Source organism: Nesterenkonia xinjiangensis, from assembly GCF_013410745.1.
GTDB classification, from domain to species: Bacteria; Actinomycetota; Actinomycetes; order Actinomycetales; family Micrococcaceae; genus Nesterenkonia; species Nesterenkonia xinjiangensis.
In genome coordinates, this window is sequence record NZ_JACCFY010000001.1 from 632,308 (window position 1) to 746,173 (window position 113,866).

A 113,866-nucleotide genomic window follows, 5' to 3' on the forward strand; every position below is an offset into this window, starting at 1 on the left:
CGGGGCGGCGGCGGAGCACCGGCAGGGCACCGGCGGCCCGGTTCAGGCCGTGGCGCGTCCGTGCTTCAACTCGTCGCCCGAGTGGACGTCCCCGATGAGCTGCCGCTGCCGAGCGTCGGCGCTGTCCTTCCCCGGTCTGCCCTTGAGCACCTGCACCACGGACGGACGCGGCAGCGCGGACAGCCCGGGCTCCCGATACGCCACATAGTCGGGGAATGCCGAGCGCTGATCAGCCCAGGTGCCGTCCTCGCCAGGATGCTGGACGGCCACGAAGACGGTGCGCTCCTCATCGTGGATCACCGGGCCGCAGGTCTCGGCATCGGCCGGCACTGAGAGAAACTGCTCCACCTTCCCGCGGTTCTCCCCCTCCAGGTGAACTTTGAACAGTCCGTCGCACAGACCGATCCCGCTGGGGGCGCCGTCGGTGGAGATCCACAGGTTCCCCTGAGAGTCGAAGGCCACGTTGTCCGGGCAGGAGATCGGTGAGACCTGGTCCTCCGGGTATCCGCTGAAATAGGCGGCGTCGTCCGTGGAGGGATCGCCGCAGACCAACAGCAGCGTCCAGTCGAAGGCCGTGGAGGCTTGGTCCCCGCGCTCGGTGATCTCGACGATGTGACCGTCGCGGTTCTGCGCCCGCGGGTTGGGCTCGTCGACGTCGGCCGCACCGTCGGTGCCGCGCTGGGAGTTGTTGGTGCAGGCCATGTAGACCTTCCCCGTGTGCGGGTTCGGCTCCACGTCTTCGGGCCGGTCCATCTTCGTGGCCCCGGCGGCGTCGGCGGCCAGCCGCGTGTGGACCAGCACCTCCTCGGCGGTGAAGCCAGCCACCTGCGGCTCCCCGTCGAAAAGCAGCGGCAGCCATTCCCCGGTCCCGTCGAACGCTCCATCGGAGGGCAGGGCGCCGGAACCGTCGATCTCCGACGCGGGAGAGTTCCCGGAGAACTTCGCGACGTAGAGGTCGCCCGAGGTCAGCAGAGTCTTGTTATGCTCCCGGTCCCCGTCGACGTAAGTCCCGTGGGAGACGAACTTGTACAGGTAGTCGAAACGCTCGTCATCCCCGGCGTAGGCCACCGCATGCCCGGACCCGGAGAGGATGACGTTGGCGCCCTCATGCTTGAAACGGCCCAGGCTGGTGTGCTTGACCGGCGTGGACTCGGGGTCCCATGGGTCCACCTCCACGATCCAGCCGAAACGGTTCTTCTCGTTCTCATAGCCGGGGTTCCGGGTGTCGAAGCGGGGCTCGTCCTGCTCCCAGCCGCGGACCGTGGGCTCGGCGTCGATTCCGTACCGACGGTCGGCATCTGAGGTGCCCTCAGAGACGAAGTACCCGTGGAAGTTCTCCTCCCCGGAGAGGAAGGTCCCCCACGGGGTGAGTCCTCCGGCACAGTTGTTGAGCGTGCCGCGGACCGTGCGCCCCTCCGGGTCATCGGCGGTGGCCAGCAGCTCCGAACCGGCCGCAGGTCCGGTGAACGCGAACTCGGTGTCCAGCAGGAAGCGGCGGTTGCGCGCGCCCTCGACGTCGACCCGCCAGGCGTGGTTCCGGTTCTTCCGAGTGACCTCGACGATGCTCATCCCATGCGCGGCCATGCCCACGGCCCGGCGGACGGCGTCGTCGGTGCCGTCGGGGAACATGATGTCCTCATTGGTGTACTCGTGGTTGGAGAACAGCACAGCCCGGCGGCCCTTCGACCCGGGGACCTCCACGATCTCCAGGTAGTCGTTGTTGTACCCGAACTGCTTCGCCTGGGCCTCGGCGGTCTGGTTCTCCACATCGAACTCCGGGGCGTCAGGGAAGACCCTGTCGCCCCACCCGATGATCGGCTCCCAGGTGTACCCCTCGGGCACGATCAGACCGTCGACGTCGTGATGGACGGGATTGATCGGGGAGAACCTCAGCTTCGAGCCGGTCGCCGCCGCCGCAGGGGCGGGGCCCGTGCCGGCGGCAGCTCCCACCGCGAGGGCCAGCGCACCCGCCGCCGAGGCCCCGAGGAGCTGGCGTCGGGTCAGTGCCGCAGAGGCCACCTCGCGGAACGTCTCATTGCCGGAGGTGTTGCACACCTCCCCGGCACAGGCGTTGGCGCATTTCAAGGCGCAGGTGACGGCACTGCGCTTGCCGCGGACGTGGCCGAGCATGGGCAGCATCTCCCGGACGGGCATCGTGGTGCTTCCTCTCACAGACGTGGGGCAGAACGCCTTCACGATTCCAGGGGCAGGAAGCGCCGGTGAGACGACCTGGTGAACTCCCGGCGACGTTCGCGCGACATCGCGCTGACGTGGGATGCTCCTTCATGAGCTTCGGGACGAGCCGGTTCGGAGCGTCCCGCACGCGGTGTGGTCAGCGCGAGCCCTCAACTCGGCACGCCGAGTTATTGTGAATCACTCAGATCTAGGGCAGACTGGTCTCGTGAGCACGATGACCGACTGGCCCTCCCAGCTGCGCGAACGCGGACTGCGCGTCACCCGCCAGCGCCTGGCCGTGCTCGAGGCCGTGGCTCAGGACCCGCACCGTCCCGCTGAGGCGATCCACTCGCGGGTCACCGAACAGCTGCCTGAGATCACGGTGCAGTCGGTCTACACGGTGCTCCACGACCTCACCGCACGGGAGTTGCTGCGCCGCTTCGACCCTCCCGGCTCCCCGGCCTGCTACGAGACTCGCACCCACGACAACCACCACCACGCCATCTGCACCGCCTGCGGGCGCATCGAGGACGTCGAGTGCGTCCACGGCGAGGCACCCTGTCTGCAGACTCCGGCCGGACTGGGGATGACCGTGGAGGTCGCCGACGTCGTCTTCCGCGGGATCTGCGACGACTGCGCAGCGGCCCGCGCTCAAGGCGGAGCCGGAGAGCAGCAGTCGGCGCCCGACGCCTCCCCGGAGGGAACCCCCGCCTCCCGAGAGACCGCCTCCGCCCGTTGACCCGCGCGTCCGGCCGCCCTGCGGACCAGCCGCGCCACCACGACCTACCGCATCCGAGAACCACCCAAGTAAGAAGAGAAAGGGACAGTCATGACCACTGGCAACACCCCGCACGCCACCGGGTCGACGACCCAGGCCGGCATCCCGGCAGTGAGCGACCGTCATTCCCTCAGCGTGGGCCCCGATGGTCCGCTGCTGCTGCACGACCACCACCTGATCGAAACGCTGGCGCACTTCAACCGGATGAACGTGCCGGAGCGTCGCCCCCACGCCAAGGGCGCCGGCGCCTTCGGCACCTTCGAGGTGACCGAGGACGTCTCCCAGTACACCAAGGCCGACCTCTTCCAGCCCGGCCGCACCACCGAGACCCTGCTGCGCTTCTCCACCGTGGCCGGTGAGCTCGGCTCCCCGGACACCTGGCGCGACGTCCGCGGCTTCGCGCTGAAGTTCTACACCGAAGAGGGCAACTTCGACCTCGTCGGCAACAACACCCCGGTGTTCTTCGTCCGCGACCCCATGAAGTTCCCGCACTTCATCCGCTCCCAGAAGCGCCTCCCGGACTCCGGACTGCGTGACGGCCACATGCAGTGGGACTTCTGGACCCAGAACCCGGAGTCGGCACACCAGGTCACCTACCTGATGGGCGACCGCGGCCTGCCGGCCTCCTGGCGCCGCATGAACGGCTATGGCTCCCACACCTACCAGTGGAACAACGAGGCCGGCGAGCGCTTCTGGGTGAAGTACCACTTCCTCAACGACGCCGGCTTCGACACCATGACCAACGAAGAGGCAGAGAAGCTGGCCGGTGCGGACGCCGACTTCCACCGTCGCGACCTGTTCGATGCCATCGCCCGCGGCGAGCACCCCACCTGGACCCTCTACGTCCAGGTCATGCCGTACGAGGACGCCAAGACCTACAAGATCAACCCCTTCGACCTGACGAAGATCTGGCCTCAGGCGGACTACCCGCGCATCAAGGTCGGCACGCTGACCCTGAACCGCAACCCGCGGAACTTCTTCGCGGAGATCGAGCAGGCCGCGTTCTCTCCCGCCAACATGGTCCCGGGCACCGGCAACTCGCCGGACAAGATGCTGCTGGGCCGCAACTTCGCCTACGCGGACGCTCACCGCTACCGCATCGGTACCAACTTCCAGCAGCTGCCGGTCAACCGTCCGAAGAACGAGGTCCACTCCTACAACTTCGAGGGCAACATGTGGTACGACCACAGCGGCGACAAGCCGGTCTACGCCCCGAACACGGTGGAGGGTTCGACCTGGTCCGACGAACAGGGCCCGGTGGACAACGGCTGGGAGGCCGACGGCGAGCTGGTCCGCTCCGCCTACACCCTGCGCGAGCAGGACGACGACTTCACCCAGCCCGGCGTCCTGGTCCGCGAGGTCTTCGACGACGCCGCCCGCGACCGTCTGGTCGAGACCGTCTCCGGCGCCCTCGACGGCGTCCGCGAGCCCGTGCTCTCGAACGCCTTCCAGTACTGGAAGAACGTCGACGCCGAGGTCGGTCAGCGCATCGAGGACGCCGTCAAGAACGGCTGATCCGCACTGATCCACGCTGATCCGCATCGCGCGGATCGTGCGCTGAGCAGTCCCGCACACAGCAGGAGGCCCCTCCCCCGGCATGATGCCGGCGGAGGGGCCTCCTGTCTGTGAGGAGGGCGCGTCACGCAGACCGCGTCGCACCCGCCGAGTGGGATCAGCCCTCCAGGCCGTCCTCCTCCTCAGCACCCTCGTCCTCGAGTCCACCCTCGGTGTCCTCGTCAGCGGGGTCATCCTCGAAGCCGGGGTCCTCCTCAGCCGGGTCCTCCTCCGGGAGGCCCTCGTCGGCCGGGTCCTCCTCCGGAGCACCCTCGTCAGCCGGGTCCTCCTCCGGAGCACCCTCCTCCTCGACCGGAGCGTCCTCGGGTGCCTCACCCTCGGTGTCGCAGGCAGTGATGCCGAACAGAGCCAGCGAGCCGACTCCGACCGCAGCGGCCAGGGAACGAAGCTTGTTTGCGTCGGTTGCAGCCATGATGTGCACCTCCGTGATCACGCATCGCATGTGATGCTCCGCGGACTCTCCGCGATTCTCTTCTCGGCCGCCCGGCAGGTGATCCGCAGCTGCGAACCGCAGTGCCGATCCGGACGGCTTGAGACCATCATGGACATATCCGAGGGGCTCCACGAAAGTTGAGAGCGGCCTTTCCGGGGGACTCAGGGGAAGCTCTTACGAAGCATTGAGCACTTACACATGTTCGGCCGACTCTCTGATCAGATGCTGGACGAAGCAGCGATGTTCTGTCCAGGCCCGCTGGGAGACCCCTCCCCGCTTCCCGGCCGCGACAGGGCCCGCGCCCGCTCACTCCGCAGGGCTCGGCGCAGCACCACCAGGGCGAGAGCCCACTCCGAGGAGGGGCGGACCAGACGCCGGCACGGCGCTGCGTGGCCAGGTACGCGTGGCCCGGTGCTGGCGGCCCGGTGCTGGCGGCCCGGCACACACAGATCGGCCCCGGCGGTTTGCACCGCCGGGGCCGTTCTTGGCCATCAGGGACGATCCGTGAAGATCAACCTGCAGCCATCGTCGTAACAGAAGAGGCCTGTGGGAAGCCGGAGCTTCCGAAGGGACCTCGATCGTCAGAGGAGACGAGGGATCAGCCCTCCTCTTCCTCCTCCATCGGGTCCTCCTCGGCCGGGTCCTCAGCCGGGTCCTCTTCCATACCCTCTTCTTCCTCGACCGCCGGGTCCTCTTCGCCGGTGTCCCCATTGGTGTCGCAGGCAGTCACGCCGAACAACGCCAGGGAACCGACACCGAGTGCGGCAGCCAGAGAGCGAAGCTTGTTGTCGTCGGTGGTAACCATAGGATCAGTACCTCCGTCCAGGTGCATCGTTGATGCATCGCGGTCTTTCCGCTGGTCACCTGATCTGACCGTTCATCGGCAGTCCCCTGCCTCGACCAGATGACTCATGTCCATTCTCACCACACCTGTTCCCTGAAAGGAAGCTCTACAAATGCTTTCTCCCGATACTATGAGGAAGCTCACATGAAGTGTTCAGGTTGCCGCGTGGATCACGCTCTACCTGGATGGGAGCTGGACGCGAACTCCTCGGACAGACTCACCGAGGACCCGCTCAGCTCAGGAGCTCCTCGATGTCCTGGACCGTGAGGATGTCCTCGTCCGCAGGACGTTCCGGCTCCTCAGCCTCGTTCCAGTCGCTGAACCGGACGTCGAAGTGGCCGGTTTCGTCCTCGGCCTGGACGGAGAGCAGCACCGGCTCCTCCCCAGCCCGTACGACGACCTCCCGGCCATCGCCCGTGTAGACCCAGACCTCCTCGCCGTCCCGGGTCTCCGCCGCTGCCTCGAGCTCATCGAAGCCGCCGCCGGACTCCAGGCTCTCGCGAAACTCATCCAGCCACTCGGTGATCGTGAAGCCCTCGGGAAAGATCTCCGAGTAGTCCACCCACCGGCCCGCGAACTCGTCCTCCAGCTCGTCCTCATCGATCTCACCGGGAAACTGCTCCGCGACGGCACGCAGCTCGTCCTCACCGCGCAGGTACGTGGCGTCCTCGAAGGTGATGTACTCGGCCTGGGCTGCGTCGGACTCCTCCCGCATGGTCAGCGCTGAGCCGTCCACCTGCCCCGAGTAGTGCTGGGTGATGGTGCCGGTGTCCTCGATGTCGACCTCACCCTCGACCTCGTCGGCATCAGAGGGCACCTCGGCATCGAGGACCACCGACTCGGCCCGATCCATCGTGTCCCACAGCTGGGACTCGATCTCTGAGATCTCCGGGGCCTCGTCGTCCGGCTCCTCCTCAGCGATCTCGTCAGGCTCGTCACCCTGATCCTCGGCGCCGTCCGGGTCGACGTCCTCCTGCGCCGCATCCTCCGGCTGATCATCGTCGGGCGCACAGGCGGTCAGCGTCAACACGGCGATTCCTGCGATGCCGAGCATCTTCGTCGGCAGCGGGGCCGGCCGGGTCTCCAGTTCCTCAGTCACGTGGTGCCTCCTTCAGACGGTCCGTCCTCTTCCGTTCCGCCGCGCGACAGGCGCGGCTCCATCAGCCCTGCTCGACGTCCTCGACGTCCTCGGCGTCGTCGACCTCGTCGTCGGGACCGTCCCCGGTCTCCTGGTCGGTCGGCCAGCCCTGCTGTTCGGCGATGGCATCGAAGATGTCGTCCAGAGTGATGACGTTCTCAGGCTCATCCGGAGTCTCCGTGGAGTTCCAGTCGGCGAAGGTGTAGCTGCTGTCCTCGTCACGCAGCTGCAGCAGGTGCGGCTGCCCGTCGGCGGCCACCACGTACTCCGCCTCGCCGTCCTCTTCCGCGTAGACGTAGACCTCCTGGCCGTCCCGAGTCTCCCGGGCACCGGCGACGTCGTCGAGGTCGGCCTCCCGGAGCTCGCGCTGCCAGATGGTCAGGAAGTCCTCGGCGGAGAAGATCGAGGCGGAGCCGTCGGCGGAGAACTCCACCCACTGGTCCGCCACCAGCTCATCGATGAACCCCGGCTCGACCGCCGCGGCCACATCCTCGTCGAGCTCGCTGTAGAGCAGGGCTCCGAAGTCCTCGCCCCGGAAGTACTCGACGCCGTCGACCATCCGCTGGGTGAAGGTGTTCCCCTCACCGGCGGCGTAGCTCATCTCCGAATCAGATCCGTCCAGCGCCCCGGTGATGGTGATGTCTCCGACGGTGTCCTCGTCGATCTCGTCGAAGAGCTCATCCAGGTCCGCCTCGCCGGCCTCGACCTGACCCTCGATGGTGACGGTCTCGGCCGCGAGCATCGTCTCCCACATCTGATCCTGGATCTCGGCGAAGCTGGGGACCTCGGCCTCAGAGGCGGTGCCGGGGTCAGGGGCGTCCTGACCATCGTCGGAGAACGGGTTCGACCCGCAGGAGGCGAGCATCAGCGTCCCGGCGATCGCCAGGCCGGTCAGCGCAGTGGGCTTCATCATCAGGGCCTCTCAGCAGCTGGGGCAGGTGCGGACGTCTCGCCCGACCTCAGGGCAGGGTAATCCGGAGCGTGACTATACTGACGGATCCTGACGGCCGCCTCAATGTGAGCTGGACGCGTGTCATCGGATCCGCTCAACCCGGCACCCCGTGGGCGGCTCCGAAAGGCCTGTCACACCAGCCGGGCATCACCCTCGCGCCGAACGCGCAGCCAGCGGTACCCATAGGCGTCCAGCCCGATCTCCGTGTGCCCGGCGGCATCGAGCGTGCAGGTGCCGGGCTGCAGCAGGTCCACCAGCTCGGCGCCCTCCTCCAGATCATCCAGCTCGAATCCGACGAGGGCGGGCTCCGGCGCCAGATTGTGCAGCAGCACCATCGCTGATCCTCGCCAGGTCATCCTGTGCACCAGCACCTGGTGGTGCGGCTGCTCGATGACCTCCACCTCGCCCCAGCCCAGCTCGGGTGACTCCCGGTATCGCTGACAGAGCCTGGTGACGTGCTGCAGCAGAGAATCCTCGTCACGCCGCGCAGCTGCCGCGTTGACATGCTCGGGGCCATAAGGGCCCTCCACCAAGGGCCGAGGAAGACGACTGGGACGGGCGGCGGAGAATCCGCCGTTCTTCTCCGCCGACCACTGCATCGGAGTCCGGACCGCGGCGCGGCCCTCCAGGTCCAGCCGCTCCCCCATGCCGATCTCCTCACCGTAGAACATCACCGGGGTGCCGGGCAGGGCGAAGAGCAGCGAGTAGGCCATCTTGAGCCGACGCGGATCACCGTCCACCATCGGCGGCAGCCGCCGCTTCAGGCCACGGCCGAAGAGCTGCATCTCCTCCTCGGGTCCGAACTCCGCGAAGATCTCCTCCCGCTCGGAATCGCTGAGCAGGTCTAAGGTGAGTTCGTCGTGGTTGCGCAAGAAGTTCGCGTACTGGCAGGTCTCGGGCAGCCCACCGGGCCGGGCGCGCAGCGCCTCGGCGATCGGCCGGGCGTCCTGTCGAGCCATCGCCAAGAACGTCTTCTGGTTGGTGAGGAAGTCGAACTGCATGGTCAGCTGATCGCCGGCCTCACCCCCGAAGAAGTCCACCTGCTCCGCATGCGGCAGGTTCACCTCACCGAGCATGATGCCGGCGCCGTTTCCGGAGGAGCGCCGCTGCAGGAACCCGCGCAGCGACCGCAGATAGTCATGCGGCTCATCGAAGTCGCGATGCTCCCGGAGGCCGATGGTGTTCTCATTCAGCGCGAACGGCACCGCATCCACACGGAACCCGTCCACTCCCATCTGCAGCCAGAAGCCCATGGTCCGTTCGATGGCCTCCCGCACCTGCGGATTGGCGGTGTTCAAGTCCGGCTGGTGGCTGAAGAAGTGGTGCAGGTAGTGCTCGCCCGTCTTCTCGTCGTAGCTCCAGATGCCGTCCTCGACGTCGGGGAACATGGTCTGGTCCGAGGTGTCCGGCGGGGTGTCGGAGCGCCACACGTAGAAGTCCCGGTACGGGCTGTCCCGCGAAGAGCGGGACCGCCGGAACCAGGGATGTCTCTCCGAGGTGTGATTGATGACCAGGTCGATGATCACGCGGATTCCGCGATCATGGGCCACCCGGACGAACTCGACGACGTCGCCGTGGTCTCCGTAGCGCTGGTCCACCCCGTACATGTCCTGGACGTCGTAGCCGTCATCGAGCCGGGGTGAGGGGTAGAACGGCATGAGCCACAGGCAGGTGACCCCCACCTCGGCGAGGTAGTCGACGCGCTGGGTCAGGCCGGCGAAGTCCCCCACGCCGTCTCCGTCGGAGTCCAGGAACGTCGCCACGTCCAGGCAGTACACGACGGCGTTCTTGTACCAGAGGTCGGCGGTGTCAGCGATGCGCATGGGTGATCCTCCTTCAGCGGGTCCGCAGTGCCGGCAAGACGTGTTCGCCGGCGACCTCGAGCCAGGGCCGCTGCTCCTGGCCCACATGATGCAGATAGAGCGCCTCGAAGCCGGCCTCGAGGTCTTCGGCGAGATGCTCGACGTGCGCCTGCGGCGAGTCAGAGGTCCGCACCGCGTCCAGCACCCGGTGCAGCGAGACCTCCTCAGCGGCGCTGTCGAAATGCTCCGCAGTGGGCATGTCCTGGTCCAGCGGCGGGCCGAAGACATTGGTCCGCCACTGATCGTGGGCGATCTCCTCGGCCTGCCCCCGGGTGGGAGCCCAGGAGAGGTGGACCTGCAGCATCACCGGGCCGGAGCCGCCGGCCTCACGGTAGGCCGCCAGCACGTCCCGTTCGGCGTGTCCCGGCTGATTGAGCGTGATCATGCCCTCCGCCCACGCGGCGGCACGTCGGGCGGACTCCGGGGTGATGCAGGCGGCGTAGAGCGGGACCGGGCGCTCGGGCAGGTCGTAGAGGACGGCGTCGTCCACGCTCACCAGGCCTTCGTGGGTGACCCGTTCACCGCGGTGCAGGCGTCTGATGACGTCCACGCACTCCTCCAGCCGACGTCGGCGGGTCTCCAGATCCGGCCAGCGATCCCCGGTGATGTGCTCGTTCATCGCCTGGCCGGCGCCCAGCGCCGTCCACACCCGTCCGGGGAACATCTCCCCCAGGGTGGCGTAGGCCTGGGCGACGACGGCGGGATGGTACCGCTGGCCGGGGGCGTTGACCGCGCCGATCGGATACTCGGTGGAGGCCAGCGCGGCGCCCAGCCAGGACAGCGTGAAGCCGGAGTGGCCCTGCCGTGCCGACCATGGCATGAAGTGATCCGAGCTCATGGCGCCGTCGAAGCCGACCTGTTCGGCCAGCTGCACGTCACGCAGCAGCTGGGAGGGAGCGATCTGCTCCTGAGAGGCATGGAAGCCCAGGCGGGGGACGCCCTCGTCCCCGGCGGAGCGGGCGGGAGCGGAGGTGCTCATGGTCAGGCCGGCTCGGCGTGGCTGTGGGCGTCCTTCAGACCCAGGTAGATCTCCGCGTTCTTCGCCAGGCCGGAGACCTCCTCGTCGGTGAGCTCGCGGCGCACCTTGGCCGGGACGCCGGCGACCAGAGAACGCGGAGGGATCACCGTCCCCTCCAGCACGAGGGCTCCTGCGGCCACCAGGCTCTGCTCCCCGATGACGGCTCCGTTCAGCAGCGTCGCCCCCATGCCGATCAGGCTGTCGGCGCCGACCGTGGAGCCGTGCACCACGGCGCCGTGGCCCACTGAGACGCCCGCGCCCAGAGTGCAGGGGAAGCCCTCGTCGGCGTGGAGGACCACGTTGTCCTGCAGGTTGGTGCCGGCGCCGACGGTGATCCGGGCGGAGTCACCGCGCACCGACACGCCGTAGAAGGCCGAGGAGTCAGGTTCCATGAGGACGTCGCCGGTGATCGCCGCGGTCGGGGCGAGGAAGACGCCGGCCCCGATGGAGGGCGTCCTGCCCTTCACGGTGAGGATATGTGCCATGTTCCGGTCCTCTCTGATCGGATGGTCGGTGCAGGGGGTCCGCTGAGCCGTGAGCGGGCCGGCGCCGCGAGCTCAGTACCCCTGGGCCGGGTCGACGACGCCGACCGGCGGCTCGCCGTCGCGCAGGCGGCGGTGGTTCTCCAGGATGCGCTCACGCAGCAGCGGGACCACCATCGCCTTGGTGTCAGCAGTGTGAGGGGTGATCAGGCAGTTCTCCAGCTCCCAGAGGGGGTGCCCCTCGGGAAGCGGCTCCGGCTCGGTGACGTCGAGCCCGGCACCGCGGAGCTTGCCGCTGCGCAGCGCATCCACCAGGGCGTCATGATCGATCAGCCTGCCGCGCCCGACGTTCGAGACCACTGCGCCGTCCGCCAGCAGTGCCAGCTGCTCGGCGCCGATCATCTTCTCCGTGGCCGGAGTGACCGCGGCGGCCAGGGCGAGGACGTCGGCGCCCTCGAGCGCCTCCTCCAGTCGGTCCTGGGACACGGTCCGATCCGCTCCCTCGAGGGGGGTCTCGGTGCGGCGAACCACGGTGACATGAGTGTCGAAGGCCTTGTAGAGGCGCACCATCTCGGCGGCCACTCCCCCGGCTCCGAGGACCACGCAGCGCAGCCCGTTCAGCGAGATGCCGCCTTCGTCGCCCCAGCTGGTCGCCTTCGCCCGGGCCTTCAGCCCACGCAGCGCCGCCAGGGTCAGCAGGAGTCCATGCTCACCGACCGGCGCGGCATAGGAGCCCTTGGCCGAGGTCCAGAGTCGTTCCGGGAAGCGGCGAAGGATCTGCCCGTACTTCTCGATCCCGGCGCTGGGGAGCTGCACCCACTCGACCTGGGGGTTCTGCTCGAGGACCTCCTCGAGGTTGAAGCTCTTGAACATGCCGGTCACCACGACGCCGGTGGGGCGCTCGTCCGCCCCGACGACGTCGGCGCCCTGAGCCTCCAGTCCGGAGACGAGCTCCTGCTCCCCCTCGGGAAGGATGTGGATGCGTGATGTCACGAGGACTCCGATCAGTTGACTGCCCGCGCCGGCACCCCAGGGGCCGGTGCGGCGGAATGTGCTGCAGAGCACCATCCTACGGGGATCCCACCTGCTGCGCCGGAGAGGTGACGGGGACGATGCCCCGTGCAGGCACGGCCCCGGTCCATGCACGAAGGGCCCGGGCTCCCGCACGGGAGACCGGACCCTTCATGGATCAGCCGTGGACTACGGCGTCCTCGACTGAGACGCCTCAGCTGAGGCTCATCAGCCCTTGATCCCGTCGACGATGCCGTTCAGCGTGGCCGAGGGGCGCAGCGCCACAGCGGCCTTCGCGTCGTCGGGGCGGTAGTAGCCGTCCAGCTCCACCGATTGGCCCTGCACACCGTTGAGCTCGGCGAGGATGGACTCCTCCTGCGCCACGAGCTGCTCGGCCACCGGCCCGAAGACCTGCGCCAGGCCGGCGTCCTCCGTCTGCTCGGCCAGCTCCTTGGCCCAGTACTGGGCCAGGTAGAAGTGCGAGCCGCGGTTGTCGATGGTGCCCAGCTTCCGCCCCGGGGAGCGGTTCTCCATCAGGAAGGTCGCCGTGGCACGGTCCAGGGCAGATGCCAGCACCTTCGCCCGCGGGGCGTCCGCCTGCTCGGCGTACTTCTCCAGCGAGGGGACCAGGGCGAAGAACTCACCCAGGGAGTCCCAGCGCAGGTAGTTCTGCTGGACCAGCTGCTGGACGTGCTTGGGCGCTGAGCCGCCGGCACCGGTCTCGAAGAGACCGCCGCCTGCCATCAGCGGGACGATGGAGAGCATCTTCGCAGAGGTGCCCAGCTCGAGGATCGGGAACAGATCGGTCAGGTAGTCCCGCAGCACGTTTCCGGTCACCGAGATGGTGTCCTCTCCGCGGCGGATGCGCTCCAGGGAGAGCGTGGTGGCCTCCACCGGGTTCATGATGCGGATGTCCAGGCCCTCGGTGTCGTGGTCAGCCAGGTAGGCCTCCACCTTGGTGATCAGGTTGGCATCGTGGGCGCGCTCGGCGTCCAGCCAGAACACCGCGGGCGCGCCGGTCTCACGGGCGCGGGAGACCGCCAGCTTGACCCAGTCCTGGATCGGGGCGTCCTTGGTCTGGCAGGCGCGCCAGATGTCACCGGCCTCGACCTGGTGCTCCAGAAGCACCGCCCCGGCGGCGTCGAGCACCTGGACGGTGCCCGGCTGAGAGATCTCGAAGGTCTTGTCGTGGGAGCCGTACTCCTCGGCCTTCTGCGCCATCAGGCCGACGTTCGGCACCGTGCCCATGGTGGCGGGGTCCAGGGTGCCGTGGGTGCGGCAGTCGTCGATCGCCGCCTGGTACACCCCCGCGTAGGAGGAGTCCGGGATGACCGCGAGGGTGTCGTCCTCCTCGCCCTTCGGGCCCCACATGTGGCCGCCGTTGCGGATCATCGCCGGCATCGAGGCGTCGACGATGACATCCGAGGGCACGTGCAGGTTGGTGATGCCCCGGTCCGAATCGACCATCGCCAGACGCGGACCCTCAGCCAGCGCCTTCTCGATCTCGGCCTTCACCCCGTCTGCGACCTCCGCAGCGAGGTCCTCGACGCCGGAGAGGATGGAGGCCAGGCCGTCGTTGGCGGACAGGCCGGCCTCGGCCAGCTCGTCACCGTAGGCGGCGAACAGCTCCGGGAAGTAGGCCTTGACGATGTGGCCGAAGATGATCGGGTCGGAGACCTTCATCATGGTGGCCTTCAGGTGGGCGGAGAACAGCACGCCCTCCTCCTTGGCCCGGGCCACCTGGGCGGCCAGGAACTCGTCCAGCGCGGCCGCGCGCATCACGGTGGCGTCGAGGACCTCGCCGGCCTGGACAGGCAGCTCCTCCAGGAGCACCACGGTCTCACCGGACTCGGTGACCAGCTGGATCCTGCAGGTGTCCTCGGACTCCAGCACCACGGACTTCTCGTTGGAGGCGAAGTCATCCCGCCCCATGGTGGCCACGTTGGTCTTCGACTCCGGGGTCCATGCGCCCATGCGGTGCGGGTTGGCCCGCACATAGGCCTTCACCGACTCCGGAGCACGACGATCGGAGTTTCCTTCACGCAGCACCGGGTTCACCGCGGAGCCCTTCACCCGGTCGTAGCGGGCGCGGATCTCCTTCTCCTCCTCGGTGGAGGGGGACTCCGGGTAGTCCGGCAGGGCGTAGCCCTGGGACTGCAGCTCCGCGACGGCCGCCTTCAGCTGCGGCACCGAGGCGGAGATGTTGGGAAGCTTGATGATGTTGGCCTCAGGGGTCTTGGCCAGCTCACCCAGCTCGGCCAGCGCATCGGATTCGCGCTGCTCCTCGTCGAGGTGGTCGGGGAACTGGGAGATGATGCGGCCGGCGAGCGAGATGTCCCGGGTCTCCACCTCCACCCCTGCGGTCGAGGCGAAGGCCTCCACGATGGGTTTGAACGAATAGGTCGCCAGCATCGGCGCTTCGTCGGTGTGGGTGTAGATGATCTTGGCCATCGGCGCGTGATCTCCCTCGAGGTCTGTGGTCAGGGTCAACGGTCCAAATCTACCGGAGTGCGGGCCGCGTCCCGTCCTCCATGTCACCGGAGGCTTCCCCCCATGGAGGTCATATCCCCAGCACGGCCCGGGCGATGACGAAGTAGATGATCAGTCCGGTCGCGTCCACGAAGGTGGAGATGAACGGATTCGCGAACACTGCCGGATCCGCACCGAGCTTCTTGCCAAGAATCGGCATCAGCCCACCGGCAGAGGCCGCCAGAGTGCATATGGCCAGCAGCGTGAGTCCGATGACCGCACCCACGTGCCACTCCCAGCGCCAGCTGACCAGCAGGAATCCGAGGACCCCAAGCACCGAGCCCAGCGTCAGCCCGACCCGGACCTCTCGCCAGAACACCTTGAACACATCCCGGGTGGTGACATCGCCCAGGGCCATGGCACGGGTGACGGTGGTGGCCGCCTGGTTGCCGGTGTTGCCTCCGGTGCCGATGAGCAGCGGCACGAACAGCGCCAGGACCACCACGGCTTCGAGGGTCTCCTCGAAGACGTCGAGGACCTGCACGGTCAGCGTCGCGCCGATGGCCAGGACCAGCAGCCAGATGATGCGGGAGCGCATGATCGTCAGCACCGGCGTGGACAGGTAGGGGCGGTGCAGCGGCTCGGCACCACCGTGACGGGCCGCATCCTCCGACTCCGCCCGCTCCAAGATGTCCAGGGCGTCGTCGACCGTGAAGATGCCGACCACACGGTGCTCCTTGTCCGTGACCGGCATCGCCAGATGCTTCCGGTCGGCGCACAGGCGCGCCGCGTCCTCGGCGTCGTGGTCGGCGTCCACGGAGTCGACCTCGGTCAGCAGCGAGTCGATGGCGGCCTCGGCGTCCGCCGAGACCAGGTCACGCAGCGAGACCACGCCCTTGAGCAGCCGCTGCCGATCCACCACCGGCAGGGTGTAGAGGGTCTCGGCCTCGTCCCCGGCGCGGCGGATCTTCTCCATGGCCTGCCCCACCGTCCAGTGCTCCGGCAGAGCGACGAACTCGGGGCTCATCTGACGGCCGATCGTGCCGGAGGGGTACCCCAGCACGATGTTGGTCAGGCTGCGCTCGCGCGGATCCAGGTGACGCATCATCTTGCGCGCCACCGAAGCCGGCATCTCGTCCATCAGCCGGACACGGTCGTCTGGGTCCAGGGAGTCGAAGTACAGGGCGACGTCGACATCCTTCAGACCTTCGATGATCTCGTGCTGCAGGGCCTGGTCCAGCAGGTCGAAGACTTCGACCGCCTGGTCCTTGGCCAGCAGACGGAAGGCCACGGCACGGTCCTGCACCCCGAGGCGCTCCAGGAAGTCGACGATCTCGCCGACCGGAAGGTCATCCAGCGCCTCGCGCAGATCTCGCAGCCGTTCATGACGGACCATTTCTGCGAGCTCGTCCAGTTTCTCTGACACTGACATCACCCCTTCCGAGGGTGTTCGCACCGATGGGTGGTCATCGCCAGCGGGCGTGACCACCCCCGCGTGGCCATGCTCGCACGCCGACGGGCATCTTGCCCGTCAGGTCAGTGGAAGAAATGTCGCGCCCCGGTGAGGTACATCGTCAGACCGGCCTCCTCCGCCGCGTCGACGACCTCCTGGTCACGCTGGGATCCACCCGGCTGCACCACGGCGCGCACGCCGGCGGCGATGAGGGTCTGCAGCCCGTCAGCGAAGGGGAAGAAGGCGTCGGAGGCGGCCACCGCGCCACGGGCCCGGTCCACGCCGTCACCCGCCAGCGTGTTGGCGCGCTGCACGGCCAGCCGGCAGGAGTCCAGGCGGTTGACCTGACCCATGCCGATGCCCACCGTCGCCCCCTGGCGGGCCAGCAGGATGGCATTGGACTTCACCGAGCGGACGGCTCGCCAGGCGAACTCCAGATCAGCCAGGGTGTCGTCATCGGCGGACTCACCGGAGGCCAGCTTCCACCGGCCGGCGGAGTCGCCCTCCGCCTGCAGGGCGTCCGAGGCCTGCAGCAGCATGCCGCCGGAGATCTGCTTGTACTCCACCCGGTCACGGCGATGCCCTGCGGGCAGCCGGAGCAGACGGATGTTCTTCTTCCGGGTGAGGATCTGCAGCGCCTCGTCCTCAAAACCTGGGGCGACGACCACTTCGGTGAAGATCTCCGAGACGGTGGCGGCCATCTCCGCGGTGACCGTGCGGTTCGCCGCGATGACCCCGCCGAAGGCCGAGAGCGGATCGCAGGCGTGGGCCCGGCGGTGCGCCTCGGCCACCGACTCGCCCACGGCCACCCCGCACGGGTTGGCGTGCTTGATGATCGCCACCGCAGGGGCGTCGAAGTCATAGGCGGTGCGGACCGCCGCGTCGGCGTCGACATAGTTGTTGTAGCTCATCGCCTTGCCGTGGAGGGTCTCCGCCTGGGCGAGGCCCGGGGCGGCGTGGGTCTCCCCGTACAGCGCGGCCGGCTGGTGCGAGTTCTCCCCGTAGCGCAGCCCGGTGATCCGCTCCAGGGCCAGGCCCGCGTAGGGCGGGAACTGCAGCGGCTTGTCGTCACGGGACAGCGGCGGAGCCGGCACCGAGGCGGCGTCGAAGTCGTCGTCGAACTGCTGGGAGGTCCACCGGGCGACCGCGGTGTCGTAGGCGGCCGTGTGCGCGAAGGCCAGGGCGGCCAGGCGTTTCCGGGTGGGCAGGCTGAAACCGCCCTGATCAGCGGCGGAGACCACCTCGGCATAGCGCAGCGGATCCACCACCACCGCCACCGAGGCATGGTTCTTCGCCGCCGCGCGCACCATCGAGGGGCCGCCGATGTCGATCTGCTCGACGATCTCGTCCTCCGAGGCGCCGGAGGCGACCGTCTCGGCGAACGGGTACAGGTTGACCACCACCAGGTCGAAGGGCGCGATCTCCAGCTCCTCGAGCTGGGCGCGGTGATCCTCACGACGGCGATCGGCCAGGATCCCGGCATGCACCCGCGGATGCAGGGTCTTCACCCGTCCATCCAGACACTCGGCGAAGCCGGTGACCTCGGAGACCTCGGTGACCGGCACGCCGGCGTCGGCGATCCGCTTCGCAGTGGAGCCGGTGGAGACCAGCTCGACACCCGCGGCATGGAGCCCCTGGGCGAGCTCGGTCAGGCCGGTCTTGTCATAGACCGAGACCAGGGCGCGCCGGATGGGCTGCCGCTCCGTGGCGGAGGGGGTCTCCTCCGGGGTGGGACTGGTGTTGTGCACGTTCGACACGTACGCTCCTTCTCTCCGACACGGCTGGAGGGCAGGACCCCTGCAGGTCCCGCCGCTGCGGGGCACGGCGGCCGGCCGCACCCCGGCTGCGGGCACAGCGGGCCTCGCTCAGTCTAGCGCCCCGCACCGGGACGCCGCCTCACTCCTCGAACTTGTAGCCCAGGCCGCGCACCGTGATCAGGTGCTGCGGCTGGGAGGGGTCCGGCTCGATCTTCGCGCGCAGGCGCTTCACGTGCACATCAAGGGTCTTGGTGTCCCCCACATAGTCGGAGCCCCACACGCGATCGATGAGCTGACCGCGGGTCAGCACCCGCCCGGAGTTGCGCAGCAGCATCTCCAGCAGCTCGAACTCCTTCAGCGGCAGGCTCACCGTCTCCCCGCCCACCTCCACATGATGCCGCTCCACGTCCATGCGCACCGGGCCGGCGGCCACCGTGGCGGTGTCGTCGATCTCGGTGTCCACATGACGGCGCAGCACCGCTCGGACCCGTGCCAGCAGCTCCCGGGAGGAATAGGGCTTGGTGACATAGTCATCGGCCCCGAGCTCCAGGCCCACGACCTTGTCGATCTCCGAGTCCTTGGCGGTGAGCATGATCACCGGCACATTGGAGCGCTGCCGGATCTGCCGGCACACCTCCGTGCCCGGCTGTCCGGGCAGCATCAGGTCCAGCAGGACCAGATCGGCCCCCTCCTTGTCGAAGAGCTCCACAGCACGGAGGCCGTCGTCGGCGACGGAGACCTCATATCCCTCCTTCTCCAGGGTGTACGACAGGGCCTCGGAGAATGAAGCCTCGTCTTCGACGATGAGAATCCTGGTCACTCTGTTCCTCCTTCACCGGCGCGAGCACGGTCGGACTGCACATGGTCTGATCGGGGGCCGACGTCGTCGGCCGGTGCGCCGTCCTCCGGCTCACCGGGCTCCTGGCCCTCCTCGAGCTCCGGGATGCGCACGGTGAACGTGGACCCCTTGCCCTGCTGGGACCAGAGGGAGACCTCGCCCCCGTGATTGGTGATGACGTGCTTGACGATGCTCAGCCCCAGACCGGTACCCCCGGTCTGGCGCGAGCGGGCGGCGTCCACCCGGTAGAACCGTTCGAAGATGCGCTCCTGGTCCTCCGGGGAGATACCGATGCCCTGATCGGTGATGGTCACCTGAGCGATGCCGTCGCGGGAGGAGAGCCCGACCCCGACCCGGGTCCCCTCCGGCGAGTATCGCACCGCGTTGTCGATGAGGTTGCGGAAGGCCATGGTGAGCTGGTCATGATCCCCATGCACCCAGCGCGGCAGTGAGCCGCCGACCCTGATGGTGATGTCCTTGGCCTCGGCCGGGAGCCTGGAGCGGTCCACCGCCTCGGAGATGACCTCGTCGAGGTCCACCGGCAGGCCGGCATGGACGACGTTCTTCCCCTGCACGCGGGAGAGCTCGATGATGTCCTGGACCAGCGCGGCGAGCCGGACGGACTCCAGCTGCAGCCGCTGGGCGAAGCGCCGGATCGCGACCTCGTCGTCGGCGGCGTCCTCGATGGTCTCGGTCAGCAGCGAGATCGCCCCCACCGGGGTCTTCAGCTCGTGCGAGACGTTGGCGACGAAGTCGTTGCGGACCGCCTCCGTCCGGGAGAACTCGGTGCGGTCCTCGGCGAGGACCAGGATGTACTCGTCCCCCAGCGGAGCCACCCTCAGGTGGACGACGATGCTCGACTCGCCCTGCAGTCCACGCGGCAGCTCGCGGTCCTGGTCGATGATGACTCCGTCGGCACGCACCCGTGCCGTGAGCGCCAGCAGCTCCTGGTGCACCACCGTGTGGCCGCGCACCAGCCCGAAGGCGTAGGCGGCCGGATTGGCGCGCACCACGCCGTCGACGGTGTCGACGACGATGTAGGCCAGTCCCAGCGAGGCCAGGACCTCGGTGGCTCCGGCGGGCATGGTCGGCTCGTCCACGTCGATCCCGGCCGCGCGCTGCAGCTCGCTCACCCGGAACGCGTGCATCCCGGCCACGCCGAGGAGCAGGCCGACCAGACCGGAGACGATGGCGATGAGCAGGGAATCCACCTGTACAGCTTAGGCATGTGTTCACGCGCTCGTCGCCGTCAGCCCCTCCACCGGGCAGGGGTTCAACAAGCGTTCACCTGATGGTTGACTGGCGCCGGGGCACCTGTTCACGTGCATCAGTGAGCCTGGGGCGTCGGAATGCTCCGGGATCCGTCGGCGCACCCGCGGCAGGCCGCGGCCTCCACCTCGACGAAAGGACCCGTCCCACGTGCGCAAGCTCTTTCAGGAAGACCTCCAGAACCTCGGTGAGCAGCTGATCGACATCTCCACCCTGGTCTCGCAGGCCATGCAGAAGGCCTACCGCGCCTTCGAGGCCGCCGATGTGCAGCTGGCCGAGGAGGTGATCGCCGCCGACCAGCGGATCGACTCCCTGCAGAACGACCTCGACGAGCGCGCGATCGACCTGTTGGCGCTCCAGGGCCCGGTCGCCTCCGATCTGCGCACCATCGTGGGTGCCCTGCGGATGAGCACCTCGCTGGAACGCATGGGAGACCTCGCCCGACACATCGGTCAGCTGGTGCGGCTGCGCTACCCGGACCATGTCTCTCCCGACCATCTGAAGCCGGTCTACGCGAAGATGGCCCGGCACGCGCAGAACGTGGGTGAGAAGGTGGTGGTGCTGCTGCAGACCCGTGACCTCGCCCTGGTGGAGGAGATCGCCGCGGAGAACGCAGAGATCGACGCGTTGCACGCTTCGGTGTTCCGGCTGATCGCCGAGGAGGACTGGGACGCCTCGGCCGCGACCACCGCCGACTGCACTCTGGCCAGCCGGTACTTCGAGCGCTTCGGCGACCACGGGGTCTCCGTGGCCAAGAAGGTCGCCTACCTGGTCACCGGGGAGTGGGACGTCAGGACCCCCGCCGAGTGAGCCGGGCCTGCGGGGCTCAGCCCCGCAGGCTCACTTCTTGCCCTGGTTCGCGACCGCCTGGATGGCGTCCTTCGCGGCCTCCGGGTCCAGGTAGGTGCCACCGGCCGTCACAGGTGTGAAGTCCTCGTCCAGCTGGTAGTGCAGCGGGATGCCGGTGGGGATGTTCAGCCCCGCGATGTCCTCGTCGCTGATGCCGTCCAGGTACTTCACCAGGGCGCGCAGCGAGTTGCCGTGCGCGGCCAGCAGCACCGTCTTCCCCGCCTTCAGGTCCGGGATCACCTCCGCCTCCCAGTAGGGCAGGAAACGCTCGACGACGTCGGCCAGGCACTCGGTGCGCGGGGCGGCGTCCCCGAGGGCCGCGTAGCGGGGATCCCCGATCTGTGAGAACTCGTCGTCGGCGTCGAGCTCGGGCGGCGGAGTGTCGTAGGAGCGGCGCCAGGTCATGAACTGCTCGTCGCCGTACTCCTCACGGACCTGGGACTTGTCCTTGCCCTGCAGCGCGCCGTAGTGGCGCTCGTTGAGACGCCAGTCGCGCTTGACCGGGATCCACAGGCGGTCGGCGGCCTCCAGCGAGAGGTGAGCGGTGGTGATGGCGCGCTGCAGCAGCGAGGTGTGGACCACGTCGGGCAGCAGGTCGTTCTCGGCGAGCAGCTCACCGCCCCGGGCGGCCTCGGCACGGCCCTGCTCGGTCAGCGGCACGTCCACCCAGCCGGTGAAGAGGTTCTTCTGGTTCCAGTCGCTCTGTCCGTGGCGGAGCAGAATGAGGTCATAGCTCATCTGGCGGTGATCCCTTCCGATGCGTGATGTGTTGGATGACGTCGGTACTGAGGGCGCACGTCAGCGGGCGCGGAACGAGGGGCGGAGCCGCTCACTCGGAGACTGCGGGGTCCACGTCGGCCAGATAGACGGCGGCCATGGTCGCCCCGATCACCGGGAACAGGAAGCCGAACGGGCCGCCGAAGAGCTGGGAGTAGACGCCGAACAGGCAGAGCAGCGCCGCACCGCCGGTCATACCCAGCCAGAAGCCCTTGGTGCGCTTGAACGCGATGTCGAAGCGCTGGGCGTTCTTCGGCAGACATTTCACCAACGCCAGGCCAGCCACGATGAGGCAGACGACGGCGAAGGCGAGGAACAGATAGACCTCGGAGATGAGGACGGTGTACCAGATTCCGGACATGACTCGATGTTATCCGTTCTCGTCGCGGTTTTCCGAGGCGACCAGCCGCAGAGCGTGCAGCAGGTCCGCATAGAGGTCGTCCACATGCTCGATGCCCACCGAGAGACGGATGAGCCCGTCGGGCACCGTGTCAGGCTCGGTGGCGTGGCGACGTCGCCGCTCCGCGAGCGACTCCACTCCCCCGAGGCTGGTGGCCGGAGTCCATAGGCTCAGGTTCTCCAGCACCGCGTCGGCGGTGTCGCCGTCGGGAAGCTCGATGGTCAGGATGGCGCCGAACCCGCCCAGCTGGGCGGCGGCGCGCGAATGCTGGGGGTGGGTGTCCAGACCTGGGTAGCGCACGCCGCGCAGCTGGGTCTCCCCCGTGCCCAGCAGCGCGGCGAAGCGGCGGGCCAGCTCTCCGGCGTTGGACTCTGCGGCGTCGAGCCGGACCGCCAGGGTGCGGACCCCGCGCAGCGCGAGGAAGACCTCCATGGGCCCGGGGATCGCGCCGTGCAGCGTGCGGTGCTCATGCAGCCTCCGGTGCAGCTCCTCATCGGCGGTGATCGCTGCGCCCATGATGAGGTCCGAATGACCCGCGAGGAACTTCGTCACCGAGTGGACGACGACGTCGGCCCCGTGCTTCAGCGGCTGCTGACGCAGCGGCGTGGCGAAGGTGTTGTCCACCACCGTGATCAGCCCACGCCGCTTGGCCTCGGCCAGCAGCGCCGGCAGATCCGCGACCTCCAGCATCGGGTTCGTCGGGGACTCGACCCAGAGCATCACCGGGGAGTCCTGCGCCTGGGCGAGGGTGGCGACGTCGGCGATGGTGGTCTTCACCGCCTCGGTCTCGGCGATGTCCACCCGGTGCAGGGTGAGCAGCCCGCGATCGGCCATCTGCTGGGCCAGGGAGGAGAATCCCATGTAGCTGTGCCGGGGCAGGATCAGGTGACCTCCCGGGGGGAGCAGGTGGGTGACGGCGGAGATCGCCGCCATGCCGGAGGAGAACAGCAGCCCCGGCAGCACCGCGACCGGGTGCTCCTCCGCGGTGGTGACGAATCCGTGCCCGCGGTGCCCCTGCCGGGTGCCGGCCTCCAGGTGGGCCAGCAGCTCCTCCAGGGGCGCCCAGGACGGCACCCCTTCGCGGGCATAGTCCCAGCGGTTCTCCGCACCGGGTCGATAACGGTAGGTGGAGGTGAAGTCCACCGGCGGGTTCACCGGGGCACCCTCCTGGTGGGCTCCGCGGCCCCCGGACACGAGGTAGGTACGTTCGTCAGTCACATCAGCCACGGTAGCCGAACCCCCGGGTCCCCGGACCGCCCCTGCAGCCGGGGTCCATGCTCTGAGACGGCGCCGGGCGCCCGCCCTGGTCATCGGCCGGGCCGCCGCGGCGTCGTGAACGCGTCAGGTGGAGCCGCTAGGCTGGTCCGCGTGACAGAGACCAAGCCCAGCAGCACCCGCGGCGCCTTCATCGTCGTCGAGGGCGGCGACGGCGCCGGCAAGACCACGCAGCTGGATCTGCTCGAGTCCTGGCTGCGATCCCGCGACGTCGACTGCGAGCGCACCCGCGAGCCCGGAGGCACCCCTGTCGGCGAGCGAATCCGCTCTCTGGTGCTGGAGCACGGGCAGGGCGAGGTGGACCCGCGCACCGAGGCGCTGCTCTTCGCCGCCTCCCGCGCCGCGCACGTGGTCCAGCGGATCGGCCCCGCGCTGGAGGCCGGCTCCGCGGTGCTCTGTGACCGCTACGTGGACTCCTCCGTCGCCTATCAGGGCGTGGGCCGCGGGCTGGGTGCCGAGAAGATCGCCGAGCTCAACGGCTGGGCGACCACCGGGCTGCAGGCCGATCTGACGATCCTCCTGGACGTGGACCCGACGGTGTCCCATCAGCGCCGCGCCGGCCGCGACGGTGGGCCTGGTGATCGCATGGAATCCGCCGACGACGCCTTCCGCACCCGCATCCGTGAGGCCTTCCTCTCCCGGGCGGCCGGTGAGCCGGAACGCTATCTGGTGATCGACGCCGCCCAGGACCCCGACGCTGTGCACCGGCAGATCCGCGCCCGTGTGGCCGCGCTGCTGCCCGCCGGCACGGGGCTGGCCACCCAGGAGGCGCCCGATGACTGAGAGCCCTGTGGTCAGCCCGGAGACCGGGCACGCCGAGAACGGCAGCTCTGCCTCGACGGATCCCACCGGCGTCTTCGGCGAGCTCGTCGGTCAGGAACCCGTGGTGGACCAGCTGCGCCGCGCAGTGACCTCCAGCGCCCCGGCCCATGCCTGGCTGTTCACCGGCCCGCCGGGTTCGGGCCGCTCCAATGCCGCCCGGGCCTTCGCGGCCGCGCTGAACTGCGAGGTCGAATCCCCCGCGGGGCGGGGCTGCGGGAGCTGCCGCACGTGTCGGCTCATCATCACCGGGGCCCACCCCTCGGTGAAGCTGGTCTCCACGGAGAACGTCACCTACCGCATCGAGGACATCCGCGAGCTGGTGACCACCGCCCAGGATCGGCCGCAGGGAACCCGTTGGCGGGTGATCGTCGTCGAGGACGCCGATCGGATGACCGAGCGTGCCACCAATGTGCTGCTGAAGGCCATCGAGGAGCCGCCTCCGCACACCATCTGGGTGCTCTGCGCCCCCAGCCCTGCCGATGTGCTGGTCACGATCCGCTCCCGATGCCGGATGGTCAGCCTGCGCATCCCCCCGGCCGAGGCGGTCGCCCGGCTGCTGGTGGCGCGGGACGGGCTCAACGCCCAGCAGGCCCACTTCGCCGCCCGGGTCTCGCAGAACCATGTCGGCGTCGCCCGCCGGCTCGCCCGCGATCCGGAGGTGCGCAGCCGGCGGGAGAACGTGGTGACCCTGCCGCTGCGGGTGCGCACCTCCACCGACGCCGTCCAGGCCGCAGGGAAGCTCGTGGAGATGACTCAGGCCGATGCCGAGTCCGCGGCCGAGGCGCGGCTCGCCCAGGAGCAGGCCGCACTGCGCAGGTCCCTCGGGCTCGACGTGGAGGAGAAGATCCCGCCGAAGCTGCGCAGCCAGTTCAAGCGCCTCGAGGAGGAGAACACGCGTCGGGCCAAGCGCGCCGTTGCCGACTCCCTGGACCGGGCGCTGATCGACCTGACCGCTGTCTACCGAGACGTGCTGAGCCTCAAGCTCTCCGCCGGCGTCGAACTCATCAACGACCATCTGCGCGCCGAGCTGACCGACTACGCCGAGAACCTGAGCCCCGAGCACGCGCTGGGGTGCCTGGACGCGATCAGCGCCGCCCGCATGCGGATCGGGCAGAACGTACCACCGCTGCTGGCCATGGAGGCGCTGATGATGTCCTTCCTGTCCGTCGAGGACCACCGACGCTGAGGGGAGCCCCACATCATGACGATCACTGCGACACGGAGCCGACGGTTGTTGGCCGGAGCGGGCGCCGTCGCGCTGCTGCTGACCGGCTGCGTGCCGCTGGACTCCCCCGCTGACCCGGAGCAGACCGCGACCGCTCAGGAGGGCCACGGCTTCGCCGGGGATCCCGCCTACTCACGCTTCTATGAGCAGGAGCTGCAGTGGGAGGAGTGTGAGCGTTCTGCCCTGTGCGCCGCCGTCGAGGTGCCTCTGGACTATGCGGACCCGGAGGGTGAGACCCTCGAGATCCAGATCATCAGCTCCGACACGGGCGGCCCGGACGCCCCGCATCTGCTCATCAACCCGGGCGGGCCCGGCGTCTCGGGCTATGACTCCGTGGCCGAAGACCTGCGCTACTTCTTCACCCCCGAGCTGCTGGAGAACCACGACGTCGTCGGCTTCGATCCCCGCGGGGTGCACCGCTCCGCGCCGGTGGAATGCCTGACCGACGAGGAGATGGACGAAAACCGGGAGCGCGTGGCGGAGGCCGACGACGAGTTCGACGACGAGGCCGCCGTCGAAGAGGCCCGCGAAGACGCCCAGTGGCTGGGCGAGCAGTGCCTGGAGAACACCGGAGACGTGCTGGAGCATGTGGACACCGTCTCCGCGGCCCGTGACATGGACGTCATCCGAGCCGCACTGGGCGAGGAGCAGCTGCACTACCTGGGGTTCTCCTACGGCACGCACCTGGGGATCGCCTACGCCGAGGAGCACCCGGCCTCTGTGGGCCGATTCGTGCTCGACGGGATGATGGACACCTCGCTGAGCGACCACGAGCTCTCCATGGATCAGGCTGTGGGCTTCGAGGCGGCGCTGCAGGGCTATGCCGAATGGTGCGCCGCCCAGGACAGCTGCCCAGTGGACGGCGAGCCCGAGGACGTCGTCGACGCCGTCGCCGGACTCTTCGAAGAGGTCTCCGAGGAGCCCCGGGAGGGGCCTGACGGCCGGACCATCTCGGTCAGCGTCCTGGTCAGCGGCTTCATCCAGCCCCTGTACTTCTCCGGCGGCTGGCCGATGCTCAACGAGGCGCTGGGTGCCGCGATCCAGGAGGACGACCTCTCCTCCTTCCAGGACTGGGCCGACCTCGCCGCCGGGCGGGAGCCCGACGGCAGCTACGGGTGGAAGAGCCAGCTCGCCTTCCGGGCGATCATGTGCCTGGACCATCCGGTCTCGGAGGACCTCGAGAGCATCGAGGCCGAGTACGACGAGACGGTGGAGGCGGCCCCGACCTTCGGCCCCTACCTGGGACACTCAGGCATCGCCTGCTCCGAATGGCCCTTCGAAGCGGTCGGAGCACCCGGCGAACCTCAGCTCGACGATGTCGAGGAGATCCTGTTCATCGGCACCACCGGAGACCCGGCGACCCCGGTCCAATGGGCTGAGGACATGCATCAGATGGTGGAGAGCTCTTCGCTGCTGGTCTACGACGGTGAAGGACATCTCGCCTACCGTCCGGGCAACACCTGCGTCACCGACATCGTGGACTCCTACCTGCTCACCGGAGAGCTGTTCGAGGGACGTCAGGAATGTTGAGACCGGCCCGCATCCCTGCTGGTGAGAGGCGCCCTTCGTTAGAATGGCGGTAGCTGGAGGACGGTGACGTCGCCAGCGGTGGTGAGCACCGTCGTCGGCAGCTCCGCCCACCGCTGTGCCCAGGAGGTCGCCATGAACGAAGATGCTCGGCACCGAAGAGCCATCCCCTACACGCGCGAGTCCCGGGGTCTGGGAGTCATCGTCGGCTTCGACGCCTCGGACCAGGGAACTCGAGCCCTGCACTATGCCGCGGTCGAGGCCCACCGTCGCTCACTGCCCCTGACCGTGATCAGCGCCTTCACCGTGCCGCGCGCCGTCGCCGGCTATGTGGACTCGGCGGCGGAGATCACCGGCGATTCGCTGGCCCGCCGCGGCGCCGAAGACATGCTGGACGAGGCCCGCGAACACCTGCGGAACTACCCGGGGACGGTCGCGTACCGGGTGGAGCACGGAGATGCCGCAGGGGTGATGATCGCCCGATCGGAGAACGCGGCCTTCGCGGTCGTCGGCGGTCGCGGCCGCGGTGGATTCGTCGGCCGGCTGCTCGGATCCGTCTCCTCCGCGCTTCCCGCCCACGCACACTGCCCCACCACGGTGGTCAATCGCAGATACGACCCAGGGATGATCGGCGGCGCCACCCGGTTCACGCCTCGTCCTGACGACCGGCCCGTGATCGTCGGCGTCGACGGGTCCCGCCATGGGCGGGTGGCGGCCTTGCACGCCGCAGAGGCGGCCATGGCCCGCGGGACGAACCTGGAGGTGCTCCTGGCGCTGCCGCCCATCGACTCGTCGGTGCTCTGGTACTCCTCGCGCTCCGCGAAGGACGCCGGCATCACGGACAAAGAGCTGCAGGGGCTGCAGGAACGCCTCGACGGGGAAGCACGCTGGCTGGGCTCCCACTTCCCGGGGCTGAGCATCGAGGGAGTGCTCGAAGAAGGTTCGGCCGCACATGTGATGGCGTCGGCCACCGCACGCGCCCAGCTGACCGTGATGGGCACCCGAGGACGCGGAGGCATCACGAGCGCGCTGCTCGGATCGGTGTCCCGCAGCGTGCTCATTGAGGCCCGCGGGCCGGTGCAGGTGGTGCCGCTGCTCGCCGACGCACGACTGGAGAACCATGAGGAGTTCTCACCGGTGCTGTAGCCCCGGATCAGTGACCTGCCCACCTGTCCCTGGCCGGTTTTGACCGGTGTGCCGGGAGCCGAGTAATGTGGTGCATCGCGCGCGTGGGCCTCAGGCCCAGGCGGGCAGGCCACCTTAGCTCAGTCGGTAGAGCGATTCACTCGTAATGAATAGGTCGCCGGTTCGATTCCGGCAGGTGGCTCCATCGAGATGACAAAGGCTCTGGTCAGAAGCTTCTGACCAGAGCCTTTGTCGTGTCCGGGGCGAACCCACCGGCCTAAGTGGGGGGGGGTATGCGGAGGCACCTCAGCAGGGTTCCGTGTGCGTACTTTTGTCAGTACCTCCTACTGGCCCCGCATCTGACCCTTCGCCGACCTCTGCCAGTGGTGGCGTGACCCCAAGCTCCCAGCGATGACGTCTGGGGCTCCCGCCGGCGATTCTCACCGGGCCGGCATCTGAGCCAGGCAGTCGTGGATCACTGAACGATCTGGCTGGGCTGCATGACCGGCTGCCGTTGCCGGTGAGCGCCTCAGAGATCCAGGACTGGCTCCACCCTGAGAAGCCGGAGAAGGCTGGTGCTGCCTCGTTGGTGGAGACCGTGCGGGATGGATGGGGCCTTCGAGGTGGCGTCCACCTGGGAGGTCCATGAGGTCGGGCCTGAAGCGGGAGATGTGCGCAACAACTGCTCTGAGTTGTTGGAGCCTATCGGCTCCTCATCAGTGGGCTGAACACGCAGAGGACCTTCCCGATAGAACATCTCACCACCCCGGGTCAGGTTGCCCCACGGGCTCTCCTCGGAGCTCTCGACAGTGCCGTCATCGGCAGCGACTAACCGGTGAAAAGACTCGTCAGTCCTCGCAGCGCGTCAAGTGGAGGACGAAGGAGCAACTAATCGGCCGCGCCTGAAGAAGAGGGGGACTCCAGCTCCGCTAAACAATCCTGAGCTGCATTAGTCGCCTTGATCATTCCGCCGATCGTTCCGACGACAAGGAACCCGCAGGCTTGCAACGCGGCGACGTGCCCCAGGTATTCGTCATCTCCCAGCAGCTGGATCAGAAGCACTACTGTTGAACCCACGACAGCCAACAGCAGACAAGCACGCAACAAGGGCCAGGAAGCCCGGTGAGCTGCCTCCCAGGTATCATCGTTGGCCGCAATGACGCCGAAGCGATACCCAACGACTCCATTAGGTCCCATCTTCGCGGTGATTGTCGGATGCATCAAGATTCCCACGACAATCGGTATCAAGAACGCACTTATCCAGGCAATCATAATATCTCTCAGGTCAATCTGCTCGTCGGTCCACTTTCAGCATAGCTGCAACAAGACGCTTCTGACAGCAGGCGAACAACATCCCACATGCCACCCTAGAGAGCGCCGGCCCGGGCAGTCGCTCGTAGCGCACACAGTGGATCTGCCCACCCGAACCAACGCCGGACCCGAGGGAACGAAGAACCCCCGTGAGCATTACGCACACGGGGGGGGCTTCCGTGTCAGATGGTTCAGCTGGACGCGCATCAGGCCCCAGCGCCCGTGAAGCCGACCAGAACCGAGGCGCTGCCACACGTCGAGCAGCACAGGAACCTGTGGTCTAACGCCTGAGCATGGACGAGGATCTCGACATCGAGCGCAAACCCACCCCTTCACGCTCGAGGACGCAGAAACGCTCAGCACGACTTGATCCACTTCTGCCCAGCTGAAGCCCTCCCAGCATCAATATCATGTTCAGCCTGGGAGGATTTTCTGGGCGATCGCTAGACACGAACGGCTTGATTCTCCGCACTGTCGGGCCTGCGAATCCGTGACCCGCCGATATTGAGGCGCGTCCTTGACGGGGAACGAGGTCTGCTGAGAGCGTGGGATTGTTGGCCGATCGAACTAGCGAGGGATCGAATTGGAGAATCCAGCAACGACTCGATCGACGACAGCTTTCTAAGCAACGGCCAGACTGACGCTCAATCGCCGCCGCGCAGGTTATGTGAGGGCGCCCCTTCGACGAGTCTCAACTATTCATCGGAGGATTCCAGTGAAATATGCGTCAGCTATATGCGCCGTTCTATGTCTGGGCGCAACGCTTATTGCGCCCCCAGCGCACGCATCCTCTTCAGACGGTGCAGCTCTCGATGAAGCAGGAGAGCAGGAGCTGACTCAGTTCCTCAATGAGCACGACGTTCCCCAAGGGGATCAGGAGCACCTGCTCCAGAAGCTTGAAGAGGGGGAGCCGTGGGATTCACTCTCCGAGGGATCTGATCCTGTAGACGTCGACACGGTCACTATAGGCGAAGTTGAGCAAACGGTAGCGTACTACGAGGACGGATCAGTCTCCTCTACTACGGTCGACCCGCCTGAAGAAGACGCCGGAGAGACAGTGAACCCTCTCCTGGGCGGCTCCGTGAGCAACTGCAGCATCTCTGGAAAAACCGCGACTGGATGCTATGCGAGCCAAGACCACGGAGTCATCCAAAAAGGATCCCACTTCGACTCACATGACGGCCGGATTACTAGAGCTTATGGCACCCAGCACAGATTCATCGGGGGCGCGCTAAGCAACCACCGCCTCGACTGCATGGCCAGCAACCGGGTTCGCTACTCATCGGATGTCTCTGTCGCCTTCCAAGGCTTCCCCATTGGCTGGACAGCATGGATGGAAGTCTCCATCATCAATGGCCAGGCAGTCATAAAACACAACTAGTAAGGATTCGACAAAATGCAAGCAGCAACAGTAGCAAACACTGTAGTGATAATCCTTGTCATTGCACTCCTGTCGTACCTTGTCTATTGGCTATCCAAGCGAAAGCGACGCGGCTGAGGGGACACGCAACGGCCCTTCGTTCGATGTGATAGCAAGCCGTCGGCACAAGTCCCGGAGTCAGCTCGAGGCACCCGTCATCACGACAACCCTGACGCTCAAGTCGGCGCATCCCTGGACCCGGCTGACGTCGCGACGAATCCTGCAGAACGAAGAACCCTCGTGAGCCTCATGCTCACGGGGGTTCTTCTGTGTCTGAGGGCACTGTGTCGACGCGTCTCTGTAGCCTCGACGAACGGGCCTGATCAAGGTGGCTGCAGCTCAAGGAGGACCGTTCGGCACGGCCTCGTGAGGCCTCTCCCGAGAATCCCGGTCCATCGAATCCCCTCCGTCGACGATATCTGCCTCAACCTCCACCGTACCGGCAGACGTTTATCGACGCTCTGTCACAGAAGCCTCAACGAAGCCTCCCACTCCTGGAAGTCAGCCGTCAGAGGGTGATTCAGAAGGACCACCCAGGCTTCTCCTTCAAGCTGTCGAGACGCTGTTCGGCCAGCGCCAGAGCGACGTCGACTTCTGAGAGCTTGTGCTCATCATCGCGGACGCGGGCGAACAGGCGCTGCATCACAGGCCTCTCAGCCTCCCGCTTGCCCAACTCACCGAGCTCCTGGATCTCCAGCTGCGCACCGTGCAGCTTATTCTCGATGTGCGTGGAGCGGAGGCGCAGGTCACGCACCAGCTGTTCTTTCCATACCTAGCGGCACTGCCGATCGAGCGAAGTCTTCCCGGAGGTCGAGTCGTGCAGTTCACAGGTCTCCACATCGCAGGGAAGGCCTGTAGTTCTGGACCCTTCGGAGACCGGCTGGTCGACGGGGATGTGGGTCAGCAGGTCTGCGGGGCTGATCTCGAGTACATAGGCGATGGCGGTGGGGGCATCGACAGTGGCGACCGTCAGCCGGTCCTCGATGCCGCGCAGATCATCGACGTCGAGATCGTAGCCGCTGTGGTGCAGGACGTAGGTGAGCTCGTCACGTGTGAGCCCACGCGGTTCGCGGTAGTGGCGCACTGCGTCGGAGACAGCGTGCGACGTTGCCGGGACATCGGCCTCGGTGTGGTCGAGAGGCAGCGGCTTACCGACGATGGTAGGACATCATGAGCTCTGTGAGACCCCCTGGAGACATGGGGTAATAAGCCGAGGCACTCGGGGTGCGGGAGGGAAGCATCGACATCGACTCTGAGATGAGCAGACCGGGGTTCGGACGTTGTTGGAGAATTCTTGCGGACGAGAAGGAGTGTGTCCGCCCGGCGCGACGGACGACGAGTGGTGACAGTCATCGAGTGAGGATGTGAGGATGCCTCGAGCGTGGGGCAAGGCGAGCTGGACAGCCTCGCTCGACAGGAGGGCAGGACCACATTCTCCTTACCCTCACGGACGGGGGTTGCGGGGCATGTCTCTGGACAGACCTCTGAGATGACTCCGAAGAACAGACGAAACCCCCGGTCAGAGCGATTCTGACCGGGGGTTTCGTCGTATGAGGAGACTGCCGCAGTGACCTGGCACCGCGCGAGTCACCCGACACTCAGCGCCTCAGGCGCGCACCTTCGCCCGGCGCCGCCGCGCCGGGGCGATCAGCCGATCCAGGCTGAAACGGCCCGCCCCGGTGGCCGCCAGGATGATCAGCCCGGCGAAGAGCGCCAAGACGAGCTCATAGCCGCCCTCGCTGACGAAGAGTCCCGCCGGCGCGTGCACCAGGAACAGGGCCACGAGCATGGACACGGCGTTGATGAGGGCCACGATCGGAGTGAGCAGCCCGAGGATCAGCAGCACCCCGCCGACCAGCTCGGCACCGGTGACGATCACCGCGCTCGCCGAGGGCACCGGGACGCCCATGCCTTCGAAGGAGGCCGCCGTCCCGGCGACGGTCCATTCGTCGAACTTCTGCCAGCCGTGAGCGACGAGGATGACTCCCAGCGCCACCCGGGCGATCAGCAGTGCCAGGTCGGTCAGCGCCGGAGCAGCGGCGGCAGGGTTGAGCAGAGTACGCATGGAGAGGGAGACCTTTCGACGAGAGGGGCGGCCTGTGTGAGGCTGAGGGCTGCGACCCGGGGTCCGAGCACAGCATTTTTATTGTCGCTACAACCACCATAAGGCAGGACAGTTGTCCCTTCAACTCTTCCGGGAGAGAATCAACCTGTGGACGCACAGTGGTTGGACAAGAGACAGCTGGCCGCTTGGGTGCGGCTGACCGCCGTGCTTGAGCTGCTCCCCGGTGTGCTGGACTCCCAGCTGCGCCGCGAGGCCGGCCTGACCCATTTCGAGTACTACGTACTGGCCGTGCTCTCCGAGACGGAGGAGCAGTCCCTGCAGATGACCACCCTGGCGGCACGGACCAATGCCACCCTCCCCCGACTCTCCCACGTGATCCGCCGGCTCGAGGACCGCGGCCTGGTGGAACGCCGACGGAGTCCAGACGACGCACGCGCCACCTGCGCCCGGCTCACCGAGCTCGGCTGGGCGAAGGTCCAGGACTCCGCGCCCGGACACGTCGCCACTGTGCGGCACCATGTGATCGACGCGCTGACCGACGAGCAGATCGACCAGCTGGGCGAGATCACCGAGGCCATGCTCGAGCGCCTCGACCCGGAAGGCCGGCTCATCCCGGTCTACCGCCGTCACGACTCCTGAACCGACTCCAGACCTACTATGGGCTCATGACCCACAGCCCTACCTCCCTGTCCCGTGATCCGATGCCGCTGCGCGGACGAAAGATGCTGGTCACCGGGGTGAGCCGCCGTGACGGCATCGGGCACGCGATCGCCTGCCGGCTGGCCGCCTATGGCGCTGATGTCTTCTGCCACCACCATCGCGCCCATGACGCCGCCCAGCCCTATGGCGCCGACGACCTCGACGCCGTCATGGCCAGCATCGCTGCGCATCTGACACCCGGTGCACGTCTCGAGGAGCTGGGTGCCGATCTCACCGAGACCGGCGCGCCGGAGCGGGTGATCGACGCCGCCGTCGAGACCTTCGGTGGTCTAGACGGACTGGTGTGCAACCAGGCGCTCAGCGGCGGCGACGGCGCGCTCGGCGAGCTGACGGAACAGATGCTGGACCGGCATTGGGCCGTGGACGCGCGTGCCTCGATCCTCCTCGCCCAGCGATTCTTGCACCATCACACACCGGGCGACGACGCCTCGATCGTCTTCATGACCTCCGGCCAGGGCGAGGGGCCGATGCCCGGCGAGATCGCCTATGCGGCGGCGAAGGCCGCCCTGGCGGGGATCACCGCCACGATCGCGGACGAGGTCGCCGAGACCGGAATCCGGGTGAACACGGTGAACCCCGGCCCGGTGGACACCGGCTACATGACCCCGGAGACGTGGGAGCGGGTGGCCTCGATGTTCCCTCGTGGGCGGTTCGGGCGTCCGGATGACCCGGCGCGGCTCATCGCCTGGCTGATGACCCCGGAGGCGGAATGGATCACCGGTCAGATCCTCAGCTCCGAGGGCGGGTTCGCCCGTGGGAGGCCACGCGAGGGCTGAGCCCCGGCGCCCCTGCCTGTCCGTCGGTCCTGCACGTCAGTCCTGCACGTCCAGACCCAGGTGCTCCGCGAACGCGGGGGCAAGGTCCATGAGCTGCTCAGGGCTGATCGTCGTGCCGCGAAGTCCGGCGAGACCGACGATCCGGGACACCCTTGCCCCGCGCAGATCCACGTGCTGCAGATCCGCACCGGTGAGGTCCAGGGTGCCGATGCCGCAGTCCCGCACCTGCATCCGGCGCACCTTCGCCGCGCCGAGATCCAGCTCGGTGAGCGTGCAGCCATCCAGGACGACGTCGGTCAGCGAGGCGCTGCGCAGGTTCACCAGGTCCAGCTTGGAATCGGCGATCCGCAGCTCGGAGATCCCGGCGTCGTGGAGCTCGGCCACCCCGACCCGGCTGCCGAGGATCTCCACCGCACGCCAGGTGGACCGGGCCGCCGCCAGGTGCGGGCTGGTGAGCCGGACCAGCCGCGACTCCGCCACAGTGGCGCCGGTCAGCGCCACGTCCTGCAGCTCGACGTCCAGGAGCTCGCACTCCACGAGGCGTGCCCCGGTGAGGTCCTCCCCGGTGAGCGTCTGCTCTGTGAACCGCAGCCCTTCGGCATGCTGGCTGACCACCAGCTCGCGAAGCTCGCCGGGGAGCAGATCCGCCGGGGCACGGAGATCGAGCCGGGGCGGGTGCGGCACCGGGACTGTTCTAGGCGAGGCGCGTCGAGGAGTGCGGCGGGAGGTCGGCATGAGCCGAGGCTATCGGTCTGCCCTGACAGGCCCAGGAAGACCAGCCCAGAAGCACCGGGCCGGGAGCACCCGGCTCGCCGTCCGCGCATATCCCCCGCGCCTGACCACCTGTGCCGCCCCGGTGGTAGAGTCCGGGACCGTGGACCTGAGAGTGGGCGTGTACGCCGTGATCACCGACGACGAGGGCCGCATGCTGCTGCCGCACTGGCGCGACGAGGGCATCGGCACCGGCTGGACGCTGCCCGGCGGCGGCATGGAGCCCGGAGAGCATCCGGCCGACACCGCGGTGCGCGAGGTGCTCGAGGAGACCGGATACGACGTCGAACTGGACGATCTGCTCGGTGTGGACAGCGTCGTCATTCCCGGGAACAGGCGGAAGGCCGAGCATCACGGCACGCCCCTGCAGGCGCTGCGGATCATCTACCGGGCGCGCATCACCGGAGGCTCCCTGCGGGTGGAGCAGGGCGGCTCCACCGACGACGTCGCGTGGTTCCGCCCCGAGGAGATCGACCGGCTCGACCGGGTCTCCCTGGTCGACGTCGCCCGCCGCCAGGCCGGGCTGCTCGCCTCCGTCTGAGCGGTGACGCCCAGCTCGCCGCCCGCGGCTGCACTGCCGCGGCGGGGCTGCCACCACTGGGTGCTACGCTCGCGCCTGTGCGCCCTTCACACTTCTACGAGCCGACCACCGGCCACGGCCTGCCCCATGACCCCTTCAATGCGATCGTGGGGCCGCGACCCATCGGCTGGGTGTCCACCCAGTCGCCGGATGGGCGGCTCAATCTGGCCCCGTACAGCTTCTTCAACGCGTTCAACTACACTCCGCCGCTGATCGGGTTCTCCAGCATCGGGCACAAGGACAGCGTCGCCAACATCGAGGCCACCGGTGAGTTCTGCTGGAACCTCGTCACCGCGGAGCTGGGCGAGCAGATGAACCAGACCTCCGCCGCCGTCAGCGCCGAGATCGATGAGTTCGAGCTCGCCGGCCTCACTCCGGAGGACTCGCGCGTGGTCGGGGTCCCGCACGTGGGCCAGGCTCAGGTGGTCTTCGAATGCCGCCGCACCCAGACCCTGCGCCTGACCGACGCCGACGGGCAACCCACTCCGGCGCGGATGGTCTTCGGCGAGGTCGTCGGGATCCACATCGAAGAGCGCCTGCTCGAGGACGGCGTCTACCAGACGGCGGCCGCTGACCCGCTGCTGCGCGGCGGCGGCCCGGCGGACTACTTCAGGATCCGCCAGGAGGACCGGCTGCGGATGCGCCGGCCTCAGGTGTGAACGTCCTCGGACCGCTCTCCCGGGTGCTCCTGCGCTGCGCCGTCGGGGTCCTCCTTCTCTCCGGTGATGACGGTCATCACCAGCTCACCGGGCTCGACCTCGGTCACCTCGGCCGGCGTCACCGAGGCGAACTCCTCGGCGTTGGTCACCACGACGGCCGTGACGGCGTCGAATCCGACCCCGTGCACCAGCTCCAGGTCCACATCCACCAGCGGCTGGCTGACCTCCACCCGGTCCCCGCGACGTACCGCGGGGGTGAACCCCTCGCCCTTCAGGGACGGGGTGTGGCTGCCGCAGTGGACCAGCACGTCGATGCCGTCGTCGGTGCGGATGCCGTAGGCGTAGCCTCCTGCGGGGGCGGCGATGACCATACCCGAGACCGGCGCCACGACATGGCCGTTGACCGGCCTGATCGCCACTCCTGCGCCCATCGTGCCCGAGGCGAAGAGTTCGTCCTCCATGGCGTCCAGCGGCAGCAGACGTCCTGGCATGGGAGCCAGGATCTCCACGGCCGAGGGCGGGGCGGCGCGCGAGCTCCGGTCCGCTGACGACGGGGCCGAGGGTGCCACCGACATCATCGTCGAGGTGGTCGTCGGCTCCGGGTCCGGCTCGGCGTCGGGGTCCTCGTCCGGATCCTCCCGGTCCACCAGCAGCACGGTGGGGAGGAAGCCGATGAGCAGCGCCACGCCCAGCCCGATCACCAGCAGCACCACCGAGCCGTGGGCCGCCATCGCCGGCACCCCGGCCAGCGCCGGCGGCACGGCCTGGTCAGCGGCGGCACCTGAGGAAGCGGTCAGCGCGCCGCCCACCGCTCCTCCGAGCATCCCGGACAGGAAGGGCTTCTTCAGCGGCAGGGTGACCCCGTAGATCATGGGCTCGGAGATCCCACCCACCAGCCCGGCCACGGATGACGCGCCGGCGATCTTCCGACGGGCCGCCGAACGGGTGCGCAGCAGCACCGCGATCGCGGCCCCGGCCTGGGCCACCACTGCGGCGGCGATGACCGCCGGCAGCGTCGCCGTCGTCGGAACCCCGGAGGTCCCCTCGCCGACGGACTCTGCGATGGCGCCCACCATGCCCCACTGCAGCCCGAGGATGGTCAACACATGCCACAGTCCCCCCAGCACCGCACCCGCCAGCCAGGGCGCGGAGCCCAGGGCGCCTTCGACGGCGGCCACCAGGCCTTCCCCGGCGATGACGACGGTGGGCCCCAGCAGCACCAGCGCGGCGAAGACCACCACCAGCAGCGTGACGAGCGGGGTGCCGACGCTGCGCAGCGAGGCCGGCAGCATCCGGTCCAGGGTTCGCTCCACCCACCCCTGGGCCAGCACGATCAGCAGAATCGGGATCACCGAGGCCGCGAAGACCATGATCGGGAACGGCACCCCCAGCAGGGAGCCCGTGGGTCCCGTCGTCGTCGACTGGGTCTCACCGAGGTCCAGGAGCGAGGGGTAGACCAGTGCCGCGGCCACTGCCATGGCGGTGAAGGGCTGAGCGCCGAACCGCCGGGCGGCGGTGACGGCCAGGAAGAGCGGCAGAAAGAGGAAGATCCCCTCCGAGACCGCGTGCAGCACGGTGAAGGTGCCGGCGTCGGGGTCCAGCCAGCCGAGCTGGCCGAGCACCACCACTGCGGTCTTGAGCAGACCGGCGGCGGCCAGCGGCCAGATCACCGGAGCGAAGACGGCGGACAGCATGGCGATGGTGCGGCCGCCCAGTCCGCGCACGGAGAACACCGCAGTGGAGAACTCCAGTTCCGGGGCCGAGCCGACCGAACGGCGGGTCAGCAGCTCCAGCTCCTGGTGGACGAGGTCGGTCCCCTCTCCGGTGACCACGTGCAGCTCACCGTGGGCCTTGACGACGGTGACCACCCCGGGCAGCGCCTTGAGCGTCTCGGTGCGGACAGCGGCTGGGTCGCGCAGCACCAGCCGCAGCCGGGCGGCGCAGTGCGCGGTAGAGGTGACATTGTCGGCGCCACCGACACCATTGAGGATGTCCTCGGCGAGAGCTCGGTGGTCGGTGGTGCTCATCCGGTCAAGCTCCTTGGCGTCCTGTGCAGCATGCCCGCCGGAAGGGCGTTCTGTCTCCGGCTCGGTGAGTATAGGTCAGCGCCGAGACGATCACCAGACACAGATCATCCCGTCCGGACCACCTCAGCGGATGCGTTCCAACGCGGCTTCGGCGTCCTGCAGGCTGGACAGCACCCTGTCGGCGCGACGCCGCACGGCGACGACCTCCGCACTGCCCAGCCGCACCATGGCAGCAGCCTCGGCAGTGGTGGCCATATGGTTGGCGGCCTTGGAGAGCTGGGAATGCAGCTCGGAAGCGCGTCCGGGGATGTCCATCCCCTCCCCGGGGAAGAGCCGGTGAGCATGGGTGCAGAGATCCTGGACGCTGGGGAGCTGTTCGGCGAGCTCGTCGCCGATGGCGACCAGGTGGTTGTGCACGGCGTCGTCCTCGACGCCTTCGATCACCTGGTGGTAGCGGTCCAGGCCGCGGGCGAACCGGTCCCGGGCCTGTCGCCAGAGACCGCGCCCCAGGTCCTTGTCCAGGCGGCGGTCACGGCGATGACGCGCAAAGAGCTTCATGCATCCCTCCACCTGTGTGCTGGGCCGGCTGCGCACCGGTGACCCTGTTCGGCTGACTCTGCTCGACGAGAAGCAAGTCTACCCACGTCAGTCGACCAGGACGTCGGCGGCGGTGCGGCTTATGGGCGCAGCAGCACCTTGCCGGTGTGGGCCCCGCTGTCGAAGTACTCGTGGGCGGCGGTGGCATCCTCCAGGGCGAAGACCCGGTCCGTCTGCACGGTGATCCCACCGTCCTCGATCACCGGCCAGACCTCCTCCCCCACCCCGGCGATGATCCGAGCCTTGGTCTCGGCGTCACGCGAGCGCAGCGTGGTCGCGATGATCCGCAGACGGCGAGCCAGCATGAGCCCCAGGTCGATCTCGGCCCTCCTGCCGCCCTGCAGCCCGATCACCACCAGCCGACCCCCGGAGGCCAGACTCTTCAGGTTCGCCTCCAGATATTTGGCCCCGACGACGTCGAGGATCGCCTCCACCCCGCGGCCCCCGGTGATCTCCTCCACCCGGGCGCGGACGTCCTCCTGCCGGTAGTCGATCACGTGGTCCGCCCCGAGGCTGCGCGCCACCTCGGCCTTCTCCGGGCTGCCCACCGTGGTGAGCGTGGTGGCGCCGAGAGCGCGCAGGAACTGCAGCGCGAAGGTGCCGATCCCGCCGGTGCCCCCGTGGACGAGCACCGTGTCCCCGGGACCTGCCGCCGCCTCGCCGCGCAGGTTGGAGTGCACGGTGGCGGCGACCTCGATCAGCCCGGCCGCGTCGACGACGTCGACCCCCTTCGGCACCGGCAGCACATGCCGAGCGTCGACGACGACCCGCTCCGCGTACCCTCCGCCGGCCAGCAGCGCGACGACTTCTACGCCCACCAGCTCCTGCACGGCCGCAGGGCTGCCCAGCCCTGCGGCGACCACGCGCCCCGAGACCTCCAGACCAGGGATGGGCGAGGCTCCGGCCGGCGGCGGGTAGACGCCATTGCGCTGCATGACATCCGCCCGGTTGAGCCCGGAGGCGGCCACTTCGATGAGCACCTCCCCAGCGGAGGGGACGGGATCCGCCGCCTCGGTGATGCGGATGACTTCCGGGCCGCCTGCTGCGGTGAACTCGACTGCTCGCATGCTGCTCCTCCTGCTCTGGGACGTCTCATCGTGGTCCGCTGGCCACATCTGACGGGATCTGGGCGGGGACACGCCGGCGCGGACCCCGAGATACCGTCATTCGTGGCCAGCCGATGCGTGGGGGTCTAGCTGCTGGGAGTCGGCTGCTGGAATGCGGGCCGCCCAGAGGGTCCACCGGTCCGCCTCGATGACCGGGCCTGCGGGCAGGTTGTCCCGCACCACAGACACCAGGCGGGCGAGCTCGGCGTCGTCGAGCTCATGCAGGATGCTGCGCCCGGTGCGGGCGGCCAGGTCAGCGATCAGCGCCTCCCGGTCCGCATGCTCAGCACGGACCTCCCAGACCGTGCTGGTCTCGACCTGCGCGCCGGAGTTCTGCAGCGCCTGGCGCAGTGCGACGGCCTCGGGCCGCCGAGCCGCCTCCACCTCGAGCAGGCGCGGAAACTCCTGGAAGAACCAGCCGCGCAGGTGGCGCGCCCCACCGGGGAGGTCGACGTCGGGAGGCTGGGACACGTCGTCGAGGGTGCGGTCCTGGATGATGAGCCTGCCGCCAGAGCGCAGCAGCCGCCGCGCCTCCCGGGTGAAGGCCTGCAGGTCCTGCAGGTGGTGGACCAGGGCGCGGGCGAAGACGACGTCGGCGCTGGCGTCCGGCAGCCCCGTCGCCAGCGCGTCGCCCTGCTGGAAACGGATCCGCGGGTCGTCACCGTGGTCCTCGCCCGCACTGGTCAGGATAGGAGCACTGGCATCGACCCCGATCACGCTGTCCGCCCCGAGGTCCCGCCAAGCTCGGCTGTAGATCCCTCCGCCGCAGCCGATGTCCACGACGTCGGCACCGCGGGGATCCACCAACCCACGCACGTGCTCCGCCCAGCTGGGATGTGCTCGGCGGCCGGAATAGGTGCGGGCGTTCTGCTCTGCGGTGAAGTCGATCATGGGCGATCCTCTCTCCGCGGCTCCGATCCCTCGGTGCCTGCTCAGGGTGCCCGACTCGATGGCGGCGCACCGTCTCCCGTATAGTCTGAGCCTAGGTTTTCACATCGGTGGGCGGCCACCGGCGACGCCCGCCCGGCTGGGTGGTCCACCGATGTGTCATCGACCTGGAGCGCTGTCCGAGCGGCCGAAGGAGCCGGTCTTGAAAACCGGTGTGCGGCAACCCCGCACCGTGGGTTCGAATCCCACGCGCTCCGCCGATGGACCCCCGGAATCAAGCCGATCCGGGGGTCGCTGTTTTCACATCGCAACTGAACGGCTGAGAATCGCACCTGGCGACGCCTACAGTCGTGCCGTAGCGCGCATCCAGGAGCGGAAGAATAAGGTGGGATCGAGCTGGCGCGTCGTTTGGTATGACCGCGCCAAACGCCAGCCACCCGTGACGATGCGAAGAAAGTCCTCGCCCATCAGTGAAGGGGTGCGGGCCAGGTCCCCTATGGCACAGTTTCACCAGGCCATGACAGTCACGGTCGGGATCAGTATTTTCGCTCCCGGCCGGGCTCGGCGGCGGGCAGCCGGCGCCGAATCATCTAGCCTCGCGCGAACTGCTCTACCACTCGTTCGGCAAAAGTGAACACGTAGTCCAGCTCCCTCAGCTCCTCGCTTGTCGTACGGAGCCCTGCATCTCGTGCAAACAACGCGAGCTCCTCCCAGTCGTGCTCCTCGTCCAGGACCGTACCGTCCGGGAGGGCATCTGGGGCAGTAGTAGTTCTAACCTCCTGCGCGATGACGTCGAGAGTTAGCCCCGAGGTAGGATTCGCCTCGCGTCCGCCACCTGGGGCATACCGAGTCGCTGACAGGGTGAAGCCGAGGTCACGGAGCTTCACCGCCCGTCCGTCATCCAATGTGCAGTACTCCGTAACCGCGAAGTGCCCTGACGGATCTCCAACTGCAGGGAGATGGAAGAAGTCGCAGTGCGCCCCTAGCTCAACGATTCGCGCGCTGCCGTCGAGGACCGGATCGTCGGGCTCCACGTTCTCAGCAACGCGGAGCGATTCAGGCAACGGCGAGAACTCGGGCCTGTCAGAGCCTTCTTGCTGACGTGTCACGACCTGCCTCCTCAACTACCTTAGACAGCGCGATAACACTGCCGATCTACATTCACGCTTTCAGTCTGCCCGGCCGGGTCAATAATCCAGGTCAGGTCGACATCCGTGAGGGCACGGTGCCCGACAGTCCTTCCATGGGCGCAGTCCACCCGGGCGTTGACGTGATTGCCACGACCAGTTCCGGGCGTCGTCCGGTCAGCATTGGACGCAACAGTCTGCCACGCACATCCTGCGCTTCCGCAGACCACCGCTGGAAGGTAGATAATGACGTCCGCCTGGTCAGGTCATGTGCCGCCCACATCTCGCCAATAACCATGGACGGAAACGTTCTTCACCCCAGTGAAGTAGGAGTGGTGTGGATGATCGTTCCCTTGCTTGTAGCCGCAACCGCCCGCCCAGATGGTTGAGGGCTCGGTCATAGGCTATGTAGCCGCGTCATCTGGGACGTCGTCGACAGTTCCAAAGTGTGGGTCCTCGCCAACGACGTCCGTTGCGGCGTCGAAGGTCTCGTCCTCCGTCCTGACCTGAGGACCATAGGACTTTTCCTCGAAGCCATCGTCGTTCCGATCCCCCCCCCCTGACACCAGCTCTTCCTCAGTGAGCTGCGAAGAATCGTCCTCTGCGGCTGCCACGGCAGGCGACGCCCCTGACGCGAGTATCACCAGTACGGCCAAGCCGGCGGGCAGGCTGCGCCCGAGAGCGCGAGCTCGAGGCTGAACGTGCCGCAGCCCCAAAATCAGCCCTCGACAGCGGCATCCCGGCGACCCGGCTCGCCAAGGAGATTGGCATCGACTGGGTCACCCTGTACCTCGGACTCCATATTGCCTTAGCAAAACCACAATGAAGGCTGAGAGTACCCTGAAAGTGTGACAACGCGGACATTCCGCAAGAACGCCCACACCGATGAGATGAGGGGCCATGCATAAGAAGCTCTCCGCCATTTCCATTGCCGCACTACTCGGACTATCACTGTCCGCTTGCGTCGATGGTATTGAGGCCGATGACGCGGATATCAGCGCAGAGGAGGTGGGAGAGGAGCCCGAAGCGTCAACCGCGGACGACGCGGACAACGCTCCCGATGCCCAAGAAGCCGAGGCGGAAGAAGCTGAGCAGGAACGCGAGCGGGAAGCCGAGGAGGCAGAGGCGGATGAAGCTGAGCGCGAGGCTGAGGAAGAGGCTGCAGTCGAAGACGAGCCCGCGAATGAAGAAACCCCTGGCCAGCGCAACGCGAGGCAGTCGGCGGAATCGTACCTGAACTACACGGCATTCTCCCGCCAGGGACTCATCGAGCAGTTGGAGTTCGAGGAATTCAGTACGGAAGATGCCGAGTATGCAGTCGACCATGTCGAGGTTGACTGGAATGAGCAGGCTGTGAAGTCAGCGGAGTCCTACCTCGAGTACACCTCGTTCTCGCTTCAGGGCCTCATCGACCAGCTGGAGTTCGAGGGCTTCACACCCGAACAGGCCCAACACGGAGCAAACGAAGCCTACTGAGCGGCATCGTGAAGCGACAGTGACGACCTGTAGAGAATCGCACCTCAGGTGCGTTCAGGGGGCGACACTGAAGAATCGACGCGTTTGCAACGGGACACGCCGGAATTGTTCGAAGCCACCTCACTGGGATGAGACGGATTGCGAAAAGGCAGCCTTCGGGCGTATCCACAGGTTCGAATCCCACGCGCTCCGTCCTTCTGCAGGCCCTTGACCAGGAGTTTCTGGTCGAGGGCCTGCACTGTGTCAGCGGGGAGCGCCGATTCGGCGACGCGAGACCAGCGAGACAGAGGTCCTCACTGTGTCTCCCGTGTCTCACTGTGTCTCCCGTGTCGCGGCGCGCAGTCGCGCGAGGCTCCCCTCGACATCGCCGGGGACGCACCGCACGCAGATCGTCTGGGGCCGCCGCGACACCATGTCGCACATCGCCTCGTGGAGGCCTCCCACTGCCGTCGCTCCAGGACCCGACTGCAGCATCTGTGCGGCCTGGTGGTTCGGGTCCCGAGACTGAGAACGGGCTGCAAACTGCGCGGCCGCCTGCTCTGCGGAGCTCATCAGGCAGACCTCCTGGAAGCGAGCGCCTCCACGGCGCGCGACGGCGCCCAGCTCATCGATGAACGGCGCGCGCTGGAGGAACTGCGGAACGATGACGTCGTGTCCCGCTGACACGTGGATCTCGCACATAGCCAGGGCGAGCTGCCGAGCTGCCAGCCCGGCCGCCGTCGGAGCTTCCTGCCAGTCCGTCAGGAAGCCACGGATGGTGTCGACATCCAGCACCAGGGTCATCGCCCGGTCCTGAGCCAGAAGTCGGGCCAGAGTCGATTTTCCGCTGGCCGGGGCTCCGTTGATCAGCATCACCGTGGGCATAGGGCCATTGAACCCCGGGGCGCGGGACACGGCAATCCTGCAGATCATCGGCAGAGCGGCGGACGCATGCGCTTGGCTCAGGTGCACCACTGTCTCCCGGGAGGAAGCCGACCATCCCGAGCGCCTCAAACTGACAGACTGGTGTCCCAGCAGCCGGACGAGCCGGCCCGGACCCAGGAGGAGACGATGTCAGACGCACCGCATGATCCGCGCCGATCCGGCGAACCCGAGGAGTTCGGCTCAGGCCCGCATCACCCGAGCCCGCAGGAGCCCGCGCCGCGCGGGCCCTCCCCCTACGAGGCTGGTCCGCCCAGCTCCTCCGCCCATGACCGCCATGCCGGCCACGGCGAGCAGCCCCACTACCCTGCCCCGCATGATCCGCATGCGGGCTGGGGTCAGCAGGCCGCACCCAACGGACCTGGATACGGAGCCCAGCCCGGATACGGAGCTCAGCCCGGCTACGGAGCACAGCCCGGAGGAGCACAGCCCGGAGGAGCACCGAACCAGCCCAACTGGGGCGGCGCCTACGGCCCGCCGCCGCCTCAACCCACCGGGATGGGCATCACGGCACTGGTCGTCGGCATCATCGCGCTGCTGCTGAGCTTCATCCCCCTGGTCGGTCTGGTCAGCCTCCTGCTCGGCCCCGTGGCGGTCATCCTCGGCATCATCGCAGTCGTCCGGCGCCACGGACGCGGAGCAGGCATCGCCGGGATCATCACCGGTGGGCTGGGCACAGTCGTCGCGATCGCCGCACTGGCGCTCGCCGGGCTGGCCTTCAACAGCTTCATGGACGAGGTGGACCGCACGCAGGAGGAGATCGAGCAGCCAGCGGAGGAAGACGCCCTCGACCCAGCGGAGGCTCCGACCGACGACGACGCGGAGGACACGGAGGACGGCCCCGAGGGCGGCGCGGACGGCGACGCCGACGAGACCTCACAGGAGGACCTCGACGACGCCGTCCAGGAGTGGGAGGAGCGGATTGAGGACGGTGACTTCAGCGAAGTCTCAGAGGAAGACGTCAACGACGCCATCCAGGAGTGGGAACAGAGGATGCAGGACGGCGACGCCGACGATTGGCAGGAGCTCGCCGAACAGTGGGAGGGCGAGCTCGACGAAGAGGAGCTGCAGCGGATCCAGGAGGAGCTCGGGCACCAGTTCGAGGACCTCCCCGAGCAGCTGCCCGGCGGCTGAGGGCAGGCGCCCTCACGCAGGACCCTCAGGGCCGACGGATCAGGCCTGGTCCTTGAACACCACCAGGAACTTGTGGGCCTCGTCCTCCGTGAGCGGAGAGTGGTCGGCCAGCAGGGTGGCGGCCTCGTCCACATGGTCGTCGCGCAGCAGCGCGTAGAGCTGATCGTGGACCCAGGGCTCGAGGTCCTCATGGGAGAGAGTGATCTTCTCCTCCCCCCGCTGGACCTCCAGGTGGAAGCCGGCGAGCTCCTGATCCTGCTCCGCCCAGTCCTCGGGGATGGTCAGCTCGTCCTCCAGGGAGAACCCAGACTCCGCGAGGAGCCGGCGGGCCTTCTCATCGACCTCATCGTGACCGGAGGAGCCCGCCGTCGAATCCGGCCCGCCCTCGCCGGCCGCGTCGGCGGAGCCGGCAGACCCGGCTGTGCGGGATCGGCCACCAGGGATGTCCGGCACGTCCTCTCGGTTCTCGCCGATGATCTCTCCGGTCTCCGGGTCGGCCTCGGCGATCGGGCGCCCTTCCCGGTCAGAGTCGGCATCCGCCCGCACGCCGTCGATGACGTCCTCGACGTACTCGCCCTCGTCAGCGCTGGGCGCCGAGGCGGCCGGCGCCGTCCCGGCCTCCGGCCCGGCCCCTGCCGGGTCACCGCCGAGCTCATCCTCGAGCTGCAGCTCCGAGGGAGGCTTCTGCGGAAAACGGTGCAGGGCCTGGACAGCGATGAGGCAGTCCTTCACCGGAGCCCCGGTGGCATGCTTGAACAGCGCCAGGGCCCGCTGTCCATCGTCTGCGGCGATGGCCCGATACACTTCTCGGTGCTGATCATCGGTCAGCAGTTTCGCCGCCATCCGGGCGTTCTCCGGTGTGACGGCTTCCTCGATCCGCTTGTTCAGGCGCTGCCCCTGGCGCTGAAGGAGCAGCCGGACCCCGAAGAACAGCAGGACGGCCAATGCGATAGCTGCGAGAAACTCCACACCGCCAGTCTAGGTCAGTCAGCTGGGCGGTGTCTGCGAGGTCACGTCAGCGGAGATCAACGCCTCGGGGAGCCACCCCGGCGCGGTCTCAGTTCCGCGGCAGCACCAGCGCCGCCGCCGTCGTCGCCGCGGCCACCAGCACCAGCACCATCCCGACCGTGCCTGGCCAGCCGAACAGGTGCAGGAACGTGCCTCCGAGGAACCCGAACACCGAGGAGCCGGCGTAGTAGCCCAGGTTGTACAACGACGCCGACTGCGCGCGTCCCGCCACCGCGGAGGACCCTGCCCAGCCCGCCGCCACCGCATGGGCGGCGAAGAACCCTGCGGTGAGCACCACCATCCCGAGGATCACCACCGGCAGACTGGGCACCAGGGTCAGCAGCACCCCGGCGGCCATCACCAGGTTCCCGCCCAGCAGCACCGGCCGCCGGGAGAACCTTGCGGCCAGGCGCCCGGCCCGCGGTGAGGACCACGTGCCGGCCAGGTAGGCCAGGAACACGAAGGCTGCCAGCCAGATCGGCAGCTGGAACGGCGGCCCGGCCAGCTGGAAGCCCAGATAGTTGTACATCGCCACGAAGCCGCCCATGGTGAGGAAGCCCTGCAGATAGACCACCCACAGCGCCGGCGAGCGCAGATTGCCGGTCAACGCGGCCACCGCCTCGAGGACCCGGGTGCGCCGGGGTGTGAAGCGCACCGCCGAGGGTGCAAGCCGCAGGAACAGCAGCACACACGCCACGGCGAGGATCGTGACGCTGAGCATGCCGACCCGCCACCCCAGCTGCTCGCCGATCGGGGCGGCCACCAGCCGGCCGCTCAGCCCACCCACCGTGGTGCCGGAGATGTAGGTGCCCGCAGCCACGGCGGCCGCCCGCGGATGGACCTCCTCGCTGAGGTAGGCCACGGCGAGCGCCGGGACCCCACCCAGCATGACCCCTTCGACGAAGCGCACCACCAACGTCCAGGAGAAGTCCGGCACGACGACGGCGACCAGCGCACACAGGCAGGCCAGGCTGATGGCCCACAGCATGGCCGGCCTCCGCCCGTGGGCGTCGCCGATGTAGGACCAGGGGATCACGCCCAGAGCGAGCCCGAAGGTGGCCGCGGAGATCATCAGTGCCGCCTGATCGGCGGTGACGTGCTGATCAGCGGAGATCACCGGCAGCAGCCCCTGCGGGGAGTAGAGCTGGGCGAAGGTGGCCACTCCGAGGAAGAACAGGGCGGCCAGCAGCCGGCGGTACGCCGCGGTGCCCGGCTCATGCCCGCCGTGGCCGGATCCCGGTGAGCGGGCGTCGTCGTCGGCTCTCACTCAGCTCACCCTACGCCCGGACTCCTGACCAGTGCCGCCGGTGCCACGTGTGTGAAGATGCTGGCTTACCATGAACCGGTGAGCATCGATCTTTCCGCCTCCTTCAAGGCTTATGACGTCCGCGGTCTCGTCGGCGAGACCATCACCGAAGACTCCGTGCGGGCGGTGGGCGCCGCCTTCGTGGACGTGCTGAACCTGGCGGGCCGCCGGGTTCTGGTGGGTGGGGACATGCGCCCCTCCTCCGAGGACTTTTCCGCGGCCTTCAGCGAGGGAGCGCGCGCCCGGGGAGCCGACGTCGTCCAGCTGGGGCTGATCTCCACCGACATGCTCTACTTCGCCTCCGGGACCCTGCAGGCCCCCGGCGTGGTCTTCACCGCCTCGCACAACCCGGCCGGCTACAACGGGATGAAGATGTCGCGGGCCGGGGCGGTGCCGCTCTCGGCGGACACCGGCCTCACCGAGATCCGCGACGCCGCCCAGGCCCTGCTCGACGCCGCCGGTGAAGACGGCGTCGTCATCCCCGCCGCCGAGCACACCGGAACGGTGGAGCAGGCCGACCAGCTGCACGCCTATGCGGCGTACCTGCGCTCGCTGGTGGACCTCTCCAGCATCCGGCCGCTGAAGGTCGTGGTCGACGCCGCCAACGGGATGGCCGGACTCACCACCCCGGCGGTGTTGGGCGACTCGTTCCTGGATGCCCTTCCGCTTGAGATCGTGCCGCTGTACTTCGAGCTGGACGGCACCTTCCCCAACCACCCGGCGAACCCGCTGGAGTCGGAGAACCTGCGTGACCTGCAGGCCGCGGTGGTGGAGCACGGCGCGGACATCGGGCTGGCCTTCGACGGCGACGCCGACCGGTGCTTCGTGATCGACGAGAGCGGCGAGCCGGTCTCCCCGTCAGCGGTGACCGCCTTGGTGGCCCGCCGGGAAATCGCCCGCGCCCGGGCCGAGGGTGAACAGACCCCTGTCATCATCCACAACCTCATCACCTCCCGGGCGGTGCCCGAGCTGGTGGAGGCCGAGGCCGGCCGAGCGGTGGAGACCCGTGTGGGGCACTCCTTCATCAAGGCCGTGATGGCCCAGGAGCAGGCCGTCTTCGGCGGAGAGCACTCCGCCCACTACTACTTCCGAGACTTCTTCAACGCCGACACCGGAATGCTCGCTGCCATGCATGTGCTCGCCGCCCTGGGGCGCCAGGAGCTGCCGCTCTCCGAGCTGGCCGCCGAGTACAGTCCCTACTACGCCTCCGGGGAGATCAACTCCGAGGTGGAGGACAAGCGGGCCGCCGCCGAACGGGTGCAGCACGCCTTCGCCGAGCGGGACACCGTCGTCTCCCACGTGGACGGCCTGACGGTCCGCGCCGGGGACGGCACCTGGTGGTTCAATCTGCGTCCCTCCAACACGGAGCCGTTCCTGCGGTTCAACGGCGAGGCGCACAGCGCAGCCAGGATGGAGTCCGTCCGCGACGAGGTGTTGGAGATCGTGCGCGGCTGAGCGTTCCGCCGCGGAGAAGTGTCAGGTCTCACCATGCGAATCACCTCTTGACAGGCCTGAGAGCACCCGGCCTACTATCACCCCGGTTCAGCTGTGACTTGCCGCACTTCGATCGGGAGGCCCCATGTCCGTCACCGTCGCCGAGCGCTCCGCATCCCTGCAGCGCATCACCGCAGGTCCTGGATTCAACCGCTGGCTGATCCCCCCGGCCGCATTGGCGATCCACCTGTGCATCGGCCAGGCCTACGCCACCAGCGTGTACAAGACCTCCCTGGTGGCGCATTTCGAGACCAGCCTGACGGCCGTCGGGGTGATCTTCTCCCTCGCGATCGTGATGCTGGGCCTCTCCGCGGCGATCTTCGGCACCTGGGTGGACCGCAACGGGCCTCGCCGAGCGATGATCGCCGCGGCCGTGTGCTGGGCGACGGGGTTCTTCGTCGGGGCGGCCGGGATCTTCACCTCGCAGCTGTGGCTGGTCTACCTGGGCTACGGGGTGATCGGTGGCATCGGGCTCGGCATCGGCTACATCTCACCGGTCTCCACCCTGATGAAATGGTTCCCCGATCGGCCGGGGCTGGCCACCGGAATGGCCATCATGGGCTTCGGCGGCGGCGCGATGATCGCCAGCCCTCTCTCCTCCACCGCTCTGGGCCTCTATGACCCGGACTTCGACCCGGCCACCGGCATCTACTCCGGAGCCGCCGTCGGCGGACTGTTCCTCACCCTGGGCGCGGTATACCTGGTGGTCATGCTCTTCGGCGCCTGGTTGGTGCGCGTGCCCGCGCCAGGTTGGACCCCCGAGGGCTACGATCCCTCGCAGGAGAAGAGGAAGGCGCTGGTGACCAGCGGGCATGTGAGCGCCGACCGGGCGCTGCGCACCCCGCAGTTCTGGCTGCTGTGGATCATCCTCTTCTGCAACGTGACCGCCGGCATCGGCATCCTGGAGCAGGCGGCACCGATGATCCAGGACTTCTTCCGGAGCGACGGCAGCACGGCGATCGCCGGCGCCGCGGCAGCCGGGTTCGTGGGTTTCCTCAGCCTGACCAACATGGCCGGACGCTTCGTGTGGTCCTCCACCTCCGACCTCGTGGGGCGCAAGAACATCTACATGCTCTACCTGGGCGGCGGACTGGTGCTCTACACGCTGCTGGCCGTCCAGGGGCCGACGTCGGTGGTCCTGTTCATCATCCTGGCCGGGATCATCCTCAGCTTCTACGGCGGCGGGTTCGCCACCATCCCTGCCTATCTGCGCGATCTCTTCGGCACCCTCGAGGTCGGGGCGATCCACGGTCGCCTGCTAACCGCCTGGTCCTGCGCAGGGGTCATGGGCCCGCTGATCATCAACGGGTTCCTCGACGCCCGCGGCGAGCCAGGCAACCTCACCGCCGCAGACTATCGGCCCGCCCTTTTCACCATGGTGGGGCTGCTGGTGATCGGCCTGATCGCCAACGTCCTGGTCCGCGCGGTGGATGAGAAGCACCACGTCAGCACCGGGACACCCGCCGCCACGGCGACGTCGGCGACTTCCTCCGTCCCGGAGGTGGAACCGGCGGGCACTCCACGCGTGCCGGTCTGGCTGGCGTGGGCCGTGGTGTCGCTTCCCTTGGCGTACGGGGTGCTGCAGACGCTGAGCAACGCACTGGGACTCTTCGCCTGACCTACCCCCGGGGGGACCCTCAGAGCCGGACCACCTCCGTGGGTTCCCTCAGGAATCGTGAGCGCCATCGACATTCGCAGGGCCTGGAGATCGTCCGCGGCTGAACGTGCCCCACTCCGGCTCAGTCCCAGTCGTCAGCCGCGGGACAGCAGCCCCTGGCGATCCAACCACTCGAACCAGAGATCCAGCCAGGCGTCCACCGGAGTGCCGGTGGCCCGGGCGCCGAAGCCGTGCAGCGCCCCGGGGTAGATGTGCCCCTCCACCGACGCCCCAGCGGTGCGCCAGGTGCTGATCAGCTCCAGCACATGGGCGGCGCAGAGCGGGTCGTGCACATCCACCACGGTGAACAGGTCCGGCAGGTGCCCAGCGACCTCGGCCGGCGGTCCGGGCAGCCTGCCCCCGTAGATGCAGGCCAGCGACGCGGGCCGGTTCGATCGGTCTGCGGCGCTGACGGCGGCGGAGACGGCGTAGGCGCCGGCGGAGAAGCCGATCGCCGAGACCCGTGCCGGGTCGAGCCCCCACTGCCCTGCACGGTCACGGATCAGGGCGAGGCCCGTCTCGACGTCATCCACGGCCAGCCGCTGGTGCCCGCCGCGGGTGTCGACGACGTCGTGATCCTCGCGCGGGGTGAAGGCATTCGCCAGGTGTCGCCCGAAGTCCTCGATGGTCTCCCCGGTGTGCCCGAGCCGGTACTTCAGCACGAAGGCCGCCACGCCGCGCTCGCGCAGCAGGTGCGCGACGTCGGCCCCTTCACTGTCCATGGAGAGCTTCAGGAAGGCCCCGCCGGGGGCGATGAGCACCGCCGCGCCGGTGGCCGTCCCCGGGTCCGGAAGGAACGGGATCAGCGTGGGGTGGGTGACGTTGCGCAGCCGGAATCCGCCGTCGGTGCGGCGCAGGGCCTGTTCCTGGTCCGGGACGTCGCCGGTGGGCCGCAGCGGGATCTCCGGGCCGCTCGCGCCCAGCGCGCTGGGGGCGGCAAGGGTGAAGGCTGCGGCGAACTCCGCGGCGAGGTCCTCCAGGCTCGGTGCGGCAGACGCGGGTGTGGGATCCGTGGGTGCGGGATCCGTGGCGGTTCCTCCTGCGGTCCGGTCTCTCGGCTGATCAGGCACGGGTCTCCCCCACGTCGTCGGAGCTGGCATCGGGTGGTCGCCTTTGACCCTATCCCACCGCAGGTGACGCGCATCACCCTGCAGGAGCCCTCCTCGGAGGGCTCCTGCAGGGCCGACCGCTCAGGCGCGGGCGGGGGTGGTCGCGCGCGTGGTCTTCGCGGTGGACCGCCGGAGCAGCCACAGCAGGTAGGGAGGGCCGATGACGGCGACCACCAGGCCGGCGGGCAGCTGATCCGGGGCGATGATCGTGCGTCCGAAGGTGTCGGAGAGCGAGACCAGGGCTGCGCCGAGCATCGCCGAGATCGGCAGGAACCAGCGGTGCTCGCGGCCCACCAGCATCCGCGCCAGGTGCGGGGCGGCCAGGCCCACGAAGCTGATCACACCGACGGCGATCACCGCCACCGCCGCCAGCAGCACCGCGATGATCAGCGCGACGCCCCTGACCACCGGCAGCGCGACGCCGAGGATCCGTGGGGTGATGTCATCGATGCCGACCAGGTCCAGCTCGCGGCGCAGCACCAGCAGCACCGGTACGGCGGCCAGCAGCACCACGAGCATCGGCCCCAGGTCGCGCCAGGCGGTGCCGAAGGTCGAGCCGCCGAGCCAGGAGATCGCCATCGCCTGGTTGTGGGGATGAGCGGTGGAGATCAGCAGCTGGGTGATCGCCTGGGCGGCGGTCATCACGCCGATGCCCACCAGCACCACCTTCTCCGGGGAGCTGGTGCGCGAACTGGCCAGGACGAAGACGATCAGCCCTGCCAGGATCGCGCCTGCCGCCGCCCCGGCGGACATCGTCCAGGCGGATCCGGAGGGAAGCACGATCAGCGCGATCACCGCCCCCGCACCGCCGGAGGCCGCCACGCCCAGGATGCCAGGTTCGGCCAGCGGGTTGCGGGTCACCGTCTGCACCAGCCCGCCGGCCACCGCGAGCACCGCGCCGGCCAACAGCGCGGCGGCGACCCGGGGCGCCCGGAAGTCCAGGGCGATCTCGATCGCCCGCGGCGCCTGTCCCTGCAGCCACAGCGTGAGGTCCCCCGCGCGCAGCCACCAGTCACCCAGCAGCATCCCGGCGGCCGCCAGCACCAGAAGCAGCGCCCCGACGACGACCGCAACCATGACACGGCGGGAGAGGCGCACCCCGCTGGGCAGCCCCAGCGCCGCGATCTCCTGACTGCCGCCGCCGCTGCGCATCCGCAGGGCGATCACCACCAGGAACACCGCTCCGATCAACGAGGTCACCACCCCGGTGGGGATGCCGACCGCCAGGTTCAGGTCCCTGAAGCCGAAGACTCCGCCCAGGAAAATCCCTCGGACCCCGACGTCGGCACCGATCACGATGAGCGCCCCGAGCAGCCCCGAGCCCGCCATGGCCCAGCCGAAGCGGCCGAATCGGATCACCCGGGTGGAGAGCAGCCGGATGATCGCCGGGGCGCAGAGCCCCACGAAGCCCAGCGGCCCGACCATGGTGACCGCTGAGGAGGCCAGGACCACCGAGCAGACCAGCAGCCCGGCGCGGACAAGACCGACGTTGACGCCCATCGACTGCGCGGTGTCGCTGCCCAGGGAGAGCACGTCGGTGGCACGGGCCAGCAGCACCAGCACCACCAGGGCTGCGAGCACCACCGGCAGCAGCCCGACCACTCCGCTGATCCCGGAGAGGTTCAGGGTTCCCGCGCCCCAGAGGAACAGCCCTTGGGTGGACTGGGCATGGATCATCAGAAGTGCGGAGGTCACCGAGGCCAACCCCATGGCGACCACGGTCCCGGCCAGCACCAGACGGATCGGCGCCGACTCGGAGAATCCGGTGAGCGCCAGCACCAGGCCGGCGGCCGCGAACCCTCCGAGGAAGGCCAGCGCCGCGGAGCTCAGCAGCGGCAGGGACAGTCCGAAGGCCGCCGCCGCCGTGAGCGCCAGATGCGCCCCGGCGTTGACCGCCAGAGTGTCCGGGGAGGCGAGCGGATTGCGCGTCATGGCCTGCAGCGCGCAACCCGCGATGCCCAACACGACACCCACCACCAGGCCCCCGATCAGCCGCGGCAGCCGGGAGTCGAGGGCGATGGCGGAGAGCTGGGCGTCCTCCCCGGTGAGGACGGCGGACAGCAGATCCCGGGCGGAGACCCCGGAGGTGCCCTGGGTGACATGCACGGCGCTGAGCACCACCAGGGTCCCCAGCCCCACCACGAGGGTGAGCACGACCAGGAGATGGGCCCTGGCCGGGGTGGTGCGCTCCACGGCTGCGCTGGTGCGCACCGTCAGGGCGTCTGTCTGCTGTGTCATATGCCGTCCGCCGGGGTGCGGTCCGCTCTCACGCTGCTCATCCGGTGGAGGTGATCAGGCGTCGTCGGCGACGGTCTCGGAGAGCTGGTCGGTCCACTGCATGGCCGAGCCAGGGCCGCCGTAGAGCCAGGTGCGCTCGATGGCGTGCATGCGGTCGTTCTCCACGAAGCCCAGCGAGTTCCAGGTCGAGTTGTCCTCCAGCGGTGCGAAGGGGTCCTCCGGCTCGCTGGAGGCGGTCCACCAGAAGAACTCGGTGTCCTCGGGAAGGGCGGTCAGGCCCTCGGTGTCGGAGGAGCTGATCGCCCACCCGGCGTCGCCTTCCTCCTCCCAGGCGGGAGTCAGGCCGATCTCCTCGCCGATGGCGCTGACCATGGCGCCGGGGCCGTGCAGACGGAAGGTGGCGGTGTTGCCCTCCACCGAGGGGTACACGACCACGAAGGGGGTCCCGTCGGCGTCCGCCTCGGAGAGGCGGTTCCGGGCGTCTTCGAGGTTCTGCTCATAGTCGCCCCAGACCTGCTCAGCCTCGTCCTGGGCACCGAGCAGCTCGGCGGTCTGGAAGAAGGTGCGCTCCATGTGCCCCAGTGGGTCGGAGGCATCGGCGGACTCCTGGAGCACCACCGGGGCGATGTCCTGCAGGTCCTCGAGCAGGCCCTCGGGCACGGACTCCTCGGCACCGATGATCAGGTCCGGGTTGGCCTGGCCGATGGCCTCGATGCTGGGCTCGGTGCGCAGCCCGACGTCGACGATGTCCTCATCGACGTCTGCGGCGGAAGCCCAGGCCTCATAGCCTTCGAGGTCGGCCACGCCGACGTGGGTGCCGCCGAGCATCTCGACGTTCTCCGTCTGGACCCATTCCAGGGTGACCACGCGCTGAGCGGGAGCGTCGAGGGTGATCTCCTCCCCGGCGTGGTCGGTGACGGTGACCGGACCGGCCTCGGAGTCGGAGTCGGAGTCGGCATCGGCGTCGTCGACCTCGGTGGTGCCGCAGGCGGTCAGCGCCAGCGAGCCGACGGCCGCCAGTGAGAGCAGCCAGCGTGTGGAGGAGGTGTCGGTGAGGGTCATGGTGTCCTTCCGGAGTGAGGGTGAGGGGCGCTTGGGGCGACGCCCACAGCCTGTCCGGGCGTGAAGACGCAGCCCGGACGGGCGTGGGAGGTTCTGGTCGGGTCAGGCGGGAATCGGCAGGCGCTGCGCGGCCGGGACGTCGATCCCCGCCCGTCCCCGGCGCCCGGCACGCTGCGCACGGACAGCGAGGCCGCCGTCCGGCAGGGGCGCCACGTGGATCGGGACTCCGTAGACCTGGCTGAGCAGCTCGGAGGTCATCACCTGGGGCGGAGGGCCGGCAGCGACCACGGCACCCTCCTGCAGCAGGACCACATGATCGGCGATGTCAGCGGCCTGCTCGAGGTCGTGGAGCACGACGCCGACGGTCAGCCGGTGGACGTCAGCCAGGTCCCGGATGAGGTCCAGCAGGCTCATCTGATGTCTGAGGTCGAGGAACGTGGTGGGTTCGTCGAGCAGCAGCACATCGGTCTGCTGGGCGAGGCAGGTGGCCAGCCAGACCCGCTGGAGCTGCCCTCCGGAGAGCTCGCTGACCGGCCGGTGCATGAGCTCCTCGAGGCCGGCGAGCGCCAGCGCCCCGTCCACGGCCGCGGTGCCGCCGGGGTCGGTCCTGCGAAAGCGCCCTCGGTGAGGGTGCCGGCCCAGTTCGACCACCTCCGCCACGGTAAGCCCGGTGGGGGTGGGGCGCTGCTGGGCGAGGATGGTGAGGCGCTTCGCGAAGCTGCGCGGCGAGAAGCTACTGATGTCCACGTCGTCGAGAGCCACCTCACCGTCGGCATCGACCAAGCGGCACATGCCGCGCAGCAGGGTGGTCTTGCCACTGCCGTTGGGGCCGATCAACGCGGTCACGCCTCCGGGGACGAGTTCGACGTCGACGCCGTGGACGACACGCTGGGCACCGTAGGAGACGGACACGCCGCTCCCCCGGAGCGAGGTGCTGGGCTTCTGCGCGGGGTTCCGCTGCGCCGGATCATTTTCCACATCTGCATCTTACTCAATGAAGCATAGGGTGTCCTAACACATCCGTTCGGGACTGGCCCGACGGGCGCAGGGAACCACCATGGGGCTTCCGGCCTGCGGATCCGGCACCAGCTCGGAATCCAGGGAGAACACCTCGGAGACGGTGGATGGGGTGAGGACCTCCTGCGGATCACCGGCGGCGAAGATCTCCCCCCGCCGCATCACCACCAGGTGGTCGGCGTAGCGAGCCGCCTGGTTCAGATCATGCAGGACCGCCACGACCGAGCGTCCCTGATCCCGGATGTCTTGGCACAGGTGAAGGACCTCGACCTGGTGTGCGATATCCAGGGCCGAGGTCGGCTCGTCCAACAGCACCAGGTCGGTGTCCTGAGCCAGCACCATAGCGATCCATGCCCGCTGGCGCTGTCCGCCTGAGAGGTCTTCGGCGCGGGCCCCTCCCAGATCCGTGATCCCGGTGGCCTCCATGGCCAGCTCGATGGCCTCATCGTCCCCTGGCAGCCATTGACGCAGGGGCGAGTGGTAGGGGTGCCTCCCGCGGGCCACCAACGATCGCATCGTGATCCCGTCCGGCACCACCGGCGACTGCGGCAGCAGGCCGATGCGCCGGGCCAGCTGCCTGCTGCGCCACTGGGTCAACGGGACGTCGTCGAGCTCCACCGTGCCGCGCTGAGGCCTGAGGGTCCGGGCCAGGGCCTTGAGCAGAGTGGATTTCCCGCAGCCGTTGGGACCGATGATCGCGGTGAACCTCTGCAGCGGCACGGTGAAGTCCAGCCTGTCGAGCACCGGCTCAGCACCGTAACCGACGGTGACGCCTCGGGCCCGGAGCCCAGCAGCCCTGCTCGTGTGGTCACGCACTGGCCTTCCTCCATTCGTGAATGAGCAGGTATCCCAGGTACACGCCGCCGAGCCCGGCGGTGACGATCCCCACAGGGAGCCCGTCGAGGACTGACAGCTGCTGGACGAGGAGGTCCGCGGAGACCACGATCAGCGCGCCGAGGGTAGCCGAGGCCGCCAGATTCGCTCCGGGGCGACGCGTCAGCCGCCGGGCGATATGCGGTGCCGTCAGGGCGACGAAGGCGATCGGACCGGCCACGGCGACGGCGACGGCGGCCAGCAGGACGGCCAGGATGATGGCCGCCGTCCTGACCCGAACCGCCCCGACCCCCAGAGAGTCGGCAAGGTCGTCCCCCAGGTCCATCAGGGTGAGCCGGTGACTCAGCAGCAGGACCAGCGGCGCGAGGACCAGCAGTGAAGCACCGATGAGCCCCGCATCCTGGAACGTGCGGGTGCCCAGCGAACCCACCAGATAGGCCGCCAGCTGATGGGCGCTGTCACGCAGACCGACCGCCACCACGTACTGGGTGATGGCATGCGCCATGGCCGAGACCGCGATGCCGGTGACGATCACCCGGGCCGGAGAGGAGAATCCACGACCGGTGGCCTGATGCACCAGCAGCGCGGCAGCCCCGGCGCCGAGCACGGCACCCATCATGGCTGGGACCTGGCCCGGCCACCACAGCGTGGCCAGTGCGACGCCGGCTCCGGCGCCCGCCCCCAGGCCGATCACGTCCGGGCTGCCGAGGGGGTTGCGGGTCACCGTCTGGAAGAGCGCGCCGGCGAGTCCCAGCGCTACGCCCACTCCCACGGCGACGATCACCCGAGGACCCCGCAGCCGCTCCAGCACGAACCCCGCCGCCGCGTCCCCTTCGACACCACGCAGATGGCTGATCACCGCCGCGGGCCAGCTGCCCTGCGGGCCTGTCCCGAGGGTGAAGACCACCAGCGCCAGCACCAGCACCCAGATCAGCACTGTGACCGTGGCCGCGCGGCGGTCCACGGACAGCGCGACGGCGGTCCCGATGCGCATCACCGTCACAGTCGCACCTTCCCGCGACGCACCGCGAGGAGCAGCATCGGCGCGCCGATGAAGGCGGTGAGCATGCCTACCATCAGCTCCTCCGGACGCAGGATCACCCGCGCCACGACATCCGAGGCGACCAACAGAGCCGCGCCGACCGGCACCGAGACCGTGGCCTGCAGCCGCACGTCGCTGCCGACGATCCCGCGGACCAGATGCGGGACGGCGAGACCCACGAAGGCCACTGGTCCGATGGCGGCGGTCGCCGCCGCTGCCAGCAGCGTCACCGCTGTGACCGTGCCGAGGCGCAGCCAGCCGACCCGGACGCCCAGCGAGACGGCGACACCCTCACCCAGCGCAAGCGTGTTCAGCCCGGAGACCAGCAGCACGGCGAGCAGCGCACCCAGCAGCAGCATCGGCGCCAGGTCACCCAGCGTCTCCGGCCGGGCCCCGGCCAGGGAGCCGACCACCCAGTGGCGGTAAGAGTCGAAAGTGTCGGGCCGCAGCAGGATCATGGCCTGGACATAGGCGCCGAGCACCGCCGAGACCACCGCCCCGGCCAGGATCAGCGGGACGACGGAGCCAGCCCGCGCGCGGGCGCCGATCAGCTGAACGACCAGCACCGCCAGCACAGCACCGGGCACGGCGGTCCAGGCGGCGGCCACCCCTGAGACGGGGCCTGCGACGGCAACCACGGTCACCATCGAGGCCGAGGCACCCATGGTGATGCCCAGCAAGCCGGGCTCGGCCAGCGGATTACGGGTCAGCGCCTGGATCAGCACTCCGGACAGGGCCAGGGCCGCCCCGACCACGGACCCGAGGACGGTGCGCGGGATCCGCGCGTCCACCACGGCCTGCAGGTGCTCCTCCCCGCTCCCGTGCAAGGCTTCCCACACCTCTCCCAGCGGAGCAGGGCGGGACCCGTAGGCGATACTCGCCGCGCAGACCAGGGCGAGCACCATCAGAGCCAGCAGGTGGATGAGGATGATCCTCGCTGAAGCCGACCAGCGCCGGTGCGCGGAGCCTGGACTCGGCGGCACCGTCGCAGGCAGGTCGAGGGATCTCCCTGTCGGGTCCGGAGGCGTCGTCGAGAGTCGGCTGGGCGTCTCAGTGCTCACTGGCGGCGACGGCCTCTTCGATCAGCGGCTCATAGCGGTCGATGACCCAGGGCACGGTCAGCGGGCTGATGATGGAGGAGGCCGTGACCAGAGAGGCGTCCGTGGGAGCGACCACGGCGCCGTCGGCGATCGCGGGGATGGAGGCGTAGAGATCCTGAGCCTCGATCTCGGCACGGTTCTCCTCGTCGCTGTAGAAGGTGAAGATCAGCTCCGAGTCGGAGATCATGTCAGCGTTCTCCAGGCCGATCATCGCGGAATCTGTACCTTCGACCTTGTACTCGTCGAGATCGTGGACCACCGGGTCGACGGTCAGTCCCAGGTTCCGGACCATCGCGACCCGCTGCTCGTCCGGAAACATGACGCCGAGGGTTCCCGGCCCGTCGTTGTAGATGAAGGAGAAGGTGTGGTCCTCCCATTCAGGGCGGGCGGCCGCGGCGAAGGCGTCCTCGACCTCATCGATGAGCTCCTGGGCCCGCTCCTCCTGCCCGAGGGCGGTGGAGACCATCTCGATCTGCTGCTCCCAGGTGATCGTCCAGGGCTCCTCGGGGTAGGCGATCGTGGGGGCGATGTCGGAGAGGACGTCGTGCTGCTCCTCGGTGATCCCGGACCACGGTGCCAGGATCACGTCGGGGTCAAGCTCGAGAATGGCTTCGACGTCAAGCTCGGTGCCGCCGGTGAACTGCTCGGGCAGCTCTTCGCCACTCTCCTCCACAGCCTCGTGGATCCATGGCAGATAGCCGGTCTCGTCGGCGCCCCAGGCGTACTCCTCGACACCCACCGGGATGACACCGAGGGCGATCGCCGACTCTGCCGACCCCTGCCCGAGGGTGACCACACGTTCAGGCTGCCCCTCGATCTTCTCGATGCCAAAGGCGTGCTCCACCGAGCTGATCTCGCCCTGGTCCGCAGAGTCCGACGAGCTCTGGGAGGAGGCGGTGGCACCGTCGTCGCAGGCGGCTACCGCCAGCAGGGCGGTCAGCGCGAGGCCGGCAGAGAGGGCGCGGGAGAGTCGGGGCAGCCCGGATGGTCGGGACATGAGGCTCCATTCGGTCAGTGGGCCAGACAGGCCACTATTTACAGCATGCCTTTGTGATGTATTCAGAGACACCTTACCTTCACACTGAAGGAGCACCAGCCTCACTCCACCATTGAGATACACCTCACGTCAGTACAACGGAGGCCGGGAAAAGTGACCCCTGAAGGCCAGGGGGCTGACGTGCCACGCCCAGGACGGGGCGAAGAGACCAATCCCGGGGCCTAGGCACAGCCCCGCTCAAGCTCTCCAGACCGCTCGCGTCGCCCACAACATGCTCCTGCCCACCGAGGCTGTGACCCCAGGCAGATGGACGCATGAGCGACCACTCGCAACGATTCTCGCGGCCTATCTAGGTATATGTCATACTTAGATACATGGGTGAAGAGATGACGGAACCGCGCTGGCCGTCGCCCTGGGTGCGGGCCGCCCTAGGCACGGCGATCCTCGCCGCTCTGGAAGGCGGCCCGCTGCATGGTTACGGCATCGCCGTCGCGCTGCAGGGCCGAGGCTTCGGTCGCCCCAAAGGCGGCTCGCTCTACCCGCTGCTGACGGCATTGGAGAATGACGGCGCTGTCACGGCGGCCTGGGAACAGGGAGCCAGCGGCCCTGGCCGAAAGACCTACGCCCTCACCCACAGCGGGCGCACACGCCTGAAGCAGGAGCGCACAGGCTGGCACGAACTTGCTGACGCGCTCCGAGATCGAGACACGGATGAAAGGCACTCATGATGAAGGCTGTCCATACACCGCAGACCTTGGACGAGGTCGCCACCATGTTCCGTCAGGCACGCGGAGAGCGCGCTGATGAGGACTGGGCCCGCTCAGCTGCCGCCCGGCTCATGCTCGACGGTGTGCGCGAGCCGCTGGTCCGTGACGGGCTGGTGGCCCTGGTGCCCGTGATCGAGGAATCTCAGGAGCCCGCCACCACGTTGTTTGGTAGCCCTGTGGAGTGGGCGCAGGAACGACACGCGGCCTGGCGCTCCGACGGTGTCCACACGACCAGGCCGAGCGGCCCGGCCTCAGTGGGTGAGTTTGTGCACGGCGTGTCTATCGGCGCCGCCATCGCCGCGCCGATCCTCGCACTCCTGCAGATGATGGCCGATGGGTGGGTCATCGACTTCACGCTGGCCCTGGTGGCGTTCCCGCTGCTCATATCCCTCGGAATCCTCGGTTTTCCGGCGGCATGGAACTGGTGTCTTCGCCGCCGAACACGTGGGGCCACCATCGCAATCGCGGTCGTCTCACTGATCGGCTACAGCTCAGTCGTTGCGGGTATCCTCTATCTCGCCCATGACGTCGTCCTGTGGAACGGCTCCGGGTTCTGGATGTTCGCCGTCGCCACGGGCTACGCCATACTCGCCAGCCTGACGCGTCGGGCATGGCCGGCATCGGACCCGAAAGCCCCGGATGAGTATGTCGAGGATGATTCCGAATGGAAGCGCAGCCTCGCCGCCTACCTTCGCGAGCGCGACGACATCCAAGAGTTCCGAATTCAGGCGATCATCGATGACGCCGAGACCCACAGCGCCGAATCGGGTAAGTCGTTGCAGGAGGAGTTCGGGGCGCCCGCCTCGTACGCCACGCGGTTCGCGCCCCGCCTGGAGGTCAGCACACGCCGGAGGGCCTGGGCGTGGACGATGCTCCTGCTCCCGCCGATCGTCGTGTTCCTGCTGTATGGCCTCGAGGACGGCTGGCACTGGCAGAACCGGTTCTTGCCCTTGGTTCTCTGGTTCCTCGCCGCCGTCTTCATGGCGGCCACAACGTGGCGCCAAGCGATCCAGCACTCACGTGACCACACCTGATGATCTCTGCACGCCTGTCCCACGCGCGGAAGTAGCCCCACGGACGGAAGCCGGTGATCGTGCCTGAGCATCCGGCTCGAGTTGCCACACTGCCCAGGGCGCACGCTGACGGTCCCCGAACGGCACATCGAGTGGGCAGTATCGGTGCGCGTGCGGATGACCGACGCGAGTCCACACGACCAGCTCATCGGCACGCACAGCTTCATTCTCATCCACAGACACGACAGACGGTGTCGTCATCCATGGCGAGGCTGGATGCACAGCGCCTGCATGAAGGACAGAACGCGCTGGACGGAGCCGCCTGTGCGCGCCGATCTGTCCTCCCATGTGCGACGACAGGAGCGCTACAGCGAGAGCATCGCCTCGGCGTACTCGGTCAACCGCGTGACGATCTCTTCCAGGATGACCTCCCCCTGCTCTGCGGTCACCGTTGTCGGATCCCCCAACACCCCGTTGTCGGCGTAGTGCTCGAACCGCACAGAGATCGAAGGAGGCTTGATTCTGCTCAGGCGGGCCTTGGCATTGAGCTCCTGCAACGTCCGCACCCCTGCTGTGAGAGAGGAACGGTCCACCGCAGAGGGGGCGATGGCCAGCACCTGTGCAGTCTCCGACTCACCGGAGTGCCCGGAGACCTCCGCCGTGGGCAGCTTCGCTGAGGCTTCAGGAGCCAGAGTTCCGACAAGAGTCCAGGCGAAGTGGAGGTCAGGGTGGGTAGCCAGGAGATCCTGCTCGACCACACCGAGGGAAGCCCCGTTTCCGCCATGCCCGGAGACCACGAGAATCCGTTCCCACCCGGCTTCACCGAGGTTCCGGACGATCGAAGAGACCACGTCGATGAAGAGGCGCGCCGACAGGCTCACGGTGCCGGGGAAGCTTGCGTGGTGGGGCGAGACCCCGTAGGGAAGACCCGGAAGCACATGCGCTCTGCCTGCCAGCCTCTCCGCCACTGCTTCAGCGACATATTCTGCCCGAAGAGTGTCAGTGGAGAGGGGAAGCCCATCTCCGTGCTGCTCCAGGGCGCCCACGGGGAGGATGAGCAGCGCCCCCCTCCGCTGTGCCGCCTCGGGACTGGTGAGGTCACCGAATCGGGTGATCCGCGTGCGGTCAGGCGTCTGCATGGGGGTTATCATCGTTCTCCTCAGCGCCGAGAGCGGCGTTCTTCAGGTTGATCAGGTGCCTCTTCGTCCTGTGCTCCGCCTCAAACGGGTCGCCCCTGCGGACGGCGTCGACGATCTCGCAGTGTTCTCGATGATCCTGAACACGGTCATAGCGGACCCGCGAGGTCTGATGTGCCCGTCTGTAGAGGGACAGCAGAGCCTCGAGGAGCTCACAGAGCGCCCGGTTCCCACTCGCCCGAGCCAATTCAACGTGGAAATGCCCGACGGGAACCTCGGTCTCGTGCTCCAGGGCATGGTCGGTGCCGCGCGTCAGACGGTTCAGGGCGTCGTCGTCGCGGACTTGCGCGGCAAGGGCCGCGATTCCGGGCTCGATGGCGATGCGGGCGTCGAAGAGCTCCGCGATCGAGTCCCGGTCGGCGGGATCGTAGTAGGGGTTGTCCAGGATGCGACGGTGGATCGACGCGCCGACGTAGGTTCCGGAGCCGTGACGCAGCTCCACCAGATCGGTGGCTTCCAGCCGACGCAGCGCCTCTCGAACACTGGGCACGGTGACGCCGAAGCGGCTGGCGAGCTCGCGGGCCGGCGGAAGGGCCTGGCCGGGAACGAGACCATTGGTGCGGATAGTGCTCAGAATCTCGTGGCTGAGAGTCTCGATGAGTCGCTCGGTCTTCAACGCTCCTCCTTCTGTACAGGCTATAGTCATTTGATCACTAGCCCGAGTCCACGTCAAGAACCTGACGTGATGACGGTTTTGAGCACTCAGTCGGCACGATAAGTCATCAGATCTGTAATAGTCTTGGTTGCGACGTGCATCACATTACTCTACGATGAGCGTCGTCAGAGATGCCGGCTCGGCCTCTATCCTCAAGAGAAACCCAGGATTCACGAGGGACCGGCACTCATGGACTTCCCGCACTGTCCACTGAGCTAAGGATTGATCTAATGAGTAAGACGCTCCGTCTTGGTGCCGCAACCATCGCGGTCTCCGCACTGGGACTCACAGCCTGTGGCGACGACGGCGACTACCCCTCCGAAGACATCACCTTCGTCGTGCCCTTCGGCACCGGCGGAGCGAATGACCAGATCGCCAGGGCCTTCGCCCAGGAACTCGAGTCGGAACTCGGCGTCAACGTCAACGTGGAGAATCGCGAGGGCGGAGGGGCCACCATTGGCACTTCCCACGTCATCAATTCAGATCCGGACGGCTACACCATAGGCCTGGCCCCAGGTGCAGCACTGGCGCAGCAGCCGTTGACCAATGACGATCTGCCGTACAGCTCGCCCGAGGATTATCACGTGGTCGGCAAGATCGCCGAGATGCCAGGCATCGTCGCGGTGCCCGGCGACTCGGAATTCGACGATCTGGAGGAGTTCATGAGCTACGCCAAGGACAATCCGGGAGAGCTCCAGGCTTCCCAGGCGGGCAACGGGACGACCCAGGACCTCCTGATCCGGGAGCTCGGCCGTCTGGCCGATGCTGAGATCCAATCGATCCCCCTCGCCGGCGGAGGCCAGGAGGCAACCTTGGCGGCCGTCTCCGGACGCGTCGATGCGACGTTCGGCTTCGCACCCGCGATCAAGGGCTTCGTCGAGTCCGATGACCTGAAGGTCATCGGCGTGGTCAGCGATGAGCAGTACGAGGCCTTCCCCGAGGCCCAGCTCTCGACGGACATCGGATACGACACCCCCCTGCGTGCGGTGTACTACATCGTCCTGCCCCTGGAGACGCCCGAGGACGTCCGCGAACAGCTCGAGACGGCCACCGAATCCATCGTCGACAGCGAGGCGATGGCCCAGTTCTCGGAGGAGTCCGGGTTCGTCCTGGACCACCGGGACCACGACGCCGCGGTCGAGGAGATCACGGAGTACACGGAGCTCTACGAAGAGTTCAACGCCAACTTCGACATCGAAGACTAGGTGCGCTGTGCCATCTGTGCCTGACCTCGAGAACGCTGATGGAGCGTCCATGACCACTGCCCATGAAACCCAAGAAGCCCGTGAGGTCTCCGAAGGCGGCCTGCGGATCGCCGTCGGACTGCTCGGTCTGGCAGCGTTCTGCTACTACACCTGGGACGCCGGCAGCATGCCCGTCGGCCAGATGGCGATGCCCGGTCCCGGCTTCTTCCCGCTCCTCATCGGGGCGTTCGGAGTGCTCTCCTCGATCATCGTGATCGTGGATGCGCTGTTCAAGCTGCGCCAGGAGACGACCGTGCTCATCCCGAGCGGTGGAACCGCCCGACGGCTCGGCGGCCTCATCTTGCTGCTGACGCTCTTCGTGCTGGCGATCGACGTGATCGGCACCTACCTGGGCTCCATTCTGTTCTGCTCTCTGAGCATCAAGCTTCTGAGCTCGCACGCCTGGTGGCGATGCGTCGTCTACGGCACCACCATGGCGGTGGTCTGTGTGTTTCTCTTCGACACCCTGCTCAACGTCTCGCTGCCCGGTTTCGGCCTCTGGTGATGGGGGATCCACGATGAATGCGTTTGAAGGTTTCCTCTACGGACTGGAGATAGCAGTCTCACCCGAGCTGTTGGTCGCCGCCTTTCTGGGGGCGTTCGCCGGCACACTCATCGGTGTGCTGCCGGGAATCGGCCCGGTGGCGGGCGCAGCGGTGGTCCTGCCGATCACCTTCATGTACGACCCCCTGGTCGGGATGGTGCTGATCTCCGCGATCTATCTGGCGTCCCAGTTCGGCGGCTCCATCACCTCGGTACTGGTCAACATCCCCGGGGATGCTCAGTCGATCGTCGCCACCTTCGACGGCTACCCCCTCGCGCAGAAGGGCCGGGCCGGGGCCGCTGTGGGGATCATGGTCGGCGGTTCGTTCATCGCCGGCGTCCTGGGGATCCTGGTGGTGCTGCTGACGATCCCGATCATCACGCCCGTCGCCCTGAGCTTCGGACCCGCCGAATTCTTCGCCCTGACGGCGGGAGGATTGATCGCGCTGTCTCGCATCTCAGGCGGAAGCATCGCCTCGGGTCTCTTCCCGATGGCGGTCGGCGTGGCGCTGGCGACAGTCGGCACTGACGCGATCCACAGCTACAACCGGTACACCTTCGGCGTCATTGAGCTTGCCACCGGCATCTCTCTCGCCATGCTGGCCGTGGGCCTGTACGGCATCTCCGAGATCCTCTACATGGTGGAGAACAGGAAGCTCAGCACGAAGGGCCTGAGCAGGATCCGAGTGCGCGACCTGACGCCCACCAGAGCGGAGGTCAGGGAGGCGAGCATGCCGTGGCTGCGCGGTTCCCTGGTCGGCTACGGCTTCGGGATTCTCCCCGGACCGTCGGCCACCCTCGCCACCTTCGGCTCCTACCGCGTCGAACAGGCGCTGGGCCGGGGCAAGGGCGGATTCGGCACAGGCAGAGTCGCCGGACTGGCGGGGCCCGAGGCGGCCAACAGCGGCGCGACGGTCGGCAGCATGGTTCCCGCCCTGCTGCTGGGCCTGCCATTCTCCGCGACCTTGGCGATGATGCTCGCCGCCATGCAGGTGCACGGGGTCGCGCCGGGGCCGCTGCTGATCGACAGGAACCCGGAGCTCTTCTGGTCGGTCATCGCTGCGCTGTTCGTCTGCAACATCATGCTGGTACTGATCAACGTTCCCCTCGTGGGCCTCTGGATCCGTGTGGTGCGCACACCGGTCTACCTGCTGGCCCCCTCGATCCTTCTCCTTGGTGCAATCGGCGTCTACAGCGTCAACACCAACCTGATCGATCTACGCCTGATGGTGCTCATCGGGGCGGCAGGGTACATCCTGCGGAAGGCGAACTTCAGCATCGCATCCATGCTCATAGGCCTCGTTCTGGGTTCCTTGGTGGAGCAGTACTTCCTCGAGGGAATGGCCATGGGCGCGGGCGACCCCGGGTACTTCCTCTCCACGCCGACGGCCATCGTGCTGTGGAGCCTCGTGCTGCTCGCCGTCGTGGCACCCGTGCTCTCTCGGGCCGCCGCTCGAATCCGCGGGGGCCGCATCCACCACACTGAAACGGCCACGTCGAAAGGACGATCATGAACCGTGCATTCCTGAGGCGAGCATCTCTGGGCCTCCTCGGCTTCGCAGCGGCAGGGGGCATCCTCATGGCTTCGCCGGATGCCCCTTCCTCACAGGCAAGCGAGCAGTCACCGACGGACGCGGCGAAGGGCGTCGAATGCACCGCGCCGGTGCCGCAGGCGGTCGGAAGCAGCGCGAAGCACAGCATGGTCAGCGGAGCCCTGGAGCGCGAATACATCCTGACCCTTCCGGAGGACTATGCATCCCGATCCGACTGGCCGCTGATCGTGGCCTTTCACGGCCGGGGCAGCACCGGGGTTGAGGTGGAGGGCTACTCCCGGCTCTCCGACCTTCCCGCGGTGGTGGCCTACCCCTTCGGTGTGTTCCCCGACAATGCTGATCCGCGGCGTGCGTGGCAGGGCGCGCCCTACTCCGATCCCGAGGTCGATGATGTGGCGTTCGCCGAGGATCTCGTCGACCACCTCGACGCCGAGCTCTGCCTCGACGGCGAGCAGGTGTTCGCCACCGGAAAGTCCAACGGAGGAGGCCTGGCTCTCGCCCTGGCCTGCCGGATTCCGGACCGGATCACCGCCGCGGCCGCTGCGGCACCGGCGCTGTATCCGGAGACTCGGCAAGCATGCCTGGAGCCGTCAAGATCTCCCAGCATGATCATCCACGGCACGGACGACGTCACGATCCCCTACGGCGGAGACCCTGACCGGGACCTGCCCGACATCGAGGAGTGGGGTTTGGACCTGGCGCAGGCAAGTCGATGCCGCCCACATCCCGACAGAACGCACGTCGGGGACGACGTCGAGTACCTGAGCTGGTCCGCATGCGCGCGGGGCGGCGAGGTCACCGTGGTCTCCGTCCAGGGCGGAGGACATGTCTGGCCGGGGGCAGCCGCCTACTCCGGAGGCGGCTTCACCACCCGTACGCTCGACGGCAACGAGGCGGTGTGGGAGTTCTTCATGAAGTCGCGGTAGCCGACGGCGAACCGACCACCAGGGCGTCCGTGCCCCTCGGAACACCGACGAAGGAGACCATCGATGACGCGCATCGCCATGCGTGAGATCAGACGGCGTCTTCACGCCCACCCCGAACCAGGCTTCCTGGAGTTCCACACCGTCGGGGTCATCACCGAGCAGCTTGATCTGCTGGGAGTGGAGTACCACACCGGCACCGCGGCCATGGACCCCACCGCCATCATGGACGGCCCGTCGCCGGCCGAGCGTGAGGATTGGGGCCGGCGGGCGCTGGAACGCGGCATGGAACCTCGGCGGGTCGAGACGCTCACACAAGAGGGGACAGCGATCGTCGCGATCATCCGGGGCAGGAGGCCAGGCCCGGTCTGGGGCCTGCGCTGCGACATCGACGCGCTGCCCATCGCGGAAAGCCGCGAGCCGGATCACCTCCCGTGGCGTCAGGGATTCGCCTCCCGCACCCCGTATATGCATGCCTGCGGCCATGATGGGCATACGTCGATCGGCCTGGGTGTGCTCAGCCGCCTTCAGGACGAGGACTTCGCCGGCGAGCTCAGGATCTTCTTCCAACCAGCAGAAGAGGGCACCCGTGGTGCGGCCCCGATGCTCGCCGCCGGCGTCGCGGACGACGTCGAGCGGATGCTCGCCTTTCACCTGCGCGCCGATGTGCCATTGGGCACGGTCATCGGCGGCGTCGAGAACTACAAGGCGACCACCAAATGGCGGGCGATCTTCACGGGCGCCCCCGCACACGCATCCGGCGCCCCCGAGAAGGGCCGGAACGCGCTGCTGGCCGCGGCGCACGCGACGCTGGGCATCCACGGAATGCCACGATTCGCCACCACGGACACCCGTGTGAATGTCGGCACCTTCCACGCGGCAGGTGCCGCGAACATCATCCCGGCTGAGGCGACCATCACCTATGAGGTCCGCGCTGAAGACAATGACGCCGTGAACGATATGAGTCGGCGCGCGGACGCGGCCGTGGAGGGCGCGGCACGCATGCATGATGTGCAGGTCGAGACGACCCTCTCCGGACAGGCACCCACCACGACGCCGGACGAGGAGATGCTCAGCCTCATCGAAACGGCCTCCGCCGCAGTTCCAGCGATCACCGCGTTCAGTCGCCGGGCTCGACTCACATGCGGCAGCGACGACGCTCATCTGTTCATCCGTGCAGTGCAGCGAAACGGCGGCATCGGCACCTACCTGGGGATAGGGGCCCAGAACACCGAGGCACCCCATCACAGTGCACATTTCGACTTCGACGAGGCCGCTCTGGACGTGACCGCCGATCTGCTGGCCGCGACGGTCCGCGAGGCAGTGGGCCCCAGCGGATAGGCGATGAACGGTTCCTCGAACCCGCACCCGGAGAAGCGCCCGGCCTCTCGGATCGTCGCCACAGCGAGCCCCTGCGCGCCGCGGAGTGCGTGCCAGCGTACGAGGTGGACCTGAGATGTAACACGGATGACATGCGAACCTCCCTAGGCTTCATGCGACACAGTTGCATGACGGGACGACGACGGCGCCCCGGGTGCCCAAGACTTCCCCGAGGGACAGGACCCAGATGACCATCACCGGCGCAGGCCCTGCCGACCGGGTCCACCCTGGCCGAGTCCAGCCTGCCCCCGGAGACTGCGAGCACGGACGCACCGGCACAGACCCTTCCGACGCCGGGCTTCCTGTCCCGGGCCCCGCAGAGCCCGGCCCGGTGAGCCTCACCGCCGGTCCGCGTCGGTGGGCGGCCTGGTGGATCATCGGACTCTCGGCGGCGCTGCTGGGCTCCGTCGTCCTCTGTGTGGGCATCGGCCCCGCGCCGATCGCGCCGTCCACCGTGGCCGGGGCCATCGCGCACCAGCTCGGCCTGCCCGTGACACCCACGTGGACGGACGCGGAGCAGGCCATCGTATGGACCATGCGCGCCCCGCGTGTGCTCCTGGGTGTCGCCGTCGGGGCGGGACTGGCCCTGTGCGGCGCCGCCCTGCAGGCCATGGTGCGCAATGTGCTCGCCGATCCCTACATCTTGGGAATCTCCGGAGGGGCCTCCACCGGGGCCGCCGGCGCCATCCTCTTCGGCCTCGGGGCGGGCGCCGGGCAACACGCCCTGCCACTGAGCGCCTTCCTGGGAGCTCTGGGCGCCTCCCTGCTGGTGTTCGTGATCTCCCGCGCGAACGGGCAGGTGACCTCCCTGCGGCTGCTCCTCGCCGGCGTCGCCGTCGGCTATGCGCTCTCGGCCACCACCAGCTTCCTGATCTTCGCCTCCGACGACGTCGAGGGTTCCCGCACCGTCATGTTCTGGCTGCTGGGCTCTCTCTCCCTGGCGCGTTGGGACCCGTTCCTGCTGCTGGTGCTGGTCCTGGTGGCGGGCAGCGCCGGGCTGCTGATGCTCTGGTCCCGCCGTCTCGACGTCCTCGCCCACGGTGATGAGACCGCCCGGAGCCTGGGGGTCCGTCCCAACCACGCCCGTATCCAGGTCCTGACAGTGGTCTCCCTGAGCACCGGCGCGATGGTGGCCGCGGCGGGAGCGATCGGCTTCGTGGGGCTGGTGGTGCCGCATCTGGGACGGCGCCTGGTGGGCGCCGCCCACGCCCGGCTGCTGCCCGTAGTCGGACTCCTCGGTGCGGTCCTGCTGATCTGGGCCGACGCCCTGTCCCGGGTCCTCATGCAGCCCCGGGAGCTGCCCATCGGCATCGTCACCGCCCTGGTGGGCGCCCCGTTCCTGCTCCTGCTGATCCGCCGAATGCACGCACAGAACTCCTGACCGGACCCGACCACCCGAAGGACCATCATGAGCTCCCTCCTCGACCGGCCCGCCGGAACCGTCCACAGCGGCACCGTCCACAGCGGGGCCGTACGCGCCGGCGCCTTCGCCCTGGCCGCGCTGGTCCTCAGCGCATGCGCCGGCGGGGCGCAGGCACAGGATCCATCGGTGCGGAACTCCGAAGTGCAGGACACCGCGGTGACGGTGACCAGCTGCGGCCACCAGGTGACCCTCGAAGCCGCCCCGGAACGCGTCATCCTGCTGGAGACCGCCCCGGTGACCATTCTGGACGGCCTCGGGGTGATGGACCGCATCGTCGCCCGCGCCGGAGACTTCCCCGCGGAGTATTACTCGCCGGAGCTGGCAGAGCAGATCCAGGACATCCCTTCGCTCTCGGAGGACCTGGACGCCTCCGGGCACCTCATGCTCTCCCAGGAGGAGGTCGTCGCCCAGGAGCCGGATCTCGCCCTGGGTCTTCCCGACGGCGTCACCCGTCAGGGTCTGGGCGATGCGGGGATCGCCGTCCTGGAGCAGGACCTCTACTGCCCGGAGCCGGACCAGGATGCGGACTTCGAGGTGCTGTGGGCCGAGATCGACCGGCTCGGCACGGTGTTCCGCACCGAGGATGAGTCGGCCGCGATGGTCGATGAGCTGCAGGATCGGATCACCGCCGTAGAGACCAGCGACGCCGCCCAGCGCGAGTCGCGCACCGCGGCGGTTCTGTACCCCTCGGTCGGCGGTGGGCCCGTCTACGCCTACGGGACCGGCTCCATGGCCCAGCCCCAGCTGGAGGCAGTCGGCCTGGAGAACGTCTTCGACGACGTCACCGACCGGGTCTTCGAGGTCCAGACCGAGGAGCTCGTGGACCGGGACCCGGAGGTGCTGATCCTGCTGCACCAGGGTGAGCCCGACGGCGTCTCAGAGGCAGTCATCTCGCTGCCCGGAGCCGGCGCGATGCGGGCGGTCGAGCAGGACCAGCTCATCGTCCAGCGGTTCAACTTCACGGAACCGGCATCCCCGCTGACCGTGGAAGGCCTGGAGCGGATCGGCCAGGAGCTGCATGACCAGGACTGAGACGGCCCCGGTGCTGCATGCCGACGGGCTGGACTGCGCCGTCAGGCACGGTGCCCGCAGCCGGCTGGTGCTCCACGACGTCGACCTCACGGTCGCCGCTGGTGAAGTAGTGGGGCTCATCGGCCCCAACGGCAGCGGGAAGACCACGCTGCTGCGCACACTCAGCGGGGCGCTCTCGCCGCGCCGTGGGCAGGTGCTGCTGCACGGCCGTCCTCTGGGACGGCTCACCGCGCGTCAGGTCGCCCAGAAGATCGCACTGGTGGTCCAGGAGCCGCCGAGCGAGCTCATGCTCAGCGTGGCAGAGACGGTGCTGTTGGGCCGCACCCCGCATCTGGGCATGTTCCAGAGGCGGTCCTGCCGCGATGAGTCGATCGCCGAGCGCGCGCTGACGGCGATGGGCGTCCGCCACCTGGCCCAGCGGGAGACCAGCCGGCTCTCCGGTGGCGAGCGCCAGCGGGTCCTCATCGCCCGAGCACTGGCCCAAGAGGCCACCTGCCTGCTGCTCGACGAGCCGACCAACCATCTCGACATCGGATTCCAGCATCAGGTGCTCCAGCTGCTGCGCGGGCTCGACACCACCACCGTGGTGGTGCTGCATGATCTCAACCTCGCGGCCCGCTACTGCGATCGGCTCCTCCTGCTCCACGACGGACACGTGCGCGCATCCGGGCCGCCGGCGGAGGTGCTCGGCCCCGACCTGCTGGGTGACGTCTACACGGTCGGAGTCGACCCGGTCACTTCTCCGGACGGCACGAACCAGCTGCTGTTCCGTGCCGGCACAGCGCCCGATGAGCCCCGCCGACCATGAAGGAGCACCACAGATGAACGTCCAGGACACCCTCGACGACTACTGGTCCCGGTGGGCCGCCGACTATGAGGCCCACCAGCAGCAGCGGCTTCGCGACCACGGGGAGGTCCAGGCCTGGGAGCGGGTCTGGCGCCCGGTGCTGCCACAGGCTCCGGCAGACGTCCTCGACGTGGGCACCGGCACCGGCCACGCGGCGCTGATCATCGCCGGACTCGGCCACCGGGTCACCGGCATCGACCTGGCAGAGGGCATGCTGGCCGAGGCCCGCCGCAAGGTCCACGCCACCTCGGGTCCCCGGTTCTTGCGCGGAGACGCGGCCGATCCGCCTGTCCCACCTGGTTTCTTCGACGCGATCACCGCGCGGTATCTGCTGTGGACCCTGCGTCACCCCGACGAGGCGCTGCGTCGCTGGCATCGGCTCCTGCGCCCTGGCGGAGTCCTGGTGGCGGTGGACGCGCTGTGGTTCCCTCAGGGCCTCACCAGCCATGATGCCCACGACGGCGACGCGCCCCGATCCGGCCGGAGCGCGCACTTCCGCCGCGTCTACGGCTCCGCCCGCCAGGACCTGCCACTGGCGGAGGCAGCCGATATCTCCGTCTTCGCCGCACGCATCGAACAGGCCGGATTCTCCGAGGTCAGCGTCGACGAGCTCCCGGAGATCATGGAAAGGGACCGGCGCCACGGCGTCGCGCCCGGCCACGAGGTCCAGCGGCAGCACCGCATCCGGGCCGTCCGCCGCTGAACCTGCTCAGTCGACTCGGCTCAGTCAACTCGACATCCGGCGCAGCGCCCCAGCAGCGTGGATCGGTCCAGGTCGAGACGAAACCCGGCGCTGCGCTCCAGCGCGGCGGCGAGCTCCTCGGCGTCCTGGCGGGGCAGAGCCTGAACAGCGTCGCAGCTGTCGCAGTGCCCGTGCAGATGTGAGGTGGAGGCGAGGTGATAGGCCGCCGCCCCTCCTGGCAGCCGCCGGACCGCGACCAGCCCCAGCGCGGAGAAGAGCTCCAGGGTCCGGTACACGGTGGTGCGGTGCACTCCGCTGGCCGCGAGCTGGACGGCCAGCTCGTCAGCGCTGAGATGCTCGTGACCTCCCGCCAACACCTGAAGCACCGCCCGCCGCGCCTCCGTGTGGCGCTCACCGGACTGACGCAGCCGGGCCAGCGCCTCCTCGATGCGACGCTGCCCGCCGCCTCCGTGCAGCGCATGGTGAGAGGAGGTGGCACCTATCCCGCTCATCGGGGCACCTTCCGTCCGCGCAGCGGGTCGAGGAGGATCTCAGCCGACCAGGCCGCCGCGTCGGCGACGTCGCGGGTCTCCGGCCCGACCTGCCGGTGAAGCGACACCCAGGTGCCGGCCGAGTCCAGATGGCACAGCCCGGCCACCAGGTCACGACGTTCTTGGGGGGCCAGATCCGGGATCTCCCGGGAGAGCAGACGCTCCAGTCCGGCCCGCCCCGGGGCAGGGTCGATACCGTCGGCGCCCCGTATCTCAGCCTCTGCTACCACATGGGCCAGCTCGCGGCGCCGGGCGTAGGACTCCATGGACTCCCGCACCAGCAGCGGGAAGTCGAAGATCGACTCGCAGCCGGGGCGGGGGAAGGCCACTCGCTGGAACCACGCAGCCGCCGAGGCCAAGAGCTCGGCGCGGGTTCCATAGTGGCGGAAGACCGTCCGCTCGCCGATTCCTGCTCGGCGTGCGATCAGCTTGAACGAGACGTCATCGGTCCCGAGTTCTTCGACGAGCTCGGCGAAGGCCTGGAGGATCCTGGCCTGGCTGGGCGTGAGACCCGGATCCTCGTCGGCCTCCCGGGCCGTCATCGAGGTCTCCTCCTCGGCGCTCACGGGGCCGCCTCCGCGGCCCGGTGCGACGCGAAGGCCGTCTCCGGGAAGCTGGCCCTGAGCTGCTCCGCGATGCGCCGGAAGGCCGCTGACGTGCCCTCGACGTCCATGTCCAGCCCTGTGCGGCAGCGCGCCCAGAACTGCGCCGAGGCGACGTTCACCAGCCCGGCGCAGAGCCGCCCGGCGTCGCGCCTGGCGAGCCCTGGAGCGACTGTGCTCACCAGGGCGCGTACCGCCTCGGCGAAGAAGCTCGAGTGGTCAGGCCCCACGGGCGAGATCGCCTCGGCCCGCGCCATCAGGTGGGCGTAGGAAGGTGCACGGTCGAAATCGGAGAAGCGTGTCTCCACCACATGCAGGAAGCTCTCCCAGTCGGTGAACGTCGGAGGCGGGAGGACCTGGTCCTCCAGCCAGCGCGCCAGCGCAGAGAGCAAGTGGGGGCGGGTCGGGAAGTGCCGATAAACCGTCCGCTCGGACACACCGACCGACTCCCCCAGGGAGCGGTAGGCGATGTCGTCGAACGGCATCTCGCGCAACAGGGTCGCGGCGCTGGTGAGGATCGCCTCCGGCGTCGCCAGGTGTTCGCCCATGCTGTTCACCCTCATGTCTTCGACGGGCTCCGCGACGGGGCCACGGGCCCACCGTCCATGTCCTCGAGTCCGAGCGGCCACGGCGGGCCGGCCGTGCGGAGCTGATCCTCCGGCGGGAGCACGTACCGGTCCGAACCATCCAGGGTGAGCGCCAGCGAGGAGATGTGCTGGGTCTCGCCGAACGGCCCTGGCTCCGCGGAGGCCAGCATATCCGGCCGCTCGAACGTATAACCAGTGACGTGGCATCTCAGCCGCACCGCGGAGGGACTGCCCTGCTCATCGACCATCGGCAGGGTGATCCCGTCCCAGCTGCGCCGCAGATACCACCGTCCACGGGTCAGCACCGCGGTCAGCGGGGTCACGACCGCGGCGGCCACGATCGCGACCCCGACGGCGAAGGGCCGCAGGACCTCGCCGAACACTCCGGCGAAGGTCAGCAGCGAGAGCACCGTGGCGACGCCGACGGAGACCAGTCCCACCGGATTCCAGTCATGGAGCATCCCTCTCCGGTGCTCCGGCCTCAGCGGAGAGATCCGCAGCAGGCACTTGTTGACCGCGATGTCCACCGCCACGGTGACCAGCCAGGCCATCACCACATTGGCGTAGAGGCTCAGCACGAAGTACATCAGCGCGAAGACGTCCAGCATCATCAGCGCGCACGCCACCGAGAGGTTCAGGACCACGAAGACCGTCCGGCCCGGATAGCGACGGGTCAGCCGGGTGCAGGCGTTCAGACAGGCCAGGGAGCCTGAATAGCCGTTGGTGACGTTGATCTTCACCTGGGCCACCACGATCAGCGCCAGAGCCAGGGTGACAGCCAGCCAGTCCGGCATCAGCTCCTGGTAGATCCCCAGGAACTGGACGACCGGTTCGGCAGCACGGTCCCCCAGGGTGGGATCGACTCGTGCCAGCACATAGACAGCGAGGAAGACTCCCAGCACCTGCTTGGCCCCGCTGAAGATCACCCAACCCGGGCCGGCCAGCAGCAGGGCCGTCCACCAGCGTCGACGGTTGGCCGCCGAGCGCGGGGGCATGAACCGGATGTAGTCCAGCTGCTCCGCCAGCTGCGGGGTCAGCGCGAAGCAGACTGCGGCGCAGGCCACCACGGCACCGACGTCGACCGCTCCACCATGGGCTCCGTCGAAGGCCACGAAGGCCGCCACGATCTCCCCGTCGACGAGCACCACCCAGACCAGGGGCAGGAGCGCCAGGACCAGCCACAGGGGCGTCGTCCAGAACTGCAGACGTTCCAGGGCGCGCATCCCCAGGACCACGATCGGGATGACCACCACGGTGGAGACCAGGTATCCCGCCGGAAGCGGAAGTCCGATGCCCACATGGAGCGCCTGAGCCATGATCGCTCCCTCGAGGGCGAAGAAGATGCAGGTGAACCCGGCGAAGATCAGCGTGGTGATGACCGAGCCCTGGTAGCCGAAGCCGGAGCCTCTGGCGATGAGGTCGATGTCCAGGTTGTAGCGGGCGGCGTAGATGCTGATCGGCAGCCCCACCAGGAAGATCGTCACCGAGGCCAGCAGGATCCCGAGCACCGCGTTCGCCGTGCCATGTTCGAGACCGATGCTCGCCCCGATGGAGAAGTCCGCCAGGAACGCGATGGAACCCAGCGCCGTCCCTCCCACGGCCAAGGTGCTCCACCGGCGGAAGCTGCGCGGCACGTACCTGAAGGCGTAGTCCTCCAGGCTGTCCTCTGCGGCGCGGCGCGCCCGGTCCCCCTCCGTCACGTGGTCAGCGCCTCCAACTCAGATCGCCATCGCTTCGCGCACGTCACGCTGGGCCTCGGCTCCGCCGGCGCCTGCACGGGTCACCCGGCCGGCGGCCAGCACCGCATAGCGCTCCGCCGCATGCAGGGCGAAATCGATGTGCTGGACCGCGAGCAGCACGCTGAGCCCCTCATCCCGGGAGAGCCCGATGATCGTCTGTTCGATCTCCGCGACGACCGAGGGCTGGATCCCCTCCGTGGGCTCGTCCAGGATCAGCAGCTTCGGCTCGGTGATCAGCGCTCGGGCGATGGCCAGCTGCTGACGCTGGCCCCCGGAGAGCAGCCCCGCCCGGCGGTCGATGACCTCGGTCAGCGCAGGGAACCTCCCCAGCGCGTCGTCCACCAGCTGCGCACGGCGCGGACCGCGCCGCCGGTCCGCCACCACCTGGAGGTTCTCCCGTGTGGTGAGCTGCTCGAAGGACTGCTGCCCCTGGGGCACGTAGGCCATGCCACGGCGCACGCGGGCACTGGGAGACAGCGCCGTCACGTCCTCCCCTTCGAAGAGCACCGTCCCCCGGGAGGGCCTGATCAGACCGATCGCGGCGCGGAGCATCGTGGTCTTGCCGGCACCGTTGTGACCCAGGATCGCGGCGATGCCGTGCGGGGACCCGTGCATGCTCACGGAATGCAGGACCCGGGTGCTGTCGTAGCCGGCGTCGAGGTGCTGGAGCTCAAGCATGGGCCAGCTCCTCCTCCGGCATCGCGGCCGTCCCCAGGTAGACCTGCTGGACCCGAGGATCCTCCTGGACCTCGGCGACGGAGCCCTGGGCGAGGACCGTCCCCTGGTGGAGCACGGTCACCTGCGAGGCGAAGCTGCGCATGAACTCCATGTCATGCTCCACCACCAGCACAGCACGCCCCTCCTTGACCCGGTGGAGGAGCTCGCCGGTGGCCGCCCGCTCGTCATGGCTCATGCCCGCGACGGGCTCGTCGAGCATGAGCGCCTGCGCGTCCTGGACGATCAGCATCCCGATCTCCAGCCATTGCTTCTGACCATGGGAGAGCGTCCCGGCCCGGCTGTCCTGCAGATCACCGAGCCCGGTCTGCTCCAGGGCCTCCTCCACTCGCCCCCCGAGATGCCGGCGAGCGCCGAGCAGAGAGAACCAGCGGCGGTGGATGCCCGCGGCGATGTCCAGGTTCTGCGCCACGGTGAGCTGTTCGAAGACGCTCGCCGTCTGGAAGGTCCGGCCGATCCCCAGCTTCGCGATGGACTGCACCGGCCGGCCCAGCAGCTCCGTCTCGCCCATGCGCACCGACCCGGACCCCGACACGAGCCCGGTGATGGCGTCCACGCAGGTGGTCTTGCCGGCGCCGTTGGGTCCGATGAGGAAGTGCACCTCGCCGTCGACGGCGTCGAAGGAGGCGCCTCCGACCGCGGTGAAGGCTCCGAACCGGACCTCCAGGTCTCGGATGTTCAGCGACGTCATCACTGCTCTCCCTTCTGCTCCCAACCGAGGACCGCCGCGACCGGCGGTCCGGCGGGGGAATCCCCTGGTGCTGTCTCCGGGCCGTCGGCGGAGCCGCCTCCGGCCCCGTCGTCGTGAAGGCCGCCGCTGCCGCCGTCGTCCTCAGCGTCACGACGGCGCCGGCGGACCTGGGTGACACGCAGCACGGAGGCGACCCCGCCCGGCAGCAGCGCGATGACCAGGATCAGCAGGAGCCCCTGGAAATAGCTCCAGGCCGAGGGGAAGCTCTCGGCCAGCGAGGACTCCACCCAGGCCACGGCCAGAGCACCGATCACAGGGCCGAACAGGGTGGCCCGGCCTCCGATGGCCACCCCGATCACGAAGGCGATCGACGGCACGACGCCGATCTCCGCAGGCGAGATGATGCCCACCAGCGGGACGAACAGTGCCCCGCCGATGCTCGCCATCACCGCTGCGACGACGAAGGCGGTCGTCTTGATCAGGGCGGGGTCATAGCCGAGGAACCGGACCCGCTCCTCCGCATCGCGGGTCGCCACGAGCAGCTCGCCGAATCGGCTGCGCATCAGCCAGTAGGCGATCACCACCATGAGGATCAGCACTCCGGCCGCCAGCAGGTACAGGGTCCTCCGGTTCACCGGGTCATAGAGGGAGAACCCCAGGAAGGACTGGAATCCGGAGAGCCCGTTCGACCCGTTGAGGGTTCCCTGCTGCCCGACCAGCAGCACGGCGAAGGCGAACACCAGCGCCTGGTTCAGGATGGCGAAGTAGGCGCCTTTGACGCGCCGCGTGAACACGGACCAGCCGAGCACGAACGCGACCACCGCGGGCAGCAGCAGGACCGCCCCGAGTGTGAACAGCTCGCTGCGGAACGGCTCCCACCACCAGGGCAGCTCCGTGCCGAAGGTGGACATGAACCCCGGAGCCTGCTCCCCCTGGAGCTGCGCGTCGGCCAGCTGCATGTGCATGGCCATCGCATAGGCGCCGAGACCGAAGAAGACTCCCTGCCCCAGGGTCAGCATGCCGCCGCGCCCCCAGGCCAGGCCGATCCCGACGGCGACGATCGCGTAGCAGATGAAGCGTCCGAGCTGGTTCAGCCGGAAGTCGGTCAGCAGCATCGGGGCGAGGACCATCAGGCCCACTGCCAGGAGGCCGATCCCCAGGAACGCCCGCGAGGGTCTGGGCAGATCGGGGCCCGCGCCGACACGACGGATCCGAGCCAGGGTCCCGCGCTCCGCGGGGGTGATGGTCGTCATGCGAGGCTCCTTGTCCGCACGGAGAACAGGCCCTGGGGCCGGATCTGGAGGAACGCCACCACGATCACCAGCACGAGGAACTTCGCGATGCTCGCAGTGGTGCTGAACTCGATGAAGGCCTGGAGGATCCCGAGGCTGAAGGCCGCGATGACGGCGCCCTTGATCTTCCCGATGCCCCCGGCCACGACCACCAGGAAGGCGTCGACGATGTAGCTCATGCCCAGCGTCGGGCTGGTGGAGCCGATGAGGGTGATCGTCACACCGGCCACGCCCGCCAGTCCGGAGCCGATGAAGAAGGTGAGCCGATCGGTGCTGCGTGTGGAGATCCCTGAGGTCTCGGCCAGGCTCCTGTTGAGGACCACCGCACGGATCCGTCGTCCCAGGCTGGTCCAGGTCATCATCGCGGAGAGCCCCGCGACGACGGCGATGACCAGCCCGAGGATGAAGATGCGGCTGACCGGCACCGCCGTGCCCAACAGCTCCACGCTGCCCTGCAGCCAGGACGGGGTCCGCACGTCGACGGCGGGCGCTCCGAAGAGGTCCCGGGCCAGCTGCTGGAGGATGATGCCGACGCCGAACGTGGCCAGCAGGGTGTCGAGCGGCCGATGGTACATGTGCCGGATGAGGACCTGCTCCAGCAGCACACCCAGCAGTCCGCCGACCAAGAAGGCGAGCGGCAGCGCCACGATCAGCGAGATCCCGGCGTGCCCGAAGATCCCCTGCAGCACGAACGCGGTGTAGGCGCCGACCATGATGAATTCGCCGTGGGCCATGTTGATGACGCCCATCTGGCCGAAGGTCAGAGCCAGCCCGACCGCCGCGAGCAGCAGGATCGACCCGACGCTCACCCCGGCGACGAGCTGGGAGAGGATCATGTCCATGTCGAAAGGCTCCTCATCATCGATCGCGAGCCGTGCCGGTCAGTCCTCATCAGAGTCTTCATCGGAGTCCTCGTCAGCCTCGTCCGCCTCCTGGGCGTACTCCTCGGCCTCCTCCTCGTCAGCCCAGGAGTACGTCTCGAGGAAGGGATCGGGCTCGGTGAGCTCACCCTCCCAGATGGTGTCGATCAGGCCGTCGGCGGTGATGCGGCCGATGCGCGGCGTCTTGGTGACGTGCTGGTTCTCGCCGTCGATCGTCACGGTCCCCTCCGGAGCGGCGAAGGAGGTGGCGTCGGCGGCGTCACGGACGGCGTCGACGTCGAAGGACTCCGCCTCCTCGACCATGGCGGCCCAGAGGTGGAGGCTGTTGTATGCCGACTGCATGACGTCCGAGGTCACCCGGCCCTCCCCGTACTTCTCCTGGAAGGCCGCCACGAAGTCCTCGTTCTCCTGATTCTCGAGGGTCTGGTAGTAGTTCCAGGAGGTGAGCTGCCCTTCGATGTTCGAGGCGCCGATGCCCTCGATCTCCTCCTCCGCGATCGAGACGGAGAGCACCGGCGTCGTCTCGGCGTCGAGGCCCAGCGAGTTGTACTGGCGGAAGAACGCGACGTTGGAATCGCCGTTGAGCGTGTTGAACACGGCATCGGCACCGGAGGAGGCCAGCTGATTGGCGATCGTGGTGAAGTCGGTGGAGCCCAGCGGGGTGTAGTCCTCTCCGAGGATCTCGACACCGTTCTCCTCCGCCCACTGGCGGATGATCATGTTCGCGGTCCGCGGGAAGACATAGTCGGAACCGACCAGGTACAGCGACTCCGCGCCCTCCTCCTCCAGGAGGTAGTCGAGGGCAGGGACGATCTGCTGGTTGGTGGTCGCCCCGGTGTAGATGATGTTCTCGGAGGCTTCGAGCCCTTCGTACTGAGTCGGGTAGAACAGCAGCGCGTCGTGCCCTTCGAACACCGGCAGCATCGCCTTCCGCGAGGCGGAGGTCCACCCGCCGAAGACGGCGGCCGTGCATTCCTGCACGATCAGACGCTCCGACCGCTCGGCGAAGGTGGCCGGCTCGGAGGCTCCGTCCTCCTCGACGATCTCGAGCTGCTTGCCCAGCACGCCGCCGGCGTCGTTGATCTCCTCCGCCGCCAGGTGCAGGACGTCGTTGACCGTGGTCTCGCTGATGGCCATGGTTCCGGACAGCGAGTTGATGAATCCGATCTTGATCGAATCGCCGTCGACGTCGACGCAGGACTCTGTGCCGCCGCCGACGGCCTCCTCCCCGGCTCGAGCGCCGCATGCGGTGAGCAGCAGGGCCCCGGCCGCGATGAGGGCGGAGCAGGTCCGCAGGCTCCGGGTACGACGCTGGTGGAGTTCGCCCATGGGGTTCGTCTTCTCCTCAGTCAGATGAGTGTGAGTGGCCGCGCTAGGTCGCGGTGGAACCAGCCTGAGCGCATGGCATTACTCTGACGTTGCTCTCATATTTCTTGTCTGTAAAACTTCCCCTCCCCTGCGCCCCGGATGATCGAGTGCTTCTCTGCCGGAATTACGGGGAAAATGACCGATCTGAGGAGTTCCAGAGAAGAGCCCTAGGCCGACGGAAGAGAAGGACAGACCGCGGACAGGACACATTGGTGTGGCAGAATTCTGACGCAGGGGAAGGCCTCTTCCCCGCGGGACTGATGAGAGGGACGACCGTGCACTTCACCCCTGCCGACCAGGAGAAGCTGCTGCTCGCCGTCGCCGCGATGGTCGCGCGTGACCGCCTGGGCCGGGGCGTCCGGCTGAATCACCCGGAGACGGTCGCACTGCTGTCCTCCTGGGTGATCGAGGGAGCCCGCGACGGGCGGACCGTGGCGGACCTCATGGAGGAGGGACGTCACGTGCTGACCCGCGACCAGGTCATGGAGGGCGTTCCGGAGGTCCTCACCGATGTCCAGGTCGAGGCCACCTTCCCCGACGGGCGCAAATTGGTGACCCTCCACCACCCGATCGACTGACACCGACCCTTTCCCGACGCGGAGGAGCCATCATGGCAGGCAGCACCACATCCGGCCCGGGCGCCGTCCGCGTCCGTGCCGGCAGCATCGAGCTCAACGCGGACCGCACCGACGGTGAACGCATCCGCCTGATCTTCACCAACACCGGCGATCGCCCCGTGCAGGTGGGCTCCCATCTGCATCTGCCCGACGCCAATCCGGCCCTGGAGTTCGACAGGGCCCGTGCCCAGGGTTTCCGTCTCGACGTCCCCGCCGGGGCGTCCCAGCGCTTCGAACCGGGCGCCTCCCGCACCCTCGATGCCGTCACACTGCGGGGCCGCCGGATCGTGGCCGGGCTTCAGGTCCGTCCGGAGCCCCTCGACCTGGACGCCCCTGCCGGAAACTCCCGGGAGGGTGAGGACTGATGGTCAGCATCGACCGCGAGACCTATGCCGCCATGTTCGGTCCCACTGCGGGCGACCAGCTGCGGCTCGGCGACACCGACCTCTGGATCGAGGTCGAGGAGGACCGCACCGTCGGCGGCGACGAAGCGGTCTTCGGCGGGGGCAAGTCGATCCGCGAGTCCATGGCCCAGAGCACGCTCAGCCGGGCGGCAGGCGCGCTGGACACGGTGATCACCAACGCGATCATCCTCGACTGGTGGGGAGTCGTCCGCGCCGACATCGGCATCCGCGACGGTCGGATCGTCGGCATCGGGCACGCAGGGAATCCGGACATCTCTGATGGCATCGACCCGGAGCTGATCATCGGCCCCTCCACCGACATCATCTCCGGGGAGGGCAAGATCGTCACCGCCGGAGCCATCGACTCCCATGTGCACCTGATCTCTCAGTCGCAGATCCACGAGGCCCTCGCCACCGGGATCACCACGGTGGTCGGCGGCGGCACGGGCCCTTCCGAGGGCTCGAAGGCCACCACTGTGACCCCGGGTCCCTGGCACCTGCGGCAGATGCTGCGCGCCCTGGACGCCCTGCCCGTCAACGTGCTCCTGCTGGGCAAGGGCAACACGGTCTCCACCGCCGGCCTCGAGGAGCAGGCCCTCGGCGGGGCCGCCGGATACAAGGTCCATGAGGACTGGGGATCCACCCCTGCGGCGATCGACGCCGCCCTGAGCGCCGCGGACCGCTGGGGGCTGCAGGTGGCGCTGCACTCGGACTCGCTCAATGAGGCCGGATTCGTGGAGTCCACGATCCGCGCCATCGACGGACGCTCGATCCACGCCTTCCACATCGAGGGGGCCGGCGGCGGCCACGCCCCGGACATCCTCACCCTGGCAGGCCTGCCCCACATCATCCCCGGTTCCACGAACCCCACCCTTCCGCATACGGTCAACACCGTGGCCGAACACCTGGACATGCTGATGGTCTGCCATCATCTGAACCCGTCGGTGCCTGAGGACCTGGCCTTCGCCGAATCCCGCATCCGAGGGACCACGATCGCCGCCGAGGACATCCTCCACGACATGGGGGCGCTGTCCATCACCTCCTCCGATGCGCAGGCCATGGGACGGATCGGGGAGGTCATCACCCGCACCTGGCAGGTCGCCCATGTGATGAAGGGCCGGCTGGGGCCGCTGGGCGGCGGGCTGGCCGCGGACAACGAACGCGCCCGACGCTACGTGGCCAAGTACACGGTGAACCCCGCGATCGCCCACGGCATCGCCCACGACGTCGGCTCCGTCGAGACCGGACGGATGGCGGACCTGGTGGTCTGGGACCCACGGTTCTTCGGCGTGAGGCCTTCGGCTGTGGTCAAGGCCGGCAGCATCGTCTGGGGCGCCCTGGGCGACCCCAACGCCTCCATCCCGACTCCGCAGCCGGTGCTCCAGCGGCCCACCTTCGGCCACCTCGCGGGCGCCGACCATGCGGTGACCTATGTCGCCCCGGCTGCACTCGACGCCGGGTTGGAACAGACCCTCGGGCTGCGGCGCCGTCTCCGGCCGGTGACCTCCACCCGGGACATCGGGAAGGCCGAGATGAGGAACAACTCCGTCCTGCCGGAGATCACGGTGCGTCCCGACACCTTCGAGATCTCCATCGACGGCGAGGCCGTGGAACCGGCTCCGGCCGAGGAGCTCCCACTGGCGCAGTTCTACTCGATGTTCTGATGTCGCAGCCCGATCTCGGCGCGGCGGTCCCTCCCGCCCTGGCCGCCCAGACCGTCGCCCTGCTGCTGGCCGACTCACGCCTGCCCTCGGGCGGCCACGTCAACTCCGCGGGCCTCGAACCGGCCCTGATGGCAGGGATGCCGCACAGCCAGGTGCCGTTGTTCCTGCGGACCAGAGCGCGCACCGTCTCTCTGGTCGACGCGGCGACGGCCGTCGTCGTCCGCGGCCAGCTGATGCGGCTCGGCGGTCACGGCGCCGAAGGAGGCACCGAGCTGCGCACCGAGCTGCGCACCGAGCTGCGCATGATCGAACGGCAGTGGGCGGCTCGGACGCCGAGCCGGGCCGCGCGGAGTATCGCCCGGGAGCTGGGGCGCGGCCTGCTGCGCCTGACCCGCTCGCTGTGGCCGGAGTCCCCGGGGCTGGAGATGCTGTGCGATCTCGGAGCCCTCCAGCCCGGCGACGCCCGGGATGCGCGGGCACGCCCGCTGGTCATGGGGGCGGTGGCCGCGCACACCGGCTTGGACGCCGCCTCATTGATGCGGCTGTCCATCTACGACGACGTCGCCTCTGCCGCGGCGGCCCTGCTGAAGCTCGAACCCGGGGATCCTGTGGCCGCGATGGCGCTGGTGCTGGAGGCCTGCCGAGCGGCCGAGCCCGACGTCGCAGCCCTGGCCGACATCACCCGGGCCGAGGAGATCCCCGCGCCGAGCGCACCACAGACCGAAGAATGGACAGAACGTCACACACTCACCACCAGGAGGTTGTTCCGTGCCTGAGAACCCTGCACCCGCCGTCGCCCCGACCGCCGTGCCCCCCGAGTCCCCCGAGTCCCCCCGGCGTGCCCTGCGCCTGGGCATCGCCGGCCCGGTGGGCACCGGCAAGTCCTCGCTGATCGCGCTGATCTGCCGCGCCCTCGGCGACGAGCTGCGGCTGGGGGTGATCACCAATGACATCTACACCGACGAGGACGCCCGGTTCCTGCGCTCCGCCGGGGTCCTGGATCCGGCACGTATCCGTGCCGTGGAGACCGGGGCCTGCCCCCACACCGCGATCCGCGACGATGTCACCGCCAACCTGCTGGCCACCGAGGACATGGAACGCGATTTCGCCCCGCTGGACACCGTGCTCATCGAGTCCGGCGGCGACAATCTCACCGCGACCTTCTCCCCCGCCCTGGTGGACGCCCAGATCTTCGTGCTGGACGTGGCCGGAGGCGGCGACGTCGCCCGCAAGGGCGGTCCCGGGATCGGCCGGGCCGACCTGCTCGTGGTCAACAAGACCGACCTCGCCCCCTATGTGGGCGTGGACGTGGAGCGCATGGTCGCCGATGCCGAGGAGGCCCGGGAGGGCCGCGCCGTGCTGGCCCTCTCTCGCGAGGACGACCAGTCCGTGCAGGCGCTGCGCCGCTGGGTGCTGCAGGTGCTGGCGGCCCACCGCTCCGGGGAGCACATCCCGCAGGACCCAGGGCCCATGGCACCGCACTTCCATGCTGACGAGGAGCACCCGGAGGGCGGGTACGTGCATGCCCACGCCTGACGATCGTCGGATGCCCGCAGACGGAGGGTGGGAGCGCCCGCATGCGCATCCAGCTCTGCGCCGGTGAGCCGCGGGCCAGGACCGAGCTGATCGTCGGGAAGCTGGCGCCCCGGCTCATCTCCCGGGGCCCCCGCCACGCCCACGTGGGGGTGACCGCCGCCGAGATGGTCCTGCTCGACGGGGACAGCCTCACCGCCGAGATCAGGGTCGGGGCCGGCTGCGTCCTGCGCGTCGAAGACATCGGGGGCACCGTCGCCTATCCGCGGCGTGCATCCCAGACCGGGCTGTCTGCTTCCGCAGAACGCGTGCAGGGTCAGCAGACCGCCTCCTGGCACCTGGACATCCAGGTCGAGGACGGCGGGACCCTGCTATGGCACGGACTGCCCTTCGTCATCGCGGAGGCCGCCGACGTCGTCCGTCGAACCTCTGTCAGGCTCGGACACGATGCCCGCGCCGTGCTGCGAGAGACCCTCGTGCTGGGACGGCACGCGGAGCGGGGCGGGCGGATCCGCTCCGCGCTCGAGGTCCAAGACCCCGACGGTCCGCTCCTGCTGGAAGAGCTGACCGTGGACGGCGCCCGCCCTGAGCCGGGGGTCCTCGGAGGTCAGCGGGTGGCTGACACGATCCTGGCCGCCGGGTTCCGCCCCCCGGCCCGCCCGGGCGATCTCCTGCTGGAGGCCCCGGGGGCGCTCGCGCGCCATCTCGGAACGGCCACCCATGACTCCCCGCTGGACACTCGGTTCCAGGAGTGGGTGGTGGCGGCGACGCACTGACCGCTCAGACCGGTGCCCCGGCGACGCGTCGTCGCCGGGGCACCTGCCGATCACCTCTCAGCCGGGAACGTGGCTCTGGTCAGCCGCCCATCCGATCGCGCAGCTGCTGGAGCTCGCCCTGGATGGACTGCGGCAGGGAGCCGCCGAACCGCTCGAACCACTGCTCGATGTCCGCCAGTTCGGCACGCCACTCCTGCGGATCGACCCTCAGGGCATCGTGGAGGTCCTCGTCGGAGATGTCGAGCCCGGTGGTGTCCAGCGCCTCCGGCGTGGGAGTCAGGCCGATCGGCGTCTCGACGGCCTCTCCACGGCCCTCGATGCGCTCCACGATCCACTTCAGCACCCTGGAGTTCTCAGCGAAGCCGGGCCAGGCGAAGCCGCCGTCGCGGTTCCGGCGGAACCAGTTGACCAGGAAGATCTTCGGCAGCTTCTCGGGGTCGGCCTGCCCGGAGACCCGCACCCAGTGGTTGAGGTAGTCCCCGGCGTCGTAGCCGATGAAGGGCAGCATCGCCATCGGGTCACGGCGCACCTTGCCCACTGCGCCCTCTGCGGCGGCGGTGGTCTCCGAGGAGAGCGTGGCACCGAAGAAGATGCCGTGGTTCCAGTCTCGGGACTCCGTGACGAGCGGGACCGTCGTCTTGCGCCGACCTCCGAAGAGGATCGCGTCCAGCTTGACGCCGTCCGCGGAGTAGTACTCCTCGGCCAGCATGTCGGTCTGGTCGATGGGGGTGCAGAACCGCGCGTTCGGGTGGGCGGCCGGCGTCTCGGAGTCCGGGGTCCACTCGTTGCCCTGCCAGTCGGTGAGGTGCGACGGCGGCTCCTCCGTCATGCCTTCCCACCAGACGCCGCCGTCGTCGGTCAGGGCACAGTTGGTGAAGACCGAGTTGCCTTTGGCGATGGCACGCATGGCGTTGGCGTTGGTGTGCCAGCCGGTGCCCGGTGCGACCCCGAAGTATCCGGCCTCGGGGTTGACCACACGGAACTCGCCGTCCTTGCCCGGGCGGATCCAGGTGATGTCATCGCCCAGGGTCTCGGCGGTCCATCCTTCGAGGGTGGGGTCGATCAGCGCCAGGTTGGTCTTCCCGCAGGCTGAGGGGAAGGCCCCGGAGATGAAGTGGCTCCGCCCCTGAGGGCTGGTGAGCTTGAGGATGAGCATGTGCTCGGCCAGCCATCCCTCGTCCCTGGCCATGGCCGAGGCGATGCGCAGCGCGTAGCACTTCTTGCCCAGCAGGGCGTTGCCGCCGTAGCCGGAGCCGTAGGACCAGATTTCCCGGGTCTCCGGGAAGTGGACGATGTACTTCTCCTTGTTGCACGGCCAGGCGACGTCGTCCTGGCCGGGCTCCAGAGGGGCGCCCACGGAGTGCACCGCGGGCACGAAGAACGCGTCGAGCTCCTCCATGCGGCGCACCACATCGGTGCCGATGCGGGCCATGATCCGCATCGAGGTCACCACATAGGCGGAGTCGGTGACCTCCACCCCGAACTTGGGGTCCTCAGCGTCGAGAGGACCCATCACGAACGGGATGACGTACATCGTCCGACCGCGCATGGCGCCGTCGAACACTCCTGAGAGGGTCTCGCGCATCTCGGCGGGGTCCACCCAGTTGTTCGTGAAGCCGGCGTCGCGCTCGGCCTCCGAGCAGATGAAGGTGCGGGACTCCACGCGGGCGACATCAGCGGGGTCGGAGAATGCGGCGAAGGAGTTCGGGAAGTCGGGACTGGTCAGACGGGTGAAGGTTCCTGCCGCGACGAGCTCGTCTGTCAGGCCGGCATATTCCTCTTCGCTGCCGTCCACCCAGTGGATCCGATCCGGCGTGGTCAGTTCTGCGATGTCGCTGACGAACTGGATCAGCTTCTCGTGTGTCGTGGGGGCATCCACGTGGATGTCCTCCGCACCGGGCGTCTTTGCAACGGTGTCGACCATCGTTTCCCTCCATTGGGTTCCTGAAGTGCACGGTCCGCTCAATCGCACTCCTGTGTGCGGCCACGACGATGGACATCGCACGTCGACGGTGACGTGCGCCGGCTGGCGTCCACATCGTCGTGGACACCGAGCGCGTCGGAGCCTTGAGCAACCGGTCCTTCAACTGTACTTCCCCGCGCGCACGGTGGCCCCACGGAAGTCCACATAATGGGAGGCGGATGCAGGTTGAAGCGATTTTCGTGAGGAACACCACTTTCTCAAGGGGGATTTTGCCCTCGCTCCGCAGCGCGTGTATAGTCTTCTAGGTCGAGATCGCGAGGGCGTGATCGGCGGACAACAGAACATGCGCCTATAGCTCAGCTGGATAGAGCGTCGGTCTACGGAACCGAAGGTCTGGGGTTCGAATCCCTATGGGCGCACCGAAGAGAAGCCCCGCGGCGATGATTCGCCGCGGGGCTTCGTCGTGCCCGTGGAGTCATGTCCGCATCCCCGACACCTCTCACCTACCCGCCCTCGATCTGCGCCGGTGCTGACCAAACATCCTCCTCTCGGAGGATCCGGCTCCGCGGGGCCGCGACCTAGGCTGTTCGCCATGCACGCTCTGCTCCGCGCACATGCCGCTCCTGCCGCCGTCGCCGCCCTCTCCCTGGGGACGCTGGGCCTGACCGCCTCTCCAGCAGCGGCCTCCGGTGACCCCGACGACGACGTGGTCCGCGACCTGAGCATCAGCATCGACCTCGACGAGGACGGCGTGATGCATGTCCAGGAGACCTATGACTGGGACTTCGGCGAGCGCGAGGGGCTGGGCTTCTTCCGCACCCTAAGCACCGAGCTGCGCACCGACGAAGGACGTCGCCTCTACGACGTCGACGACTTCGAGCTCAGCAGCCCCAGCGGCGCGCCGGCCGAGGTCGCCGATGTCGAAGAGACCAGCGACGGCCTGCGACTCAGCCTCGGCGCACCGGACGGCTCAGAGGAGACACGCACCGGCCTGCAGACCTACGAGCTGCGGTACACCGTCCACGGGGCCGTCGATCCGGCCTCCTGGGAGTGGATCACCGCCGGACCGGACCAGGACGTCCCCATCGAGCGCGTCACCACCGAGGTCACGGCCCCCGCGGAGATCCTCGACGCCGCCTGCTGGCAGGGCGCCGACTCCGACCTGGACGACGGCGTCGCCTGCACCGCCGAGATCGACGACGACACCATCACGGCCACCGCCACAGGGCTGGCCCCGGGCGGCTGGCAGGGGGTGCAGATCGACGTCCCCGAGGGCACCTTCTCCGAGGCCACCCCGATCTATGCCGAGCCCACCGCGCTGGAGCGTCTCGGCGACGACCTCGCCCCCACCACCGACCGCATCAGCCAGACCCTGCTCGATGCCTGGTGGGCGGTGTCCGCCGCGGTCGTGGCCGCCGTCGCCGGGCTGGTGGCCCTCCGCCGACGCTCCGGCCGCGATGAGCACTTCCCCGGACTTGTCCCCGGCGTGCTCCCGGAGCCCGGAACCACTCTGGAGACCGCGCGCCTGGAACGGGAGCAGCCGCCGACGGCGCGTCACACCGTGCCTGATGACCTGCGTCCGTACGAGGCGGCCCTGCTCTGGCGCAAGTCCACCCTGTTCCTTCCGGCCGACTTCACCACACTCACGCTGGTGGACCTGGCCGCCCGAGGGCACCTTCGCCTGGAGGAGACCACCGGCTCAGACGAGGACGACACGGGCACGGATTGGATCGTGTCCGCCACCGGTGCCGACGGCACGGGACTGGCCGGGTGGGAGAAGGACCTGCTCGCAGCGGTCGTCGCGGCAGGGGACGGAGACCCGATCCGGCTCTCCGACCTGGACGGAGACTTCTCCTCGGCGGCGCAGAAGGCCCAGTCGAAAGCCGTGGAGGCCTTCGATTCCCGGCATCTGCTGGCCCGGCGCCTCGGCGGTGCCGGCAGCCTGTGGGGTTGGGCCGCCGCGGCCGTGACCCTTCTGCTGCTCATCCTCACCATCGTCGGCTGGGCCACGCAGATGCCGACGTCGCTGAATCTGCTACTGACCGGGGCCACCGTGATCCTCATCCTCCTGGGGCTGACCTGGATGGCGACCTCCAGCAGGAGTAATCCGCGCACCGCCCTCGGCCGAGCCCACCTGGAGCAGCTGCGCGGGCTGCGCCGGGGCCAGGCCGCCGTCGTCGACCTCTCGCCGAGTCCCGCGGACACCCCGGAGGAGCTCACGCCGGAGGAGATCACCGCCCAGCTGCCCTATGCCATGGCGCTGGGCGACGACGAACGCTGGGCCGCCCTGGCCGATGCGCGCTCCCGCAGGGACCCGTCGTCCTGGGAGCGCCATCAGGGTCTCTCGACCGTGAGCTGGGTGGTGCTGGCCACGAGTCTGCAGAGCACGATCGGCGCATCCCACAGCTCCTCCGGGACGGGTTCCGGAGGAGCCGGCTCATCAGGATTCTCCGCCGGGTCCTTCGGCGGAGGTGGAGGAGTCGCCGGCCGGTGACGGGCGCCGTCGTCAGCCCAGCTGGGCCTGCATGGCCTCCACGATGCTCCGCTCACCCTCGGTGATGCGCTCCGAGGCCATGTCCGCCTGGTGCCAGAACGGGTAGGCGATCCCCGGCCGGGCAGCCTCCTCGATGCGGGCGTGCTCCTCCTCGCCGAGCTCCAGGTGCAGGGAACCCAGCAGGTCCTCCCACTGCTCCATGCTGCGGGCGGCCACGGCCAGATTCGTCACCCCCGGACGCTGCAGCAGCCAGGCGAGCACCACCTGCGGGATCGTCGCACCCAGGCCGGCGGCCACCTCGTCGAGGGCTTCCACGACGTCGTACAGCGTCCCCCAGTCGGCGACCCGCAGATCGGAACCGTCGCCGTCGGTCATCCGGGTCCCGCCCTCAGGCGAGGTTCCGCGGCGGTGCTTACCGGTGAGCAGGCCCATGCCCAGCGGACTCCAGGCCTGAGTGCCGATGCCCTGGTCGCTGGCGGCGGGGATCATCTCGTATTCGGCCTCCCGCGCACTGGGACTGTAGTGGATCTGCTGGACCACGGGCTTGATGAATCCGTGCCGCTCGCAGACCATGAGGGCCTTCATCAACTGCCAGCCGGTGTAGTTGGAGACGCCGTAGTAGCGGATCTTCCCGCTGCGGACCAGGCCGTCCATGGTCTGCAGGGTCTCCTCCAGCGGCGTCTCGCCGTCCCAGTGGTGCAGGTAGAACAGGTCGATGTGATCCCGGCCGATGCGGCGCAGCGACTGCTCGACCTGCTGCAGCAGGTGCCAGCGTGAGGCGCCGGCGTCGTTGGGACCCTCCCCCACGGCGAGCCGGGCCTTGGTGGTGACCAGCCAAGAGTCGCCGTGGTCGCTGATACGCAGCGCTTCGCCCAGGATCTCCTCGGCCACTCCCAGGGAGTAGAAGTTGGCGGTGTCGACCAGATTGATGCCGGCCTCTGCACCGCGATCCAGCAGGGCGGCCGCCCCCCTGGCGTCCAGATCTCCCATGTGCTCCATGCCGTGGGCGCCGCCGAAGGGCAGGGTGCCCAGAGCGAGCGGGCTGACACGCAGCCCGCAGGTGGCCGAGAGCGGGCGGTGGAACGCAGTGTCCATGGAGTTCTCCTTCACAGTGCGGATGTGCTCTGTGCCGGCGACGCCATCGGCGCGCGACCACCGCCACGGTAGAACCTGCCCCACGCGCCGGACAAGAGCTGAGGAGCCCGGAGGAGGGCCCCGAAGCTCGACGGCGGCGGACCCCGGAAAACGCGCGGGGGTCAGAGGCAGCGCCTCAAGCGCACTCCGCTGCCGCCCTCCCAGCTGGTCGCGCCGGCCTCCTGGAAGCCATTGTGCTCCAACACACGCCGGGAGGCGGGGTTCTCGTGAGAGACGTCCGCGGTGATGACTCGGAGCTCGTAGGACCGGACCGCGAGCTCACAGATCTTCGCCACCGCCCACGTGGCCACGCCTCGGCCGCTCACAGACTCCGCGACCCGATACCCGAGCGTGGCCTGGCCGGCGTCGACGTCGATCAGATTGATCCGACCGATGATCTCCTCCGCGCATGCCGTCGGCTCCCTCGCCGGCTCGGGCGTCTCAGGGGCGTGGGTGACGATCACGTGGAACAGATCGGTGCCCGCGGACTGCGCGTCCAGCAGCGCGTGCATGCGCTGGTCGAACTCTTCGAAGAAGGCGTCTCCACGGTCAGGGATGAAGTGGGCGAAGTACTCACGGTTGCGTTCCTCGAAGTGCAGCAGCCGGTCCCGATGCGCTGCGGACAGCGGTTCGATCCTCCAAGCCATGGGCGGCTCCCTCCAGCTCTGCACGGCAGGTCATGTCTCCGGCACTGTAGCGGAATCCGGACTGGGCACCCCTGCACGGCGTTGCATCCACAGAAAAACACAGATAAAGTCTGGTAAATCCCACCGAACGTGGGTAGAATCACACTCACAGCGTCCTTCGGTCCGCCCACGCTCCGTGGCCCAGCCCACGGAACCGAGCAGCCGGAGGCGCCCCGGAACCAGAACCCCTGCACTCTCACCGCCGAGGACCGGAGGACGCGATGGCCCTGCTCGCCCCCGAGCGCCACGAACGCATCCTGGCCCACCTGCGCACCCACGGCACAGTGACCGTCCAGCAGATCGCCGAGGATCTCTTCGTCACCCGCGAGACCGTCCGGCGCGACCTGGACCAGCTGGAGTCCGCGGGCTCCCTGCGGCGCGTGCACGGCGGCGCGGTCTCCTCCTCCCCCTCCTCCCGCACGGAGACCTCCTGGCGGGACCGCCGCTCCAGCCGGGCCGAGCAGAAGCAGACCATCGCCCGCGCCGCACTGGAGTTCCTCCCCCCTGCCGGCACCGGCTCCCTGCTGATGGACGCCGGCACCTCTACCGAAGCCCTCGCCGACCTCATCGCCGAGGAGGTCCGTGATGCCGACCCGGCCGGTTCCCGGATGCTGATCACCAACGCCGTGCCCATCGCCCAGAAGCTCAGCGACGTCGGCGCCGTCGACGTCGAGATCCTCGGCGGCCAGGTGCGCGGCCTCACCGGCGCGGTGGTCGGGGAGCAGGCCCTGGCGACCCTGGCCCGCCGTCAGGCCGACGTCGCATTCCTGGGCACCAACGGTGTCGACGCCGCCTTCGGCCTCTCCACTCCGGATGCCGCAGAAGCCGCCATGAAGTCCGCGCTCCTCCGTGCCGCCCGCACCTCGGTGCTGCTGGCCGACTCCTCCAAGCTCGGCCGCTCCACCCTCATCCGCTTTGCCGAGCTGAAAGAGATCTCCGTGCTCATCACTGATGCCGAGCCCGAAGCCGAACTCGCCGAGGCCCTCGAGGCCGCCGAGGTGACTGTCGTCGTGGCGGTGCCACGATGATCATCACCCTCACCCCCAACCCCAGTCTCGACAAGACCGTCGAGCTGGACGCCCCGCTGGCCCCCGGCGCCGTCCAGCGCGCGGTGCGCGCCTCAGCAGAACCCGGCGGCAAGGGCGTGAACATCTCGCGCGCCCTGGTCGCCGCCGGCCAGGAGACCCTGGCGGTGCTCCCCGGCGACGCCGCCGACCCGGTCCTCGCCGCACTGCGCGAGATTCATGTGCCCCACCGAGGACTCGCCCTCGGCGAAGCAGTGCGCACGAACATCACCGTGACCGACCCAGCCGGAACCACCACCAAGATCAACGAGCCCGGCCCCGCCTTCGACACCGTGCGCACCCAGGCCCTGCTCTCCCTGACCCTCAGCAGCGCAGACGGCGCCTCCTGGGCCGCGCTGGCCGGGTCACTGCCCCCCGGCGTGCCCACCGACTTCTATGCGCAGGTCATCACCGGGCTGCGCACCACCTGCGACGGCCGCGCCCCGAAGATCGCCCTGGATTCCTCCGGGCCCGCGCTGGCCGCCGCCGTCGCCGCGGAGCCGGAACTGATCAAGCCCAACGGTGAGGAGCTGTTGGAGCTGGTCACGTTGCTGACCGGTCAGGCGCCGCTCTTCCCCGACGGCACCTCGATCCGGGCCGAGGAACTGGAGCGCCGCCCCGACGACGTGCTCCGCCTCGTGCGCACCACCCAGGACCACGGCGTCCGCGCCGCCCTGGTCACCCTCGGCGCCCACGGGGCGCTGTTCGTCCCGGCCGAGCCCGAGGACCAGGTGCTGCGCGCCTGGGGCCCCGAGCTCGTGGCACGCTCCACCGTCGGCGCCGGTGACGCCTCCCTGGCCGGCTTCCTGCTGGCCGACCAGCTGGGTCGGAGCACCGCCGGCCGTCTCCGCCAGGCCGCGGCGCAAGGTCGTGCGGCCGCCGCTCTCCCCGGATCGGTCATGCCGAGCCCGGAAGATCTCGACCTCGACGTCGTCGTCGTGGAACCCCATCCCGCCTGATCCACCGGCCCTTCAGCCGGGCGCATCTGCCGGACCGCCACGAAACACCGCACCAGAACTGCGAGGCCCACGCCATGAACAGCATCATCACTCCGGAGCTCGTCAGCCTTGACGAGATCCGCCCCAGCGACAAGCGGGAGGTCATCGTCTCCCTGGCCTCCCGCGTCCAGCAGGCGGGCCGCACCACGGCCGCCGACTCCCTCGTCGCCGACGCCTGGGCACGTGAGGAGAAGTCCGCCACCGGCATGCCCGGCGGTGTGGCCATCCCACACTGCCGCACCTCGGCCGTCCACGAGGCTACGCTGGCCTTCGCCCGGCTGAACGAGCCGGTGGACTTCGGCGCCAAGGACGGCCCCGCCGACCTGGTGTTCTTCATCGCCGCGCCCGACGGCGCCGACAAGGCCCACCTGAAGATCCTCGCCGCCCTGGCCCGTTCGCTCGTGCGGAAGGACTTCGTCGCCGCCCTGCGCGAGGCCGCCGACGAGCAGCAAGTGGTGGACCTTGTCACCGAAGCGGTGGCCCCGGCGGTGGCCGAGCTTGAGGGCACCGCCGCCTCCCGGCCCGCCGACGCGGCACCCGCTGCGTCCGCGGCACCGGCCGCGCCCGCGCCGGGCACTCGGCGGCTGGTCGCCGTCACCGCCTGCCCCACCGGCATCGCCCACACCTACATGGCCGCCGACGCGATCAAGCAGGCCGCCGAGGAGAAGGGCGTGGAGATCCACGTCGAGACGCAGGGCTCGGCAGGCGCCACCGCGCTGCCCGCCGACGTCGTCTCGGCCGCCGACGCAGTGATCTTCGCCGTGGACGTCGACGTCCGGGACAAGGCCCGGTTCGCCGGCAAGCCCGTGATCCATGTGCCCGTCAAGCGCGGCATCGATGAGCCCCACGCGCTGGTCGACCGGGCGCTGGCCGCCGTGGACGACCCGAACGCCCCGCGCGTCTCCGCCGAGGAGTCCGGCGAGGAGTCCCACGCCGGCCCCGACGAGAGCTTCGGCAAGAAGACCCAGCGCGTGCTGATGACCGGTGTCTCCTACATGATCCCGTTCGTCGCCGCCGGTGGCCTGCTCATCGCGCTGGGCTTCCTGCTCGGCGGATATGACATCACCGAGGTCGCGGACGACGTCGCACTCGGCAACACTCTCTTCAACCTTCCCGACGGGGGGCTTCTCACCTACCTGGGCGCAGTGGCCTTCACGATCGGGGCGACCTCGATGGGATTCCTGGTGCCCGCCCTGGCCGGCTACATCGCCTACGGCATGGCCGACCGGCCCGGCATCGCCCCCGGCTTCACCGCCGGCATGGTCGCCGTGACCATGGACGCCGGATTCATCGGCGGCATCGTCGGAGGTATCCTCGCCGGTGCCGTGGCAGCAGGCTTCCGCCGTCTGGAGGTGCCCCGCTGGCTGGCCGGCCTGATGCCGGTGGTCATCATCCCGCTGATCGCCACCGCCGTCTCCTCCGGTCTCATGTTCCTGCTGCTGGGCGGACCCATCGCCCAGCTGACCACAGCGCTGGAGTCCTGGCTGTCCGGAATGACCGGCACCGCCGCGGTCGTGCTGGGCATCGTGCTGGGGCTGATGATGTGCATCGACCTGGGCGGTCCGATCAACAAGGTGGCGTACTCCTTCGCCGTGGCCGGTCTCGCCGCCGGCTCCATCACGGACAACCCGGGCCCGCTGATGATCATGGCCGCGGTCATGGCCGCCGGCATGGTGCCGCCGCTGGGAATGGCGCTGGCCACCTTCCTGGACCGGAGCCTGTTCACCGTCGCAGAGCGGGAGAACGGCAAGACCGCGGTGCTGCTCGGTGCCGCGTTCATCTCCGAGGGGGCGATCCCGTTCGCCGCGGCCGACCCGCTGCGTGTGCTCCCCTCAGCGATGGCCGGCGGTGCATTGACCGGAGCCCTGACGATGGCCATGGGAGTCACCTCCCAGGCGCCGCACGGCGGCGCGTTCGTGTTCTTCGCGATCGACTCCTTCGTCCTCTTCACTCTGGCCGTTCTCGCCGGATCCGTGGTGACCGCCCTTGTGGTCATCGCTCTGAAGCGGTGGACCCGCAGCACCCCACCAGCAGTTCCGGCCGCCGCCCAGCCCGCGGCGGCGACCGCCTGACCGGAGCAGCTCCGCCGCCCCTCGGCCACCCCCGGTGACCGGCCCCTGACCCCGCGACGATGCGGCGGCCCCGGCAGACCCCGGGCCCGCCGCATCGGCGTGCTCCCGCGCGGTCCGCGTCACAGGCCGTCCCGCGTGCCCAGATCCGCACCGCACCACCTAGGATTCATCCATGAGCTCCCCCGAGAACATCAGCACAGCCCCCGCTCAGCCTGCGAGCACCCTTCCGGGCACCCGGTTCACCGGAGTGGGGGTCTGCCCCGGACGCGCCGTCGGACCAGTGCTGTCCATGCCGGAGCCGGTCGCCGAACCGGAGAACGCCCCACGCGACTCGGGCCTCAGCGAGGCCAGCGCCGTCGAGTCCCTGGAGTCGGCCACGGCCGCCGTCGCCGAGCAGCTGCGCGCCCGCGCCGCGGAGGCCAGCGGGGACGCCAAGGGGGTGCTGGAGGCCACTGCCATGATGGCCACCGACTCCATGCTGAAGAAGGCGGCGCTCAAACGGATCTCTGGGGGCAAGACCGAAGAGCGGTCCTTCTACGAGGCTGCCGCCGAGGTCACCTCGATGCTCGCCTCCCTGGGCGGGAAGATGGCCGAGCGCCAGCGCGATGTCCGCGACGTGCGGGACCGCGTCATCGCACAGCTGCGCGGCATCACCCCACCGGGCATCCCGCACAGCGACACCCCGTTCATCCTGCTGGCTGAGGACCTCGCCCCGGCCGACACCGCCACGCTGGACCCGCAGAAGGTCCTGGCGCTCGTCACCCAGGACGGCGGACCGCAGTCGCACACCGCGATCATCGCCCGCTCCCTGGACCTGCCTGCGGTGGTCGCCGCGCCCGGAGTGCTGCAGATCGCCGACGGCACCGAGGTCCACGTCGACGGCGCCGCCGGCGTCATCGACACCGGGATCACCGAGGAGCTCCGCGCCGAGGTGGAGGCCCACCGTGTACGCCGCGCGCAGATCTCCGCATTCGACGGCGACGGCCGGCTCGCCGACGGCGCCGCACTGCCGCTGCTGGCCAATGTGGGCAACGGCGCTGACGCGCGTGCCGCCGCGGCGGCGGGCGCCCAGGGCGTGGGGTTGTTCCGCACCGAGTTCCTCTTCTTCGACCGCGACTCCGAGCCGAGCCATGAGGAGCAGGTCTCCGCCTACCGCGAGGTCTTCGAGGCATTCACCTCCCGGGGCACCGCCGAGGCTCCGGCGAAGGTCGTGCTGCGCACCCTCGACGCCGGCGCCGACAAGCCGCTGCCCTTCCTCACCGACTCCCAGGAGCCCAACCCGGCACTGGGCGTGCGCGGCTTCCGCACCGAGCTCTCCTCCCCCGGAGTGCTGGCCCGCCAGCTGGCCGCCGTCGCGGAGGCGGAGAAGGCTGCCGGGGAGGGCGTCGACGTCTGGGTGATGGCCCCGATGATCTCCACCGCCGAGGAGGCCGCCCAGTTCCGCACGATGGCCGAGCACGCAGGGCTGAAGACCCCAGGCGTGATGATCGAGGTGCCGGCGGCCGCGCTGACCGCCGGCCCGATCACCGAAGAGGTCGAGTTCGTCTCCATCGGCACCAACGACCTCACCCAGTACACGATGGCCTCGGACCGTCAGCTGGGTTCGCTGGCCGCCCTCAACGACGCCTGGCAGCCTGCGGTGCTGCAGCTCATCGGCGCCACCGGCTCCGCCTCCCACGGCCCAGTGGGCGTCTGCGGCGAGGCGGCCGCGGACCCCGCACTGGCTCCGGTGCTGGTGGGACTCGGCGCGACCTCTCTGTCGATGAGTGCCGCGGCCCTGCCTTCGGTGGCCGCCGTGCTGCGCACCGTCAGTCCCGCCCAGGCCGAGGAGCTCGCCGCGGCCGCGACCGCCGCACGCTCCTCGTCCGAGGCCCGCGCCGCCGTCGTCGCCCAGCTGCCGGCGCTGCAGGAGCTGGGCCTCGCCTGAGGCCCGGCACACCATAAGATGTGTACAGACCTGCGGCGGAGACGCCGCAGGGCACCACGCTCACCCGAGCACGACTCCAGACCAGCAGGAGGAGAACCCATGGCCCAGAGGACCGCAACCATCGGCTCCAAGGCAGGACTGCACGCGCGTCCTGCGGCCGTCTTCGCAGAAGCCGCAAGCGCACAGCCCGTGGAGGTGAGCATCGCGAAGGCGGACAGCCCCGAGGAGACCTTCGACGCAGGCAGCATCCTGGGCCTGATGGGCATCGGTGCCGAGTTCGGCGACCAGGTCGTGCTCACTGCTGAGGGCGACGGCGCCGATTCCGCTCTCGACGAGCTGGTACGCATCCTGGAGACCGAACAGGACGACTGACTCTCATCCTGCGAGGCCACGCAGCCCGACGCACGGAGGCCGGTGCGCGGATCCTGAGGATCTGCGCACCGGCCTCCGTGCGTCTGGGGTCCTGCTCAGCTCCGACGGTGCGCCGGCATCAGTCCCAGAAGTCCACAAGCCGAGAGTCCCGCCCGTCCAGCTCGGCCCAGGGCTTGTCGATGACGAAACGGGCCAGGCCCGCCGTCGGGTAGCGGGAGGCCAGGCGCAGCACCGGATCTTCCTGTGAGTCCACGGAGGCCAGCTCCATGCAGAGGTCCTGCACCGTGGGCAGGTGGCCGATGACCAGCAGCCGTCGCACGGTCTCCGGAGTCTCGTTGATGATGGCGAGCATGTGCCGGGACGAGGCCCCGTAGAGACGGCCGTCGAGGTACGGGGTGGGAGCCTTCTCGCCGAGCTCATGGTTGATCCAGAGGCAGGTCTGCCGGGTGCGCATGGCATCGGAGCAGACGGTGGCGTCCGGCATCACCTGCTGCTGCACCATCCGCTGCCCGACGGCGCGAGCCTGCTCCGCGCCATGGATGGTGAGAGTGCGGCCATGGTCGTCCTCGGAGAAGGCGTGCCCGGCCTGGGCGTGGCGGAGGACGAGCAGTTCGACGGAGTCGGTCATGATCTCCTCCCGGGGCGCGTGGCGCCGATCAGATGCTGTATTCGGGGGCGGCCCAGACGGTGACCTCGGGGTGCTCGTAGAACCGGTAGCCCTGGCCGCGCACGGTGCGCACCGTGTTCGCGAGCCGACCCAGCTTGGAGCGCAGCCGACGGATGTGCACGTCGATGGTGCGCTCGTTGGGCATCTGGTCCGCATCGATGTTGCGCCACAGGGCCTGCAGGAGCTCCTCACGGCCCACGGTGCGGGTGCCGTTCTCCACGAGGTAGTTCAGCAGCTCGAACTCCTTGTAGGTGAGATTGAGGCTCTCCCCGTCAAGCTTCACCTCACGCCGGGAGAGGTCGATCAGCACTCCGGAGTTCGTCGGGGCCTGCGGCGCGGCGATGGGCGCCTCCATGGTGCGGTGCCTGACGGTCGGATCACCGAGCGCCTGCCTCACGACGTCGAGATCGCTGCCCTCTGCGGCGGCCGATGCCATGGCCATCGCGATGTGGACCTGCGACTCCGGGGCGATGGACTCGACGTAGTCGCGCAGCTCACTGGCGATCTTGTGCAGCGAGGTGCCGGCGGCGGTGGCGGTGTCCTCGTCGAGGCCCACGTAGACGACGAACCCGCGGGCGACGACGTCGGGCTGCACCAGCTGGGGCCCTCCCCCGTTCTGGGCCACCACGGGGACCGGGCCGGTTCGGGGCTGGTCGGAGGACCTGGTGCGGCTGGACCTGCCCCGGGCTGCCTGCTCACCCCCGTCGCGCATTCGACGCGCGATCTCCGCACGACGTGCCGCGTTGCGCACGGACACGTGGACATACCCGGGGTTGGGGACCTGACTCGGACGTGCGGACATGTGCTGGTTCTCCCTGGCTACGGGCCGGTGGATTCGACCTCAAGACTCCACGTCATAAAAGAAAAAAGCAAGTAACAAAGCCTGGAATATTCCACATGCTGAGACCATGCGGCATGTTTGTGAGCAGGCTCACGTTTTCAGCGGGCGAACGAGGGCTCGCCAGACCGCGGAGGAAGACTGCAAGCGGCCTCGAGGAACGCCACAGAACCACCGTCGCAGGCGCCCCGGCGCTGTGGTGGACCGGAGGACAGCAGCGCCGAGCTCCGCCACCCGGACGTCGCCGGGCCTCCAGGCAAGGCGCGAATCATAGCGGCTGCAGCCGGGCGGCGCCTGACCAGGTCCTCCCAGGAGGGCCTGGACTCACTCCGCCAGCCCGTAGAGGCGGTCTCCGGCATCACCGAGGCCAGGCACGATGTAGGCGTTCTCATCGAGCCTCTCGTCGATGGCGGCCAGGTACAGGTCCACATCGAGATCGCCGACCTCCTCCTCAAGCCGGGCGATGCCCTCCGGGGCGGCCAGCAGGCAGATGCAGGTGACCTCGGCGGCGTTGCGGCGCTTGAGGAATCCGATGGCCTCCGCCAGGGTGCCGCCGGTGGCCAGCATCGGGTCGAGCACGAAGACGTGACGGCCGGTGAGGTCGTCGGGCAGACGTTCGGCGTAGGTGATGATGTCGAGGGTCTCCTCATTGCGCGCCATCCCGAGGAAACCGACCTCCGCGGTGGGGATCATCGACGTCATCCCGTCGAGCATGCCGAGGCCGGCGCGCAGGATCGGGACCACCAGAGGGGTGGGTCCGGACAGCTGGGTGCCCTCGGTCTCGGTGACAGGAGTGGTGATGGTGATCGGCTCGGTCGCGATCGAATCGCTGGCCTCATAGGAGAGCAGCATCACCAGCTCCTTGGTGAGCTGCCGGAAGTGGTTCGAGCTGGTCTCCACCCTCCGGAGCTGGGTGAGCTTGTGGGCGATGAGGGGGTGTTCCACGACCTGTACACGCATGCGACCAAACTACCAGGGCGTCGAGCGCCAGTACGCTGGTCCCATGCCCCCTGCCCCGCACCACGATCCGCGTCGCGGCCCGCCCTCCGTGCCCTCCCGGGACCCTCGGGATGCCGCCGTGCAGGCGGAGCTGGTCGGACGCTGCCTCGCCCTGGCCGAGCAGGCCGCCGCCGCCGGGGATGTGCCGGTGGGCGCCGTCGTCGTCTCCCCGGAGGGTGAGATCATCGGCGAGGGCCACAACACCCGCGAGGCCGACGGCGACCCGACCGGCCATGCGGAGATCATCGCGCTGCGCGAGGCCGCACGCCGGCGCGGCACCTGGCGGCTGAAGGACTGCACCCTGGCGGTGACCCTGGAGCCCTGCCCCATGTGTGCCGGGGCCATCGTGCTCTCCCGCATCCGACGGGTGATCTTCGGTGCCTGGGACGAGAAGGCCGGAGGGGCCGGCTCGGTGTTCGACATCCTGCGAGAACCGAGGCTCAACCATTGGGTAGAGGTCCACCCGGAGGTGCGGGCCGAGGAGTGTGCCGCCCAACTGAGCAGGTTCTTCGCGCAGCGTCTGCGGTCGAACCCAGGTGCGGAATGAGCCGGGCAGCTGGTGCGCACGAGATCCCTGCCACGGGAGCCGCCCGGAGGCCCTCACGGGTTGTTAGAGTTGCGCGGTGCCCTCCGCCCCATCTCCCTCCCCCGCACCCGGGTCCCGCGAACCGGCCCGCCACGACGCCGAGCTGACCGACTCTCTGGCCCGCGCCGAGGCGCTGATCACCCTGACCCCTGACTACCCGGAGCCGGGAGTGCTCTTCCGTGACATCTCGGCGCTGCTGGTGGACGCCGAGGCACTGCGCACGGTCACCGAGGCGCTGATCGCCCCCTTCGCCGGGACCTTCGACGTCGTCGCCGGGATCGAGGCCCGCGGCTTCCTCCTGGCCGGCACGATCGCCGCCACCTCAGGGGTCGGCATGCTGCCCATCCGCAAGGCCGGGAAGCTGCCGAACCCTGCCGCGAGCGTCGAATACCACCTGGAGTACGGCTCCGCGGTGATCGAGGCCCCCGGGGTGCTCGAGCCCGGAGCGCGGGTGCTGCTGGTGGATGATGTGCTCGCTACCGGAGGCACCCTGGCCGCCTCCCGGCAGATCGTCGCCGCGCTCGGTGGCGAGGTGGCCGGAGCCGCCGTCGTGCTCGAGCTCGAGGCACTGGGCGGCAGACGCACCGCCGGTGACGTGCACGCGCTGTTCCACGCCGCAGACTGAGGGGCCCCGATTGGAACCGGACGCGCTTCTTCGGTAGCATCTTCAGGTCTGAGGTGACGTGTCCGAGCGGCCGAAGGTGCGACACTCGAAATGTCGTGTACGGTAACCCCGTACCGTGGGTTCAAATCCCACCGTCACCGCCAGTTTCGAAGGCCCCTGACCAGGAGTTTCTGGTCGGGGGCCTTCGCTTTGTCCGGGTAGGCTTCGCGTGGCCTCCCCGTGTCCATGCGCAGCGTCGTCGAGGGTCACTCGGTCCGAAGGTCGCGCAGGGTCCCTCGCTCGATGAGCTCCGGTCGCAGGACGACACGCTGGGCAGGCTTCTCCCGCCCTTCCGGGCTCAGCCGTTGCACCAGCAGCCGTGCGGCGCTGGCTGCCATAGCGTCCAAGTCGTGCCCGATGGTCGAGAGCTGGAACGCCTCCCAGGAGGCGAGGGGGATGTCGTCGAAGCCCAGCACGCTGAGATCGCTCGGCACCTGAATCCCTGCGGTCATCGCCGCGTTGATGACTCCCATCGCGATCACGTCATTGCCGCAGAAGACCGCCGTCGGCCACTGGTCCGACGGCCGATCGACCAGCTGGCGCAGGCCCCGCTCCCCCGTCTCAGATTCGAACGGACCCTCGAGGGTGTTCTCCTCAGCCAGCCCGACGCCGGCATCGGCCAGTCCCATGATGAATCCGAGCTTCCGCTCCCGCCCGGTGCTCGTCTGGTCGGGACCGAATATCCCGGCGATGCGCCGATGACCCAGCTGGGTCAGGCGATGCGCGGCCATCCGCCCGCCCGCGACATTGTCCACCACGGCGGCATCCCCGCTGCCGTCTCCGGCCTCGCGGTTGAGGAAGACGAAAGGAAGGCCCCTCCGCCGGAGCTCCGCCGGCAGCGGCGAGCCGATGACCGTGGTCAGCAGCACCGCCCCGTCGATGGAGCCCGTCAGGAGCTGAGACGCGGCCATCCTCTGGTCCGACCGCTCCGTGAACACCATCATCCGGTACCCACGGGATTCCAGCTCATCGTGCAGCGGGGCGATGAGGTACGGATAGAACGGGTTGGTCAGGTCGCTGACGACGACGCCGATCCTGCGACTCTGCCGGGTGACCAGGCTGCGCCCGGCCTCGCTCGGGACGTAGCCGAGGGCCTCGGCAGCGTCGAGCACGGCCTGTCGGGTGCGGTCCGAGACCTTGGAATCCCCGCGGAGCGCGCGGGACACCGTCGGCTGCGAGACTCCTGCCAGCTTCGCGACGTCACGACTGGTGACTGCCATTCCCCTCCTCCTCCCGCAGACGGCCGGGGACTGACCGGCGCCTCATACCCTCCGTCAGGCTGACCTTCATGGACAGCCTATCCAGTAGAGCTCCGGACGACGGTCGTCCCACACGCCATTGCGGGGGCCCAGCGATTTGTTCCTGGAGCTGGCGGGATCCAGGTCCGCGGTGAGCACCACAGGACGCGCCGGACCGTCGTCGCCGGTGGCAGGGCCGGCCGCCGGATACCCGGTGTTCTCACAGATCACGCTTCCCCCGATCCAGTCGACGCCTCTCTCGTGTCCGCAGCGGTCGGCCACCACGATATGCACCTTGAACGCTCCGGCCACGGCCTGAGCCTTCACGACTTCGAGAGGCCGCTCGCCGGCCGGCCGCTCCAGCAGGGGCCAGTTGCACGGAGCCGCGATGATCTCAGCACCGGCCGCTGCCGCGGTCCCCACCCAGTCGGACATCTCCAGGTCATAGCAGATCAGCACGGCCAACCTGCCCACCGCGGTGTCGATGACGAGCGGGGCGGCATCCCCCGGGGTGAAGAAGTCGGACTCCCGATCCCAGAGGTGGGCCTTCCTGTAGCACCCCAGGAGCTCACCGTCCTGGACGACCATCGCACTGTTGTGGACGGCGCCGCCCTCGCCCAGCTCGCAGAATCCGGCCACGATGACGCTTCCGGTTTCCTGCGACAGGCGTCGGATGCCGGTGACGTACGGTCCGTCCAGCGGTTGGGCGGCGAGCCGGGCCTCCTCGATCGACTCGAACACGTACCCGCTGAAGGCCAGCTCGGGGAGCACGATCAGCTGGGCTCCCGCCGACGCCGCCTCCCTCACTGCGGCGTCGACGGCCTCCGCACCGGGATCGTCCACGTCCACGTCCACCTGACATGCGGCTACTCGGATCGTCACCGCGGGCTCAGTCGTCCTCCGTCGCCGTCCGCAGGACGGAGGCGGGGGCGCGGTAGTGGTTGGGGTCCAGGACCACGCCGGCCTCGGAGGCCGCGCGCACCGTCTCGTCCGACCATTCGATCAGCACTCGTCCGTCACCGCCGGTGACCACGAGCAGCTCGCCGGCGCCCACCTCGGCGGACCGCCCAGGCTCAGCATCGATGAGCTCCATGGATCGCCACGTGCCCTCAGGGATGGACAGGGTGTCCATGGGACCGAGTTCCACGGCTCTCTCATCAGTGCCGTCACGGAGCGTGATCCGCCAGCGTCCGGCCTTGGCGGTGACCACCGAGACCTGATCATGACGGTGCGTGAGGACGCCCTCGCCCGGGACCGCGCGCAGCCAGGCCAGGTTGAAGCTGTGCGGCTCCGTCAGACGAGGCGCGGCACGGCGGTCCTCGCTCAGGCCATAGCCGATCACGAGGCTCAGCTCAGCACCGCCTCCGGGCAGCTCTGAACACAGGAACGGCCGCGTGACCCACTGTCGGTCGCCCTCCTGCGTAACGCGCGCCCGCATTTGGTCGACCGAGTAGCTGTCGAGCGCATCGATCTCGGACTGGTCCATGGGGGTGATGAGGTCCGCGTCCTCCGGCACGACGTCTCCGGCCAGCGTGTCGATCAGCTGATTGGACGCGGTGAGGTGCAGCCCGTGGGACTCCGCCTCGCGCAAGACCGAGGGCCCCCAGATGATGCCGCCGGTGTCACTCTGCCCGAGCACCGTCAGGAGGATCCCGTCGTCGGGTCCGATGTTGGTGAAGCCCCGGAAGATCCACGACGGGACGGAGATGACGTCGCCGTCGGTGGAGACGTACTCCCCCTGCTGACCGTCGGCACCCCAGCGGACGCGGAACTCCCCGCCGAAGTTGATGAACACCTCAGCGGTGAAGTGCAGGTGCAGGCTGTTCGTCAGGCCATTGGGCATTCCCGCCGCCCCCAGGTTGAATCCGTGATCCTCCTGGAGATTGATGAACTGCTCGGAGCTCTGGGAGACCCCCACGCCGATGAACGAGTAGTTGTCCTTCTTGTCCGACCCCGGTGTGCGGCAGTCGATGAACGCCGCCTTGCACGGCACCCAGTCCTGACGCAGGATCGTCCGCTTCTCGAGCTCCTGGTCGAAGGTGATGGTCTCTGTCATGATGTCTCTCCTTGTTGCTGCCTGCAGACGTCAGTAGATGTTGGTGAAGGGCACGTCGCCGTCACCGCGGGTGCTGTTGATCTGGGAGCGGAGGGCGATCTCGTCGTAGACCCGAACCTCCCTCTCGATGCGCCCGTCCCGGATGAGGAACTGCGAGATGCCCAGCACGTCCACAGGCTTCCCCGTCAGCGGGCCGAAATGGTCCATGCCGCTGTAGGTGCCGGTCATCTTCCAGGTCACCGCGACGCGCAGCCCGGCATAGCGCTCCGCGTGGTTGGTCTGGACGTCCCGGACTTCGAACTGTGCGTCGGGGAACGGCGAGAGCATCCGGAGGAGTTCCCGCTGGTATCCGTCAGGACGGAGCACGGTCCGGTCACCAATGGTGTGGAGGAAGAGGTCGCGCACCATGAAATCGGGCAGTCGGCTCAGATCCCGGCGGTTCCACACGGTCTCGATGAACTCCAGGACCATCTCGCACTCAGAGCGGAAGTCGTCCGGGCGCGGCCCGCTGTCGCCGACGCTCAGGACGTCTTCCGGAGCCGGCTCGAGGAAGGACCCCACGTAGCCCTGGAACGTCCTGCTGCGCGCCACCTCGTCGGGGTCCTGGCCCAACTGGAGCACATGGGCGAGATCATCACGCGCGACCCACTCCTCGACCATGCGACCGCGACGGTAGAGGCAGTTCGCGATCGTCCGGTGTCGGATCTCCTGGGGCGACGCACCGATGGACAGCGCGTCGGAGGAGAAGACCAGGTGGGAGCTCAGAAACGCGTCGTCTCCACGAGCCTCCCAGATGACGTCCTCCGCCTGGCCAACATGCTGAGGAGTCTCCGCGATCCGCATCAGGGAGCCTTCGACGACGCCGTCGCGACCGACCACCGTGCCGAGCGAACCGTGGACGATCGAGTCCGGCTGATAGTTCTCCTCGATGAATCCGATGTTTCGTTGCACCCAGATCAGATCAGTCACCTCGCGGATGAAATCGTCCGGGTCCTGCCACGGCTCATAGGCCACCTTGTCCAGCATGCTCTCGCTCTCCTCCTCGTCGTCGACTCGCCCCGACCCTTCTGCGGATGACGGGGTGCATTCGTATGCATCGTAGGTGAGTGTCATTCCTCACGCAAGAGGGATTCAGCGACTTTTCTACACTTTTTCCAAGCTCTTGACGCACACAGGGCGGGCATGCTTGATTGTGTATACGTATTCAGAAAGGTCATCCATGGCGTATCACCTCAAATCAGCCACCACCTCCTCGTTCACGGACCGCACCCATGAGGACACCTCGCAGCGCGTCCGCGCCATCGTGGAGGAGATCCGCAGGGACGGATCCGCCGCCGTCCGGCGGTACTCCGAGACATTCGACAGCTGGAACCCCGAGACCTTCCGCCTCGATGAGGCCACGATCGACCGCGTCATCCGTTCCCTACCCCGGCAGGTCATCGATGACATCGTCTTCGTCCAGGACCAGGTCCGGAACTTCGCCCAGGCACAGCGGCAGTCCCTGCAGGACGTCGAGGTCGAGACGCTGCCCGGCGTGACCCTCGGTCACCGCCACATCCCCATCGACGCCGTGGGCGCGTATATCCCCGGCGGCCGCTACCCCCTCACCGCATCAGCCCACATGACCATCGTGACCGCCAAGGTCGCAGGGGTTCCCCGAGTGGTGGCCTGCACCCCTCCGATTCGGGGCCAGGTCCCCGCGGCCACGATCGCAGCGATGCACCTGGCCGGAGCCGATGAGATCCACGTCCTCGGAGGGGTCCAGGCCGTCGCCTCGATGGCCGTCGGCACCGAGGAGATGGATCCCGTCAACCTGATCGCCGGCCCCGGCAATGCGTACGTGGCCGAGGCCAAACGCCAGCTGTTCGGCGAGGTGGGCATCGACCTGTTCGCCGGTCCGACGGAGATCCTCATCGTCGCCGACGAGACGGCAGACCCGTTCACCGTCGCCGTCGACCTGCTGTCCCAGGCAGAGCACGGCCCGGATTCCCCGGCCGTCCTGGTGACGACGTCGGACAGCCTCGGTCGCAAGGTCATGGAGCTGGTCGAGAAGATCCTGCCCGGTATGTCGACGGAGGACTTCGCCGCCCCTGCCTGGCGCGACCATGGCCAGGTCGTGGTCTGCGACGATCTCGACGAGGCTTGGTCGGTCGCAGACTCCATGGCCTTCGAACACGTCCAGGTGTTCACCGCAGAGCCCCGGGAGGCGCTTGACCGCATGTCGAACTACGGTGCGCTGTTCCTCGGCGAGGAGACGTGCGTCTCCTACGGGGACAAGGTCATCGGGACCAACCACGTCCTGCCGACCCTCGGCGCGTCCCGCTACACGGGAGGCCTCTGGGTCGGCAAGTATCTGAAGACGGCCACCTATCAGAGGATCACCGACACCGGCAGCAGCGCAGAACTGGGCAGAGTGTGCGGCCGCGCGGCGCGCGTCGAGCTGTTCGAAGGTCATGCACGATCCGGTGACGTGCGGGCCTGGCGCTACGCCGGCGAGACCTTCGACTGGATCGACGAGGTCCTGGACAAGGAGGTCACCGCATGAGCGCGCTGACGGGCCGCACAGCCCTGGTGACCGGCGGCGGCACCGGCCTCGGAGCCGCCATCGCGACGGCACTGGTCCAGGAGGGCTGCCGCGTGGTGGTCGTCGGCCGACGCGAGGCTCCGCTGCGGGCCCTCACCGACGAGCTCGGAGCACCGGCGCATGCAGAGACCTGCGACGTCAGCGATCCCGACAGCGTGACGAGTCTGGCTGCACGTCTCAGCGACGAGGACATCTCCATCGTCATCAACAACGCCGGCGTCGCAGGCCCGGTCTCCCCGCTGGTCGATGTCTCCCCCGAGGAGTGGGATGACGTCTTCGGAGTCAATGTCCGCGGCACGTTCCTGATCTGCCGCGCCTTCCTGCCGGGGATGATCCGCCGCGGTTCGGGGGACATCATCAACATCGCCTCGGTCTCCGGCAAGCGGCCGCTGACCGCTCGGACTCCCTATTGCGCCTCCAAGATGGCGGTCATCGGGCTGACCTCGACGCTGGCGTTCGAAGTCGGTGAGCATGGCATCTCGGTCAACTCCCTCTCACCGGGCCCGGTGGAGAGCGCACGCATGGAACGCAACTTCCGCCTGGAGGCCGAACGGACAGGCACCGACCCGGAGACGGCGCGCGTCGCCTTCGCGGGTCGCTCCGCGCTGGGCCGGCTCGTCGACCCTGACGAAGTGGCCCGATCCGTCGTGGCGATGCTGGGGATGCCCGGGATGACCGGGGCAGACGTCGACCTCTCTGCTGGGATGGTGGCATGATGTCCGCACCGAAGCGTCAGCTCAGACGACGGCTCTCCGACGGCGAGCAGGTGACCGGGTGCCTGCTGAGGATGCCGGCCGAGGAGACGGTGGAGATGCTCGGCGTCGCCGGATTCGACTTTGTGCTCATCGACTGTGAGCACGGCCCGGCCGACGTCACCGCGCTGCGACAGCACATCGCCCTGGCTCAGCTGCACGGCATGGCACCTCTGGTGCGGGTCGGGCTCCATGAGCATCAGCTCATCCTGCGTGCCCTGGACCAGGGTGCCGAAGGCATCGTGGCCCCGCACATCGACACAGCCTCCGATGCGGATGAGCTCGTCGACGCCGTGCACTACCCCCCGCTGGGCCACCGAGGCTTCGCGACCTACTCACGGGCGGGCCGATTCGGCACCGTCTCGGCCGACGAACACCACGCACGATCACGGCAGGAGACCTTGGTCATCGCGATGCTGGAGTCCCCGGAAGCCGCGGGGAACGCGGGAGAGATCCTCAGGCGCCCCGGGGTGGACGGCTGCCTGATCGGCACCGCGGATCTGCGGGCGTCCCTCGACTCCGGCAGCCTCACCTTCGCCGAGGCCTTGGCGCTGATCCGGCGTCAGTCCTGGGATGCAGGAAGCTTCAGAGCCGATCTGGCCTCCTCGCGCACGGATGCGGAGAAGGCACTGGACGACGGCGCCCAGCTCGTCGTCTACAACCTGGCCCACATCATGATGGACCTCTTCGGCACGCTCAGGGGATCCTGACCTCCTGAGCACAGACGTGGACGGTGGCCGGACCTCATGGGTCTGACCACCGTCCACGTCTGTGTTCAGGTCCGCAACCAGCTCTCGACGCCGGCGACGACCCCCTGCGGATCCTCCAGGGTCAACAGGTGCCCTCTCTCCGGCAGCACGGTCAGGCGCGAGCCAGGCACCAGCGACTCCATCTCCCGGTGCGTGGCGACGGGACACAGCGCGTCCCTGCCCCCGGCGACGATCATCGTCGGGACGCTGACCTTGGCAAGGGCGGCGCGCTCATCGACGCGAGTGGACTGCATCATCAGCTGGCTGGCCAGATCGGCGTCCCCGACCTCGTCCGCCATGTCCAGGACCATCGCCTCCAGAGCGTCGCGCGTGTCCGGAGCCAGGAGCGCCGGCAGCAGCTCCTCCTGGAGCTGCCGCGACGACGCGCCTGCCGTCAGCCGCTCCCTCAGTGCCTGCCAGCTCCTGAGCTGGCCCGGCGTCGGTGCACAGGGATTGGTCGCCATCAGACACAGACGCGACACGCGCCAGGGCGCGGTGCGAACCATGGCCATCGCCACGATCCCGCCGAGACTCAGCCCCGCGGGAGCGAATCGATCGGGCAGCCTCTCCAGCAGGCCGTCCACACAGTCCTCGATGCTGGAACCGGTCAGCGACTCGCTGCGAAGCTCTCTCGTGACTCCCTGCGCTTCGAGTCTGGCGATGACCGGTTCCCACATCCGGGATGAGCAGTTCATCCCCGGCAGGAACACCACCGGCCCCTCGGACGGCTGCACATCCCTCACTACTTGCCAGCCCCTTCTGAGAGGCCTGCCACCAGGTACTTCTGGGCGACGAACGCGAACAGGACGACCAGCAGGGTCAGAAGGATGGACGCCGCTCCGACCTGCTGCAGCATGGGCAGGGTCTGGCCCAGCTGCGAGGCGATGAACAGCGGAACCGTCATGGCCTGGGAATCCGTCAGGATCAGCGGTGTCAGGTACTCCTGGAAAGCGAAGAGGAACATGAAGACCCCTGCCGTGAGGATTCCCGGTCCCATCATGGGGATGATGACCCTCCGCAGGGCTTGGAAGCGGGTGCACCCATCGATCATGGCGGCCTCATCCACCTCCTCCGGAAGCCTCACGAAGAAGTTTCTCAGCAGCCAGATGCTGAATGGCTGGTTGATCGCCACCAGGGCCGCCGAGAGCGCCAAGGTCGTGTCGTGGATGCCGAACTATCGGGACAGCTCGTACATGGGCAGGACCACGGCCAGACGAGGCAGAGCCCGGAAGACGAGCGCGATGATGAGCAGGATCGCCGAGACGTACCCGGGCGCTCTCGCCAGGGCGTAGGCTGCCGGCAGCCCGATGACCAGGGCCACGATCGTGCTGATCACCGCGACGCCGAAGGTGTTGAGCAGGTACTGATAGAAGTTGGTCGCCTGCCACAGATCGACGAACGCTTCCAGCGTCGGTTCGTAGGTCATGACAGGCGGGCTGACGAAAGCGACGTTCGTCGGCTTCGTCACTGACAGGATCGTCCAGATGAACGGCGCCAACATCGCCAGACAGACGCCGGCGAGGAAGAGTCCGCTCATCATCGGCGTCGCGCTGCGTCGGTGCCCGGCACTCCGCTGCCTGGAGACTCTGGACTTCCCCCTGACGATCATCTCTGCTGTGCCCGTCATAGGCTCCTCGCCTCCTTGATCGTGTTGCGAAGGAAGGGGATGAGCATGATGAGCATGATCACGATCGTCAGCACATTGATGACGCTCCCCAGTCCCAGCTGCTGGCCACCGTCTTGGAAAGCCATGTTGTAGGTGTACAGGGCAATTGATTCATTGCCGTTGAGAATGGCGTTCGGAGCCAGCGGTATCAGATTGTCGAAGACTCTCAGGACATCCATGATGGAAATGATGGCGACGAACCCGACCATCCCTCTGATGCTGGGCAGAATCACGTGGAAATGCTTTCCGAGGGTGCCTGCCCCGTCGATCTTCGCCGCCTCGATGATCTCCTGTGGGACACCTTGGAGACCCGCCAGAAGGATCAGCATGGAGAAGGGAAGCATCGCCCAGATGACGTTCAGAGCGATCATGATCCGGTTGGGCCACCTGTCCGTGAACCACAGGAGATCGTCCTGGCCGAACCATCCGAGGATCAGGTTCGCCACACCTCCGAAGTTGGTGTCGAAGAGCCACGAGAACATCGTGGCGCCCACGACGTTGGGAATCACGTAGGAGATGAGGAGGATCCCCAGGACCAGGGGCCTCATGCGACCGAGGTTGTTCACGAGCACAGCCAGGATGTAGCCGAGGACGATGACGACGAGCATGACGATCAGCGTGAGACCCACGGTGAACACCACAGATGCCGCGAATCGCGGATCCGTGAGTGCCAGCATGTAGTTGTCCAGACCGACGAACGTCCCAGGCTCCCCGTAGTTGACGTCTTTCAGGCTCCACTCGACCGTCCGATACATCGGTACGAGCAGGAGACCGAACATCACCAACAGGCTCGGCAAGATCAGAATCCAGTATTCGCGTCTACTCATCACGGCCCTTCACAGATCGCCCCGAAAGCTCTTGGGGACCCTTCACTCGGCATCCAGCACGTCCTGAGCATCGTCCTGCATCCGCTCCGCACCATCCTCAGGAGTGAGGTCGCCGTTGAACACCTGCGCGATGATCGGCAGGATGGCGTTGCCGACGCGGGGGATGTACGGGTGCGGCTCCACTGGCGGCGCAGAGCCGATCGCATCATTCGCCGCATCGGCATACGGGCTGTTCTCCTCGGTGACGATGCCCTCTCGTGCCGGGTAGGCGTCCGGGATCGCTGCTTCTGAGGAGTCTTCGCCCACGGACGACGCGATCATGTGGAACAGCAGCTCGTCGTCGACATCCGTGTTGGCCGGGATCGACCAGCCGTC

The 113,866-nt window shown here is 68.5% G+C and carries 108 protein-coding genes and 4 tRNA genes (1 of these 112 cut by a window edge); 48 read left to right on the forward strand and 64 right to left on the reverse strand.

Annotation, left to right across the window (positions count from 1 at the left end; genetic code table 11):
• Positions 1-42: 42 nt before the first annotated feature.
• The gene (locus tag HNR09_RS02890) at positions 43-2,154 is read right to left on the reverse strand and encodes a PhoX family protein (RefSeq protein ID WP_246348697.1); all 2,112 of its coding nucleotides are present in this window, start codon (positions 2,152-2,154) and stop codon (positions 43-45) included.
• Between the two features lie 256 nt (positions 2,155-2,410).
• Here HNR09_RS02890 and HNR09_RS02895 point away from each other — a divergent pair, with 256 nt between their 5' ends.
• A complete protein-coding gene (locus HNR09_RS02895) occupies positions 2,411-2,914 on the forward strand; it encodes a Fur family transcriptional regulator (RefSeq protein WP_179542977.1) in 504 nt (167 codons plus the stop codon).
• 90 nt (positions 2,915-3,004) lie between these two features.
• Positions 3,005-4,468: a catalase gene (locus tag HNR09_RS02900; protein ID WP_179540685.1), complete on the forward strand. Its 1,464-nt coding sequence runs from the start codon at positions 3,005-3,007 to the stop codon at positions 4,466-4,468.
• 157 nt (positions 4,469-4,625) lie between these two features.
• Here HNR09_RS02900 and HNR09_RS02905 read toward each other — a convergent pair whose 3' ends face one another.
• The 13 genes from HNR09_RS02905 to HNR09_RS02965 all read right to left on the reverse strand — a co-directional run bounded on the left by HNR09_RS02905 (position 4,626) and on the right by HNR09_RS02965 (position 19,996).
• Positions 4,626-4,940 (reverse strand): hypothetical protein, encoded by a 315-nt coding sequence (locus HNR09_RS02905; protein WP_179540686.1) that lies wholly within the window; start codon positions 4,938-4,940, stop codon positions 4,626-4,628.
• A 619-nt stretch (positions 4,941-5,559) separates the two neighbouring features.
• Positions 5,560-5,766, reverse strand: a complete 207-nt coding sequence (locus HNR09_RS02910; protein ID WP_179540687.1) for a hypothetical protein — start codon at positions 5,764-5,766, stop codon at positions 5,560-5,562.
• A gap of 271 nt (positions 5,767-6,037) precedes the next feature.
• Complete coding sequence (locus tag HNR09_RS02915) at positions 6,038-6,904, reverse strand: hypothetical protein (protein WP_179540688.1); 867 nt, start codon at positions 6,902-6,904, stop codon at positions 6,038-6,040.
• A 61-nt stretch (positions 6,905-6,965) separates the two neighbouring features.
• The gene (locus tag HNR09_RS02920; protein ID WP_179540689.1) at positions 6,966-7,856 is read right to left on the reverse strand and encodes a hypothetical protein; all 891 of its coding nucleotides are present in this window, start codon (positions 7,854-7,856) and stop codon (positions 6,966-6,968) included.
• Positions 7,857-8,026: 170 nt separating this feature from the next.
• Complete coding sequence (locus tag HNR09_RS02925; RefSeq protein WP_179540690.1) at positions 8,027-9,718, reverse strand: alpha-amylase family protein; 1,692 nt, start codon at positions 9,716-9,718, stop codon at positions 8,027-8,029.
• Positions 9,719-9,731: 13 nt separating this feature from the next.
• Positions 9,732-10,736, reverse strand: coding sequence for a TIGR03885 family FMN-dependent LLM class oxidoreductase (locus tag HNR09_RS02930; RefSeq protein ID WP_179540691.1), 1,005 nt, complete (start codon positions 10,734-10,736; stop codon positions 9,732-9,734).
• A gap of 2 nt (positions 10,737-10,738) precedes the next feature.
• Positions 10,739-11,260, reverse strand: a complete 522-nt coding sequence (locus HNR09_RS02935; RefSeq protein WP_179540692.1) for a gamma carbonic anhydrase family protein — start codon at positions 11,258-11,260, stop codon at positions 10,739-10,741.
• 72 nt (positions 11,261-11,332) lie between these two features.
• Positions 11,333-12,250 (reverse strand): NAD(P)-dependent oxidoreductase, encoded by a 918-nt coding sequence (locus tag HNR09_RS02940; RefSeq protein WP_179540693.1) that lies wholly within the window; start codon positions 12,248-12,250, stop codon positions 11,333-11,335.
• Positions 12,251-12,496: 246 nt separating this feature from the next.
• On the reverse strand, positions 12,497-14,719 hold the full coding sequence (locus HNR09_RS02945) for an NADP-dependent isocitrate dehydrogenase (RefSeq protein WP_179542978.1): 2,223 nt from the start codon (positions 14,717-14,719) through the stop codon (positions 12,497-12,499).
• A gap of 109 nt (positions 14,720-14,828) precedes the next feature.
• On the reverse strand, positions 14,829-16,169 hold the full coding sequence (gene mgtE, locus HNR09_RS02950; protein WP_179540694.1) for a magnesium transporter: 1,341 nt from the start codon (positions 16,167-16,169) through the stop codon (positions 14,829-14,831).
• Between the two features lie 104 nt (positions 16,170-16,273).
• Entirely contained in the window at positions 16,274-17,947 is a 1,674-nt protein-coding gene (purH, locus tag HNR09_RS02955) for a bifunctional phosphoribosylaminoimidazolecarboxamide formyltransferase/IMP cyclohydrolase (protein WP_378937728.1), read from the reverse strand.
• Between the two features lie 139 nt (positions 17,948-18,086).
• Positions 18,087-18,767: a response regulator gene (locus HNR09_RS02960; protein ID WP_179540695.1), complete on the reverse strand. Its 681-nt coding sequence runs from the start codon at positions 18,765-18,767 to the stop codon at positions 18,087-18,089.
• Positions 18,764-19,996 carry a sensor histidine kinase gene (locus HNR09_RS02965; protein WP_343047428.1) on the reverse strand — a complete coding sequence of 411 codons (1,233 nt, stop codon included), beginning with the start codon at positions 19,994-19,996 and terminating at the stop codon, positions 18,764-18,766. Before HNR09_RS02965 ends, HNR09_RS02960 begins: the two co-directional genes overlap by 4 nt.
• A gap of 208 nt (positions 19,997-20,204) precedes the next feature.
• On the opposite strand from HNR09_RS02965, the gene phoU reads away from it, so the two are divergent.
• Positions 20,205-20,864, forward strand: a complete 660-nt coding sequence (gene phoU / locus HNR09_RS02970) for a phosphate signaling complex protein PhoU (protein WP_179540696.1) — start codon at positions 20,205-20,207, stop codon at positions 20,862-20,864.
• A 30-nt stretch (positions 20,865-20,894) separates the two neighbouring features.
• Here phoU and HNR09_RS02975 read toward each other — a convergent pair whose 3' ends face one another.
• The 3 genes from HNR09_RS02975 to HNR09_RS02985 form a co-directional block, all read right to left on the reverse strand.
• Positions 20,895-21,641: a phosphoglyceromutase gene (locus HNR09_RS02975; RefSeq protein ID WP_179540697.1), complete on the reverse strand. Its 747-nt coding sequence runs from the start codon at positions 21,639-21,641 to the stop codon at positions 20,895-20,897.
• Between the two features lie 91 nt (positions 21,642-21,732).
• The gene (locus HNR09_RS02980; RefSeq protein ID WP_179540698.1) at positions 21,733-22,041 is read right to left on the reverse strand and encodes a DUF2516 family protein; all 309 of its coding nucleotides are present in this window, start codon (positions 22,039-22,041) and stop codon (positions 21,733-21,735) included.
• 9 nt (positions 22,042-22,050) lie between these two features.
• Complete coding sequence (locus HNR09_RS02985) at positions 22,051-23,298, reverse strand: trans-sulfuration enzyme family protein (RefSeq protein WP_343047429.1); 1,248 nt, start codon at positions 23,296-23,298, stop codon at positions 22,051-22,053.
• 150 nt (positions 23,299-23,448) lie between these two features.
• On the opposite strand from HNR09_RS02985, the gene tmk reads away from it, so the two are divergent.
• From tmk to HNR09_RS03010, 5 genes are all read left to right on the forward strand, one after another.
• The gene (gene tmk, locus HNR09_RS02990) at positions 23,449-24,138 is read left to right on the forward strand and encodes a dTMP kinase (RefSeq protein WP_179540700.1); all 690 of its coding nucleotides are present in this window, start codon (positions 23,449-23,451) and stop codon (positions 24,136-24,138) included.
• Complete coding sequence (locus HNR09_RS02995) at positions 24,131-25,363, forward strand: DNA polymerase III subunit delta' (RefSeq protein WP_179540701.1); 1,233 nt, start codon at positions 24,131-24,133, stop codon at positions 25,361-25,363. Before tmk ends, HNR09_RS02995 begins: the two co-directional genes overlap by 8 nt.
• 15 nt (positions 25,364-25,378) lie before the next feature.
• On the forward strand, positions 25,379-26,932 hold the full coding sequence (locus HNR09_RS03000; RefSeq protein ID WP_179540702.1) for an alpha/beta hydrolase: 1,554 nt from the start codon (positions 25,379-25,381) through the stop codon (positions 26,930-26,932).
• A gap of 132 nt (positions 26,933-27,064) precedes the next feature.
• Positions 27,065-28,075, forward strand: a complete 1,011-nt coding sequence (locus HNR09_RS03005; RefSeq protein WP_179540703.1) for a universal stress protein — start codon at positions 27,065-27,067, stop codon at positions 28,073-28,075.
• Between the two features lie 108 nt (positions 28,076-28,183).
• Positions 28,184-28,259: transfer RNA gene (locus HNR09_RS03010), tRNA-Thr, on the forward strand.
• Positions 28,260-28,942: 683 nt separating this feature from the next.
• Here HNR09_RS03010 and HNR09_RS03015 read toward each other — a convergent pair.
• On the reverse strand, positions 28,943-29,326 hold the full coding sequence (locus HNR09_RS03015) for an SdpI family protein (protein WP_179540704.1): 384 nt from the start codon (positions 29,324-29,326) through the stop codon (positions 28,943-28,945).
• A gap of 754 nt (positions 29,327-30,080) precedes the next feature.
• Here HNR09_RS03015 and HNR09_RS03020 point away from each other — a divergent pair.
• Positions 30,081-30,746 (forward strand): hypothetical protein, encoded by a 666-nt coding sequence (locus HNR09_RS03020; RefSeq protein WP_179540705.1) that lies wholly within the window; start codon positions 30,081-30,083, stop codon positions 30,744-30,746.
• Between the two features lie 559 nt (positions 30,747-31,305).
• On the opposite strand, the gene HNR09_RS03025 is transcribed toward HNR09_RS03020, so the two are convergent.
• From HNR09_RS03025 to HNR09_RS03035, 3 genes are all read right to left on the reverse strand, one after another.
• Positions 31,306-31,539 (reverse strand): hypothetical protein, encoded by a 234-nt coding sequence (locus tag HNR09_RS03025; protein ID WP_179540706.1) that lies wholly within the window; start codon positions 31,537-31,539, stop codon positions 31,306-31,308.
• 18 nt (positions 31,540-31,557) lie between these two features.
• Positions 31,558-31,869: a hypothetical protein gene (locus HNR09_RS03030; protein ID WP_179540707.1), complete on the reverse strand. Its 312-nt coding sequence runs from the start codon at positions 31,867-31,869 to the stop codon at positions 31,558-31,560.
• 522 nt (positions 31,870-32,391) lie between these two features.
• Entirely contained in the window at positions 32,392-32,850 is a 459-nt protein-coding gene (locus HNR09_RS03035; protein WP_179540708.1) for a DoxX family protein, read from the reverse strand.
• Between the two features lie 147 nt (positions 32,851-32,997).
• On the opposite strand from HNR09_RS03035, the gene HNR09_RS03040 reads away from it, so the two are divergent.
• Both HNR09_RS03040 and HNR09_RS03045 read left to right on the forward strand, forming a co-directional pair.
• Positions 32,998-33,489: a MarR family transcriptional regulator gene (locus HNR09_RS03040; RefSeq protein ID WP_179540709.1), complete on the forward strand. Its 492-nt coding sequence runs from the start codon at positions 32,998-33,000 to the stop codon at positions 33,487-33,489.
• Between the two features lie 26 nt (positions 33,490-33,515).
• Entirely contained in the window at positions 33,516-34,346 is an 831-nt protein-coding gene (locus tag HNR09_RS03045) for an SDR family oxidoreductase (protein ID WP_179540710.1), read from the forward strand.
• A 36-nt stretch (positions 34,347-34,382) separates the two neighbouring features.
• On the opposite strand, the gene HNR09_RS03050 is transcribed toward HNR09_RS03045, so the two are convergent.
• On the reverse strand, positions 34,383-35,081 hold the full coding sequence (locus tag HNR09_RS03050) for a pentapeptide repeat-containing protein (protein WP_179540711.1): 699 nt from the start codon (positions 35,079-35,081) through the stop codon (positions 34,383-34,385).
• A gap of 139 nt (positions 35,082-35,220) precedes the next feature.
• Here HNR09_RS03050 and HNR09_RS03055 point away from each other — a divergent pair, with 139 nt between their 5' ends.
• Together HNR09_RS03055 and HNR09_RS03060 are read left to right on the forward strand one after the other, a co-directional pair.
• A complete protein-coding gene (locus tag HNR09_RS03055) occupies positions 35,221-35,658 on the forward strand; it encodes an NUDIX domain-containing protein (RefSeq protein ID WP_179540712.1) in 438 nt (145 codons plus the stop codon).
• 77 nt (positions 35,659-35,735) lie between these two features.
• Entirely contained in the window at positions 35,736-36,356 is a 621-nt protein-coding gene (locus HNR09_RS03060; RefSeq protein ID WP_179540713.1) for a flavin reductase, read from the forward strand.
• Here HNR09_RS03060 and HNR09_RS03065 read toward each other — a convergent pair.
• The 4 genes from HNR09_RS03065 to HNR09_RS03080 form a co-directional block, all read right to left on the reverse strand.
• The gene (locus tag HNR09_RS03065) at positions 36,347-38,383 is read right to left on the reverse strand and encodes a glucose PTS transporter subunit IIA (RefSeq protein ID WP_179540714.1); all 2,037 of its coding nucleotides are present in this window, start codon (positions 38,381-38,383) and stop codon (positions 36,347-36,349) included. The two genes, HNR09_RS03060 and HNR09_RS03065, sit on opposite strands and share 10 nt — an antisense overlap.
• A 123-nt stretch (positions 38,384-38,506) precedes the next feature.
• Positions 38,507-38,941, reverse strand: coding sequence for a hypothetical protein (locus HNR09_RS03070; protein WP_179540715.1), 435 nt, complete (start codon positions 38,939-38,941; stop codon positions 38,507-38,509).
• Positions 38,942-39,060: 119 nt separating this feature from the next.
• The gene (locus HNR09_RS03075) at positions 39,061-40,047 is read right to left on the reverse strand and encodes an NAD(P)H-quinone oxidoreductase (RefSeq protein ID WP_179540716.1); all 987 of its coding nucleotides are present in this window, start codon (positions 40,045-40,047) and stop codon (positions 39,061-39,063) included.
• A gap of 96 nt (positions 40,048-40,143) precedes the next feature.
• Positions 40,144-40,977, reverse strand: a complete 834-nt coding sequence (locus tag HNR09_RS03080) for a class I SAM-dependent methyltransferase (protein ID WP_179540717.1) — start codon at positions 40,975-40,977, stop codon at positions 40,144-40,146.
• Positions 40,978-41,143: 166 nt separating this feature from the next.
• Between HNR09_RS03080 and HNR09_RS03085 the strand changes: the two genes are divergently transcribed.
• Positions 41,144-41,231: transfer RNA gene (locus HNR09_RS03085), tRNA-Ser, on the forward strand.
• 333 nt (positions 41,232-41,564) lie between these two features.
• On the opposite strand, the gene HNR09_RS03090 is transcribed toward HNR09_RS03085, so the two are convergent.
• Entirely contained in the window at positions 41,565-42,083 is a 519-nt protein-coding gene (locus HNR09_RS03090; RefSeq protein WP_179540718.1) for a hypothetical protein, read from the reverse strand.
• Between the two features lie 918 nt (positions 42,084-43,001).
• On the opposite strand from HNR09_RS03090, the gene HNR09_RS03095 reads away from it, so the two are divergent.
• Positions 43,002-43,577 carry an Ltp family lipoprotein gene (locus HNR09_RS03095; RefSeq protein ID WP_179540719.1) on the forward strand — a complete coding sequence of 192 codons (576 nt, stop codon included), beginning with the start codon at positions 43,002-43,004 and terminating at the stop codon, positions 43,575-43,577.
• A gap of 312 nt (positions 43,578-43,889) precedes the next feature.
• Here HNR09_RS03095 and HNR09_RS03100 read toward each other — a convergent pair whose 3' ends face one another.
• Complete coding sequence (locus HNR09_RS03100) at positions 43,890-44,441, reverse strand: AAA family ATPase (RefSeq protein WP_179540720.1); 552 nt, start codon at positions 44,439-44,441, stop codon at positions 43,890-43,892.
• Between the two features lie 186 nt (positions 44,442-44,627).
• Between HNR09_RS03100 and HNR09_RS03105 the strand changes: the two genes are divergently transcribed.
• Positions 44,628-45,632 carry a DUF4190 domain-containing protein gene (locus HNR09_RS03105; RefSeq protein ID WP_179540721.1) on the forward strand — a complete coding sequence of 335 codons (1,005 nt, stop codon included), beginning with the start codon at positions 44,628-44,630 and terminating at the stop codon, positions 45,630-45,632.
• A 39-nt stretch (positions 45,633-45,671) separates the two neighbouring features.
• Here HNR09_RS03105 and HNR09_RS03110 read toward each other — a convergent pair whose 3' ends face one another.
• Positions 45,672-46,601, reverse strand: a complete 930-nt coding sequence (locus tag HNR09_RS03110; protein ID WP_179540722.1) for a hypothetical protein — start codon at positions 46,599-46,601, stop codon at positions 45,672-45,674.
• An 88-nt stretch (positions 46,602-46,689) separates the two neighbouring features.
• Positions 46,690-47,907, reverse strand: a complete 1,218-nt coding sequence (locus tag HNR09_RS03115; RefSeq protein ID WP_343047430.1) for an MFS transporter — start codon at positions 47,905-47,907, stop codon at positions 46,690-46,692.
• Between the two features lie 57 nt (positions 47,908-47,964).
• On the opposite strand from HNR09_RS03115, the gene HNR09_RS03120 reads away from it, so the two are divergent.
• Both HNR09_RS03120 and HNR09_RS03125 read left to right on the forward strand, forming a co-directional pair.
• On the forward strand, positions 47,965-49,401 hold the full coding sequence (locus tag HNR09_RS03120; protein ID WP_179540723.1) for a phosphomannomutase/phosphoglucomutase: 1,437 nt from the start codon (positions 47,965-47,967) through the stop codon (positions 49,399-49,401).
• Between the two features lie 124 nt (positions 49,402-49,525).
• A complete protein-coding gene (locus HNR09_RS03125) occupies positions 49,526-51,058 on the forward strand; it encodes an OFA family MFS transporter (protein WP_179540724.1) in 1,533 nt (510 codons plus the stop codon).
• 134 nt (positions 51,059-51,192) lie between these two features.
• On the opposite strand, the gene HNR09_RS03130 is transcribed toward HNR09_RS03125, so the two are convergent.
• From HNR09_RS03130 to HNR09_RS03165, 8 genes are all read right to left on the reverse strand, one after another.
• Positions 51,193-52,167, reverse strand: a complete 975-nt coding sequence (locus HNR09_RS03130; protein WP_179540725.1) for an alpha/beta hydrolase — start codon at positions 52,165-52,167, stop codon at positions 51,193-51,195.
• Positions 52,168-52,287: 120 nt separating this feature from the next.
• Positions 52,288-54,444, reverse strand: coding sequence for an iron ABC transporter permease (locus HNR09_RS03135; protein WP_179540726.1), 2,157 nt, complete (start codon positions 54,442-54,444; stop codon positions 52,288-52,290).
• Positions 54,445-54,498: 54 nt separating this feature from the next.
• Positions 54,499-55,506 carry an ABC transporter substrate-binding protein gene (locus tag HNR09_RS03140; RefSeq protein WP_179540727.1) on the reverse strand — a complete coding sequence of 336 codons (1,008 nt, stop codon included), beginning with the start codon at positions 55,504-55,506 and terminating at the stop codon, positions 54,499-54,501.
• 102 nt (positions 55,507-55,608) lie between these two features.
• Positions 55,609-56,418, reverse strand: coding sequence for an ATP-binding cassette domain-containing protein (locus HNR09_RS03145; RefSeq protein WP_179540728.1), 810 nt, complete (start codon positions 56,416-56,418; stop codon positions 55,609-55,611).
• Between the two features lie 99 nt (positions 56,419-56,517).
• On the reverse strand, positions 56,518-57,339 hold the full coding sequence (locus HNR09_RS03150) for an ATP-binding cassette domain-containing protein (RefSeq protein WP_179540729.1): 822 nt from the start codon (positions 57,337-57,339) through the stop codon (positions 56,518-56,520).
• Positions 57,332-58,351 (reverse strand): FecCD family ABC transporter permease, encoded by a 1,020-nt coding sequence (locus tag HNR09_RS03155; RefSeq protein WP_218881870.1) that lies wholly within the window; start codon positions 58,349-58,351, stop codon positions 57,332-57,334. Before HNR09_RS03155 ends, HNR09_RS03150 begins: the two co-directional genes overlap by 8 nt.
• A gap of 5 nt (positions 58,352-58,356) precedes the next feature.
• Positions 58,357-59,382, reverse strand: coding sequence for a FecCD family ABC transporter permease (locus tag HNR09_RS03160; RefSeq protein ID WP_343047432.1), 1,026 nt, complete (start codon positions 59,380-59,382; stop codon positions 58,357-58,359).
• A 67-nt stretch (positions 59,383-59,449) separates the two neighbouring features.
• Positions 59,450-60,496 (reverse strand): iron-siderophore ABC transporter substrate-binding protein, encoded by a 1,047-nt coding sequence (locus HNR09_RS03165; RefSeq protein WP_179540730.1) that lies wholly within the window; start codon positions 60,494-60,496, stop codon positions 59,450-59,452.
• Between the two features lie 374 nt (positions 60,497-60,870).
• Here HNR09_RS03165 and HNR09_RS03170 point away from each other — a divergent pair, with 374 nt between their 5' ends.
• Positions 60,871-61,224, forward strand: coding sequence for a PadR family transcriptional regulator (locus HNR09_RS03170; RefSeq protein WP_246348699.1), 354 nt, complete (start codon positions 60,871-60,873; stop codon positions 61,222-61,224).
• Positions 61,225-61,250: 26 nt separating this feature from the next.
• The gene (locus tag HNR09_RS03175; RefSeq protein WP_179540731.1) at positions 61,251-62,297 is read left to right on the forward strand and encodes a hypothetical protein; all 1,047 of its coding nucleotides are present in this window, start codon (positions 61,251-61,253) and stop codon (positions 62,295-62,297) included.
• A 344-nt stretch (positions 62,298-62,641) separates the two neighbouring features.
• Here HNR09_RS03175 and HNR09_RS03180 read toward each other — a convergent pair whose 3' ends face one another.
• A complete protein-coding gene (locus HNR09_RS03180; RefSeq protein ID WP_179540732.1) occupies positions 62,642-63,415 on the reverse strand; it encodes a creatininase family protein in 774 nt (257 codons plus the stop codon).
• On the reverse strand, positions 63,402-64,088 hold the full coding sequence (locus tag HNR09_RS03185; protein ID WP_246348701.1) for a FadR/GntR family transcriptional regulator: 687 nt from the start codon (positions 64,086-64,088) through the stop codon (positions 63,402-63,404). The genes HNR09_RS03180 and HNR09_RS03185 overlap by 14 nt, the downstream gene beginning before the upstream one ends.
• 269 nt (positions 64,089-64,357) lie before the next feature.
• Here HNR09_RS03185 and HNR09_RS03190 point away from each other — a divergent pair, with 269 nt between their 5' ends.
• From HNR09_RS03190 to HNR09_RS03230, 9 genes are all read left to right on the forward strand, one after another.
• Positions 64,358-65,332 (forward strand): Bug family tripartite tricarboxylate transporter substrate binding protein, encoded by a 975-nt coding sequence (locus tag HNR09_RS03190; RefSeq protein ID WP_179540734.1) that lies wholly within the window; start codon positions 64,358-64,360, stop codon positions 65,330-65,332.
• 49 nt (positions 65,333-65,381) lie between these two features.
• The gene (locus HNR09_RS03195; protein WP_179540735.1) at positions 65,382-65,876 is read left to right on the forward strand and encodes a tripartite tricarboxylate transporter TctB family protein; all 495 of its coding nucleotides are present in this window, start codon (positions 65,382-65,384) and stop codon (positions 65,874-65,876) included.
• A 13-nt stretch (positions 65,877-65,889) separates the two neighbouring features.
• The gene (locus tag HNR09_RS03200; RefSeq protein WP_179540736.1) at positions 65,890-67,428 is read left to right on the forward strand and encodes a tripartite tricarboxylate transporter permease; all 1,539 of its coding nucleotides are present in this window, start codon (positions 65,890-65,892) and stop codon (positions 67,426-67,428) included.
• Positions 67,425-68,393: a CE1 family esterase gene (locus tag HNR09_RS03205; RefSeq protein WP_179540737.1), complete on the forward strand. Its 969-nt coding sequence runs from the start codon at positions 67,425-67,427 to the stop codon at positions 68,391-68,393. The genes HNR09_RS03200 and HNR09_RS03205 overlap by 4 nt, the downstream gene beginning before the upstream one ends.
• Before the next feature lie 63 nt (positions 68,394-68,456).
• The gene (locus tag HNR09_RS03210; protein ID WP_218881871.1) at positions 68,457-69,731 is read left to right on the forward strand and encodes an amidohydrolase; all 1,275 of its coding nucleotides are present in this window, start codon (positions 68,457-68,459) and stop codon (positions 69,729-69,731) included.
• A 226-nt stretch (positions 69,732-69,957) separates the two neighbouring features.
• On the forward strand, positions 69,958-71,151 hold the full coding sequence (locus tag HNR09_RS03215) for a FecCD family ABC transporter permease (protein WP_179540738.1): 1,194 nt from the start codon (positions 69,958-69,960) through the stop codon (positions 71,149-71,151).
• A 27-nt stretch (positions 71,152-71,178) separates the two neighbouring features.
• A complete protein-coding gene (locus HNR09_RS03220; RefSeq protein ID WP_179540739.1) occupies positions 71,179-72,225 on the forward strand; it encodes an ABC transporter substrate-binding protein in 1,047 nt (348 codons plus the stop codon).
• Complete coding sequence (locus HNR09_RS03225; RefSeq protein WP_179540740.1) at positions 72,212-73,033, forward strand: ABC transporter ATP-binding protein; 822 nt, start codon at positions 72,212-72,214, stop codon at positions 73,031-73,033. The genes HNR09_RS03220 and HNR09_RS03225 overlap by 14 nt, the downstream gene beginning before the upstream one ends.
• 13 nt (positions 73,034-73,046) lie before the next feature.
• Positions 73,047-73,775, forward strand: a complete 729-nt coding sequence (locus tag HNR09_RS03230; protein WP_179540741.1) for a class I SAM-dependent methyltransferase — start codon at positions 73,047-73,049, stop codon at positions 73,773-73,775.
• Between the two features lie 20 nt (positions 73,776-73,795).
• On the opposite strand, the gene HNR09_RS03235 is transcribed toward HNR09_RS03230, so the two are convergent.
• The 9 genes from HNR09_RS03235 to urtA are packed head-to-tail and all read right to left on the reverse strand — an operon-like array spanning position 73,796 to position 82,161.
• Positions 73,796-74,266 carry a Fur family transcriptional regulator gene (locus HNR09_RS03235; RefSeq protein WP_179540742.1) on the reverse strand — a complete coding sequence of 157 codons (471 nt, stop codon included), beginning with the start codon at positions 74,264-74,266 and terminating at the stop codon, positions 73,796-73,798.
• Positions 74,263-74,871: a TetR/AcrR family transcriptional regulator gene (locus HNR09_RS03240; RefSeq protein WP_343047433.1), complete on the reverse strand. Its 609-nt coding sequence runs from the start codon at positions 74,869-74,871 to the stop codon at positions 74,263-74,265. Before HNR09_RS03240 ends, HNR09_RS03235 begins: the two co-directional genes overlap by 4 nt.
• Complete coding sequence (locus HNR09_RS03245) at positions 74,868-75,455, reverse strand: TetR/AcrR family transcriptional regulator (RefSeq protein WP_179540743.1); 588 nt, start codon at positions 75,453-75,455, stop codon at positions 74,868-74,870. Before HNR09_RS03245 ends, HNR09_RS03240 begins: the two co-directional genes overlap by 4 nt.
• A gap of 11 nt (positions 75,456-75,466) precedes the next feature.
• A complete protein-coding gene (locus tag HNR09_RS03250; protein ID WP_343047434.1) occupies positions 75,467-77,194 on the reverse strand; it encodes a purine-cytosine permease family protein in 1,728 nt (575 codons plus the stop codon).
• A gap of 18 nt (positions 77,195-77,212) precedes the next feature.
• Positions 77,213-77,911: an ATP-binding cassette domain-containing protein gene (locus tag HNR09_RS03255; protein ID WP_179540744.1), complete on the reverse strand. Its 699-nt coding sequence runs from the start codon at positions 77,909-77,911 to the stop codon at positions 77,213-77,215.
• On the reverse strand, positions 77,904-78,659 hold the full coding sequence (urtD, locus tag HNR09_RS03260) for an urea ABC transporter ATP-binding protein UrtD (RefSeq protein WP_179540745.1): 756 nt from the start codon (positions 78,657-78,659) through the stop codon (positions 77,904-77,906). Before urtD ends, HNR09_RS03255 begins: the two co-directional genes overlap by 8 nt.
• Entirely contained in the window at positions 78,659-79,912 is a 1,254-nt protein-coding gene (gene urtC / locus HNR09_RS03265; RefSeq protein WP_179540746.1) for an urea ABC transporter permease subunit UrtC, read from the reverse strand. Before urtC ends, urtD begins: the two co-directional genes overlap by 1 nt.
• Complete coding sequence (urtB, locus tag HNR09_RS03270) at positions 79,909-80,793, reverse strand: urea ABC transporter permease subunit UrtB (RefSeq protein WP_179540747.1); 885 nt, start codon at positions 80,791-80,793, stop codon at positions 79,909-79,911. The genes urtC and urtB overlap by 4 nt, the downstream gene beginning before the upstream one ends.
• 39 nt (positions 80,794-80,832) lie before the next feature.
• Positions 80,833-82,161 carry an urea ABC transporter substrate-binding protein gene (urtA, locus tag HNR09_RS03275; protein WP_179540748.1) on the reverse strand — a complete coding sequence of 443 codons (1,329 nt, stop codon included), beginning with the start codon at positions 82,159-82,161 and terminating at the stop codon, positions 80,833-80,835.
• 299 nt (positions 82,162-82,460) lie between these two features.
• Here urtA and HNR09_RS03280 point away from each other — a divergent pair, with 299 nt between their 5' ends.
• The 6 genes from HNR09_RS03280 to HNR09_RS03305 are packed head-to-tail and all read left to right on the forward strand — an operon-like array spanning position 82,461 to position 87,194.
• Entirely contained in the window at positions 82,461-82,778 is a 318-nt protein-coding gene (locus HNR09_RS03280; RefSeq protein WP_218881872.1) for an urease subunit gamma, read from the forward strand.
• A gap of 32 nt (positions 82,779-82,810) precedes the next feature.
• On the forward strand, positions 82,811-83,182 hold the full coding sequence (gene ureB / locus HNR09_RS03285) for an urease subunit beta (RefSeq protein WP_179540749.1): 372 nt from the start codon (positions 82,811-82,813) through the stop codon (positions 83,180-83,182).
• Positions 83,182-84,885: an urease subunit alpha gene (locus HNR09_RS03290; protein WP_179540750.1), complete on the forward strand. Its 1,704-nt coding sequence runs from the start codon at positions 83,182-83,184 to the stop codon at positions 84,883-84,885. The genes ureB and HNR09_RS03290 overlap by 1 nt, the downstream gene beginning before the upstream one ends.
• A complete protein-coding gene (locus HNR09_RS03295; RefSeq protein ID WP_179540751.1) occupies positions 84,885-85,661 on the forward strand; it encodes an urease accessory UreF family protein in 777 nt (258 codons plus the stop codon). Before HNR09_RS03290 ends, HNR09_RS03295 begins: the two co-directional genes overlap by 1 nt.
• Positions 85,654-86,421: an urease accessory protein UreG gene (ureG, locus tag HNR09_RS03300; protein ID WP_179540752.1), complete on the forward strand. Its 768-nt coding sequence runs from the start codon at positions 85,654-85,656 to the stop codon at positions 86,419-86,421. Before HNR09_RS03295 ends, ureG begins: the two co-directional genes overlap by 8 nt.
• A 41-nt stretch (positions 86,422-86,462) precedes the next feature.
• Positions 86,463-87,194, forward strand: a complete 732-nt coding sequence (locus HNR09_RS03305; RefSeq protein WP_218881873.1) for an urease accessory protein UreD — start codon at positions 86,463-86,465, stop codon at positions 87,192-87,194.
• 79 nt (positions 87,195-87,273) lie between these two features.
• On the opposite strand, the gene HNR09_RS03310 is transcribed toward HNR09_RS03305, so the two are convergent.
• On the reverse strand, positions 87,274-89,118 hold the full coding sequence (locus HNR09_RS03310; protein ID WP_179540753.1) for a phosphoenolpyruvate carboxykinase (GTP): 1,845 nt from the start codon (positions 89,116-89,118) through the stop codon (positions 87,274-87,276).
• A 345-nt stretch (positions 89,119-89,463) separates the two neighbouring features.
• On the opposite strand from HNR09_RS03310, the gene HNR09_RS03315 reads away from it, so the two are divergent.
• Positions 89,464-89,537, forward strand: a tRNA-Arg gene (locus tag HNR09_RS03315).
• A gap of 173 nt (positions 89,538-89,710) precedes the next feature.
• Positions 89,711-91,612 carry a DUF2207 family protein gene (locus HNR09_RS03320; protein WP_179540754.1) on the forward strand — a complete coding sequence of 634 codons (1,902 nt, stop codon included), beginning with the start codon at positions 89,711-89,713 and terminating at the stop codon, positions 91,610-91,612.
• A gap of 12 nt (positions 91,613-91,624) precedes the next feature.
• Here the strand turns inward: HNR09_RS03320 and HNR09_RS03325 are convergent, their stop codons facing one another.
• The gene (locus HNR09_RS03325) at positions 91,625-92,707 is read right to left on the reverse strand and encodes an aldo/keto reductase (protein ID WP_179540755.1); all 1,083 of its coding nucleotides are present in this window, start codon (positions 92,705-92,707) and stop codon (positions 91,625-91,627) included.
• Positions 92,708-92,868: 161 nt separating this feature from the next.
• A complete protein-coding gene (locus tag HNR09_RS03330) occupies positions 92,869-93,393 on the reverse strand; it encodes a GNAT family N-acetyltransferase (protein WP_179540756.1) in 525 nt (174 codons plus the stop codon).
• Positions 93,394-93,653: 260 nt separating this feature from the next.
• Here HNR09_RS03330 and HNR09_RS03335 point away from each other — a divergent pair, with 260 nt between their 5' ends.
• The 5 genes from HNR09_RS03335 to HNR09_RS03355 all read left to right on the forward strand — a co-directional run bounded on the left by HNR09_RS03335 (position 93,654) and on the right by HNR09_RS03355 (position 99,865).
• A complete protein-coding gene (locus HNR09_RS03335; protein ID WP_179540757.1) occupies positions 93,654-94,460 on the forward strand; it encodes a DeoR/GlpR family DNA-binding transcription regulator in 807 nt (268 codons plus the stop codon).
• Positions 94,457-95,455: a 1-phosphofructokinase family hexose kinase gene (locus HNR09_RS03340; RefSeq protein WP_179540758.1), complete on the forward strand. Its 999-nt coding sequence runs from the start codon at positions 94,457-94,459 to the stop codon at positions 95,453-95,455. The genes HNR09_RS03335 and HNR09_RS03340 overlap by 4 nt, the downstream gene beginning before the upstream one ends.
• A gap of 74 nt (positions 95,456-95,529) precedes the next feature.
• Positions 95,530-97,566, forward strand: coding sequence for a PTS fructose transporter subunit IIABC (locus tag HNR09_RS03345; protein WP_179540759.1), 2,037 nt, complete (start codon positions 95,530-95,532; stop codon positions 97,564-97,566).
• Positions 97,567-97,738: 172 nt separating this feature from the next.
• Positions 97,739-99,493, forward strand: coding sequence for a phosphoenolpyruvate--protein phosphotransferase (ptsP, locus tag HNR09_RS03350; protein WP_179540760.1), 1,755 nt, complete (start codon positions 97,739-97,741; stop codon positions 99,491-99,493).
• A 99-nt stretch (positions 99,494-99,592) separates the two neighbouring features.
• Positions 99,593-99,865 carry an HPr family phosphocarrier protein gene (locus HNR09_RS03355; RefSeq protein WP_179540761.1) on the forward strand — a complete coding sequence of 91 codons (273 nt, stop codon included), beginning with the start codon at positions 99,593-99,595 and terminating at the stop codon, positions 99,863-99,865.
• 118 nt (positions 99,866-99,983) lie between these two features.
• Here HNR09_RS03355 and HNR09_RS03360 read toward each other — a convergent pair whose 3' ends face one another.
• The 3 genes from HNR09_RS03360 to upp form a co-directional block, all read right to left on the reverse strand.
• The gene (locus tag HNR09_RS03360; protein WP_179540762.1) at positions 99,984-100,493 is read right to left on the reverse strand and encodes a SixA phosphatase family protein; all 510 of its coding nucleotides are present in this window, start codon (positions 100,491-100,493) and stop codon (positions 99,984-99,986) included.
• Positions 100,494-100,521: 28 nt separating this feature from the next.
• Complete coding sequence (locus HNR09_RS03365) at positions 100,522-101,334, reverse strand: winged helix-turn-helix domain-containing protein (RefSeq protein WP_179540763.1); 813 nt, start codon at positions 101,332-101,334, stop codon at positions 100,522-100,524.
• A gap of 360 nt (positions 101,335-101,694) precedes the next feature.
• Entirely contained in the window at positions 101,695-102,330 is a 636-nt protein-coding gene (upp, locus tag HNR09_RS03370) for a uracil phosphoribosyltransferase (protein ID WP_179540764.1), read from the reverse strand.
• Between the two features lie 43 nt (positions 102,331-102,373).
• Here upp and tadA point away from each other — a divergent pair, with 43 nt between their 5' ends.
• From tadA to HNR09_RS03385, 3 genes are all read left to right on the forward strand, one after another.
• Complete coding sequence (gene tadA, locus HNR09_RS03375; RefSeq protein ID WP_179540765.1) at positions 102,374-102,916, forward strand: tRNA adenosine(34) deaminase TadA; 543 nt, start codon at positions 102,374-102,376, stop codon at positions 102,914-102,916.
• A 142-nt stretch (positions 102,917-103,058) separates the two neighbouring features.
• Positions 103,059-103,580, forward strand: a complete 522-nt coding sequence (locus tag HNR09_RS03380) for an adenine phosphoribosyltransferase (protein WP_179542989.1) — start codon at positions 103,059-103,061, stop codon at positions 103,578-103,580.
• A 52-nt stretch (positions 103,581-103,632) separates the two neighbouring features.
• A tRNA-Ser gene (locus tag HNR09_RS03385) sits at positions 103,633-103,723 on the forward strand.
• Positions 103,724-103,825: 102 nt separating this feature from the next.
• On the opposite strand, the gene HNR09_RS03390 is transcribed toward HNR09_RS03385, so the two are convergent.
• From HNR09_RS03390 to HNR09_RS03405, 4 genes are all read right to left on the reverse strand, one after another.
• A complete protein-coding gene (locus HNR09_RS03390) occupies positions 103,826-104,839 on the reverse strand; it encodes a LacI family DNA-binding transcriptional regulator (protein ID WP_179540766.1) in 1,014 nt (337 codons plus the stop codon).
• 66 nt (positions 104,840-104,905) lie between these two features.
• Positions 104,906-105,739: a nitrilase-related carbon-nitrogen hydrolase gene (locus HNR09_RS03395; RefSeq protein WP_179540767.1), complete on the reverse strand. Its 834-nt coding sequence runs from the start codon at positions 105,737-105,739 to the stop codon at positions 104,906-104,908.
• Between the two features lie 7 nt (positions 105,740-105,746).
• Positions 105,747-106,913 carry a cupin domain-containing protein gene (locus HNR09_RS03400; protein ID WP_179540768.1) on the reverse strand — a complete coding sequence of 389 codons (1,167 nt, stop codon included), beginning with the start codon at positions 106,911-106,913 and terminating at the stop codon, positions 105,747-105,749.
• Between the two features lie 30 nt (positions 106,914-106,943).
• A complete protein-coding gene (locus HNR09_RS03405; RefSeq protein ID WP_179540769.1) occupies positions 106,944-107,939 on the reverse strand; it encodes a nuclear transport factor 2 family protein in 996 nt (331 codons plus the stop codon).
• Between the two features lie 193 nt (positions 107,940-108,132).
• On the opposite strand from HNR09_RS03405, the gene hisD reads away from it, so the two are divergent.
• From hisD to HNR09_RS03420, 3 genes are read left to right on the forward strand one after another with little or no spacing between them, the layout of a single operon-like run.
• Positions 108,133-109,458 carry a histidinol dehydrogenase gene (gene hisD / locus HNR09_RS03410; protein ID WP_179540770.1) on the forward strand — a complete coding sequence of 442 codons (1,326 nt, stop codon included), beginning with the start codon at positions 108,133-108,135 and terminating at the stop codon, positions 109,456-109,458.
• A complete protein-coding gene (locus HNR09_RS03415; RefSeq protein WP_179540771.1) occupies positions 109,455-110,213 on the forward strand; it encodes an SDR family NAD(P)-dependent oxidoreductase in 759 nt (252 codons plus the stop codon). The genes hisD and HNR09_RS03415 overlap by 4 nt, the downstream gene beginning before the upstream one ends.
• The gene (locus HNR09_RS03420; protein WP_218881874.1) at positions 110,210-110,959 is read left to right on the forward strand and encodes an HpcH/HpaI aldolase family protein; all 750 of its coding nucleotides are present in this window, start codon (positions 110,210-110,212) and stop codon (positions 110,957-110,959) included. Before HNR09_RS03415 ends, HNR09_RS03420 begins: the two co-directional genes overlap by 4 nt.
• A 65-nt stretch (positions 110,960-111,024) precedes the next feature.
• Here HNR09_RS03420 and HNR09_RS03425 read toward each other — a convergent pair whose 3' ends face one another.
• The 5 genes in view from HNR09_RS03425 to HNR09_RS03445 are tightly spaced (at most 42 nt apart) and all read right to left on the reverse strand, a layout consistent with a single transcriptional unit that may run on beyond the window.
• Positions 111,025-111,741 (reverse strand): alpha/beta hydrolase, encoded by a 717-nt coding sequence (locus HNR09_RS03425; RefSeq protein ID WP_218881875.1) that lies wholly within the window; start codon positions 111,739-111,741, stop codon positions 111,025-111,027.
• Complete coding sequence (locus HNR09_RS03430) at positions 111,741-112,166, reverse strand: carbohydrate ABC transporter permease (protein ID WP_343047579.1); 426 nt, start codon at positions 112,164-112,166, stop codon at positions 111,741-111,743. Before HNR09_RS03430 ends, HNR09_RS03425 begins: the two co-directional genes overlap by 1 nt.
• Positions 112,167-112,172: 6 nt before the next feature.
• Positions 112,173-112,625, reverse strand: coding sequence for an ABC transporter permease family protein (locus HNR09_RS03435; RefSeq protein WP_179540774.1), 453 nt, complete (start codon positions 112,623-112,625; stop codon positions 112,173-112,175).
• Positions 112,622-113,491 carry a carbohydrate ABC transporter permease gene (locus HNR09_RS03440; RefSeq protein ID WP_179540775.1) on the reverse strand — a complete coding sequence of 290 codons (870 nt, stop codon included), beginning with the start codon at positions 113,489-113,491 and terminating at the stop codon, positions 112,622-112,624. The genes HNR09_RS03435 and HNR09_RS03440 overlap by 4 nt, the downstream gene beginning before the upstream one ends.
• Before the next feature lie 42 nt (positions 113,492-113,533).
• A protein-coding gene (locus tag HNR09_RS03445) for an ABC transporter substrate-binding protein (RefSeq protein ID WP_179540776.1) crosses the window boundary here: on the reverse strand, positions 113,534-113,866 show its final stretch. Its footprint extends 978 nt past the window's final position; the window shows 333 of its 1,311 coding nt (coding positions 979-1,311); the start codon falls outside the window, past its right edge; the stop codon is at positions 113,534-113,536.

Bases quoted from the DNA above. Each gene is read 5' to 3' on its own strand.
- HNR09_RS03195 (WP_179540735.1), top strand. From the start codon at position 65,382: ATGACCACTGCCCATGAAACCCAAGAAGCCCGTGAGGTCTCCGAAGGC.
- HNR09_RS03215 (WP_179540738.1), top strand. From the start codon at position 69,958: ATGACCATCACCGGCGCAGGCCCTGCCGACCGGGTCCACCCTGGCCGA.
- HNR09_RS03325 (WP_179540755.1), bottom strand. From the start codon at position 92,707: ATGGACACTGCGTTCCACCGCCCGCTCTCGGCCACCTGCGGGCTGCGT.
- HNR09_RS02975 (WP_179540697.1), bottom strand. From the start codon at position 21,641: ATGAGCTATGACCTCATTCTGCTCCGCCACGGACAGAGCGACTGGAAC.
- HNR09_RS03360 (WP_179540762.1), bottom strand. From the start codon at position 100,493: ATGACCGACTCCGTCGAACTGCTCGTCCTCCGCCACGCCCAGGCCGGG.
- HNR09_RS03005 (WP_179540703.1), top strand. From the start codon at position 27,065: ATGAACGAAGATGCTCGGCACCGAAGAGCCATCCCCTACACGCGCGAG.
- HNR09_RS03245 (WP_179540743.1), bottom strand. From the start codon at position 75,455: ATGGGCGAACACCTGGCGACGCCGGAGGCGATCCTCACCAGCGCCGCG.
- HNR09_RS03390 (WP_179540766.1), bottom strand. From the start codon at position 104,839: ATGGCAGTCACCAGTCGTGACGTCGCGAAGCTGGCAGGAGTCTCGCAG.
- HNR09_RS03255 (WP_179540744.1), bottom strand. From the start codon at position 77,911: ATGCTTGAGCTCCAGCACCTCGACGCCGGCTACGACAGCACCCGGGTC.
- HNR09_RS03000 (WP_179540702.1), top strand. From the start codon at position 25,379: ATGACGATCACTGCGACACGGAGCCGACGGTTGTTGGCCGGAGCGGGC.
- HNR09_RS03070 (WP_179540715.1), bottom strand. From the start codon at position 38,941: ATGAAGCTCTTTGCGCGTCATCGCCGTGACCGCCGCCTGGACAAGGAC.
- HNR09_RS03305 (WP_218881873.1), top strand. From the start codon at position 86,463: ATGCGCATCCAGCTCTGCGCCGGTGAGCCGCGGGCCAGGACCGAGCTG.
- HNR09_RS03190 (WP_179540734.1), top strand. From the start codon at position 64,358: ATGAGTAAGACGCTCCGTCTTGGTGCCGCAACCATCGCGGTCTCCGCA.
- HNR09_RS03345 (WP_179540759.1), top strand. From the start codon at position 95,530: ATGAACAGCATCATCACTCCGGAGCTCGTCAGCCTTGACGAGATCCGC.
- tadA (WP_179540765.1), top strand. From the start codon at position 102,374: ATGCCCCCTGCCCCGCACCACGATCCGCGTCGCGGCCCGCCCTCCGTG.
- HNR09_RS03155 (WP_218881870.1), bottom strand. From the start codon at position 58,351: ATGCGCATCGGGACCGCCGTCGCGCTGTCCGTGGACCGCCGCGCGGCC.
- HNR09_RS03435 (WP_179540774.1), bottom strand. From the start codon at position 112,625: ATGACGGGCACAGCAGAGATGATCGTCAGGGGGAAGTCCAGAGTCTCC.
- HNR09_RS03180 (WP_179540732.1), bottom strand. From the start codon at position 63,415: ATGCAGACGCCTGACCGCACGCGGATCACCCGATTCGGTGACCTCACC.
- HNR09_RS03140 (WP_179540727.1), bottom strand. From the start codon at position 55,506: ATGACCCTCACCGACACCTCCTCCACACGCTGGCTGCTCTCACTGGCG.
- HNR09_RS03340 (WP_179540758.1), top strand. From the start codon at position 94,457: ATGATCATCACCCTCACCCCCAACCCCAGTCTCGACAAGACCGTCGAG.
- HNR09_RS03135 (WP_179540726.1), bottom strand. From the start codon at position 54,444: ATGACACAGCAGACAGACGCCCTGACGGTGCGCACCAGCGCAGCCGTG.
- HNR09_RS02905 (WP_179540686.1), bottom strand. From the start codon at position 4,940: ATGGCTGCAACCGACGCAAACAAGCTTCGTTCCCTGGCCGCTGCGGTC.
- HNR09_RS03405 (WP_179540769.1), bottom strand. From the start codon at position 107,939: ATGCTGGACAAGGTGGCCTATGAGCCGTGGCAGGACCCGGACGATTTC.
- HNR09_RS03220 (WP_179540739.1), top strand. From the start codon at position 71,179: ATGAGCTCCCTCCTCGACCGGCCCGCCGGAACCGTCCACAGCGGCACC.
- ureB (WP_179540749.1), top strand. From the start codon at position 82,811: ATGGCAGGCAGCACCACATCCGGCCCGGGCGCCGTCCGCGTCCGTGCC.
- HNR09_RS03080 (WP_179540717.1), bottom strand. From the start codon at position 40,977: ATGATCGACTTCACCGCAGAGCAGAACGCCCGCACCTATTCCGGCCGC.
- HNR09_RS03355 (WP_179540761.1), top strand. From the start codon at position 99,593: ATGGCCCAGAGGACCGCAACCATCGGCTCCAAGGCAGGACTGCACGCG.
- urtA (WP_179540748.1), bottom strand. From the start codon at position 82,161: ATGGGCGAACTCCACCAGCGTCGTACCCGGAGCCTGCGGACCTGCTCC.
- HNR09_RS02920 (WP_179540689.1), bottom strand. From the start codon at position 7,856: ATGATGAAGCCCACTGCGCTGACCGGCCTGGCGATCGCCGGGACGCTG.
- HNR09_RS03420 (WP_218881874.1), top strand. From the start codon at position 110,210: ATGATGTCCGCACCGAAGCGTCAGCTCAGACGACGGCTCTCCGACGGC.
- HNR09_RS03335 (WP_179540757.1), top strand. From the start codon at position 93,654: ATGGCCCTGCTCGCCCCCGAGCGCCACGAACGCATCCTGGCCCACCTG.
- HNR09_RS03290 (WP_179540750.1), top strand. From the start codon at position 83,182: ATGGTCAGCATCGACCGCGAGACCTATGCCGCCATGTTCGGTCCCACT.
- HNR09_RS03100 (WP_179540720.1), bottom strand. From the start codon at position 44,441: ATGCCCACGGTGATGCTGATCAACGGAGCCCCGGCCAGCGGAAAATCG.
- upp (WP_179540764.1), bottom strand. From the start codon at position 102,330: ATGCGTGTACAGGTCGTGGAACACCCCCTCATCGCCCACAAGCTCACC.
- HNR09_RS03415 (WP_179540771.1), top strand. From the start codon at position 109,455: ATGAGCGCGCTGACGGGCCGCACAGCCCTGGTGACCGGCGGCGGCACC.
- HNR09_RS02900 (WP_179540685.1), top strand. From the start codon at position 3,005: ATGACCACTGGCAACACCCCGCACGCCACCGGGTCGACGACCCAGGCC.
- HNR09_RS02930 (WP_179540691.1), bottom strand. From the start codon at position 10,736: ATGAGCACCTCCGCTCCCGCCCGCTCCGCCGGGGACGAGGGCGTCCCC.
- urtC (WP_179540746.1), bottom strand. From the start codon at position 79,912: ATGACGACCATCACCCCCGCGGAGCGCGGGACCCTGGCTCGGATCCGT.
- HNR09_RS03230 (WP_179540741.1), top strand. From the start codon at position 73,047: ATGAACGTCCAGGACACCCTCGACGACTACTGGTCCCGGTGGGCCGCC.
- HNR09_RS03045 (WP_179540710.1), top strand. From the start codon at position 33,516: ATGACCCACAGCCCTACCTCCCTGTCCCGTGATCCGATGCCGCTGCGC.
- hisD (WP_179540770.1), top strand. From the start codon at position 108,133: ATGGCGTATCACCTCAAATCAGCCACCACCTCCTCGTTCACGGACCGC.
- HNR09_RS03015 (WP_179540704.1), bottom strand. From the start codon at position 29,326: ATGATTGCCTGGATAAGTGCGTTCTTGATACCGATTGTCGTGGGAATC.
- HNR09_RS02925 (WP_179540690.1), bottom strand. From the start codon at position 9,718: ATGCGCATCGCTGACACCGCCGACCTCTGGTACAAGAACGCCGTCGTG.
- HNR09_RS03065 (WP_179540714.1), bottom strand. From the start codon at position 38,383: ATGAGCACCACCGACCACCGAGCTCTCGCCGAGGACATCCTCAATGGT.
- HNR09_RS03035 (WP_179540708.1), bottom strand. From the start codon at position 32,850: ATGCGTACTCTGCTCAACCCTGCCGCCGCTGCTCCGGCGCTGACCGAC.
- HNR09_RS03105 (WP_179540721.1), top strand. From the start codon at position 44,628: ATGTCAGACGCACCGCATGATCCGCGCCGATCCGGCGAACCCGAGGAG.
- HNR09_RS03320 (WP_179540754.1), top strand. From the start codon at position 89,711: ATGCACGCTCTGCTCCGCGCACATGCCGCTCCTGCCGCCGTCGCCGCC.
- HNR09_RS03200 (WP_179540736.1), top strand. From the start codon at position 65,890: ATGAATGCGTTTGAAGGTTTCCTCTACGGACTGGAGATAGCAGTCTCA.
- HNR09_RS03075 (WP_179540716.1), bottom strand. From the start codon at position 40,047: ATGCGAGCAGTCGAGTTCACCGCAGCAGGCGGCCCGGAAGTCATCCGC.
- HNR09_RS03225 (WP_179540740.1), top strand. From the start codon at position 72,212: ATGACCAGGACTGAGACGGCCCCGGTGCTGCATGCCGACGGGCTGGAC.
- HNR09_RS02895 (WP_179542977.1), top strand. From the start codon at position 2,411: ATGACCGACTGGCCCTCCCAGCTGCGCGAACGCGGACTGCGCGTCACC.
- HNR09_RS03165 (WP_179540730.1), bottom strand. From the start codon at position 60,496: ATGTCCCGACCATCCGGGCTGCCCCGACTCTCCCGCGCCCTCTCTGCC.
- HNR09_RS02910 (WP_179540687.1), bottom strand. From the start codon at position 5,766: ATGGTTACCACCGACGACAACAAGCTTCGCTCTCTGGCTGCCGCACTC.
- HNR09_RS03330 (WP_179540756.1), bottom strand. From the start codon at position 93,393: ATGGCTTGGAGGATCGAACCGCTGTCCGCAGCGCATCGGGACCGGCTG.
- HNR09_RS03210 (WP_218881871.1), top strand. From the start codon at position 68,457: ATGACGCGCATCGCCATGCGTGAGATCAGACGGCGTCTTCACGCCCAC.
- HNR09_RS02995 (WP_179540701.1), top strand. From the start codon at position 24,131: ATGACTGAGAGCCCTGTGGTCAGCCCGGAGACCGGGCACGCCGAGAAC.
- urtB (WP_179540747.1), bottom strand. From the start codon at position 80,793: ATGGACATGATCCTCTCCCAGCTCGTCGCCGGGGTGAGCGTCGGGTCG.
- HNR09_RS03125 (WP_179540724.1), top strand. From the start codon at position 49,526: ATGTCCGTCACCGTCGCCGAGCGCTCCGCATCCCTGCAGCGCATCACC.
- HNR09_RS03235 (WP_179540742.1), bottom strand. From the start codon at position 74,266: ATGAGCGGGATAGGTGCCACCTCCTCTCACCATGCGCTGCACGGAGGC.
- HNR09_RS02945 (WP_179542978.1), bottom strand. From the start codon at position 14,719: ATGGCCAAGATCATCTACACCCACACCGACGAAGCGCCGATGCTGGCG.
- HNR09_RS03440 (WP_179540775.1), bottom strand. From the start codon at position 113,491: ATGAGTAGACGCGAATACTGGATTCTGATCTTGCCGAGCCTGTTGGTG.
- HNR09_RS02980 (WP_179540698.1), bottom strand. From the start codon at position 22,041: ATGTCCGGAATCTGGTACACCGTCCTCATCTCCGAGGTCTATCTGTTC.
- HNR09_RS02935 (WP_179540692.1), bottom strand. From the start codon at position 11,260: ATGGCACATATCCTCACCGTGAAGGGCAGGACGCCCTCCATCGGGGCC.
- HNR09_RS03170 (WP_246348699.1), top strand. From the start codon at position 60,871: ATGGGTGAAGAGATGACGGAACCGCGCTGGCCGTCGCCCTGGGTGCGG.
- HNR09_RS03280 (WP_218881872.1), top strand. From the start codon at position 82,461: ATGAGAGGGACGACCGTGCACTTCACCCCTGCCGACCAGGAGAAGCTG.
- HNR09_RS03050 (WP_179540711.1), bottom strand. From the start codon at position 35,081: ATGCCGACCTCCCGCCGCACTCCTCGACGCGCCTCGCCTAGAACAGTC.
- urtD (WP_179540745.1), bottom strand. From the start codon at position 78,659: ATGACGTCGCTGAACATCCGAGACCTGGAGGTCCGGTTCGGAGCCTTC.
- mgtE (WP_179540694.1), bottom strand. From the start codon at position 16,169: ATGTCAGTGTCAGAGAAACTGGACGAGCTCGCAGAAATGGTCCGTCAT.
- HNR09_RS03365 (WP_179540763.1), bottom strand. From the start codon at position 101,334: ATGTCCGCACGTCCGAGTCAGGTCCCCAACCCCGGGTATGTCCACGTG.
- HNR09_RS03205 (WP_179540737.1), top strand. From the start codon at position 67,425: ATGAACCGTGCATTCCTGAGGCGAGCATCTCTGGGCCTCCTCGGCTTC.
- HNR09_RS02890 (WP_246348697.1), bottom strand. From the start codon at position 2,154: ATGCCCGTCCGGGAGATGCTGCCCATGCTCGGCCACGTCCGCGGCAAG.
- HNR09_RS03310 (WP_179540753.1), bottom strand. From the start codon at position 89,118: ATGGTCGACACCGTTGCAAAGACGCCCGGTGCGGAGGACATCCACGTG.
- HNR09_RS03120 (WP_179540723.1), top strand. From the start codon at position 47,965: ATGCTGGCTTACCATGAACCGGTGAGCATCGATCTTTCCGCCTCCTTC.
- HNR09_RS03295 (WP_179540751.1), top strand. From the start codon at position 84,885: ATGTCGCAGCCCGATCTCGGCGCGGCGGTCCCTCCCGCCCTGGCCGCC.
- HNR09_RS03400 (WP_179540768.1), bottom strand. From the start codon at position 106,913: ATGACAGAGACCATCACCTTCGACCAGGAGCTCGAGAAGCGGACGATC.
- HNR09_RS03095 (WP_179540719.1), top strand. From the start codon at position 43,002: ATGCATAAGAAGCTCTCCGCCATTTCCATTGCCGCACTACTCGGACTA.
- ptsP (WP_179540760.1), top strand. From the start codon at position 97,739: ATGAGCTCCCCCGAGAACATCAGCACAGCCCCCGCTCAGCCTGCGAGC.